This window comes from Croceibacterium selenioxidans (genome assembly GCF_018599195.1).
Lineage (GTDB): Bacteria > Pseudomonadota > Alphaproteobacteria > Sphingomonadales > Sphingomonadaceae > Croceibacterium_A > Croceibacterium_A selenioxidans.
This window is the reverse complement of the sequence record NZ_JAHFVK010000001.1, coordinates 783,102-895,188: the sequence shown is the minus strand read 5'-3', so window position 1 is coordinate 895,188 and position 112,087 is coordinate 783,102. Positions and strand designations below refer to the sequence as shown.

111 protein-coding genes, 1 tRNA gene and 1 pseudogene (2 of these 113 only partly in view) are annotated in these 112,087 nt (G+C 62.2%); 42 read left to right on the top strand and 71 right to left on the bottom strand.

Annotation, left to right across the window (positions count from 1 at the left end):
• Positions 1–80, top strand: partial view of an SDR family NAD(P)-dependent oxidoreductase gene (locus tag KK137_RS04415; RefSeq protein WP_214534823.1) — the 3' portion only. The gene continues 631 nt to the left of window position 1, outside the view; the window shows 80 of its 711 coding nt (coding positions 632–711); its start codon lies off the left edge, out of view; its stop codon occupies positions 78–80.
• Positions 81–138: 58 nt separating this feature from the next.
• On the opposite strand, the gene KK137_RS04410 is transcribed toward KK137_RS04415, so the two are convergent.
• From KK137_RS04410 to KK137_RS04380, 7 genes are all read right to left on the bottom strand, one after another.
• The gene (locus KK137_RS04410) at positions 139–1,257 is read right to left on the bottom strand and encodes a glycosyltransferase family 4 protein (RefSeq protein WP_214534815.1); all 1,119 of its coding nucleotides are present in this window, start codon (positions 1,255–1,257) and stop codon (positions 139–141) included.
• On the bottom strand, positions 1,254–2,426 hold the full coding sequence (locus tag KK137_RS04405) for a glycosyltransferase family 4 protein (RefSeq protein WP_214534813.1): 1,173 nt from the start codon (positions 2,424–2,426) through the stop codon (positions 1,254–1,256). The genes KK137_RS04410 and KK137_RS04405 overlap by 4 nt, the downstream gene beginning before the upstream one ends.
• Entirely contained in the window at positions 2,423–3,427 is a 1,005-nt protein-coding gene (locus KK137_RS04400) for a hypothetical protein (protein WP_214534810.1), read from the bottom strand. The genes KK137_RS04405 and KK137_RS04400 overlap by 4 nt, the downstream gene beginning before the upstream one ends.
• The gene (locus KK137_RS04395) at positions 3,424–4,500 is read right to left on the bottom strand and encodes a glycosyltransferase (protein ID WP_214534808.1); all 1,077 of its coding nucleotides are present in this window, start codon (positions 4,498–4,500) and stop codon (positions 3,424–3,426) included. The genes KK137_RS04400 and KK137_RS04395 overlap by 4 nt, the downstream gene beginning before the upstream one ends.
• A 1-nt stretch (position 4,501) precedes the next feature.
• Positions 4,502–5,536 (bottom strand): ATP-grasp domain-containing protein, encoded by a 1,035-nt coding sequence (locus tag KK137_RS04390; RefSeq protein ID WP_214534806.1) that lies wholly within the window; start codon positions 5,534–5,536, stop codon positions 4,502–4,504.
• Positions 5,537–5,698: 162 nt separating this feature from the next.
• Positions 5,699–6,991, bottom strand: coding sequence for an oligosaccharide flippase family protein (locus tag KK137_RS04385; protein ID WP_214534804.1), 1,293 nt, complete (start codon positions 6,989–6,991; stop codon positions 5,699–5,701).
• A gap of 120 nt (positions 6,992–7,111) precedes the next feature.
• A complete protein-coding gene (locus KK137_RS04380; RefSeq protein WP_250893578.1) occupies positions 7,112–8,158 on the bottom strand; it encodes an NAD-dependent epimerase/dehydratase family protein in 1,047 nt (348 codons plus the stop codon).
• Between the two features lie 702 nt (positions 8,159–8,860).
• On the opposite strand from KK137_RS04380, the gene KK137_RS04375 reads away from it, so the two are divergent.
• Positions 8,861–10,201 (top strand): sugar transferase, encoded by a 1,341-nt coding sequence (locus tag KK137_RS04375; RefSeq protein WP_214534801.1) that lies wholly within the window; start codon positions 8,861–8,863, stop codon positions 10,199–10,201.
• Between the two features lie 2 nt (positions 10,202–10,203).
• Here the strand turns inward: KK137_RS04375 and KK137_RS04370 are convergent, their stop codons facing one another.
• From KK137_RS04370 to KK137_RS04355, 4 genes are read right to left on the bottom strand one after another with little or no spacing between them, the layout of a single operon-like run.
• Entirely contained in the window at positions 10,204–10,623 is a 420-nt protein-coding gene (locus KK137_RS04370; protein WP_214534800.1) for a hypothetical protein, read from the bottom strand.
• A 19-nt stretch (positions 10,624–10,642) separates the two neighbouring features.
• Positions 10,643–11,905, bottom strand: a complete 1,263-nt coding sequence (locus KK137_RS04365) for a hypothetical protein (RefSeq protein WP_214534799.1) — start codon at positions 11,903–11,905, stop codon at positions 10,643–10,645.
• Entirely contained in the window at positions 11,905–14,106 is a 2,202-nt protein-coding gene (locus KK137_RS04360) for a GumC family protein (protein WP_214534798.1), read from the bottom strand. The genes KK137_RS04365 and KK137_RS04360 overlap by 1 nt, the downstream gene beginning before the upstream one ends.
• Before the next feature lie 18 nt (positions 14,107–14,124).
• Positions 14,125–14,916 carry a polysaccharide biosynthesis/export family protein gene (locus KK137_RS04355; protein WP_250893715.1) on the bottom strand — a complete coding sequence of 264 codons (792 nt, stop codon included), beginning with the start codon at positions 14,914–14,916 and terminating at the stop codon, positions 14,125–14,127.
• 129 nt (positions 14,917–15,045) lie between these two features.
• On the opposite strand from KK137_RS04355, the gene KK137_RS04350 reads away from it, so the two are divergent.
• On the top strand, positions 15,046–16,959 hold the full coding sequence (locus KK137_RS04350) for a hypothetical protein (protein ID WP_214534797.1): 1,914 nt from the start codon (positions 15,046–15,048) through the stop codon (positions 16,957–16,959).
• 131 nt (positions 16,960–17,090) lie between these two features.
• Here the strand turns inward: KK137_RS04350 and KK137_RS04345 are convergent, their stop codons facing one another.
• Both KK137_RS04345 and KK137_RS04340 read right to left on the bottom strand, forming a co-directional pair.
• On the bottom strand, positions 17,091–17,801 hold the full coding sequence (locus KK137_RS04345) for a class I SAM-dependent methyltransferase (RefSeq protein ID WP_214534796.1): 711 nt from the start codon (positions 17,799–17,801) through the stop codon (positions 17,091–17,093).
• Positions 17,802–18,190: 389 nt separating this feature from the next.
• Positions 18,191–18,688 (bottom strand): hypothetical protein, encoded by a 498-nt coding sequence (locus KK137_RS04340; RefSeq protein ID WP_214534795.1) that lies wholly within the window; start codon positions 18,686–18,688, stop codon positions 18,191–18,193.
• Positions 18,689–18,924: 236 nt separating this feature from the next.
• Here KK137_RS04340 and KK137_RS16550 point away from each other — a divergent pair, with 236 nt between their 5' ends.
• On the top strand, positions 18,925–20,130 hold the full coding sequence (locus KK137_RS16550; RefSeq protein ID WP_214534794.1) for an O-antigen ligase family protein: 1,206 nt from the start codon (positions 18,925–18,927) through the stop codon (positions 20,128–20,130).
• A 288-nt stretch (positions 20,131–20,418) separates the two neighbouring features.
• Complete coding sequence (locus tag KK137_RS04330) at positions 20,419–20,763, top strand: PilZ domain-containing protein (protein ID WP_214534793.1); 345 nt, start codon at positions 20,419–20,421, stop codon at positions 20,761–20,763.
• Positions 20,764–20,766: 3 nt separating this feature from the next.
• Here the strand turns inward: KK137_RS04330 and KK137_RS04325 are convergent, their stop codons facing one another.
• The 5 genes from KK137_RS04325 to KK137_RS04305 all read right to left on the bottom strand — a co-directional run bounded on the left by KK137_RS04325 (position 20,767) and on the right by KK137_RS04305 (position 26,777).
• Positions 20,767–22,002 carry an SAM-dependent methyltransferase gene (locus tag KK137_RS04325; RefSeq protein ID WP_214534792.1) on the bottom strand — a complete coding sequence of 412 codons (1,236 nt, stop codon included), beginning with the start codon at positions 22,000–22,002 and terminating at the stop codon, positions 20,767–20,769.
• A gap of 54 nt (positions 22,003–22,056) precedes the next feature.
• A complete protein-coding gene (locus KK137_RS04320; protein WP_214534791.1) occupies positions 22,057–23,040 on the bottom strand; it encodes a metal-dependent hydrolase in 984 nt (327 codons plus the stop codon).
• Between the two features lie 281 nt (positions 23,041–23,321).
• Positions 23,322–23,732 (bottom strand): GxxExxY protein, encoded by a 411-nt coding sequence (locus KK137_RS04315; RefSeq protein ID WP_338027970.1) that lies wholly within the window; start codon positions 23,730–23,732, stop codon positions 23,322–23,324.
• Between the two features lie 16 nt (positions 23,733–23,748).
• Positions 23,749–24,783 carry a 2-oxoacid:ferredoxin oxidoreductase subunit beta gene (locus KK137_RS04310; protein ID WP_214534790.1) on the bottom strand — a complete coding sequence of 345 codons (1,035 nt, stop codon included), beginning with the start codon at positions 24,781–24,783 and terminating at the stop codon, positions 23,749–23,751.
• Positions 24,783–26,777: a 2-oxoacid:acceptor oxidoreductase subunit alpha gene (locus tag KK137_RS04305; RefSeq protein WP_214534789.1), complete on the bottom strand. Its 1,995-nt coding sequence runs from the start codon at positions 26,775–26,777 to the stop codon at positions 24,783–24,785. The genes KK137_RS04310 and KK137_RS04305 overlap by 1 nt, the downstream gene beginning before the upstream one ends.
• Before the next feature lie 151 nt (positions 26,778–26,928).
• Here KK137_RS04305 and KK137_RS04300 point away from each other — a divergent pair, with 151 nt between their 5' ends.
• A complete protein-coding gene (locus KK137_RS04300; protein ID WP_214534788.1) occupies positions 26,929–27,411 on the top strand; it encodes an RNA pyrophosphohydrolase in 483 nt (160 codons plus the stop codon).
• Here the strand turns inward: KK137_RS04300 and KK137_RS04295 are convergent, their stop codons facing one another.
• The 4 genes from KK137_RS04295 to KK137_RS04280 form a co-directional block, all read right to left on the bottom strand.
• Positions 27,412–27,915, bottom strand: a complete 504-nt coding sequence (locus tag KK137_RS04295; protein ID WP_214534787.1) for a tetratricopeptide repeat protein — start codon at positions 27,913–27,915, stop codon at positions 27,412–27,414. It lies immediately after the preceding gene.
• Positions 27,916–27,974: 59 nt separating this feature from the next.
• Positions 27,975–29,156, bottom strand: a complete 1,182-nt coding sequence (locus tag KK137_RS04290) for an RsmB/NOP family class I SAM-dependent RNA methyltransferase (protein WP_214534786.1) — start codon at positions 29,154–29,156, stop codon at positions 27,975–27,977.
• Positions 29,157–29,260: 104 nt separating this feature from the next.
• Positions 29,261–30,712 carry an IMP dehydrogenase gene (gene guaB, locus KK137_RS04285; RefSeq protein ID WP_214534785.1) on the bottom strand — a complete coding sequence of 484 codons (1,452 nt, stop codon included), beginning with the start codon at positions 30,710–30,712 and terminating at the stop codon, positions 29,261–29,263.
• Positions 30,713–30,814: 102 nt separating this feature from the next.
• Complete coding sequence (locus tag KK137_RS04280) at positions 30,815–31,570, bottom strand: 3-hydroxybutyrate dehydrogenase (protein WP_214534784.1); 756 nt, start codon at positions 31,568–31,570, stop codon at positions 30,815–30,817.
• Between the two features lie 94 nt (positions 31,571–31,664).
• Here KK137_RS04280 and ypfJ point away from each other — a divergent pair, with 94 nt between their 5' ends.
• Positions 31,665–32,543 carry a KPN_02809 family neutral zinc metallopeptidase gene (gene ypfJ, locus KK137_RS04275; protein WP_214534783.1) on the top strand — a complete coding sequence of 293 codons (879 nt, stop codon included), beginning with the start codon at positions 31,665–31,667 and terminating at the stop codon, positions 32,541–32,543.
• Between the two features lie 69 nt (positions 32,544–32,612).
• Here ypfJ and KK137_RS04270 read toward each other — a convergent pair whose 3' ends face one another.
• Both KK137_RS04270 and KK137_RS04265 read right to left on the bottom strand, forming a co-directional pair.
• Entirely contained in the window at positions 32,613–34,232 is a 1,620-nt protein-coding gene (locus tag KK137_RS04270) for a M56 family metallopeptidase (RefSeq protein WP_214534782.1), read from the bottom strand.
• On the bottom strand, positions 34,229–34,618 hold the full coding sequence (locus tag KK137_RS04265) for a BlaI/MecI/CopY family transcriptional regulator (protein ID WP_214534781.1): 390 nt from the start codon (positions 34,616–34,618) through the stop codon (positions 34,229–34,231). The genes KK137_RS04270 and KK137_RS04265 overlap by 4 nt, the downstream gene beginning before the upstream one ends.
• A gap of 116 nt (positions 34,619–34,734) precedes the next feature.
• On the opposite strand from KK137_RS04265, the gene KK137_RS04260 reads away from it, so the two are divergent.
• On the top strand, positions 34,735–35,910 hold the full coding sequence (locus KK137_RS04260; protein ID WP_214534780.1) for an alpha-hydroxy acid oxidase: 1,176 nt from the start codon (positions 34,735–34,737) through the stop codon (positions 35,908–35,910).
• Position 35,911: 1 nt separating this feature from the next.
• Here the strand turns inward: KK137_RS04260 and KK137_RS04255 are convergent, their stop codons facing one another.
• A complete protein-coding gene (locus KK137_RS04255) occupies positions 35,912–36,601 on the bottom strand; it encodes a sterol desaturase family protein (protein WP_214534779.1) in 690 nt (229 codons plus the stop codon).
• Between the two features lie 179 nt (positions 36,602–36,780).
• On the opposite strand from KK137_RS04255, the gene KK137_RS04250 reads away from it, so the two are divergent.
• Positions 36,781–37,431 carry a TetR/AcrR family transcriptional regulator gene (locus KK137_RS04250; RefSeq protein WP_214534778.1) on the top strand — a complete coding sequence of 217 codons (651 nt, stop codon included), beginning with the start codon at positions 36,781–36,783 and terminating at the stop codon, positions 37,429–37,431.
• Between the two features lie 3 nt (positions 37,432–37,434).
• Here KK137_RS04250 and KK137_RS04245 read toward each other — a convergent pair whose 3' ends face one another.
• Positions 37,435–37,935: a group III truncated hemoglobin gene (locus KK137_RS04245; protein WP_250893577.1), complete on the bottom strand. Its 501-nt coding sequence runs from the start codon at positions 37,933–37,935 to the stop codon at positions 37,435–37,437.
• Positions 37,936–38,019: 84 nt separating this feature from the next.
• On the opposite strand from KK137_RS04245, the gene KK137_RS04240 reads away from it, so the two are divergent.
• Positions 38,020–38,631 carry a peptidylprolyl isomerase gene (locus tag KK137_RS04240; RefSeq protein WP_214534777.1) on the top strand — a complete coding sequence of 204 codons (612 nt, stop codon included), beginning with the start codon at positions 38,020–38,022 and terminating at the stop codon, positions 38,629–38,631.
• Positions 38,632–38,635: 4 nt separating this feature from the next.
• On the opposite strand, the gene KK137_RS04235 is transcribed toward KK137_RS04240, so the two are convergent.
• The 4 genes and pseudogenes from KK137_RS04235 to sdhC all read right to left on the bottom strand — a co-directional run bounded on the left by KK137_RS04235 (position 38,636) and on the right by sdhC (position 42,130).
• Positions 38,636–39,160 (bottom strand): YqhA family protein, encoded by a 525-nt coding sequence (locus KK137_RS04235; protein ID WP_250893576.1) that lies wholly within the window; start codon positions 39,158–39,160, stop codon positions 38,636–38,638.
• 308 nt (positions 39,161–39,468) lie between these two features.
• Positions 39,469–41,289: a succinate dehydrogenase flavoprotein subunit gene (gene sdhA, locus KK137_RS04230; protein WP_214534775.1), complete on the bottom strand. Its 1,821-nt coding sequence runs from the start codon at positions 41,287–41,289 to the stop codon at positions 39,469–39,471.
• A gap of 80 nt (positions 41,290–41,369) precedes the next feature.
• Positions 41,370–41,741: pseudogene (gene sdhD / locus KK137_RS04225) on the bottom strand (succinate dehydrogenase, hydrophobic membrane anchor protein); the annotation flags it as partial.
• Positions 41,742–41,749: 8 nt separating this feature from the next.
• A complete protein-coding gene (gene sdhC, locus KK137_RS04220; protein ID WP_214534773.1) occupies positions 41,750–42,130 on the bottom strand; it encodes a succinate dehydrogenase, cytochrome b556 subunit in 381 nt (126 codons plus the stop codon).
• Between the two features lie 120 nt (positions 42,131–42,250).
• Between sdhC and KK137_RS04215 the strand changes: the two genes are divergently transcribed.
• The 7 genes from KK137_RS04215 to KK137_RS04185 all read left to right on the top strand — a co-directional run bounded on the left by KK137_RS04215 (position 42,251) and on the right by KK137_RS04185 (position 48,627).
• Positions 42,251–42,961, top strand: coding sequence for an SDR family NAD(P)-dependent oxidoreductase (locus KK137_RS04215; RefSeq protein WP_214534772.1), 711 nt, complete (start codon positions 42,251–42,253; stop codon positions 42,959–42,961).
• Positions 42,951–43,844, top strand: coding sequence for a subclass B3 metallo-beta-lactamase (bla, locus tag KK137_RS04210; RefSeq protein WP_214534771.1), 894 nt, complete (start codon positions 42,951–42,953; stop codon positions 43,842–43,844). Before KK137_RS04215 ends, bla begins: the two co-directional genes overlap by 11 nt.
• Complete coding sequence (locus KK137_RS04205) at positions 43,841–44,743, top strand: 50S ribosomal protein L11 methyltransferase (RefSeq protein WP_214534770.1); 903 nt, start codon at positions 43,841–43,843, stop codon at positions 44,741–44,743. Before bla ends, KK137_RS04205 begins: the two co-directional genes overlap by 4 nt.
• Positions 44,740–45,414, top strand: a complete 675-nt coding sequence (locus tag KK137_RS04200) for a TIGR02117 family protein (protein WP_250893575.1) — start codon at positions 44,740–44,742, stop codon at positions 45,412–45,414. Before KK137_RS04205 ends, KK137_RS04200 begins: the two co-directional genes overlap by 4 nt.
• A 15-nt stretch (positions 45,415–45,429) precedes the next feature.
• Positions 45,430–46,647 (top strand): Gfo/Idh/MocA family protein, encoded by a 1,218-nt coding sequence (locus KK137_RS04195; RefSeq protein ID WP_214534769.1) that lies wholly within the window; start codon positions 45,430–45,432, stop codon positions 46,645–46,647.
• Between the two features lie 86 nt (positions 46,648–46,733).
• Positions 46,734–48,119: a glucuronyl esterase domain-containing protein gene (locus tag KK137_RS04190; RefSeq protein ID WP_214534768.1), complete on the top strand. Its 1,386-nt coding sequence runs from the start codon at positions 46,734–46,736 to the stop codon at positions 48,117–48,119.
• An 85-nt stretch (positions 48,120–48,204) separates the two neighbouring features.
• A complete protein-coding gene (locus KK137_RS04185; protein ID WP_214534767.1) occupies positions 48,205–48,627 on the top strand; it encodes a hypothetical protein in 423 nt (140 codons plus the stop codon).
• Here the strand turns inward: KK137_RS04185 and ligA are convergent.
• Genes ligA through recN form a run of 4 tightly spaced genes read right to left on the bottom strand, consistent with a single transcriptional unit; the run spans position 48,624 to position 53,511 of the window.
• On the bottom strand, positions 48,624–50,690 hold the full coding sequence (gene ligA / locus KK137_RS04180) for an NAD-dependent DNA ligase LigA (protein ID WP_250893712.1): 2,067 nt from the start codon (positions 50,688–50,690) through the stop codon (positions 48,624–48,626). The two genes, KK137_RS04185 and ligA, sit on opposite strands and share 4 nt — an antisense overlap.
• A gap of 41 nt (positions 50,691–50,731) precedes the next feature.
• On the bottom strand, positions 50,732–51,151 hold the full coding sequence (locus KK137_RS04175) for a hypothetical protein (RefSeq protein ID WP_214534765.1): 420 nt from the start codon (positions 51,149–51,151) through the stop codon (positions 50,732–50,734).
• Positions 51,152–51,172: 21 nt separating this feature from the next.
• On the bottom strand, positions 51,173–51,850 hold the full coding sequence (locus KK137_RS04170) for a GNAT family N-acetyltransferase (RefSeq protein ID WP_214534764.1): 678 nt from the start codon (positions 51,848–51,850) through the stop codon (positions 51,173–51,175).
• Positions 51,847–53,511, bottom strand: coding sequence for a DNA repair protein RecN (recN, locus tag KK137_RS04165; RefSeq protein ID WP_214534763.1), 1,665 nt, complete (start codon positions 53,509–53,511; stop codon positions 51,847–51,849). The genes KK137_RS04170 and recN overlap by 4 nt, the downstream gene beginning before the upstream one ends.
• 180 nt (positions 53,512–53,691) lie before the next feature.
• Between recN and KK137_RS04160 the strand changes: the two genes are divergently transcribed.
• Positions 53,692–54,030 (top strand): PilZ domain-containing protein, encoded by a 339-nt coding sequence (locus KK137_RS04160; RefSeq protein WP_214534762.1) that lies wholly within the window; start codon positions 53,692–53,694, stop codon positions 54,028–54,030.
• A 49-nt stretch (positions 54,031–54,079) separates the two neighbouring features.
• On the opposite strand, the gene KK137_RS04155 is transcribed toward KK137_RS04160, so the two are convergent.
• A complete protein-coding gene (locus KK137_RS04155; protein ID WP_214535956.1) occupies positions 54,080–54,883 on the bottom strand; it encodes an outer membrane protein assembly factor BamD in 804 nt (267 codons plus the stop codon).
• Positions 54,884–55,039: 156 nt separating this feature from the next.
• On the opposite strand from KK137_RS04155, the gene KK137_RS04150 reads away from it, so the two are divergent.
• From KK137_RS04150 to KK137_RS04140, 3 genes are all read left to right on the top strand, one after another.
• Positions 55,040–57,979 carry an EAL domain-containing protein gene (locus tag KK137_RS04150; protein WP_214534761.1) on the top strand — a complete coding sequence of 980 codons (2,940 nt, stop codon included), beginning with the start codon at positions 55,040–55,042 and terminating at the stop codon, positions 57,977–57,979.
• An 89-nt stretch (positions 57,980–58,068) separates the two neighbouring features.
• On the top strand, positions 58,069–58,539 hold the full coding sequence (locus tag KK137_RS04145; RefSeq protein ID WP_214534760.1) for an HAD family hydrolase: 471 nt from the start codon (positions 58,069–58,071) through the stop codon (positions 58,537–58,539).
• 65 nt (positions 58,540–58,604) lie between these two features.
• Entirely contained in the window at positions 58,605–58,841 is a 237-nt protein-coding gene (locus KK137_RS04140) for a twin-arginine translocase TatA/TatE family subunit (RefSeq protein WP_214534759.1), read from the top strand.
• Between the two features lie 6 nt (positions 58,842–58,847).
• Here KK137_RS04140 and KK137_RS04135 read toward each other — a convergent pair whose 3' ends face one another.
• Positions 58,848–60,368, bottom strand: a complete 1,521-nt coding sequence (locus KK137_RS04135; protein WP_214534758.1) for a PQQ-dependent sugar dehydrogenase — start codon at positions 60,366–60,368, stop codon at positions 58,848–58,850.
• 93 nt (positions 60,369–60,461) lie between these two features.
• Entirely contained in the window at positions 60,462–61,394 is a 933-nt protein-coding gene (locus tag KK137_RS04130; RefSeq protein WP_250893574.1) for a CmcJ/NvfI family oxidoreductase, read from the bottom strand.
• Positions 61,395–61,533: 139 nt separating this feature from the next.
• Here KK137_RS04130 and KK137_RS04125 point away from each other — a divergent pair, with 139 nt between their 5' ends.
• On the top strand, positions 61,534–62,046 hold the full coding sequence (locus KK137_RS04125; RefSeq protein ID WP_214534757.1) for a hypothetical protein: 513 nt from the start codon (positions 61,534–61,536) through the stop codon (positions 62,044–62,046).
• 4 nt (positions 62,047–62,050) lie between these two features.
• Here KK137_RS04125 and KK137_RS04120 read toward each other — a convergent pair whose 3' ends face one another.
• Positions 62,051–62,917: a bestrophin-like domain gene (locus KK137_RS04120; protein ID WP_214534756.1), complete on the bottom strand. Its 867-nt coding sequence runs from the start codon at positions 62,915–62,917 to the stop codon at positions 62,051–62,053.
• A gap of 190 nt (positions 62,918–63,107) precedes the next feature.
• Here KK137_RS04120 and KK137_RS16545 point away from each other — a divergent pair, with 190 nt between their 5' ends.
• Positions 63,108–64,133, top strand: coding sequence for a methyltransferase (locus KK137_RS16545; protein WP_214534755.1), 1,026 nt, complete (start codon positions 63,108–63,110; stop codon positions 64,131–64,133).
• 3 nt (positions 64,134–64,136) lie between these two features.
• Here the strand turns inward: KK137_RS16545 and KK137_RS04110 are convergent, their stop codons facing one another.
• Positions 64,137–65,093 (bottom strand): HWE histidine kinase domain-containing protein, encoded by a 957-nt coding sequence (locus KK137_RS04110; protein ID WP_214534754.1) that lies wholly within the window; start codon positions 65,091–65,093, stop codon positions 64,137–64,139.
• Between the two features lie 186 nt (positions 65,094–65,279).
• Between KK137_RS04110 and KK137_RS04105 the strand changes: the two genes are divergently transcribed.
• From KK137_RS04105 to KK137_RS04090, 4 genes are all read left to right on the top strand, one after another.
• A complete protein-coding gene (locus KK137_RS04105; RefSeq protein ID WP_214534753.1) occupies positions 65,280–66,068 on the top strand; it encodes a hypothetical protein in 789 nt (262 codons plus the stop codon).
• A 505-nt stretch (positions 66,069–66,573) separates the two neighbouring features.
• On the top strand, positions 66,574–67,452 hold the full coding sequence (locus KK137_RS04100; RefSeq protein ID WP_214534752.1) for a hypothetical protein: 879 nt from the start codon (positions 66,574–66,576) through the stop codon (positions 67,450–67,452).
• 205 nt (positions 67,453–67,657) lie between these two features.
• On the top strand, positions 67,658–67,912 hold the full coding sequence (locus KK137_RS04095; RefSeq protein WP_214534751.1) for a type II toxin-antitoxin system CcdA family antitoxin: 255 nt from the start codon (positions 67,658–67,660) through the stop codon (positions 67,910–67,912).
• 147 nt (positions 67,913–68,059) lie between these two features.
• Positions 68,060–68,359, top strand: a complete 300-nt coding sequence (locus KK137_RS04090; protein ID WP_214534750.1) for a CcdB family protein — start codon at positions 68,060–68,062, stop codon at positions 68,357–68,359.
• A 6-nt stretch (positions 68,360–68,365) separates the two neighbouring features.
• Here the strand turns inward: KK137_RS04090 and lepA are convergent, their stop codons facing one another.
• From lepA to KK137_RS04075, 3 genes are all read right to left on the bottom strand, one after another.
• The gene (lepA, locus tag KK137_RS04085) at positions 68,366–70,186 is read right to left on the bottom strand and encodes a translation elongation factor 4 (protein WP_214534749.1); all 1,821 of its coding nucleotides are present in this window, start codon (positions 70,184–70,186) and stop codon (positions 68,366–68,368) included.
• A 38-nt stretch (positions 70,187–70,224) separates the two neighbouring features.
• Entirely contained in the window at positions 70,225–72,426 is a 2,202-nt protein-coding gene (locus KK137_RS04080; RefSeq protein WP_250893572.1) for an EAL domain-containing protein, read from the bottom strand.
• A gap of 121 nt (positions 72,427–72,547) precedes the next feature.
• Entirely contained in the window at positions 72,548–75,229 is a 2,682-nt protein-coding gene (locus tag KK137_RS04075; protein WP_250893571.1) for an EAL domain-containing protein, read from the bottom strand.
• A 133-nt stretch (positions 75,230–75,362) separates the two neighbouring features.
• Between KK137_RS04075 and KK137_RS04070 the strand changes: the two genes are divergently transcribed.
• Entirely contained in the window at positions 75,363–76,679 is a 1,317-nt protein-coding gene (locus KK137_RS04070) for an FAD-dependent oxidoreductase (protein ID WP_214534748.1), read from the top strand.
• A gap of 16 nt (positions 76,680–76,695) precedes the next feature.
• On the opposite strand, the gene KK137_RS04065 is transcribed toward KK137_RS04070, so the two are convergent.
• The 5 genes from KK137_RS04065 to KK137_RS04045 all read right to left on the bottom strand — a co-directional run bounded on the left by KK137_RS04065 (position 76,696) and on the right by KK137_RS04045 (position 80,956).
• Positions 76,696–77,043, bottom strand: coding sequence for a hypothetical protein (locus tag KK137_RS04065; protein ID WP_214534747.1), 348 nt, complete (start codon positions 77,041–77,043; stop codon positions 76,696–76,698).
• Positions 77,044–77,066: 23 nt separating this feature from the next.
• On the bottom strand, positions 77,067–78,185 hold the full coding sequence (gene dnaN, locus KK137_RS04060) for a DNA polymerase III subunit beta (protein ID WP_214534746.1): 1,119 nt from the start codon (positions 78,183–78,185) through the stop codon (positions 77,067–77,069).
• Between the two features lie 192 nt (positions 78,186–78,377).
• Positions 78,378–79,130 carry a 3-oxoacyl-[acyl-carrier-protein] reductase gene (gene fabG, locus KK137_RS04055; protein WP_214534745.1) on the bottom strand — a complete coding sequence of 251 codons (753 nt, stop codon included), beginning with the start codon at positions 79,128–79,130 and terminating at the stop codon, positions 78,378–78,380.
• Between the two features lie 2 nt (positions 79,131–79,132).
• Entirely contained in the window at positions 79,133–80,068 is a 936-nt protein-coding gene (gene fabD, locus KK137_RS04050) for an ACP S-malonyltransferase (protein WP_214534744.1), read from the bottom strand.
• Between the two features lie 60 nt (positions 80,069–80,128).
• Complete coding sequence (locus tag KK137_RS04045) at positions 80,129–80,956, bottom strand: LD-carboxypeptidase (protein WP_214534743.1); 828 nt, start codon at positions 80,954–80,956, stop codon at positions 80,129–80,131.
• Positions 80,957–81,132: 176 nt separating this feature from the next.
• Here KK137_RS04045 and KK137_RS04040 point away from each other — a divergent pair, with 176 nt between their 5' ends.
• Positions 81,133–82,554: a glutamate ligase domain-containing protein gene (locus tag KK137_RS04040; RefSeq protein WP_214534742.1), complete on the top strand. Its 1,422-nt coding sequence runs from the start codon at positions 81,133–81,135 to the stop codon at positions 82,552–82,554.
• A gap of 138 nt (positions 82,555–82,692) precedes the next feature.
• On the opposite strand, the gene KK137_RS04035 is transcribed toward KK137_RS04040, so the two are convergent.
• From KK137_RS04035 to KK137_RS04020, 4 genes are all read right to left on the bottom strand, one after another.
• Positions 82,693–83,466, bottom strand: coding sequence for a hypothetical protein (locus KK137_RS04035; RefSeq protein ID WP_214534741.1), 774 nt, complete (start codon positions 83,464–83,466; stop codon positions 82,693–82,695).
• Between the two features lie 41 nt (positions 83,467–83,507).
• Positions 83,508–84,632: a BamA/TamA family outer membrane protein gene (locus KK137_RS04030; protein ID WP_214534740.1), complete on the bottom strand. Its 1,125-nt coding sequence runs from the start codon at positions 84,630–84,632 to the stop codon at positions 83,508–83,510.
• A 218-nt stretch (positions 84,633–84,850) separates the two neighbouring features.
• Positions 84,851–85,330: a TVP38/TMEM64 family protein gene (locus KK137_RS04025; RefSeq protein ID WP_214534739.1), complete on the bottom strand. Its 480-nt coding sequence runs from the start codon at positions 85,328–85,330 to the stop codon at positions 84,851–84,853.
• Between the two features lie 83 nt (positions 85,331–85,413).
• Positions 85,414–85,881 (bottom strand): hypothetical protein, encoded by a 468-nt coding sequence (locus KK137_RS04020; RefSeq protein WP_214534738.1) that lies wholly within the window; start codon positions 85,879–85,881, stop codon positions 85,414–85,416.
• 237 nt (positions 85,882–86,118) lie between these two features.
• Between KK137_RS04020 and rpsF the strand changes: the two genes are divergently transcribed.
• From rpsF to KK137_RS03995, 5 genes are all read left to right on the top strand, one after another.
• Positions 86,119–86,484, top strand: a complete 366-nt coding sequence (gene rpsF / locus KK137_RS04015; RefSeq protein WP_214534737.1) for a 30S ribosomal protein S6 — start codon at positions 86,119–86,121, stop codon at positions 86,482–86,484.
• Positions 86,484–86,708, top strand: coding sequence for a 30S ribosomal protein S18 (rpsR, locus tag KK137_RS04010; protein WP_055918484.1), 225 nt, complete (start codon positions 86,484–86,486; stop codon positions 86,706–86,708). The genes rpsF and rpsR overlap by 1 nt, the downstream gene beginning before the upstream one ends.
• Before the next feature lie 13 nt (positions 86,709–86,721).
• Positions 86,722–87,333, top strand: coding sequence for a 50S ribosomal protein L9 (gene rplI, locus KK137_RS04005; protein ID WP_214534736.1), 612 nt, complete (start codon positions 86,722–86,724; stop codon positions 87,331–87,333).
• 346 nt (positions 87,334–87,679) lie between these two features.
• Complete coding sequence (locus tag KK137_RS04000; protein ID WP_214534735.1) at positions 87,680–87,976, top strand: hypothetical protein; 297 nt, start codon at positions 87,680–87,682, stop codon at positions 87,974–87,976.
• Between the two features lie 85 nt (positions 87,977–88,061).
• The gene (locus tag KK137_RS03995; RefSeq protein WP_214534734.1) at positions 88,062–88,871 is read left to right on the top strand and encodes a hypothetical protein; all 810 of its coding nucleotides are present in this window, start codon (positions 88,062–88,064) and stop codon (positions 88,869–88,871) included.
• Here KK137_RS03995 and KK137_RS03990 read toward each other — a convergent pair.
• From KK137_RS03990 to KK137_RS03975, 4 genes are all read right to left on the bottom strand, one after another.
• A complete protein-coding gene (locus tag KK137_RS03990; protein ID WP_214534733.1) occupies positions 88,868–89,086 on the bottom strand; it encodes a DUF5818 domain-containing protein in 219 nt (72 codons plus the stop codon). The genes KK137_RS03995 and KK137_RS03990 overlap by 4 nt on opposite strands.
• Positions 89,087–89,863: 777 nt before the next feature.
• Positions 89,864–91,714, bottom strand: coding sequence for a M2 family metallopeptidase (locus KK137_RS03985; protein WP_214534732.1), 1,851 nt, complete (start codon positions 91,712–91,714; stop codon positions 89,864–89,866).
• Between the two features lie 67 nt (positions 91,715–91,781).
• Positions 91,782–92,537 (bottom strand): alpha/beta fold hydrolase, encoded by a 756-nt coding sequence (locus KK137_RS03980; RefSeq protein WP_338027968.1) that lies wholly within the window; start codon positions 92,535–92,537, stop codon positions 91,782–91,784.
• Positions 92,534–92,974, bottom strand: coding sequence for a GFA family protein (locus KK137_RS03975; RefSeq protein WP_214534731.1), 441 nt, complete (start codon positions 92,972–92,974; stop codon positions 92,534–92,536). The genes KK137_RS03980 and KK137_RS03975 overlap by 4 nt, the downstream gene beginning before the upstream one ends.
• Positions 92,975–93,076: 102 nt before the next feature.
• Between KK137_RS03975 and KK137_RS03970 the strand changes: the two genes are divergently transcribed.
• Entirely contained in the window at positions 93,077–94,135 is a 1,059-nt protein-coding gene (locus KK137_RS03970) for an HlyD family secretion protein (RefSeq protein WP_214534730.1), read from the top strand.
• 2 nt (positions 94,136–94,137) lie between these two features.
• Complete coding sequence (locus tag KK137_RS03965; RefSeq protein WP_214534729.1) at positions 94,138–95,727, top strand: MDR family MFS transporter; 1,590 nt, start codon at positions 94,138–94,140, stop codon at positions 95,725–95,727.
• A gap of 12 nt (positions 95,728–95,739) precedes the next feature.
• On the opposite strand, the gene KK137_RS03960 is transcribed toward KK137_RS03965, so the two are convergent.
• The 6 genes from KK137_RS03960 to KK137_RS03935 form a co-directional block, all read right to left on the bottom strand.
• Positions 95,740–96,324 (bottom strand): hypothetical protein, encoded by a 585-nt coding sequence (locus KK137_RS03960; RefSeq protein ID WP_214534728.1) that lies wholly within the window; start codon positions 96,322–96,324, stop codon positions 95,740–95,742.
• Positions 96,325–96,411: 87 nt separating this feature from the next.
• Positions 96,412–96,855 (bottom strand): GNAT family N-acetyltransferase, encoded by a 444-nt coding sequence (locus KK137_RS03955; protein WP_214534727.1) that lies wholly within the window; start codon positions 96,853–96,855, stop codon positions 96,412–96,414.
• Between the two features lie 2 nt (positions 96,856–96,857).
• Positions 96,858–97,883: an aspartate-semialdehyde dehydrogenase gene (locus KK137_RS03950; protein WP_214534726.1), complete on the bottom strand. Its 1,026-nt coding sequence runs from the start codon at positions 97,881–97,883 to the stop codon at positions 96,858–96,860.
• Between the two features lie 95 nt (positions 97,884–97,978).
• Positions 97,979–98,356 carry a 50S ribosomal protein L19 gene (gene rplS / locus KK137_RS03945; protein WP_214534725.1) on the bottom strand — a complete coding sequence of 126 codons (378 nt, stop codon included), beginning with the start codon at positions 98,354–98,356 and terminating at the stop codon, positions 97,979–97,981.
• A 10-nt stretch (positions 98,357–98,366) separates the two neighbouring features.
• Complete coding sequence (gene trmD / locus KK137_RS03940; RefSeq protein WP_214534724.1) at positions 98,367–99,098, bottom strand: tRNA (guanosine(37)-N1)-methyltransferase TrmD; 732 nt, start codon at positions 99,096–99,098, stop codon at positions 98,367–98,369.
• Positions 99,098–100,006, bottom strand: a complete 909-nt coding sequence (locus KK137_RS03935) for a LysR substrate-binding domain-containing protein (RefSeq protein ID WP_214534723.1) — start codon at positions 100,004–100,006, stop codon at positions 99,098–99,100. Before KK137_RS03935 ends, trmD begins: the two co-directional genes overlap by 1 nt.
• A 100-nt stretch (positions 100,007–100,106) precedes the next feature.
• Here KK137_RS03935 and KK137_RS03930 point away from each other — a divergent pair, with 100 nt between their 5' ends.
• Complete coding sequence (locus tag KK137_RS03930; protein WP_214534722.1) at positions 100,107–100,421, top strand: hypothetical protein; 315 nt, start codon at positions 100,107–100,109, stop codon at positions 100,419–100,421.
• A gap of 37 nt (positions 100,422–100,458) precedes the next feature.
• Positions 100,459–101,367, top strand: coding sequence for an NAD(P)/FAD-dependent oxidoreductase (locus tag KK137_RS03925; protein ID WP_214534721.1), 909 nt, complete (start codon positions 100,459–100,461; stop codon positions 101,365–101,367).
• Here the strand turns inward: KK137_RS03925 and rimM are convergent.
• From rimM to KK137_RS03900, 5 genes are all read right to left on the bottom strand, one after another.
• Positions 101,364–101,855 carry a ribosome maturation factor RimM gene (gene rimM / locus KK137_RS03920; protein WP_214534720.1) on the bottom strand — a complete coding sequence of 164 codons (492 nt, stop codon included), beginning with the start codon at positions 101,853–101,855 and terminating at the stop codon, positions 101,364–101,366. The two genes, KK137_RS03925 and rimM, sit on opposite strands and share 4 nt — an antisense overlap.
• A gap of 3 nt (positions 101,856–101,858) precedes the next feature.
• Positions 101,859–102,413 (bottom strand): 30S ribosomal protein S16, encoded by a 555-nt coding sequence (gene rpsP, locus KK137_RS03915; protein ID WP_214534719.1) that lies wholly within the window; start codon positions 102,411–102,413, stop codon positions 101,859–101,861.
• Positions 102,414–102,447: 34 nt separating this feature from the next.
• Positions 102,448–103,917: a signal recognition particle protein gene (gene ffh / locus KK137_RS03910; RefSeq protein ID WP_214534718.1), complete on the bottom strand. Its 1,470-nt coding sequence runs from the start codon at positions 103,915–103,917 to the stop codon at positions 102,448–102,450.
• Between the two features lie 128 nt (positions 103,918–104,045).
• Positions 104,046–104,121 (bottom strand) — tRNA-Ala (locus KK137_RS03905).
• A gap of 97 nt (positions 104,122–104,218) precedes the next feature.
• Positions 104,219–104,542, bottom strand: coding sequence for a TIGR02300 family protein (locus KK137_RS03900; RefSeq protein ID WP_214534717.1), 324 nt, complete (start codon positions 104,540–104,542; stop codon positions 104,219–104,221).
• 172 nt (positions 104,543–104,714) lie between these two features.
• Between KK137_RS03900 and aroA the strand changes: the two genes are divergently transcribed.
• Positions 104,715–106,052 carry a 3-phosphoshikimate 1-carboxyvinyltransferase gene (gene aroA / locus KK137_RS03895; RefSeq protein ID WP_214534716.1) on the top strand — a complete coding sequence of 446 codons (1,338 nt, stop codon included), beginning with the start codon at positions 104,715–104,717 and terminating at the stop codon, positions 106,050–106,052.
• On the opposite strand, the gene KK137_RS03890 is transcribed toward aroA, so the two are convergent.
• Entirely contained in the window at positions 106,049–106,369 is a 321-nt protein-coding gene (locus KK137_RS03890) for a DMT family transporter (protein WP_214534715.1), read from the bottom strand. The genes aroA and KK137_RS03890 overlap by 4 nt on opposite strands.
• Before the next feature lie 146 nt (positions 106,370–106,515).
• On the opposite strand from KK137_RS03890, the gene KK137_RS03885 reads away from it, so the two are divergent.
• Together KK137_RS03885 and cmk are read left to right on the top strand one after the other, a co-directional pair.
• The gene (locus KK137_RS03885; RefSeq protein ID WP_338027967.1) at positions 106,516–106,827 is read left to right on the top strand and encodes a CBU_0592 family membrane protein; all 312 of its coding nucleotides are present in this window, start codon (positions 106,516–106,518) and stop codon (positions 106,825–106,827) included.
• Positions 106,824–107,453, top strand: coding sequence for a (d)CMP kinase (gene cmk, locus KK137_RS03880; protein ID WP_214534714.1), 630 nt, complete (start codon positions 106,824–106,826; stop codon positions 107,451–107,453). The genes KK137_RS03885 and cmk overlap by 4 nt, the downstream gene beginning before the upstream one ends.
• Positions 107,454–107,456: 3 nt before the next feature.
• Here cmk and KK137_RS03875 read toward each other — a convergent pair whose 3' ends face one another.
• The 4 genes from KK137_RS03875 to KK137_RS16730 all read right to left on the bottom strand — a co-directional run bounded on the left by KK137_RS03875 (position 107,457) and on the right by KK137_RS16730 (position 110,580).
• Positions 107,457–108,779: an adenylate/guanylate cyclase domain-containing protein gene (locus tag KK137_RS03875; protein ID WP_214534713.1), complete on the bottom strand. Its 1,323-nt coding sequence runs from the start codon at positions 108,777–108,779 to the stop codon at positions 107,457–107,459.
• A gap of 130 nt (positions 108,780–108,909) precedes the next feature.
• The gene (locus tag KK137_RS03870; protein ID WP_214534712.1) at positions 108,910–109,467 is read right to left on the bottom strand and encodes an OsmC family protein; all 558 of its coding nucleotides are present in this window, start codon (positions 109,465–109,467) and stop codon (positions 108,910–108,912) included.
• 24 nt (positions 109,468–109,491) lie between these two features.
• On the bottom strand, positions 109,492–110,403 hold the full coding sequence (locus tag KK137_RS03865) for a diiron oxygenase (RefSeq protein WP_214534711.1): 912 nt from the start codon (positions 110,401–110,403) through the stop codon (positions 109,492–109,494).
• Positions 110,404–110,451: 48 nt separating this feature from the next.
• Positions 110,452–110,580, bottom strand: a complete 129-nt coding sequence (locus tag KK137_RS16730) for a hypothetical protein (RefSeq protein WP_275950675.1) — start codon at positions 110,578–110,580, stop codon at positions 110,452–110,454.
• 186 nt (positions 110,581–110,766) lie between these two features.
• Between KK137_RS16730 and KK137_RS03860 the strand changes: the two genes are divergently transcribed.
• On the top strand, positions 110,767–112,087 hold the 5' portion of the coding sequence (locus KK137_RS03860) for a bifunctional AfsR/SARP family transcriptional regulator/alpha/beta hydrolase (RefSeq protein WP_214534710.1). Its footprint extends 233 nt past the window's final position; only the first 1,321 of its 1,554 coding nucleotides appear in the window; the start codon lies at positions 110,767–110,769; its stop codon lies off the right edge, out of view.

The window sequence follows — 112,087 nt, the reverse complement described above, 5'->3', positions numbered from 1 at the left end:
AGGCCCCCGATGTGGTGGCGGAACGCATTGTCGAATTATTTGTGAATGACTTTGTCAATGCAAGTCGAATTCGGATTTAAGGGCAGGACGGTTCAATCATCATCGATGGTCAGCCGGACCGACGATTGACACGTAGGCTCAAATTAGTTCCATGAATGCCAACAGCCGTTTATTTAGCAGATGAACATTAAAACGCTCTTCTGCCATCCGTCGACTTTCCTCGCCCATTGCTTCGATCTCATCAGGATTTTCGACGAGACGCTGCATAGCGGCCGCCAACGATTTCGGATCGCGGACTGGAACCAAATAGCCGTTCACCCCATCGTCGACAGTTTCACGACAGCCCGGTCGGTCGGTCGTAATAACTGCGCGCCCCATAGCCATGGCCTCCTGGGTACTGCGGGGTAGACCCTCACGATATGAGGGGAGAACAAACACGTGAGCTTGAGCAAGCCAGGGCTTCATGCGTACGTGTCCCGGCCATTCAACAATGCCCGCCGCCACCCATTCCTCAACCTCAGCTTCGGTAAAGGAGGCTGGGTTATCATCAATGCTCCCCAATAAAAGAAATCGTGTTTCCAGGCCCATAGTCCGCAGAATGCGCGCCGCCTCGACGTAATCCCACACTCCTTTGTCACGCAACAAGCGAGCCGCGAGGAGGAAAGTAACTGGTCCCTTAGGCAATTCACATTGCGACCACTCCTCCAAGTCGACGCCGGAAGCCCCGGCGAGAGCAGTCTTCTCAGGGCGGATGATCCGGCGTGTAACGAATTCGTTGAGATCATCCGGATTCTGGAACATCAGCAAGTCAATCCGCTTGAACGCGAATCGCGCAAGTAATGTGATGATGATCTGTAGGAGCTTTCGCTTTCGCCTTCCCTCAGTTCCGTCGGTGAAGGTGAAACCGAGGCCCTCGATCAAACCGTAGCGGCACTTGATGCCAGCTAGCCAAGCAGCGATCGTACCGTAGATGACTGGTTTTATGAAATGTGCGCAGCAGATTTCCGGCTTATGCTGTCGCAGTAAGCGGCTCAGTTTCACCACTGAATAGAGTTCTCGCGCAAGCCCGATACCCGAACGTGCCATCGGAAAGTGCTGTGGCGAGGCACCTAGTTCCAGCATCTCCCGTCGCGTCGTCGCGTCATAATCAGGTGCGAAAGCAACAACTTCATGTCCCGCCTGAACCATCTCCCTCAGCAAATGTCCGCGAAAATTAAGCAAGGATTGCGCCCCGTTTGACAGGATGGCGATCTTCATACTGCGCCGACCTCCGCAGTGGAGGGAGATTTCGGCCTTGGCGTTTCGCATTCAAACCAGGTCCGACGATAACTATCGAGCATACGATCCAGCGAGAAGTTGGCCGCAATGTGTCGGCGAGCGGCTTGTTGGCGGGCGCGCCAGGCAGGAATGGAACCACATTCAGCGAGCATTTCGGCGATCCCCCGTGCAAGTGCCGCCGGATCGCCCGGTCGCACAATTCGACCAGTACCGCCCAATATCGTAGCCGCATCGCCAACATCGGTCGAGACACATGGAGTGCCGCACGCCATTGCCTCTGCCAGAACATTGGGAAAGCTCTCGCCCCTAGACGACATCACGTGAATATCTAACGCGTTCATAACTGCTGGGATGTCCCCGCGAGGACCTAGGAAACGGACCTGATCGGTCAAACCAAACCTGCTGACGTGTTCCATCAGTTCTGCGTTATCGGGCACCATGCCGTTCCCGATCAACAGGCAGATAGGCCGATGCCCCAAGTCGCGCAAAATGGCCAGTGCTTGAAACAGATTGGCGTGATCCTTTAGCGGATCGTGGCGGGCCACGAAGCCAATTAATCGTTCAGAAGAGGCGATATTCAACGCGGCTCGCAGAGCAACTCCGGCGTTTCGATCGGGTTTAAATGTAGAAAAATCATAGCCGTTAGGTATCACCAACATGCGATCAGGGTCATATCCTATTTTGGCGTGGACCCTGTAGGCCTGTTCTGCGCAGCATACGATCACGCGCGGAATCAATTTCGAAAGTCGCGCTGAAAAACGGGCAACGAAGATCGTTTGACGCGCGATTTCTCCCGAACCGAGACTGCTATGGTGAATACCCCAGGAGATGTTCCTTAGCCCGGCAAAACGGGCGATCAGTCCACCAAGCAAGTTGGCGTGATACATCCAGGTCTGCACGGCATCGGGTCGCACCCGCCGCATGGTGCGCCACATCGTTCGCATCCCGGTGAACGTTACGCGACCTGGCGGCATGCCTAGGCATGTTACGGGAATTTCGGCTTTGGCCAGCCAAGGGCCGTACTTGCCCATATCACCTAGTGAGATGACGTAGTGACGATTGTCTCGATCCTCAGTGCAGAGCCGATACAGCACGGCTTCTGCGCCACCGTCGCGCAAACCTGTAATGACGTGGAGAACGGACCTCATAAGATGCCCCACCCTAGAAGGGGCTCGCCAACGCGCGCAGCATATTGCGCTGCTGTAAGAACTGCGAAGGCCGCGAGAAAACAACGCTTCCGCCACCCCGGTAGAGCTAATCCGGCTTGGAAAACCAGAAAAAGGCCACTTTCAAAGATTCGACCCGCAACAGGCGTAAGGAAATAGATCGCCAGGTAAAATGCGAGGTTAGAAAAGGCAAACATATTATCTTTTAGAAAAGTTGATCCAGCTGACGCAAAAAGAACAAACATCGTCAGCCAGAAAAGAAAGCCCAATCCGCTAATCTCCAAATCAGCGTCGGCGTATAAGAGCGCTTGTCTTGCACCCAACCCACCTGAGACGACACCGATCAGGACCCCGATAGTAACAAAGCACATGATGAGAACCGCCGCGCGTAACCGAGGTTCAGATCGTAAAGTGTCGGATGCCCACACCGCGACGCCAATCACCAAGATAAAGAAAAAAGACGAATGAATGAAGCCGGACGCGAACATTAAACATATGCGCAACCACTTCGGTCCCGCAAAATATCCCAGTACAAATACGCCCAACGCTAAGCCCTGGCGCAAATGAATGATATGATTCTTCACAACCTGCGGCGAGATAAGAAACAACACCATCCAAATCGCATGGCCAGGATTCCGCTTCAGAAGTTGCCAGGAAATCACAAAGGCAGGCACAAAAATGAATACCCGCAGCACATTCTCAGGATAAATGTATTGAGATAATATTATATTTAATAAAAGCCACAATGGCTCGTTTGCCAGAAACGATATCAAGCCTATATTAGTATATCTAGCAAGAATAAGATCGCTATAATTCGCATATACGAAATAGTTATCCCTATCCGTAAAGGCATCCACTGGCAGATATGCTAAGGCGCCAGCGTAACACAGGGCAAAGACCAGGGGAAACGCACGCCGAATCCAATTCTTGGAAATCGGTACTTCGTTTGTTCGAGCTTTCGTGGCATTCAGGCTGGCAGTCATGTCAAAATTCGCTCAAAATCGGCCATAATCACGTCAGGATGAAACTTCCGCAACATTGAGGCAGGATCGGGCCAAGTGCGGCGGTCCAGCGCGTCGACCACAGCATCGGCCAGCGCATCGGCGTCACCCACCGGAACCAAGGTGCCCCATTTCCCGCCTTCGAGGATTTCGTCCGGGCCCGTAGGGCAATTCGTACTTACCACACGCACTCCGCAGGCCATGGCTTGGATCAGGCTGTTGGGAAACCCCTCATACACCGACGACAGGACATAAGCCTTCGAAGCCGCCATCCAGCCAAACGGATTTGGCTGAAACCCCGCAAGCATGACAGTGTCGCTCAGGCTTGCATCAGCAATGCGCCGTTCGAGTTCCGGCAGAAAAGCTCCCTCGCCCAGGATGACCAATCGTACATCCCGGCGCTTCCTAACTTTTTCAAAGGCCTCCAGCAACGTCGGATAGTCCTTCTGTGCCTCCAAGCGGCCAACGGCTACGACCACCGGCGGGCTATCCGGTGCCAGCCACGGATGCTCCGGCCGCTGGACCGCGAGGGCCGCTATGCCTTCGACATCCACCGGGTTGGGGATTGCCACTACTCGTTCAGGCGCCAATCCCAATTCTGAAATCAGTTCCTCGGCGATACCCCGCGACACCGCCACGATCGCATCGGCGCGGGGGTAGAGGCATCTCATCAGCCAAAGAATGAGCGAGCTCCCGCGCCCCGTCAGACTGGCAAGGCTGTTGCGCTCGCTAACCACCAGTCGCATCCGCACTCGAGCGAAAAGTCGAGCCACGATTGCAACAAAGTTTGCATGGAAGAGCGCTGACAACAACGCATCGGGCCGCTCACGCCGCATATAGCAGATAAGCGGCCAAACACTCGCAATCACCCTCCCGCGACCGAGATCGACCACGTTCACCCTATCAGACACTTCAGACAGATAGGGTCCTTCAGCCTTCACCAGGACCAGATCGACACGATGCCCACGACTAGCAAGTCCGTTGGCCACGCTGACCATGACACGCTCGGCACCGCCGCCCTGCAATGAGGGAACATAGATCGCAATATGGGACATCTTATCGAGGCAGGATGTTCTTCGCATTAAGCCGGGACACAACGTCTTCGATCATGAAATGCTCTGGACGCACCGCTCCGGGATGCCACGACAGGTCCGCCTTCCAGAACCCCGGACAGTCGACGTAGCCCGCAAGGGAAAAGGCATAACTGATTTCAATTATGCTCCACCGGCTTCCGTCCCGCACGAAATCAAAAGCGCAACATTGTGAGTCAATTTTCTCCGTTACGTCGAATGCAATTCGTAAGCATTCCTCAGGAATCTCGCCCTTGGCATGGAGAATGAGACCACTTCCCGAGGCGCGGAAATCACCATCACGGATCATCCGCTTTATCGCAATCGCCCGCTCTCCGATAACGATAACGCGAATATCGTGGTCATTTTCGGGCACAAAGTCCTGGAAATATACGTAATTGCGTTCAGCTTGTTGCTGTCGATGAATCTCATGGGGGACTATTACGCGAGCCAGACCTCGACCGATATTGGAAAAATTGTTCAGTCCGGGCTGCCTGCGGAAATGCCAGATCTTTTCGCGAAGCGCATGAAACCGAGAACTGCGCCAACCGCGACCGAACGATCGCCGCACGATGGCTTGCGCCGCGTCGAAATTCCGCACCAATCTCACGTTTTGGGAACCCGCGCCGCCCCGCAATTTCCAGACGAGTGGGAAGGCCGCTTGCTGCAGCCAACTTAGCGCCCGATCCCGATCATAGAATACATGACTCGGAACTGCGGGCGCACCAATGGAATCGAGCAGGTACTTTTGACCAACCTTGTCATCGTAATGCCAGCATGTTGCCGTACTAGGAAAAACCAGCACTCCCCTCGCCTCAACAGAGGCTATTAATTGACGCGCAAATAAATGAGCCAAGTAATCTATATGCGACCAATGCCAAAGCAGTGCGCTACAGCCGTCTAGATCATTCATTATATCACTAGAAAAACAGTCTACTTCTTTGAATGGGATCGAATTAATATTACAATATTCAACCCATCCCGCAGCAAAGGAAGCACCCTTGGTATGGATAGCTAACATATCTGCTCCATCTCAATGGTGAAACAGCGAAATCGCCCGTACCACCTCGAAAGTAGGCAATAACCTCGCCGCATTAAACTCGCTCTCCTAGTGTTGCTGACGACAATATCGTCGCCTCCGGACGATTGCTCATCGGCCAGCACCTTTGCACACAGACATTTACTACTTCACGCTTGCAGGCTTCAACCGTCCGGCGGCAGTATCGTGATGCTGAGCTACGATTATTATCGCCAGTATGAGTCCAGCGTTTGCAAAAAGACTGACCAGCGAAAACGCAGCTATAGCGGCCATTTCACCGCCACCTGACCAATAGGTCCCGACCATAGCCAGCACCCGTATCACCAAGATAGCGATGTTCATTATCAATAACAGATTCTGCGCCTTGATGACAGGAGCCAGCCTAATCGAAGGTATATTTGAAATAGAAAATCCAACCCAAAGCGACATCCACTGGGCATAATACCCAGCTTCGCGCCACTCCTCACCAAACATTAAGGCAAAAGCCGGAGGTGCAAACCAAGCTATTAACGCAATTATCGGAAAAACAATAAGCAAATGAGCTGTTGTTTTGAGCAATAGCGGAGTCAATGCTTTCCCATCTCTATCCAGTTCAGCAAAACGAGCATAAAGAACGTTGCCAGTCGACATGCCAATAAGATGCAGAGGTAAGCCCAGCACACTTCGGGTCAATGAGTACAATCCCGCCGCCACGGGTGAGAAAAGTGTCGTCAAAAGAATTACGGGTACCGATTGAGAAGCCGCGTTTAGGACGTCTGTGGGAACCCGATAAATCGGAAAATCTCGATGCTTACGCAGTAGCCCCCGCGCGCGATGCAATCCGAGAGGCGGTTTGGCGATCCTTCTGCTGCGAATACCGAACGACAGCAGCGCTACCTGCACCGACGGTGCGATCGAGGTAACCGCCACAAGGATACCCGCGACTGGAGCAGCGAGGCCACCTAGGACCCTGGCGAGGTTCGTCAAGCAAGCTTGAACCACCGTGACGACGCCGAATACCCGGAAGTTGTTCAATCTGGCGGTTCGATATTCGGATACGTCCTGGCAGGCCGTGAAGAACAGTGCCAGAGGGAGGAACCATATGAGCGATCCGAGCGCCTCCGCACCGAGCAAAGCCAAAATCGCTCCGCGGGCAATCCATAGGGCAAGCCCCACCAGGCAGGACAAGACAAAGGCAATCATCAATGAAAGCCGTCCCAGGTACTGGGCATCGGTCTCGTCATCGGCAACGATGATAGCCATAGGATACCGTAGCGAAATCGCCGGACCAAGAATGCTGATCAAGGACAGAAATACTGCCTGAAGACCAAACGCCTCTGGGCCGTAAATCCGCGTTATAAGTGGCGAAAAGGCGAAAGCCACTGCCTGCGCGGCGGCTGTTCCGCTCGCGACCGCAAAAACACTACGAAAGAGCGGGGAAGTCAGCAAACGACGCATGGACGCCGATCCGCAAACGACACTGCAATTCGCCGAGAAGACAAAGACGCCGGACCGATACGGCAAAAACAATTCACCGCCAGCGCAATTCTGAATTCAACAGTCATGAATAAATACACATCATTTTTCGTAATAGTCACGAAACCACGCGACGAACTTCGAAATGCCGTCACGGAAATCGGTCTGCGGATGGTATCCCGTCAAACGCTGAAGCAGTTCGGCGTTGGCCCACGTTGCAGGCACGTCACCCTTCTGCATCTCCATATAATTCCGGATCGCGCTCTTCCCAAGGCAGCGCTCGATCTCCTCGATAAAATCGAGCAGCCGGACTTTGTTGGAGTTACCGATGTTCACAATTCGGAATGGCGCAACCGGGGAAAGGCTGTCTCCCTGCAATATTTCTTCGGGATGGCTCGGTCGCATGGGAACGGCATCCATCAAGCCGCGAATTCCCCGGACAAGATCGTCGACGTAGGTGAAGTCGCGATACATCTCGCCTCGATTGTAGATGTCAATGGGACGGTCGGCGAGGATCGCATCGACGAACTTGTACAGGGCCATGTCGGGCCGTCCCCAAGGGCCGTAGACCGTGAAAAAGCGAAACATCGTGGTGGGTAGGCCCCACAGATGCGCATAGGCGTGCCCCATGCTTTCAGTCGCCTTCTTGGTCGCAGCATAGATCGTCAACTGCGTGTCGGCCTTCTCCAATTCGGTAAAGGGCATGTCATCGTTGGCCCCATATACAGAAGAAGTCGAAGCCATCAGGAGATGCCGCACATCCAGGCGCCGCGCCGCCTCCATCACATTGAACGAACCCACTACATTGGCGTCGATGTAGGCACGCGGGTTTTCGATGCTGTAGCGTACTCCAGCCTGCGCCGCGAGATGCACGATCACATCGGGAACGAATTCATCGACCATGCGATCGAATACCTCGCGATCTTCGAGCATTCCTTCGGTCATGGTAAACTTGGGATTTTGCAGCAGAATGGAATGACGACGGCGCTTTAGCGCGACGTCATAATAGTCTGTCATGCCATCAAACCCGTGAACGCGGAGACCTTCTGCCACGAGCAACTTCGCAAGATGGAACCCAATGAAGCCCGCGCTGCCCGTGACAAGGACCCGGCGCGGAAAGCTACCCTCCGACAAGGCTCGATCAGGCAAGTTCGCACGCTCCTGCGAAATCCGCGCTCAGATTCGAATCCACGTTGTCAGCGACGATCAGCATGCTTCGCATTTCCGTTCATTCATGGGGCCTTCCGACTTCCCGGGGGCGAGTGATGCCACCACGCATTATCCGGTAGGGCGTCAGATGCAACTGGCGACAGAGTCGTTCTCCGCTCTCTTCATTTGATAGAAGTCTGAGCGACGGCTCGTCGCTAGGTCAGAGCAATGAGCAGGCATTGATGTGCCCTTCACCGCCCATCGTCGCGATATGCCTCGCAATCAAGCACAGGATGAACCTCTTCCGCGAGATATCTGGCCCACTCTCGGTGGTAGAGACTGCAAACCTCACCTAGTCTTGATTTGCAAGGCAATGTTCCCTCAGCAACTCAAGCCATTGTCGCTGCGGGCGGCGAAAAGTTTGGACTGCCCAACTCCTCTCACGGCCAGCTTTCTGATTGAAATGCGCAGAAAGATGGTCCGCCAGATCTAGGCAAAGCGGTCCATGATCCCCATGCGCAACGTCAATCATTAGAATTTTTTTAACCTAGTTCAATTCAGGCAAGGCATGCGCGATGGCACCTTTTCAGGAGCCTGGCAGAGCGTGGAAATCCAGATCGCTATGTCGGCCGCTGGCAACCCGAAGCGAGAGTGATTGATTGATCCTTCCCTGCTTCTATAGAGGGACTCAAGGATAGCATAATGACGTATATTCCGACATCTAATGCCGACTTCCCAGCAAGAGGCGCCATTCCGCTTTCTCAGCATGCTGCGGAATCCACGCTCAGCGGGCACCATTGGCTACATCGTTTCCGCGTCCAGTTGCCCACCCTCGTTGTCGGTGTGCTTTTGCTGCAGTTCATGACGCTTTACGCTCGGATGGGAGCGTTCGACCTCATTGCGCCGGTCTGGGTGTCACTTCTCGCGACTCAGATCGCAAACGTAGCAGGCGCACTGTCCTTTCGCGCAGTTCAGCGGGTACCCGGAACGCGAAAGCTGGGATTTATCCTCCCGACAATCACGGCGAGTTACGGAGTATTGATATTCGCAGCCTTTGCGTTTCGAGTTCCCTACAGCGTTCTGATGATAGGCGTCGGCTATGCAGGCGCATTGGCTATCCTCTGGGCGTTCAACAGCTTGGCGCGTCCGGGCCCCAACGGCGGTCTTCATATCGTTTTGAACGATCAGACCCGCGAGTTAATGAATGATCTGCCGCAATTGCCTTTTCACATCATGGAAAGCCCACGAGTTCTGGCCGGGCTGACAACCGGCGCCGTCATAGTTGACCTCCGCGAAGACCTGGCTTCGGACTGGGAACGAGAAATCGCGCGAGCAGTGCTTCGAGGGCTGCCGGTCTACCACGTCAAGCAAGCCCATGAGTCCCTTACTGGCAAGGTGCGTTTCGATCATTTGTCGGAAAATCACTTCGGCAGCCTTGTCCCATCACTCGGATATCTTGCACTCAAGCGCGCAATCGACCTGATTGTGTCCACACTTGCGTTGGTTGCCTTATGCTTGCCGATGCTGGCGATTGCAGGGTTGATCCGCTTTACGTCGGCTGGCCCAGCGATCTTCAAGCATAGTCGTGTGGGATACCGGGGGGAGCCATTCATCGTATTCAAGTTCCGCACGATGAAGCAGAGCAAGTGCGACAACGACGATCGTGAAAGTCAGATTACGCTCGCGGCCGATCCGCGCATAACTGCTCTAGGGCGCTTCCTGCGGGAAACGAGGCTGGATGAACTGCCTCAGTTGATCAACGTGTTAAAAGGAGAGATGAGTCTCATTGGCCCTCGCCCCGAGGCCCAGGCATTATCGGAGTGGTACGGCGAGCGGCTGGATTTCTATGAGTATCGTCACGTTGTCAGACCAGGCATAACCGGATGGGCTCAAATCAATCAAGGACACGTGACAAGCATCGAAGACGTATTTCACAAAACTCAGTACGACTTCTACTATATAAAGAACCTGTCTCCCTCCATGGACTTTCTAATTGCATTGAAGACAATAGAGATAATGTTCTCGCGAAGAGGGTCCCGATAGATTCAGGGGGATACATCGTCTTCGTTGACCACCGCTGTGGCTTCGCTCGATAGCGGAGCATTACGAGATCGAGCCGTTGCTGCTTTGAACGATGAGGTCGTGTCAGCAACACTAAAGCCCTTGCTTTCCACCCTGGACTCCAGCCTATTTTCAACCCGATTCTGAATGCGATTCTCGATACGGGCCAAAGGTGCTGTATTCAGGGCCAGGTCCTCTCGTTTCAGGCGCTGCCCCACTTCTCCTGTCCCAGTCTCCGCAGTTCGCCCAATGTCCTGCAGCCCTTCGGTTTGGTTACCTGCCAGATCCGCGCCTGGAAGCACGCTCTGCGCCTCCTGAGCGAATGCAGGGGAAACGATGAGCAACAAGGAGCCTAAGCTGCTGATGCTTACATGAGCAGGCGCCACAACACGGAAAAATCCCATTATCGCCACCTCCTAGTCCTTATCCGCCGACTGGTACGATCTGCACGTTTTCCACCCGCCCCGTAACTCCCTCGATCTCGTCCGAAGCGCGAGCGACCAGCGACAGAGACTGAACCGCACAATCTGCCGGCACTGAAAACCGACCAGAAAACGTCGCACCAACTTGACTGGAACCTGGCAGATCTACCCGAACCAGTTCAGTACCGTCTAGGCAAGACAACACCCAATACGGCCGCGAACGCTCCGGTTGATCCACGCCTTCAATGCGACCCTCCAAACGATAGTCGCCTGGAGGTAACAGCTGAGTCTGTTTGACTACGGTCGCTCGCGTACTTGGCGGTAGGGCAAAGTCGAGAAAACCGTCGCTGCCTTGACGGAGGATCGCCGCAGATAGGCCCGGCATAGTTCCGATGTTCCAATCAAAGGGAGTCGGATTCTCGACACCGGAATTGAATTCCGGATCCCGCGAGTGATTGCGCGCAACAGCGGACCGGAACGTCTGATAATAATCCCAAGCTTCATCCATCAGGCCCCGGGTGACAAGGCGGGTCACCAGCCGGGCTTGATCCGCCATCTCAACTGGAAGCCCCTTGCCCTCACTCTCCCGGAATAGCTGAGCGACAGCAGTTGGATCAGAACCGCTGTTTGCCGAAAAGTGTATGAAAGCCTGATCCCAGGCCGGCTTTCTCTCCAGCATTCTGATGAGGCGTTCGCGAATCTCCGGCTCGACCGTAGATGAAGCCAATACTGGAAACAGCATTTGACGAGCCTTGTCCGAGGTACGTAACGCAAGATCGTAGTTACGGAGCGCACCATCGACGTCACCCAGTGACACATCCTTCTCGATCCGCCACATTTGCGGACCAAATTCTCGCCTCGACAAGGCAACTGAGTAGCTAAAAAGCCGATCGGTCAGCTTCTCGTCCGATCTCATTTGCGCCTGGAAGGCCAGCACGCTCAGAGCGTCGACTGCAGTCGGATCGCGAAGCAACGCCTTGCGTGCCAACTTTGCTTGCGCTGAAGTGGAGGACGAGTTGGGAGATGCCGCGAACTTCTGCGCCGCAGATGCCGCCATTATCCGTCCATCAACTATAGCAAGTGCATCAGCGGCGTTCGCGTCGACCTCCACAATTACATTTGCCAAGGTACCGGCAACACTGACGTACGCGATCGAGGCGACGCCAAGCGTCAACACACCGCGAACGATCCATTCGCTAGTGGATCGCTTGACGCGGCGGGATTCAGAACCGTGCCGGCCAATTTCGGCGCGGTCGCTTGGCATCAAGCTGCCTCCGCTTCCTTTTCTTCTCGCCCGTAAGCGTAACCATATTCGTAGCCGTAACCATAATAGGACTTTCGTGCTTCGAACTTGGTAAGAACGCAGCCGAACACGCGTACGTTCGCACTGGCAAGTCGGTTCAATGCTGTCTTGACTTGGCTGGAGCGAATGCCGTGCGACTCGACCGCGTAGATGGCGCCTTCAACACGGCTCGCAATGAGCGGTGCGTCGGCCAAGCCCATGACGGGCGGCGAGTCGATGATTACATGATCGTAAAGCTCACACAGTCGCTCAACCAAGACTGAAAGCCGGTTACCAGTCAGCAGCTCCGCGGCGTTGGGTGGAATCGGACCAGCGGACATAGCAGTTATGGCCAGATCGTTCATGACAAAGGTGAGATTGTCGATGTTGTCGTCACCGGCAAGGAAATTGCTCAAGCCGCGATCGTGGTCGACACCGCCAAGATGATGAACCGAAGGCGAGCGCATATCGCCATCGACCAAAATCACCTTTTTGCCCGCCCTAGCCAGCGTGGTGGCTAACGCCAGTGCTGTCGTCGATTTGCCTTCTGCGGGACGAGTGGATGTTACCGCAAATGAACGCGGAACGCCATGCTCGGTGGTGAAGCCAAGGCTGGTGTAGACGGCGAGATACGCATCAAACAGTTCAGACTTTCGATCGAGCAAGGCCTCCTTGGGGGTCTCATCCATCGTTCTAGGTACTGAGCCGAGCAACGGCAGTCCGAGCCTGCGCTCCACCTCGGTCGGATCTGCAATCGCCTCATCAAGTTGCTCTAGAGCAAAGGCCAAGGCAGCTCCGATCATGAGGCCAGCCAGAAGGGAGATCATTAGATTGATCAACAACCTCGGGCTAGACGGAACCTGCGGGGTCAGCGCAAAGTCCACCACTGAGACATTGTTAACACCGATGCCGCCAGCGACACCTATCTCCTTGAAGCGTTGAAGGAGACCATCATAGAGCGCCTGATTGGTATCGACTTCTTGCTCAAAAATATTGTATTGAATAGAACGCCGACGCAGATCGAGATAATCTTGCTTAAGCCCTTCCACTTTTGCTTGTAGCTCATTCCGTCGCTGAATAGCTTGACGATAGCTCGCATCAAGCACGTCGGTCACCCGCCGCTCCTCTCGTTCAATGGAACGATCAAGATCATCGATCTGCGATTGAATCGCTGCAGCTGCCGGATATCCCGGCTCGAACCTCACCATCATGCGCTGATATTCAGCCGCCATCTCGGCACGGCGCGCGCGAAGTTCATTAATGGCAGGGTTGGACAACGCCTCTGTTGTCGCGCCGCGCTTGGCGGCAAGTCGAAACCGAGCTTCTGCCTCGATCCGATCCGCTTCCGCCTCTGACAGCGCCGTATTGAACGCGGCCAAATTGTCGACGATTATCGCTCGTTCCGGCGCACCTTGAGTCTGACCGGGGAGATTTATGATTTCCTCGGTTGAAGCATATGTAACCAATTGGCGCTGAGATGCATCGAGTCTGTCCTTGTACTCTGCCAACTGGCGCTGAAGCTGCTCCCGTCCGTAAGCAGTACTTTGGACCTTTCGCTCGAGGTTTGTCTGGATAAAGTTCTCAGCCCAGGCGTTGGCAACACGCTTGGATAAGTCAGGGTTGGGGCTCGTAAACCTGATATCCACGAGACGAGACAGTCGAGTTTCGTCAATGCTCAGATTATCGAGCAAAGTCTCTCCGGCCACTCTTTGCCGCTTGGCACGCCCCGAAGCGGGGTAACGACCATTCTCGAGTTCGAATGCAGGGTCATCCGGAGCCCCGAACATCTCGAAAAACTCCTGGTCATCAACCAAATTCAACGCATTGGCGACGCGCTCAGCCAACGTTCGCGACGCCAAAAGCCCGTACTGCGTCTGATAAAACTCCTGATCCGCAGCCCCAACCTCACGTTCAACGCCTTCAAACTTCGTAACTTGCTCCGCCTCCCGCGCGATTTCAATCGTCGCAGCAGCAGTATACTTGGGCGTCATCAGCAGCGTTACAATCAGTCCCAGCATCAGACAGATTACAGTGGCGCCGATGATCACCCAACGCCAGCGAAGAGCAATCCTGAGATAAGTATGCAAGGCTGAAGGCGCATCCGCTTCGCCAGACTCAAGAACTCGAGGCTCCTGAACTTGGGGGATGTCTGCCGAATTCAATTTGGACGCAATCATGTTCATGGTGGTCAACCGACTAAATCACTGAATAAGCGCAACAAGGGGCGCAGCGAGGAGAGGGGCCAGCGACACAAAATCCCGGAACAACCGCCGCTGAGGAGAATCGCCAACCACGATCACATCGTTCGCGTAAATTTGAGGATCATCATATAGCCCACGCCTGATGGCAGCAATATTATAGAGCCCCGCCATCTTTCGACCCTCAACCGTACGCAAGATCACCACGTCTTGCTGATCCGCGAACTCCCCCAGCCCTTTGGCGGAAGCCACGGCCCGCAGCAACGTCATCTGGTTCGTAACGGGATATAAGCCCGGCTCCACAACGGCCCCGTCAATCGTGACCACTTGACTTACCGAACTGAGAATATTCACCGTTACGTTTGGATTGCGAACAAATCGGCCATCCAACGCCCGCTCTATGTCGTTCGCAAGTTCGCTTGCAGTTTTGCCGCCAGCATCGACGGTGCCGATCAGCGGCATAGCAATCCGGCCGCTGGCATCAACCTGCATTTGGCCACTGAGTTCCTCGACGCCAAAAACGGTTACCCCGAGTGTATCAAGCGGGCCAATTAGCGAAATTCGATCAGGCGCGGCAAGGTCTGCTCGAAATGGCGAGGGGAGAACCGTCGCCCCTTCAACCAAGGTCAACCGCGAACTCGGCTCCAACTCCAGCTTGGACACGCAGGCGGTGAGAAGCAAGGCAGGCAAGAGGGCGCATAAATGCTTGTGCATACTGAACAAAGGCGGCTCGCTTCCGAGAACAAGTGGGGGTCCATAGTTGGCATGCACGATCAGGTAAAGCCTTACAGCCATCAGTTCCACCGATTCGTGCCATGCCTCGGCCAGACGGAAGAAGACGGACGGGCACCTGCGAGAGGCTGGTTAGCGACCCGACCCAAATCTTTCCTTGCGCGAGCGCTTGGCCATGGCGAAACCACTGCCATGAAAAACGACCATGTATCGAGACGCACTGCCTTGAATGGAATGATGGGAGCTGCGGTTACCCCTTACCTTGCGAACGCGCAGACGTCTCGCGATGGAAACGTGGATGTCAAAGAGATCAAACGCATCTTTATCGATCTGGATCTCGCAGAAGCAGAGGCCTCGACCGTCAACGGTCAGCTCTTCCAGCTGGTGGACAGCGTTGCGGGTCGGGCAGTCGTCTATCGCCGTTCCGCTACCGGATCGGAGAAGCTCTATGAAGAGGTCACAGCTACGGCTCTCCGGCAGGCTGACGGTAGCTCCATCGTTGGATTTGAGAATGACACGGTAAGCACTCGCCTCAACATCCTCAGCGCCACGATGCGCCCGGCCATGCGGGGGATTTTTTCTAGCAGCTCCGACCAACGGCTCGCGTTGCTCGATTTCGTGGCCGAGGCAGCGCAAGGGGGCAAGGTTATCGAATGGGGACCTATAGACCTCACGTTTGACGTTGTGACGCCCGCCGGCGCCGTTCGCGGGCTAGGCGTACCTTCTGGTTCAAGGTGGGTCTTCCATCCCGAGGCGCGGCTCCGAGCGATCCCAAACAGCAGTGACAGATATTGCATTCTCAATGTTCTCGACACCACCGACATCCTGATTGAGGGTTGCGGCGCAAGGCTCATCGGAGATAGAAATGATCACACCGACACCGGCGGGCAGGTTGGCAATGGACTGGGTTGTGGCATCAGAGGTGGGGTCAATGTAGTCGTTCGCGACTTGATCGCGGAAGAATGCTGGGGCGATGGTTTCTATGTAGGGTCCTCGGCCAGTCGGTCCTATTCGCAGGATATAATGCTCGACAATGTCCGCGGACTAAATAACGCGCGGCAGGGCCTCTCCTTGATTTCGGCGCGGAACATGATCTGCCGGGAGAGTTCCTTCTCCGGCACGGGAGGGCTTCTCCCGCAGAGCGGTGTCGATATAGAACCGAACTACAACTATGAGTATCTTGAAGCCGTTCGCTTCCAGAATGTCCGCACCTCCGGAAATAGCGGTGCTGGCTTCTTGATTTTCCTCTCCGCGATGAACGGCACATCGCACCCCGTGGATATCACTGTCGAGGGGCTGAAGGACGATGGGTCCACAGTCGGCATCCAGCTAGGTTTCGCAGGAGCGGCGGGTATTCCCGGGCGTATCCGGTTTCTCAACCCAAGCGTTGCCAACAATGTGGCATCAGCCATCGCCGCTCCTAATTATCAGTCCACCGGTCCCAAAGTGGTTATTGATGACCCGCTGCTGATCGACTGGAACAGAACTAACGGAAACTCGAACAAGTATCACTCGGCCATCTCGATCTATGCCGAAGCCCGCAGTAGCGGCACAACCGGCCTTGGGAACATCGAGATCAACCGTCCGCGCTACGTGCTTAACAGTGGGACTACGCCGTATCTGTTAAATATAAGCGATGAACGCATGAACTCACCGGAGCCGGCTACTGCCATTCGACATATCGACCCCGTCGAGGCTCCCGCCGAAAAGGGGATTTTCCCGAATGCCGGCCTGACGCAATCCAGCATCGTGCAGCGTGACCAGTTCGGAACGGTTGCACACAAATTCTCGGATGCCAACGAGAGCGTCACCGGAATTGGTTACTTCTCGCGGTATTACATCCCGGCCGTCTCCGCGAACCGCACCTACATGGTTAATAACAACCAGCCGATCGGTTGGGAGTTCGAGTTCGTCGTTACCGGCGTAGGCGCGGGACAAGGACGAGTTACGTTTGGCCCCGGACCGGTGTTGGTGCCGTTCGATAGTACCGCCACCGGTTTCTATGTCTATTCCGTTACCGATGGCTCGCGGCTGCGTATCCGCAAAACTGCTCCAAATCGCTATGAAGTTATCGATCAGATCGGAACATGGTCGGTGGGATCGTAACAACGGCCGTCAATGTGCAGAACCACCCAGACCGTCTACCTGATAATCGACATATCCGCCTCACCAACCAATGCCGACATAAAGAACTTGTGATGGGAATTCGCACATCCGCGGGCGCGGAAAGCAACTTACTAGCTGCGCCCGTTCATTTCCGGCTTTTCCAACACGTAGATAAACGTCTCAGCAGCGTTGCCGCGACGAATACCATAGGAAACGCCTTGAGCTAGCCGCCAGATCAAGTAGGCGGGGACGAAAGCCATAAAATATGCGCTCATCCAAAAAAGTGCGCGATCCTTCACCACCAGCCCGTTGTCCTGAACCAAACGTTCAATGTCACGTGGCGTGCAATTGTCATAGTAAGCAGGAAAGCCATTGTGCCCGTCGTCGGTACTCGGGAAGAGGCTAAACAATAACTTTGTCTTCAAACCTTGTGGCAGCAACAGATTCAGACGCGCGAACAAGGCATTCCGTGACGGTGCAAATAGAAATGCTTTCCCGCCTGGCGCGAGGATCGAGGCGATCGCCCTTATCGCACCCGCAACATCAGGCACATGCTCAAGCGTAGCTTGGCAAATGACGATATCCGCGTCGCCTGCTCCAACAAATTTGCAAAGATCTGCCGTGATTGCGCGATCGTAAATCCCTTCTGGTGCCTTGGCCAACTCTTCGGAACTGACATCAAGACCAACGACTGTAAGGTTGAAGCGCTGCTTGGCCTCCAGAGAAACGAAAGGCTGTGACCCGCCACCTACGTCATATATCGTCGCACCGTGTTCAATTGCGGATGGCGCGTACTCGTCGAGAAAGGTCCGATTGCCGTCTCGACGAAGAGTCTCAGGCAACAGCGAGTCAATGGCTCGCGAAATTCTAACATTTGACCGCACAAACGTAGCTAGAAAAGTCAACGTGCCCCCCATTCGACAGCTTCCCGCTGGGCACTCTCGCGATCGGTCGACGCCGAAACGAGATTGCAAATCACACCACCCTCTCGCCCAACTCCCATAGCTTGTCGAGCTATGCTTGTGTCAGCAACGGATCTTTTCCCCGGCTCGAGCCCAGCCTGAACTGCACCATCTGAACCCGCTTCGTCGGAGATCCCGGCTATGCTGCAGGTCAGCATTCAAGCCCGCTTGACCTAAGCGGGTAGGCGACCAAGCGGTTCACCGCGACGATCGTCAAGTCGTCGTGGTTGCTCGAAGGGTGAGCCCGTCTAGCGTGGCCTAAAGCCATTTCAGCCTGCCTGCTGCAATCTTTGAAGGCATGCCATAGCAGTCCTCGCGTTTTCGGCGGCATCAACATTGGCTAGCGCCGTCTTTTCCAGATCACTCTTGATATCGCTTGCTGACTTGCCCTCGCCCGCGCCCGCTTCATTCAGTTCCTCACTGAAGTACGTTCGCGCCTGCTCGATTGCCAGTTGTTGTTGCTCGGCCAATCCCTGGAAGTCCTGAAGCCGCTCTGCGAGCGCATCCATGCCGTTCGCGCACAGCAGAGCCCGTGCATAGGGACTATCGGCTTCCGTGACCGCCTGCGCTTGACCTACCGATAGTGCCCTTGCCAATCTCTTGTCCTCTTCGCTGAATTCGCGCACCTTCCTTTCAGGAGCCGCGATTGAATTCTCAGCGGGGGAGCATGCCGCAAGCGTCGTCAGCGCTAACGCCACAGAGAATACGAATTTGAGATCTCTTTTCACCATGTTCCGCGCTTTAGAGCCATTGGTGGTTTCCTCCAAGTTCGGACTTGTCTAGACGATGAAGTGCAATGCCCAGACATCACCATTCGACACGACGAATTCGCCCAGATCTGCCGTTCATCTTGATGGTCACGTGGCTGGTTATCCTATGGATCAGCGGCGGGGCATCGCGAGCAGACGCCATCGGTCAGGTAATCACGAGGGGAGCAGCCTGGGCTATCTTGGTGTTTTTGGTACTTTGGGCTCGCCCACCACAGCTTCGTCCTGTCGCGCCAGTGGCATTCTTCGTGTTTGCCGCAGCCGCGCTCCCTCTCCTGCAATTGATACCGTTGCCCCCTCAGATCTGGACCGCCCTTCCGGGCCGCGACTTGTTGGAACAGGCAGCATTGGTTATCGGTCAGGAACAGCCCTGGCGACCTCTGTCAATGTCACCGGGCGCCACCGTCAATGCGCTATCGGCGATGGTTGTGCCGATTACTACACTATTACTAATGGCGCTTCTCAAGCCGGATGATCATTGGCGCGTCGTTTCCGTTCTGCTCGGCCTAGTTGTTGCCTCAACGTTTCTCGGCCTGCTGCAATTCTCAGGCGGGCATTTCAATCACCCCTTCGTCAACGATATTGCGGGCTCCGTCAGCGCGTCTTTTGCCAACCGCAATCACTTCGCTCTTTTTGCCGCGATCGGCTGCTTACTCGCACCCGTCTGGGGCTTTGGGGAAGGGAATCAAATTCGCTGGAAAGGGCCGGTGGCGATTGCCTTGTTGCTCCTGTTCGCGTTGATTATCCTGGCGACTGGTTCACGGACCGGCATGCTCGTTGGTGTTTTGGGCATCGGATTGGGATTGCTTAACGTCCGGCGCAAGGTGGTCTCGGAATTGCGCAAGCTGCGGAGGCCTTATGCAATCGCGCTAGTGGCTGTTGTGATTGCGCTTCTCGCCGCGACTGTCATTCTAAGCATTACGCTTGGCCGGGCAGCGTCGTTCAATCGCGTTGTCGCCCTTGATGTCAGCGACGATTTGCGCCGTCAGGCCCTCCCGACTGTTTGGGCAATGACACAGTATTATCTCCCATTCGGATCAGGTCTTGGCACGTTCGACCCGGTATTTCGGATAAATGAGCCCGATGAACTCCTGAACGTCGTCTATTTCAACCATGTTCACAATGACTGGATCGAAATCGTTCTCGACGCGGGACTGGCTGGGCTGGTTTTGTTGATCATCGCTATTGGGTGGTGGTTGTGGAAAGGCACGGGCGCTTGGCGTTTGGATAGTTCAAAGTGTCAATTACCACGTTTGGGATCCGCGGTGCTACTTCTCATCTTCATCGCCAGCGCTACGGACTATCCTGCGCGCACGCCAATGATCATGGCAGTGGTCGTGATCGCGGCGATTTGGCTAAATCGGTATCAGAGCCAAGGTGCGGCAGCCTACAACCGGCCACCCGAGAGCAGCGTCGCCGATGCCTCGCCGAAGGAAGGTTAGCTTCGGGAACGAGTAGTTTTCCGTTTGTGCGCTGCTATTCCCCCAAAACCCATCCTGTACGGGTGCGAAGATAGCGCCGGCCAAATGGGTAATCACGTAGTGGCTATGCGCTTGCGAAGGGATCGCGCCTGATATTCTGCAAGGGCCAGATCGTCACCGACGGATTCTAAGACATTCTCTCGCCCTGCTTAACCAAACCCTTAAATCGATTGCTAACCAGGCCGGCCCATGGTGCGCAAAGCATGTCCTCCGGTTGTGCCGGAATCGAGCAGCGAGGAATCAGCACCGATGAGCCTCCAAAACACACTCGGGCGCTATCACATTGCCGCCCAGGAAGATCGCTCGGCGGTTCGTACCAAGATCGCTATCCCTGCGCAGTTGCGCGCATCGGGAGCACGCGCCGTTCAGACGGTGGTCAACGACCTTTCACTGTCGGGCTTTTCCGCCACGGCAATCACCCGGATGCACCCAGGCTCGGTGTGCTGGCTGACGCTGCCGGGTCTGGAGTCCCTGCAAGCGGAAGTGGTTTGGTGGGAAAACAACCTGTGCGGTTGCGCCTTCACGAACCTCCTAAGCCCGATCGTGCACGACAACATCCTCACCCGTTATCGCGAGGGCAATCCCAGCGCCTGATCCTCAGGTTTTGACCAGGGTGACCTGGCTGACGGTGATCGCGCCGCTGCGGAACCCGCCCTCGCAGTACATCAAGTAGAAGCGCCAGAGGTCGCAAAACCGGCGGTCAAAGCCCGCGGGAAGATCGTCCTGCGCTTCGGCCGCGTCAAAGTTTGCGCGCCAGGCCTTGAGGGTCTCGGCATAGTCGAACCCGAAGTCTTCCTGATCTTCCCAGGCAAGCCCACGCTCTGCGGCCAGGCGGCGGAACTCGCTGGCCTTGATAAGTAGCCCGCCAGGGAAAATGTAGGCCTGGATGAAATCGGCGTTGCCGGCATAGGCTTCGAACAGTTCGTCGCGCATCGCGATGTACTGGATCGCCGCTCGCCCACCCGGCCTGAGATTGCGGGCGACGCAATCCATGAACGCGGGCCAATATTCCCGGCCTAGAGCCTCGACCATCTCGACGCTGACGATGCCGTCGAACTGACCGTTGGTGTCCCGATAATCCTGCTTCAGAAACGCCACATCCGGATAGCGGCCACGGGCCCAGGCCAGCTGCGCATCCGACAGGCTGATCGCCGTGACCTCGCTGCCGCGTTGTGCGAAGTGATTTGCCAGCGCGCCCCACCCGCATCCGATTTCAAGCAGAGTCCGCGGCTCCCCCAGGCGCTCGGCAAGCCTGTCCCACTTTCGCTTCTGGCTCGCTTCGAGCCCATCACGCTTGAAGCGATAGCCGCTCGAATAGCTCATGGTGGGATCGAGCCAGGCTTCGTAGAAGTCGTTGCCGAGGTCGTAGTGAGCGTGGATGTTCTTCTCGGCCTGCGCGCGAGTGTTGCGGTTGAGCCAATGGAGCGCCCTAACCCCTAGGCGCCACGGCCCCTTGGCACGGCCAATATCGCCGAGCCCATCGGAGTTGGACATGAACGCCGCGAATAGCGACACCGGATCGGGGCTAGACCACTCCCCCGTTTCCCAAGCCTGGTACCAACCCACCGACCCGCTGATCGCAAAGCGCAGCAGGGCACGCCAATCGCGGATGTGGACATCGCCCTCGAAGCCGGGATTGCGGCCCCCGAGAGTGCGTGTGTCACCATCAGGCAGGCGCGCACGAATGACACCATGCTCGATTCCCCGGTCGATGAGGTTGAGCAACTTGCCAAGGCCCGGAGCAAAAAGTCGCGCGAAAAAACCCGGCGAAAAGCCGAACCGCTGCCCCGCATCGAGCAGCAAGCTACCGCGCTGTGCGCTCTCCCCCTTCATGTCATGACTTTATGGAACGTTGGTCCTCACGGTTCAAGCGAGTTGCAATCCAAATCATGGGCCGGTCGCCCCGCAGCCCGGATCTTCCGTGGGAATGACCGCGGAAATCCAGAACCGATTGCGCGCCAGGCCATCGGAGAACCGTGCGTCGTTGTAGTCGACGCGGGCCTGGCAGCCCTCGATCTGAATCCGAGCCATCGGCAGGATCGACCAGCGCATAAAACGGATGACCTCGGGCGTCGCTGTAAGAGCCCGTCGCGCGAGAGGATGGTCCATTCCATCCTCAACCGACGCGGTGATACCCTGAAGCCGCGTGAGGGAGCGCGTCGGATCGTATGTCCCGCGCGAGATCTTGCCCGCTTCCCTCCAGACCAGGTCTCGCTGCCAGAAGAGCACAGGCGGCGGACTGGCGACGACCACGTCGGCCTGCGGGTAAGGGGGATTCGACGTCAGCGCTCGCTTGGCGGCCACGCTGATGCCGGCGTTTGCCAGGATGTACAGGGCCACAACGGAGAGGGCCACGATGGGAGGGCGGCGCCAGGTATCCCGCTCCCTGTTCTCGCGGTAGATCGACAGCGCGATCGCGCCGCCAAGCGTCAGCAAGATCCACAGGTCGATGATGAACAGTCCGTCGGTGTGGTACCATCGGTTGTTGAACGGCGAGAGCAACTGGATCGCATAAGCGTTCTGCCAGTCGAGCAGCGGGTGTGTCAGAGCGCCTAGATAGCTCAGGGCGAGCAGCCATCCGAAACGCATCTCCAGTCCGCTGATGAACGAGGTTCCGCGCCTCACCTGCCATCGATCGAGCAGCCATAGCAGGCCTGCCAGGATCGGAGGCATGAGCAGCACGCCGCCAACCAAACCATGAGTGAAGCCCCGGTGCGTGGCGAGCGGCGCCCACGGAACCCAACCGAAGAACACGTCGATGTCGGGCATGTTGGCGCCCAGGATCAGCGCCGCCAGGCCTTTGCGGGTCTTGTGCTTGAGCCCCGTCTGCCCAAGCGCCCAGCCGGCCAAGGTATGCGTCAGATTGTCCATCTGTGCCCCTTAGGGGTGACGCAATTCGGGGGTTTGAAAAAGTGTAACCTTGGGGATTTTTTCGCAGAAACCCGCGGGTTTGCGGCGCGCTCCAGCAGGCCCGTGTGTAACCTTCCGCTCACCGCGTTTTCTCTCCCCTCACACCGATGTGAACGGGCATCGGCGACGCCCTGCCCGAGTACAAGAGCAGGTCGGGGCGATGTAGGAAAGTGATTTAGAGTGAGGGACTTTCTAATGGCGGTGGCTCCGTGAATCTCACACGAAGACACGAAGATGTAGGGCTATCCGATCCGTCCATAGTAATCGTTGGCGATGCGGCGAAGGCCATCTTTGAAGGTGGCCTGACCGAAGTTGATCAGGAGGCCGAGCGGCAATCGCATCAATCGAAGGTAAGTCAAAATCTGCTTACCGTGAACTGGCGCTAGCCGCTCAATGGACTTGAGTTCAACGACCAGCGAGTTCTCGACCAGAAGATCAATCTTGAAAGCGTTGTCTACGACAACGCCCTTGTACGACATGGTCACGGGCACCTGCCGCGCGACATCTAGGCCGGACTGTCTAAGGCCTTCGGCCATCAGCGCTTCATAGGCGCTCTCCAACAGGCCCGGCCCAAGGTCACGATGAAGATGGTACCCGCAATCGACCACGGTCCGAGCTACACGCTCGAGATCGTCCGGGTGCAACATCTTCATGTCTTCATGTGATGTCCTAAACCGGATCTGCCGCCGACGGCGCCACCGTCCAGGTCTGGCCCTTGGCCAGGAGCTTGGCGAGGTTGGCCTCGCGGCCTTCGCTGGCCTTGGCGTTCTGTTCGATCACCGCGCTCTCGAAAGTCGGGCGCGGATCGTCGTAAAGGACGCCAAGCGCCATCGGGAATGGGCCGAACGGCAGTTCGACCAGCATGTGGGCGATGGCCCGGTTCTTCACGTTGTGCACGATCACGCCGGCGCTCTGCCAATCGCCATCGACCACGTCGACGACCTGCAGCGAAAGCGTATCGAGGTCGAGCTTGATACCCTTGGTGCCGCCGGCATAGAGCATCGGCTCGCCATCGGTCAGCCAGAGCTGGCGATCTTCCGCCCCCTTGGGAGCGGCGAAGTCGTTGAACACGTCCTTGTTGTAGACGATGCAGTTCTGGAAGATCTCGATGAACGCCGCACCCTGGTGGCGATGCGCGGCTATCAGCACGTCAGGCAGGTTCTTCGACACGTCGAAGCCGCGAGCCACGAAGCGCGCACCCGAACCCAGCGCAAAGGCGCAAGGATTGGCCGGACGATCGACCGAGCCCATCGGGGTCGAAGGCGTAGTCGTGCCGATGCGGCTGGTCGGCGAGTACTGACCCTTGGTGAGCCCGTAAATCTCGTTGTTGAACAGCATGACCTGCAGGTTCACGTTTCGCCGCAGCAGGTGCATCAGGTGGTTGCCGCCGATCGACAGGCCGTCGCCGTCACCCGTCACCATCCACACATCGAGGTCTGGGTTGGCGAGCTTGATACCCGTCGCGAACGCCGGTGCGCGGCCGTGGATCGTGTGGAAGCCGTAGGTTTCCATGTAGTACGGGAAGCGGCTTGAGCAGCCGATGCCGCTGACGAACACCGTGTTCTTCGGATCGGCGCCGATCTGCGGCAGCGTGCGCTGCACCGCCTTAAGGATCGCGTAGTCGCCGCAACCTGGGCACCAGCGAACTTCCTGGTCGCTTTCCCAGTCCTTGAGCGTGGTCTGGATGGGGGTCATGTCGTTCATCAGTTCACCCCCTTCGGGCGCTTGCGCGAGCCATCGTCATAGCCGGAGTCCGGCTCTGGAAGCTGACCGGCATTAGGCAGAACTTCGCCACCTTCATCATTCGGCGTGCCGTTGAAGAACTTGCCGATCGCCGCTTCGAGTTCGGCAATGGAGAAAGGCTGGCCGCTGGTCTTGGTCAGGCTCTTCGCATCGATGAACAGCTGATCGCGCAGCACGGTCTTGAACTGGCCGGTGTTCATTTCCGGCACCAGCACCTGGTCGAAACCGCTGAGCAGCTCGCCGAGGTTCTGCGGCAGCGGCCATACGTGGCGGACGTGAACGTGACTGACCGACAGGCCGTTTTTGCGCGCGCGGCGCACGGCCTGGTGGATCGGGCCGAACGTGCTGCCCCAGCCGACCACGGCGAGGCGGCCGGTCGTGTCACCCAGCGCCACGTCCTGATCAGGCACGACGATGTTGTCGATCTTGGCCTTGCGCGCATCGGTCATCGCCTGGTGGTTGGCCGGCGAATAGTCGATGTTGCCGGTATCGACGTGCTTTTCGATACCGCCGATACGGTGCATCAGGCCCGGCGTGCCCGGCTTGATCCAGGGACGCGCGCCCTTCTCGTCGCGCTTGTAAGGCAGCAGGCGCTCAGTCCCATCGGCGTCCTTGGCGTTCTTCTCTTCGAGGAACTTGGCCGGGAACGGCGTGTAGCTGGCCGGATCCGGCACCTTCCAGGGTTCGGCGGCATTGGCGATGTAGCCGTCGGTCAGCAGCATGACCGGGGTCATGTACTGCACCGCGATGCGGCAGGCTTCGATCGCAACCTCGAAGGCGTCAGCCGGACTGCGCGAGGCAATCACCGGCATCGGAGCGTCGCCATTACGCCCATAGACGGCCTGGTAAAGGTCGCTCTGTTCGGTCTTGGTCGGCAGGCCCGTCGAAGGGCCACCGCGTTGGCTGTTGACGATGACGAGCGGTAGCTCGGTCATGATCGCCAGGCCCATCGCCTCGCCCTTGAGCGCGATACCCGGGCCCGAGGAGCTGGTGACGCCAAGCTGGCCGGCATAGGACGCGCCGATCGCCGCGCAGACCGCGGCAATTTCGTCTTCAGCCTGGAAGGTGGTGACGCCAAATTCCTTCATCCGCGCCAGATAGTGCAGGATCGCCGACGCCGGGGTGATCGGATAGCCGCCGAAGAACATCGGAAGCTCGGCCAGCTGAGCGCCGGCAACGAGGCCCAGGCTCACAGCTTCCGCGCCGGTGATCGTGCGGTAAAGTCCAGGTTCGCTTTCAACCGGAGCGATGGTCAGCTTCTTGAGCGGCCCGGAAAGCTCCGCCGTCTCGCCATAGGCGTGACCGGCATTGAGCGCGGCAATGTTCGCGTCGGCGATCTCGGGCTTGCCCTTGAACTTGCCCTTGAGCCAATCGACGATGGGCTGGCGGTCGCGGTCGAACATCCACAGCGCCAGGCCGAGGGTCCACATGTTCTTGGACCGCAGCGCGTCCTTGTTGCCGAGACCGAAGGGCTTCACCGCCTCGATCGTCAGCGCGCTGATGTCGAAAGCCAGCAAGTCCCACTTCGCGAGGCTGCCGTCCTCGAGCGGGTTCGTCTCGTACTTCGCCTTTTCGAGGTTGCGCTTGTTGAATTCGCCCGTGTCGGCAATGATCAAACCGCCGGGCTTGAGGGCGGCGAGGTTCACCTTGAGCGCCGCCGGGTTCATTGCCACGAGCACATCGGGCGCGTCACCGGCGGTTTCGATCTGGGTCGAGCCGAAGTTGATCTGGAACGCGGAGACACCGAACAGCGTGCCCTGGGGCGCGCGGATTTCCGCCGGGAAATCCGGGAACGTGGCGAGGTCATTGCCTGCAAGCGCGGTGGACAGGGTGAACTGTCCTCCGGTCAGCTGCATGCCATCGCCGCTATCGCCCGCGAAACGGACGACGACTGCTTCGGGTGTCCCCGTCTCGAGCGGGGTTTGGGCCGGTCGTTCGGCCGCCTGGGTTGCCATGGTCAAATCCTGTTGTGCAGTCAGCGCTGCTATCCTGCCAATATGGGGCTGCGACCTAGGTTCCTGCCCGCATGCCCGCAATCAAGTTTTTCTGTCGCGCGATCAACGGCGCGGATGGAATTACCCACTGTCCTTCCCTATCCCCTGCAACATGAACGCAGCAGAACCCCAAAAGTACCGCCCCTGTGTGGGCGTTATGCTTGTTAACGCCGAAGGCCTGGCCTTCGTCGGCAAGCGCATCGACAACCGCGAAGGCGATTGGTGGCAAATGCCGCAAGGCGGCGTCGACGAGGGCGAGGACCTCGACGCTGCCATGCTGCGCGAGCTGGGCGAAGAGATCGGCGTCAAGAAGCGCCATGTCGAGATCGCCGGGCGCCTCCCCGAAGAACTGTTCTACGACCTGCCGGAAGAGCTGCAGGGCAAGCTTTGGGGAGGAAAGTACAAGGGTCAACGGCAGACCTGGTACTTGGTTCGCTTCACCGGCGCCGACAGCGACATCGACCTGAATGCCGACAAGCACCCCGAATTCTGCGAATGGAAATGGGTCGACCCCGAACTGCTTCCCGAGCTGATCGTGCCGTTCAAACGCGAGGTCTACGCCAAGATCGTCGCGGGCTTTCGGGAGAATATCTGACTAGTTCTTGGTGACCACGGTCTCGGGCGTCACCGCCTCAGCCGTGAGAACCTGCGGCTGCGGGCCACGCTGGATGGCGGCGGCGAGTTCGCGGGTTTCGTTGCAATCTCCCCCACACATCGATTCCAGTTGGGCGAGATTGCGGCGGGCCTTCTCGACAGCGCCCTTTTCCAGCAGCGCTTCGCCCTCGCCCGAGATCGCGGCGAGATTTTCCGGCTCACGCTTCAGCGCTTCGCGGTAGTAATGGATGGCCTTGCCTTGCAGTCCGTCCTTGCGGGCCGCTTCGGCGAGTTCGAGGTATATCGGCGTATAACCCGGGTCGACCGCGAGGGCGGCTTCGAAACTGTCGATCGCCGACTGCACCTGGCCCGATGCCAGTTCGCTGCGGCCTTCGGCAATCAGCGCGGCGGCACGAGGGTCCGCCTCTCGCCCGGCCCCGTAACTCACGCTGGCCGTAACCATGACCAGTAGAGAGAGGGCAGCAGCGACAGGGGTATAGCGCATCACAAACTCCTTGAGCGCAGGTCGGCGAGGAGAGGGTCCGTCAGCCATAAACGCAATAGCTAACACCTCTTTCCTAGACGTGCGATGAAAAATCCGTCCGTCCCGTCCTGGTGCGGCGTGAGCCGAGTTCCCGGCCCCCGCGATCTGCCCAGTGATAACGAGAGTGGATCGGCATTCCATTCTCCATGCGTGCCAAGGAATGTTTCCACCTGGCCCGCCCCTTCCTCGTCCAATAGCGAGCAGGTGACGTAAATCAGCCGTCCGCCGGGCCGCACAAGGCCGGCGGCAACCCCGAGAATCTGGCGCTGCAGCGTCACCAGACGAGCCAGTGAGCTTTCATCGAGCCGCCAGCGTGCTTCGGGATTTCGCCGCCACGTGCCGGTTCCAGAACAAGGCGCATCGATCAGGACCGCGTCTGCCTTGCCTTGCCAATCCGCCAGCATTTCCGCTTCGCGGCCCGGGTTGAGCAGGACCGTATGGCTGACCATGGCACTCGCCCGCTCTGCACGAGGTCCGAGCCGCGACAGGCGGCCTCGGTCGACGTCCGCCGCGATAAGGGCACCCTCGCCACGCATCGCCGCGGCCAGGGCCAGCGTCTTGCCACCGGCGCCGGCGCACAGGTCGATCACGGTCTCGCCCGGTCGGGCGGCGACAGCCTCGCACGCGAGCTGACTTCCGCAATCCTGCACTTCGATCAAGCCATCGCGATATTCCGGCCACTGTTCGACCTGGGTTCCGAACGGCAGCCGCAAGCCCTGCGAGGTCGGCAGATTTTCGCCTTGCTCGGGCAGCTCGAGCGAAGCCCGGTCGGCCTTGAGCGCATTGACCCGGATATCCAACGGCGCACGGCCAAGCAGGGCCTGTGCCTCAACGCCGGAAATGTCCGAGGCCTCCAGCCGCGCAGTGAGCCAGCCGGGCGCAATCCCGCGCTCGGCCACAAGCTCCCCCTCCTCTACAGGAGCTGGGCCATAGCCTGACCCATCAAATTGCAGCAGCAGCGCCGGGTCATCCTCGGCGAGGGTCAGCATCGCTGCCCGTCCGGATTGCGGTATCGGCCCGCAGGCACGGATCGCTCCATAGACCAGTTCACGGATGGCACGCCGGTCCTTGGAGCCGGCGAAGCGGCTGGAACGGAACCAATCCGCCAGGATGCGATCGGCGGGTGCGCCTTTGGCTCGCGCCGCGGCGATGATCTGGTCCAGCAGCCCGATCGCCGCCTGAACTCGTGCGGCGGGTGTCATACCTTCCCTCCCGCTTGCGGGAGGGGTCGGGGGTGGGCCTGTGTGATGAGCATGGTGAGCAAACCCTTGCCCACCCCTAGCCCCTCCCGCAAGCGGGCGAGGAACTAACGCGTGGGATAGTTCGGCGCCTCGCGCGTGATCGAAACGTCGTGGACATGGCTCTCGGAAAGACCCGCGTTGGTGATGCGGATAAACTTTCCGCGACTGCGCAAGTCGGCGATCGTTGCCGCGCCGGTATAGCCCATCGCGGCCTTGATGCCGCCGACCAGCTGGTGGATCACGTCCCTGGCCGGACCCTTGTAGGGCACCTGTCCCTCGATCCCTTCAGGCACCAGCTTCATCTGGTCCTTGATGTCCTGCTGGAAGTAACGGTCGGCCGAACCGCGCGCCATCGCGCCGACCGAGCCCATGCCGCGATAGGCCTTGTAGGCGCGACCCTGGTACAGGAACGTCTCACCCGGAGCTTCTTCGGTACCGGCGAGGAGCGAACCGATCATCACGGTCGAAGCTCCGGCAGCGAGCGCCTTGGCGGCGTCGCCCGACGTCCGCAGGCCGCCATCGGCGATGATCGGCACGTCACCCGCGGCGCTCACAGCTTCCATGATCGCGGTCAGCTGCGGCACGCCAACGCCCGCGACGATGCGCGTGGTGCAGATCGAGCCCGGCCCGATCCCGACCTTTACTGCGTCCGCACCGGCATCGACCAGCGCCTTGGTCGCCTCTGCCGTCGCGACGTTGCCGGCAACGACCTGGACCGCGTTCGAAAGGCGCTTCACCCTCTCGACCGCGCGCGAGACTTCCTTGTTGTGGCCGTGCGCTGTGTCGATGATGATCACGTCGCATCCAGCATCGACCAGCGCCTCGGTCCGTTCGAAGCCCTTGTCGCCCACCGTGGTCGCGGCCGCGACGCGGAGCCTGCCGCCTTCGTCCTTGGTGGCGTCGGGGTTGAGAACCGCCTTTTCCATGTCCTTCACGGTGATCAGGCCAATGCAGCGGTAGGCGTCGTCCACCACCAGCAGCTTTTCGATCCGGCGGTGATGGAGCAACTTGCGCGCTTCGTCCTGGCTCACACCCTCGCTCACGGTGGCGAGGTTCTCGTGCGTCATCAGTTCGCGCACCGGCTGGTTCGGGTTGTCGGCGAAACGCACGTCACGGTTGGTCAGGATGCCGCAGAGCTTGCCGCTGGCGTCGGTTACCGGAATGCCGCTGATGCGGTTCTTGAGCATGAGCGCCTGCGCCTCGCCCAGAGTGGCCTCGGGCGAAATAGTAATCGGATTGATCACCATGCCGCTTTCGAAGCGCTTGACGGTGCGGACTGCGTCGCACTGCTCTTCGATCGTCAGGTTGCGATGAAGCACGCCGATGCCGCCCAGTTGCGCCAGGACGATCGCCATCTGCGCTTCGGTCACGGTGTCCATGGCAGAGGAGATGATCGGAATGTTCAGCCCGATTTCGCGCGTAAGGCGCGTTTTCGTGCTCGTCTGCGAAGGCAGAATATCGCTTTCAGCCGGCCTCAGGAGGACGTCGTCGAATGTGAGGCCGGTTTGAATTTCCATGAGTGCCACTTTTACCTTGCGCGGAGCGATTCGTGGCGGCCCATGTAAACGCGGTTTGCGACAATCGCTAGGGGGCGTTCAAACGGAACGGCCTCGCACCCTCTATTCCGCCGTCCACCCGCCATCGATCGAGTAGTTCGCGCCGTTGATGTTCTGCGCCTCATGGCGGCACAGGAATACCGCAAGCGCGGCCACTTCCTCCGGCTGGACGAACTTCCGGGTCGGCTGCTTGGCCAGGAGAACGTCGTTCAAGACCTGCTCGCGCGTCATGCCACGTGCGGCCATGGTATCCGGGATCTGATTTTCGACCAGCGGTGTCCAGACATAGCCGGGACTGATGCAGTTCGCGGTAACGCCATGCTCGGCGAGCTCGAGGGCGAGCACTTTGGTAAGTCCCGCGATCCCGTGCTTGGCCGCGACGTACGCGCTCTTGAACGGGCTTGCTTTGAGCGAGTGGGCGCTGGCGGTGCTGATGATCCGGCCCCAGCCCTGCGCCTTCATGTGCGGCACGGCAAGGCGCGAGGTGTGGAACGCGGCAGAGAGGTTGAGAGCGATGATCGCGTCCCACTTTTCGGGCGGAAAATCCTCAACCGGCGCGACGTGCTGCATGCCGGCGTTGTTGACGAGGATGTCGACCGGCCCGGCGCCTTCCATCAGTTCCGCCACCCCTGCCGTCGTCGTCAGGTCCGCAGGGACGTGGCGTGCGCCCAACTCGCCACAGAGCCGATCGATTTCCTCGGCCGCGCCGAATCCGTTGAGCACGACCTTCGCACCCACTTCGGACAAGGATCGAGCGATCGCCAGGCCAATGCCCGAGGTCGATCCGGTAACGAGTGCGCGCTTGCCCTGCAGGAACATATGGGCTTCCCTGTGATTGCCAGTTGAAAGACAGTCAAAGCGCGATCCGCAAGGCAGGTCCAGCCTTATTTCGCACATGCAGCAGGGAGGCCGGATGAGGCTCAATCCATTCAATCCTGATAGCATCAGTGTTCGCCGGGCCGGTGGCGGCGGAGGCTTTCCCGGTGGAGGCGGAGGGCGCCTCGGTTGCGGAGCCGTCGTCATAGCGCTGATCGCGGCCTTGGTGTTCGGAATCGATCCCGGCCAGATGCTCGGCTCCATGGACGATCTCCAACAGAACCAGTTACCGACCGAGCAACAACAGCAGCAGGGCGGCGAAACCGCAACCGAGATTTGCGACGACAGTCCTTACGCCACCGAAGCCTGCAACGCCCTTGCCTCGCTCAACCAGACATGGGAGCCGGCATTCCAGCAGGCCGGCATCGAGTTCCGGCAGCCGACCCTGGCGTTCCTAAGCGGCCAACCGATCAGAACCGATTGCGGTCCGGCGACCAGTGCGATGGGGCCGTTCTATTGCCCCGCCGATCAGACGATCTACATCGATCCCAGCTTCTACGACCAACTCGACCGCCAGTTAGGCGCCGCGGGGGATTTTGCCCGCTATTATGTGATTGCCCACGAATATGGGCATCATATCCAGGCGCTGACCGGGATTGCGAACCAGGTTCGCAGCGCTCAGCAGCAGAACCCCCGTGCGGCGAACCAGCTTCAGGTGCTGATGGAACTGCAGGCCGATTGCTACGCTGGTGCCTGGGCGGGCAAGAACCGCAACGCGATCGATCCAGGCGACTTCGAGGAAGGGATGACGGCGGCGAGCGCGATCGGTGACGACGCCCTGATGCGCGGTGCCGGTCAGAGTGTGAACCCTGAGAACTTCACGCACGGCAGCAGTTCGCAACGCATGCAAGCCTTGCGGCTCGGACTTGAATCCGGGGACGACGCTCAGTGCGACCGGATCATGCAACAAGCCTGAGACGGGAACGCTTGAGCCGGGATCGAGCAGGGAGCAGCCCGACGATCCCGGCTCAAGCCGAGAGCGGAACTATTCCCGCTCGTTTTCGATGCGGCGGATCTCGTCGTCGAGGTCGTCCAGCACTTCGCGCCGAACCTCTTCGCTGATCTGCGGATTCCGGGCGATCGAAGCCCGCGCCTGGCGCAGACCTGACGCGGCGGCCATCTGATAGTCGCGCTCGCAGATCACGATGCGCTGCCGACCATCCGAAGTCCGGTTACGGCGGCGCTCGCTGGGGTTGCAGCTCTGGACGACTTCTGGTTCGGCGCGGCGGCCCGCTTCAGCCCATTGCTCCGCCTGCTTCTCCATGAGCTCGGCGTACTTCTCGCCCCATTCCTCGCCCCATTTTTCCATCTCCTTGCCCCAGGCCTCCATCTTCTGGCCGAAGTCGGGATCGGAGGGAGTTCCCAAAGCTTGGACTTCCATCCGCGGCATTTGCGGCATGTCGGGTAGCGTGCCGTGCGCACCTGGCTCGCGGCGGAGGGTGAACTGGCGGACCTCCGGAGCGCGCCCCGCCCCTTCATGGCGCAGCTCGAAGTGCTGGACCGGCGCCTGACCCGCTTGCGGGGCCTCGGGCGGAAGTGGCGCTTCTGGCGCTAGCGGCGCTTCTGGCGGAATAGGTGGTTCGACGGCCGCGGGCGCCTCGGGCGGCAGAGGCGCCTCCGGTTCCTGCGCGCCAGCGGCGTAGCTGATCGAGGCGGTGAGCGGCAGCGCGAGCGCGCCGGTCGCGATCAGCCCTCGCCCCAGCCAACGGCGGCGCTCGCTGATATCGCCCATCGAAAGACTTCGGAGGCGGTGAACGATCGAGCGTTCGCCGAGCACCGGGCAGGCCATCGGCGCGGCCAGGGCCAGCCTCGGTCCGGCGGCGATGTCGGCGATGAGCGCGGCGTAAATCGCCCGCTCTTCGCGGCCACGGCCGTTAAGAACCCGGGCGTCGCAAGCGGCTTCCTGGTCGCGCCGCATCGCCCGCCAACCGAGCCAGGCGAGCGGGTTGAACCAGTGCACCGCCAGCAGCGCTTGGGCGGCAAAATTGGCCAGCAGGTCATTGGCCCGGTGGTGCGAAAGTTCATGCTCGATCGCAAGGTCGCGGGCGGGCAAATCCGGCTGGGCCATGAACAGCGGAGGCAGCGCGATCACCTTGTCGAGCACGCCGAACGCGACGGGAGCCGTGATCATCGGCGTTTCGATGAGCCGAATGTTGCCGATCTCGCCCACAGGCCGCGCATCGGCCAGAACCTCGCGCCGCATCTTGCGATACATCACGATCCGCCAGGCAAGGAAGGCGAGCGCTCCGCCGAACCAAACCGCAAGGGCGGCTTCGCCAAGGGTCGGCCATTCCCAGACCACCGCAGCCGGTACGGAAGGCGCAACAGAGGTGACTGGGGCTGGCAGCGCCACGACGTCGACCGGCGGCGCGTAATCGATCCATTGGACGTCGATGGCCATGGCGGTGACGGGCACGGGTTCGACCTCGGGCCGGAAGCTGGCGGGCAGCACGATTGGCGGCAGCAGCAGCCGCAGGAACGGCAACGCCCACAAGCCATAGGCGAGCTGCGGGCCAAACGTCCGCCCCACTGGACGCCGCAGCACGAGCACCAGGGCGATGAGGAGCCCCGTGTAGATGAGGGTGTCGATCAGCCAGCCGCTCATTTCCGCATCTCCTTCAGGAGTCGCTCGATCTCGGTGATGTCGTCGTCGGAAAGCGCTTCGGCTTCAGCCAACTGCGCGAACAGAGGCGCGGCGCGGCCGCCGAACAGTCGATCCACCAGGCGGCGCGATTCACCGCCGACATATTCGGCGCGCTCAATAAGCGGGGTGTAGAGGAACCGGCGCCCTTCGGGCTCGGTAGAAACCGCGCCCTTGGCGACCAGGCGGGATAGCAGCGTCTTGACCGTCGGCATCGTCCAACCGCGCTGCTCACAGACGGAGTCGCAGACTTCGACTGCGGTCTGCGGGCTCTTCTCCCACAGGGCTTCCATCACCGCGTGTTCGGCGTCGCTGATCCGTTCGGCAATCGGTTCGCTGGCTTCGGTCACATCGCTCTCCCTGTTGAACGATCACCTTAGGTTATAGGCCCGTCGACTACGTCTGTAAACATGAAGCGTAGATGAACAACTTGAAAGGTAAGCGACGAACGCTAGGGTCGCGGCCCATGAGTGATTTACGCTACGGGGTCCGCAGGTTGTCGGATTGCCACAAGATCGACGATTTCCGCGCCCTGGCTCAGCGCAGGCTGCCCTTCCCGGTATTTCACTATATCGATGGCGCCGCCGATGACGAACGAACCAAGGACCGCAACACCACTGCGTTCGAAGACGTGGACCTGGTGCCCAACGTCCTCGCGGGGGTCGAACATATCGATCCCTCGGTAACCGTGCTTGGCAAGACATCGCGTCTGCCACTGATGCTCTCGCCCACCGCGCTCCAGCGGTTGTTCCACTGGCAGGGCGAGCGAGCCGTCGCAGCGGCGGCCGAGAAGTTCGGGTTGTGGTTCGGCATCTCGAGCCTGGCCAGCGTCGGGATCGGGGAGATCGGGGCCAACTACACCGGGCCCAAGATGCTCCAGTACTACTACCACAAGGACAAGGGGTTGAACGCCGCGCTGCTGGAGAAAGCGCGCGCAGCCAAGTTCGACGCGATCACCCTCACGGTCGATACGATCGTCGGGGGCAATCGCGAGCGATGCCTGCGCACCGGCTTCACCAGCCCGCCCCGTATCACCGCCGCGAGCGCGCTGTCCTACGCCGCCAAGCCGCGTTGGACTTTCGACTACCTGTTTCGCGAGAAGTTCGAACTCTCGAATCTCAAGGACCATGTGAAGGAAGGCAGCAATTTCGCCCTGTCGGTGGCGGAGTATTTCAACTCCATGCTCGACCAGTCGATGGACTGGGCGGCGGCCGAGAAGCTGCGTGACGACTGGGGTGGGAAGTTCTGCCTCAAAGGCGTGATGTCAGTCGCGGACGCCCGCCGCGCGGCCGATATGGGTGTAGACGCGATCATGATCTCGAACCACGGCGGCCGCCAGCTTGACGGCAGTCGCGCTCCGTTCGACCAGCTCGCGGAGATCGTCGATGCGGTCGGGGACAGGATGGAAGTCATCCTCGACGGGGGAGTCCGGCGCGGGAGCCACGTACTCAAGGCGCTCAGCCTGGGCGCGACGGCGGTATCCGGGGGCCGCCTCTACCTCTACGCCCTGGCGGCGGCGGGCCAGGCGGGCGTCGAACGCGCGCTCGGTCTTCTTGAAGCCGAGATCGTGCGGGACATGAAGCTGATGGGCGTGACCCGGATCGACCAGCTCAACCGTGAGAACCTGCGCCCGCGCCGCTAGCTCAGGCAATCTCCTTCCCGACCAGCATCGCGCCCATCTTGCGCGAGGAGCCGTCGAAGAAACCCGCCTCCTCCTGCCATTCGCGCGGGTTGCGGAAGGTGCCGAAGAGGATGTCGAAGATCGGGATATCGCCGTAATTGTACGCATGCACCCCGCGCTGATGGTGGACCGAATGGCTCTCCGGCCGGGTGACGAAATAGCCGATCCAGCGCGGCGTGCGGACATTGGTGTGCTGGAACATGGTGCAGAAGGTCGCTGCAACCACGACGACCAGCGTGGCTTCGGGGCTCAATCCGATACCTAGGACGAGCGCGAAGCTGCCAAGCAGGGCCCAGCCGATCATGTCGAACGGATGGAAGAAGAACGCGCCCCAGATGTCCACGCGCTCGGCACTGTGGTGCATCTGGTGGAACCACCGCCAGATCGGCTGATAGGTGTGCATCGTGCGATGCCAGGCGTAGATCAGGAACTCGTAGAACAGGAATCCAACCGCCACTTGCACCGCAAAGGGCCAGGCCGATCCGTTCAGCAGCTGGTACTGCCCAAGGAAGGTGTCCCACAGCAAAGGTGAATAGGTCGCCACAGCAAAATAGGCGAGGGTGAAGAAGATGCCCTTGGCCCGCCAGTAAGGCACATCCGGGAAGCTGCGTGCCCGTCCGATCATGTCGAGCGCGATAAAGACTGCGAACATGGCCGCTGCAATCAAGTGATAGGTGCCGAGCATCTTGCAATTCCCCCAATGGAATTGGAGTACAATCTACTCCCCTGTTCCCCGTCCGAATAGAAGCAACGCGGTCGGTTTTCATTTTCGCCCCGGCGGTATAGGATTTCCGCGGGTTGGCGCGACCTGGTGGGTTGCAGGGGTTGGCGATGAATCTCGAAACCGTACCACAAGTACAGTCATCGGCGTCCAGCAAGGGAGAGCGCACGAAGGCGCGCATCCTGGACGCTGCGTACGACTCGATCATCCAGAAGGGCTTTGCCGGAACCTCGATCGACGAGCTGGTCGAAGCGACCGGCATCACCAAGAGCGGGTTCTTCTATCACTTCCGCGACAAGAGCGACCTCGCCCGCCAGCTGCTCGTACGATTCCTGGCGGAGGATGACGCGGTCATCGACAGCCTCAAGGCGCGTGCCGAACAACTTGTCGACGATCCGCTCCAGCAGTTCCTCCTGTTCCTCAACCTCTATGCCGAACTGGTGGACGAGATGGACGCGCTCCATCCGGGATGCCTGGTGGCGGCGGTTGTCTATCAGGAGCAAGTGTTCGACGCGGAGGTCCGTCGGCTGAACAGCGAGGCTGTCATGCGCTGGCGCGAGCGCTTTCTGGCCTGGCTCGAAGCGATCGACCGCAAGCACCAGCCGGTCACGCCATTGCACCGCCTGGCCCTGGCCGATGCCCTCAGCGCGATTGTCGAAGGAGCTATCGTGCTCGCCAAGGCGCTCGACGATCGCGCGCTGATGGGGCGGCAGCTTCGGCTATTCCGCGACATGGTCAAGACGACCTACGGCGTCGCCTGAAGTCTAGAGTCGCGGCAATTTCTCGCCAGCCCGCGCACCGGCGAGGCCACGGCGTTGCGTGGCGATCCCGGTGAGCAAGCTATCGGCGATCATCCGCGCCCGGTTCGCCACTTCCTGCATCGCTTCGCCATGTGGCTCCTTCTCGCGCAAGGTCGCGTAGAACAACTGCAGCCAGTGGGCGAAATGGCGCTCTTCCAATCCGGGTATGGCGATGTGCTTGACCATGGGATTGCCGGCAAACTCACCGCTCGCGTGAAGCACGGAGCGCCAGAAGCCCTTCATCCGATCCAGGTGCGTCGGCCAGTCGCCTATGCGCTCGGCAAAGATCGGCCCGAGCAGGTCGTCGTCGCGTATCTTGCCGTAGAACCGCTCGACGAAGCTTGAGATATAGTCCGCATCGACGCCGATCGCTTCGGCCTCAGCCCGCTTGCGCTCGCGCAGGGCCTCGATGTGGGCGCGCCGTTCGGCCGCGCTCGGGATCTGCCGTTCATTGCTCTGCGTCATGTTCGCCAAATAGGTATTCTCGGCGGGAAAGCCACGCCATTTTCGGGCCTGGCAAGTGCATACGCTTGTGGCGATAGTCCGCCTATGACCTATCGATTCGTCTTGGCCGCAGCCTTGGCCCTCAGCCCGGTATCCGCTTTTGCGCAGGCCACCACCGACATCATCCTGACAACCGAAAAGGGCGACATCGTCATTGCGCTGGAGACGGAACGCGCCCCGATTACCGCCGCAAACTTCCTCCGCTACGTGGACGAAAAGCGACTCGACGGCACGGTATTTTACCGCTCGATGCAGCTTAGCAAGGACAAGCCCGACGGCCTTATCCAGGGCGGCACACAGTTCGATCCGGAACGCATCCTGCCGCCGATCGCCCACGAACGCACGAGCGCCACCGGTGTGAAGCACACGGCCGGCGCGATCTCCATGGCTCGCTACGAGCCCGGCACGGCGACCGGGGACTTCTCGATCATGGTCACCCCGCAACACGGCCTCGACGCCAATCCCGCAAGCGAGGACGAGACCTTTCGCGAGGGCTACGCCGCCTTCGGTCACGTCGTTCAAGGAATGGATGTCGTGCTGGCCATCTACAACGCCCCGCTAGACCCTGACAAAGGCGAAGGCTGGATGAAGGGTCAGATGATCGCCGAGCCGGTGAAGATCATCTCGGCTCGCCGCGTGGAAGCGGCCACCCAATAAGGAGCTAGTGCGATCCGCGCTCGGCTTTCTCCGACAGGAGCTGGCTCAGGGCGGATGCTACCGTGGTCACCAGGAATACGGCGTGAATCGTGACGAGCCAGCGGAGCGCGGCCTCATTGACGTGGCCGCTTTCGCGCAAATCCATGAAGGCCTTGAGCAACTCGATCCCGGTGATGGCGACGATCGAGGCGAAGAGCTTGATCTTGAGCCCATTGAAATCGACCTTGCCGAGCCACGCCGGCCGATCCGTATGTTCCTCGATATTGATGCGGGAAACGAAGCTGACATAGCCGGTGTACAGCACGATGAGGATCAAGTTCGCGATTAGCGCCAGGTCGATGAAGGACAGTGTCGCGACCACGGCATCGTGGACGTTGATTGTCAGCAACCTTGTCGAAATCAGCCAAAGGTATTTGACCAGGATCACCAGCAGCATCAACAGGCAGAAAATCAGCCCGACGTAGATCGGCGCCGCCAGCCAGCGGGCCATGAACAGGGCTTTTTCGAACGTGTCTTCGAACTTTTCCATCACGCGCCGTCCCCCGGGTGTTTCCCGAGGTGGGCTATCAGCCTCGATCTGAGGCGGACATCGGGATTTCCCCTCCTTCCAGCGGGAGACAAGCGACTAGCGCAGCTTGCTCAAACCAGCCGGCCGCGTTGTTCTGGGGGTGAGCAAGGCACAGGCTTCGACCAGACCGAACCAGCGGTATCTGTTGCTAGGCGGCTGCGCACTGGACACCACCTGGTCTTCTATCTGGTCGGGGACCATGCGGTCGAAGTCGCCCGTGTATTGCACGAACGCATGGATCCCGACGCACCTTTCGGTGGGAGTCAGCCTTAGTAGACTCGCTTCTTCGGCTTGATGTACTCAACGTCGTCGGTGAGCGTGTATTCATGGACTGGGCGGTAATCGATCTTGACCGCGCCGCCCTTGCCACCCCAGCCTTCGAACCAGGTCGCAGTGTGCTTCATCCAGTTCTTGTCGTCGCGTTCCGGGAAATCCTCGTGTGCGTGGGCACCGCGGCTTTCCTTGCGGTTGTGCGCGCCGTGGAGCGTCACAGTGGCCTGTGAGATCAGGTTGTCGAGCTCGAGCGTCTCTACGAGGTCCGAGTTCCAGATCAACGAACGGTCGGTGACCGACACGTCCTGCATCCGCTGGTAGATCTCACCGAGCTTGGCCTTGCCTTCGGCCATAAGTTCGTCGGTGCGGAACACCGCCGCGTGCTGGCTCATGCAGCGCTGCATGTCGGTCCGGATCGCTGCCGTCGGCGTGCTGCCCTTGGCGTTGCGGAAGTGATCGAGGCGGGTCAGAGCGAGGTCCGCACTATCCTTTGGAAGTTCCTCCTGGGCCGCGTTCGGCTTGAGCAGTTCTTTCAAGCGATGCCCGGTCGCTCGGCCAAAGACCACGAGATCGATCAGCGAGTTCGAACCGAGACGGTTCGCGCCGTGGACCGAAACACACGCCGCCTCACCAACCGCGAACAAGCCCGGCACGACCGATTCCGGATTGCCGGCCGCGTCGATGGTCATGACCTCGCCGTGGTAGTTCGTCGGAATGCCGCCCATGTTGTAATGCACCGTCGGGACGACGGGCAGCGGCTGGCGAGTCAGGTCCACGCCGGCGAAGATCTTGCCGCTTTCGGTGATCCCCGGCAGTCGCTCGGCCAGCACCTTGGGGTCGATGTGGTCGAGGTGGAGGAAGATGTGGTCCTTGTTCGGGCCCACGCCGCGGCCTTCGCGGATCTCCAGCGCCATTGAGCGCGACACGACGTCGCGGCTGGCGAGATCCTTTGCGCTCGGGGCGTAACGCTCCATGAAGCGCTCGCCTTCGGAGTTGGTCAGGTACCCGCCCTCGCCCCGCGCGCCTTCGGTGATGAGCACACCAGCGCCATAGATGCCGGTCGGGTGGAACTGCACGAATTCCATGTCCTGCAAGGGCAGGCCCGCGCGCAGGACCATGCCGCCACCGTCGCCGGTGCAGGTATGGGCACTCGTCGCGGTGAAATAGCAGCGGCCGTAGCCGCCCGTGGCCAGAACCACGGCCTGGGCGCGGAAACGGTGAATTGAGCCGTCATCCAGACACAGCGCGACCACGCCGACGCATTTGCCGCCGCTCATGATCAGGTCGATGGCGAAGTATTCGATGAAGAAGTCCGCGTCGTACTTCAGGCTCTGCTGGTAAAGCGCATGGAGCATGGCGTGGCCGGTGCGGTCGGCCGCCGCGGCGGTGCGCTGTACGGGCGGGCCTTCGCCCATGTTTTGCATGTGTCCGCCGAAGGGCCGCTGGTAGATCGTGCCATTGGCATTGCGGCTGAAGGGCACGCCGGCGTGCTCCAGTTCGTAGACCGCGTTCGGCGCTTCGCGCACCATGTACTCGATGGCGTCCTGGTCGCCCAGCCAGTCCGACCCCTTGACGGTGTCGTACATGTGCCAGGTCCAATGGTCGGGCGAGTTGTTGCCGAGGCTGGCCGCGATGCCGCCTTGCGCGGCCACGGTGTGGCTGCGCGTTGGGAACACCTTTGTAATGCACGCAGTCTTGAGGCCCGCCTCGGCGCTTCCCATCGTGGCGCGGAGGCCCGAGCCGCCGGCTCCGACCACGATGACGTCATAGGTGTGGTCGACGATCTTATAGGCGGGTTGCGTTGCAGCGTCGCTCACATCCCGCCTCCCTGAGATGCTGCGGAGGCAGCGGCCGCGGCCGCCATGGCCGACTGGAGGGCGGCTTCGGTCTCAATGTTCATGACGATCCGTGCTAGGCAGAACAACCCGAACGCGGCACCCGAGAAGGCCGCGAGGTTCAAGGTGAGAAGCGCCCCAAAGCGGGCACCCCGGTGGTGGACGTAGTCTTCGACAAGCACCTGCAAGCCCAGCCGGGCATGCCAGAACACGCTGACGATCAGCAGCGCGATCATCACCGGTGGCACCAGGCCCGCCATCCATTCGCGCACGGTCGCGTAGGACATGTCCGGTAACAGCAGAATCGAGAATACCAGATAACCGACGACGATCAGGTTGCCCGCCGCGGTGTAGCGCTGCTGCAACCAATGCTCGGCGCCGTGGTGCGCCGAGCCAAGGCCCCGCACGCGTCCGATGGGAGTTCCGTTGCCCATGTCAGATCCTATCGCAGCACGATCACGGCCCAGAAGGCCGCGGTAAGGACAAATCCGCTGACGGTGGTGAGCACCGACCAGCGATTGTTGGAATCGACCGCGTACCCGGCGCCGATATCCATCACGAAGTGGCGGATGCCCGAAGCGAAGTGGTTGAAGAACGACCAGCTGATGCCGACGAGCACGATATAGCCGACCCATGAGTTCGCAAGGTTGGCAAAAAAGGCATAAGCCTCCGGCCCGCTCGCCAGCGCCGCCAGCCACCAGAGCAAGATCGGAAGGCCGACCAGGGCCATCGCGTCGCCAGTGGCGCGGTGCAGGATGGAGACCAGCATGGCAGGCCCCCATTTCCAGATCGACAGGTGCGGAGAAAGCGGGCGTTGGGCCATGGCAAATCCGGTAATCGTGAGTGTGGGCCTCCCTTAGCGGATGCGGCACGTGAGGCAAGTCGGGTGCCGCGCACTTCCCCTGTGCTTTCCCATTCCGCCTGTGGCGGCTAGGGATTCTCCATGCCCACGATCCTCGTCACCGGCTCGAGCCGCGGAATCGGCCAGTCCATCTGCCAAGCGCTCCAGGCGCGCGGCGTCCGCGTGATAAAGCAGGCGACCACAGCGCGCGATGCCGATACGATCGCGGCCGACTTCGCCGATCCGCCGGCACCGCAGATGGTGTGGCAAGGAGCGCTCGATCGCGCCGATGGCCAGATCGACGGCCTAATCAACAACGCGGGCATATTCATTGCGAATTCAATCGATTCGTCCGACATCGCCTGGCTTGATGCCTGGGAGGACACAATGAGGGTCAACCTCACCGCAGCAGCGCAGTTGAGCCGGTTCGCGGTAAGGCACTGGCTCGAAGGCGAGCGCGCCGGCCGGCTCGTTCACATCGCCAGCCGGGCCGCGCATCGCGGGGATTCGCCGGCACACTGGCACTACGCCGCCTCGAAAGGCGGCATGCTGGCAATGCACAAGACCATCGCCCGTGCCTACGCCAGCCAGGGAATCCTGAGCTTTGCCATTGCCCCCGGGTTCACCGACACTGCGATGGCGGACGACTATCTCTCCAGCCGGGGCGGGCCGGGCCTGCTGGCCGACATTCCGCTCGGCCGCGTGGCCGAGCCCGACGAAATCGCCCGCATCGCCGTGTTCTGCGCACTCGATGCCCCACCAAGCATGACCGGCGCGGTAATTGACGCCAATGGAGCGAGTTATGTCCGTTAGATTCCTCGCCATCGCGGCGCTTCTTGCAGCATCGTGCACACCGGCCGCTGCCGACACTCCCCTGCCGGAGGGTGTTACGGCCGAGCAGTTCCTGGCCCAGTGCCAGGATAAGGACGGCTGGAGCGATCCGGCCCCACCGATCCGGTTGTTCGGGAACGTCTATGACGTCGGGACCTGTGGGATCGTCTCACTGCTGGTCGTCGGAAACGCCGGTCACGTCCTGCTCGACGGGGCGACCAGCGAGGCCGCGCCCTTGATCGCCGCAAACATTCAGCGGCTTGGCTTCAAGCTTGGCGACGTGAAGTGGATCGTGACCAGTCACGAGCACTTCGACCATGTCGGCGGCGTGTCCGAGCTCCAACGCCTCACCGGGGCAAAACTGGCAGCTCGCGCCGAACAACGCCACGCGTTGGAGACGGGCGTGGTCGATCAGGCCGATCCGCAGGCAGGGATGCATGATCCCTTCGCCAAAGTCCGAGTCGACAAGATCATGACCGACGGCGAAACGCTGTCCCTGGGCGACCTCTCCCTGACCTTGCACGCGACACCGGGCCATGCCCCGGGATCCACGACCTGGTCCTGGCGCTCGTGCGAAGCCGCGAACTGCCACTCGGTGGTTTTTGCCGACAGCATCAGCGCGGTCTCGTCCGACAGCTATCGCTTCTCCGACCACCCGGATTATGTCGCCGCGTTTCGCGCGTCGCTCGACAAGATCGCGGCGCTCGATTGCGATATCCTGATCACCCCTCATCCCGCCGCCAGCACGCTTTACGAGAGGCTTGCGGGCGATGCCCCGCTGGTGCTCCCGGGCGCCTGCAGCAACTATGCCGACTTCGGACGTGAACGTATCGAAGCCCGCCTCCAATCAGAGCAAAACCGATGAGCTGGAAGTTAGTCGCCTTCGCCCCGAAGCCTATAATTCAGGCGGCGCTCGCAACGCATGAGGCGATTGACGAGTGGGATCCCGAAGTGATCATCACCGGCAGCGAGATAACCGACGAGCGGCCCAACGACTGGGTGCTAGAGGCCTATTTCCAGCACAAGCCTGGCAAGGCCGACACGGTGCTGGTCGCCAGCCTATTCACCGACGGCGCCCCCAAGCTCGCGGCCGAAAAACTGCCCGATACCGATTGGGTCACCGAGACCCAGAAGCAGGTCGAGCCCATCCGCGCCGGCCGGTTCTATGTCCATACTCCCGATCACGAACCGGACTGGTCCGAGGATGTGATCGACTTCTCCATTCCAGCCGCGCAGGCTTTCGGCACCGGGCAACACGCCACCACCGCCGGATGCCTGGAGATGCTCGACACGATGAAGCAGCGCGGTGTCGTGGTGCGCAATCTGGCCGACATCGGAACCGGCACGGGCCTGCTGGCTTTTGCCGGCCTGACTCTTTGGCCCGGCGCAAAGGCCATCGCCAGTGACGTCGACCCGATCTGTGAACCAGTGGTGGTCGAGAACGCCCTGCTGAACTCCATACCGCTCGGTACGGCGCCCGGCAGCCTGGCCATGGTTGTTGCGGAAGGCATGGACGACGCGCTGCTGGCAGGCCGCGCGCCTTACGACCTCATCATCGCCAACATTCTCGCCGGCCCGCTGATCGAGCTGGCGGGCGACTTCGCCGACGCTGTGGCGCCGCGCGGAAGCATCCTGCTGGCAGGTTTGCTGGAGACACAGGAGCCGGCGGTCCGGGCCGCCTATCGCACTGCCGGGTTCCGACTGGCCGCGCGCCTGGTCAATGGCGAGTGGTCTGTCTTGTGGCTGCGACGGCGATCCATTTGACCCGACGCTTGGGCCGCGCGCTCGTCGCGCTGCTTCTCGGTGCCATTCTGGCCATCTTGCTCTTTGCCCTCGCCGGTTGGATCGGCTCGTCGATCCCGCGCAATTCGGGCTGGGTCGAACCGGACCACGGCGTCGAGATCATGATCGAGACCAATGGCGTCCATACTGCGCTCATCCTGCCACTCGTGACGCCCGAGAAGGACTGGCGAACCGAATTCCCCGCAAGCGATGTCCCGCTTTCAGGCGAGCCCTACACCCACATTTCGATCAGTTGGGGCGAGCGCGAGGTGTTCCTCAACACGCCGACCTGGTGGGACCTATCGCCGGCTACGGTCCTGCGCATCATTGGCGTGGGCGGCGAGGGAATGCTGCATGTGGCGCATTACGTTCGACCAGCGCCTTCCGATTATGCCCGACCCTTGACGATCAGCCGTGAGGAGTATCGTCGTCTGGTCGCGGCCATCGAACAGTCGTTGCCCCGGGGCGAGAAAGTTCGTCACGGCGGCTATGGCTCTCAGGACGTTTTCTACGACGCTCCCGGTGAATACACGGCGTCGAATACCTGCAACCAGTGGACCAGCGACATGCTCGCCAAGGCCGGCGTGCGCACTGGTTGGTGGACGCCGTTCGCTGGCGGAGTGACGAAATGGGTGCCCGAAGCCAAGACGTGACATAGGTCCAATTTCATGCATGGTAGCGCTACCGACAAAGAGCGGGTGGGAGAGAGCGTCGTGAGCCATTCCGAGAACCAGACCGAATTCGACCGTCGCAAGCTTCTGGTCGCCGCCGGACTTGCCCCGCTCGCCTTCAGCGCGGGCCGGGTCTTCGCGCAGGAATCGCGTGGCCAGCCGCTTCCGCAAGGGGCAATCCTGCCGGAGCCGCCGGGCAATCAGATGCGCTGGGCCATCGTCGGCCTGGGCAGCTTCGCGATCGGCCAGGTCATCCCCGGCTTCGGTGATGCCCAACGTTCGCGCATGACGGCGTTCGTCTCAGGTAATCCGGACAAGGCGCGGGACCTTGGGGCCCGGTTCGGAGTCTCTGACCTCTACGGGTACGACAACTTCGACGACATCGCGCGGAATGACGAAATCGACTGCGTCTATATCGTCCTGCCCGTGGGGCTCCACGCAGAGTACACGATCCGCGCTCTCAAGGCGGGCAAACATGTGCTGTGCGAGAAACCGATGGCGTCGACGTCAGCCGAATGCGAGGCGATGGTGGCGGCCGCCCAGGCCAACGACCGGCAGCTGGGTGTCGCTTACCGGGTCCATTTCGAGCCGACCAATCTTGAGGCCGAGCGTCGCATCAAGGCAGGGGAAATCGGGACCATCCGGCACGTCCAGTGCGATCATGGCTTCAACGCCAACCCGCAATTCCCGCCGCACAAGTGGCGGCTGGAGAAGAAGCTCGCGGGGGGCGGGTCGATGTTCGACATCGGCATCTACGGCCTGAACACCTCGCTGATGATGACTGACGGGGATGCGCCGGTGGAAGTCTCCGCGGTCTACTCCTATCCTCGCGACGACACTCGCTTCGCCGAAGTCGAAGGCGGGATCGACTGGCGCCTGCGCCTTGCCAGCGGGATCAGCGTGCAGGGGTCGAGTTCGTACTGTTACACCCCCTACATTTCACGGCAACGCTACTTCGGCTCGCAAGCCTCGATCGAAATGCAGCCTGCGACGACCTATGACGACAACAATCTCATCCTCGACGGCAACGCCCGAATCGAAGTTGGCGCCGGAAATCCGCTCGGGCAATTTGCCGCGCAGATCGACGGCTTCTCCGACGCCGCACGCGCCAATACGCCGCATCGAACTACCGGCGAGATGGGTCTGCGGGACTTGCGCTTGATCGAGGCCATGTACCGCAGCGCGGATGCCGGGGGTGCCGTGGTAAAGCTCTAGGGTGGACGAAAAGCCCCAAGGCAGGCTTGAACTCCGCACAAGAATCCTGCGGGATCAGGATCGGATTCGGGATTTGGGGTAATTTCATGGTTCGATGGCTCGCCGCCGCAGCAGCCGTGTTGGCATTTGCTGCAGGCACTTTGGCATCAGCTCAGACGGCCGAGGATGTCCACGCCGCCGAGCGAGCGCGCTTCAGCTTTGGCGAATTGCGCCACGGCGCCAGTGGAACTCCGACCGACGCCAATGCGGCCAACTCCGACGAAGCCAAAGTCGGGCCATTCACGCTTCCTCCGCTCTTCGCGGGTTCGACGCCCCCGACGCAGGAACAATGGAATCAGCGGCGAGCTGAGCTCGCCCGGCTGGTCGAGGACAACTGGGTCGGGCGAATTCCCGAGGTCGTGGCACAATTCAAAGTGGTCTGGCGCAAGGAGCCCGTCGAAGCCCGGCGCGGCGCCAAGACCGAGCAATGGATTGGCCAGGTCATCGCGCCGGATGGGCGAATGGGGCCTACGATCGACGCTATTCTCACCTTCCCAGTGAAAGCCGCGAATGCCCCAGCGCTGATCGACTACACCTATATCTGGCCAGGCGGACGCACCCCGAATTTCGGCCGCCCTCCGCCGCCCGACGGCGTGGCGATGGCCTTGGCGCGTGGCTTCACTCATGTCGCCTACCGGCCGCAATTGCTCCAAGCGGACAATGCCGGACAGATGCAGCAAGGGGTCATCGGTCTGGCTCGCTGGCCACGTGAGAAGACCGACTGGGGCGCCTTGCGCGCCTGGGCCTGGGGAGCGAGCCAGTTGCGCGAGGAAATGGCGCGCGACCCGCGGATCAACGCAAGTCGAATTTCGCTCCAGGGTCACTCACGCTTCGGCAAGGGTGTGCTCGTCGCCGCCGCGTTCGATCATGCCTTTGCCGACGCCAACGTCTCCAGCTCGGGAGCGGGCGGAGCCAAGCTGATGCGGCGCGACTTCGGCGAGCGCTGGGAGAACATGGCGAGCTCCGGCGCGTTCCACTGGTTCACGCCCAACATCATGGACTATGCCCGAGGGGATCGGACGACCGCTGACCTTCCCGTCGATGCGCACACCCTGATCGCGCTGCGTGCCCCGCGCCCGCTGTTCATCACCAGCGGCGTGGCGGCTAAGGGCGATGCATGGGTGGACCCGACGGGTATGTGGCAGGCGGAGCGGGCCGCCCAACCCGCGTGGCTCCTGTTCGGCTCCACCGTGCCGACCAGCGCAATGCCCAAGGCGGGATCTGACGAGGACGCCCTTTACACGCTCGGCTGGTACCAGCACACCGAGGGGCACATCCCCTGGCCCGGCTATGAAGAATTCTTTGAGCACGAAGCGCGCTTCGCGGGTTCGCAGACAAGCCTGCTCCAGCTCGAGGAAGCCGGGAAGCGCCTGCAAGCACGCCAAAGCAGGACCCAGGCCGATCCGGTCACCGCAGAACCTGCACGCCTTTGACATTCCAGCTACACACGGCGTCGGCCCGCCGCAGAGCTTGAGCGGTATGCTTGCCGCCGTTTCGGCGAAACCATAATCTGGTCGGATGTCACTCGGAACAGCGCGCGTTGCAGGAGCGCTCTGGCGTTTCCTCCTGGCCCTCGCGACGGGCGTCGCTTGCGGGGCGTTGCTGGCAGCCACCTACGTCTACAGCGCGTTCGGTGGACCGTTGGTGTTCGGTGGCCTGCTGGTGGTCACGATCTTCTATGGAGCCGCCATCGCCGCCATTTGCATCCCGATCTGGTTGATCTTTCGTAGGCTCGAGTGCGACGGCGCCCTCGCCGCCGCGGCGCTGGGTTTCCTCGCGACCGCCATGTTCCTGCTGCTGACCAATCCGACCGCCGACGAGGTACGGGCGCACCTCATGACCTATACTGTGCTGCCCTATGCCGTGTGCGGGGCTGTCGGGGCCGTCACAACATGGTGGGTGGGCCGGAAGCTGATCGACGATTACGCCAGGCCGGACTAGCCCGCCGCCTTGACGATCTCTGCCCAGGCCGCTTCATCGATGACTTCGATCCCGAGTTCAGCGGCCTTCTTGAGCTTGCTCCCCGCACCGGGTCCAGCCACGACGAGGTCGGTCTTCGGACTGACTGATCCTGCGGCTTTGGCTCCGAGCCGCTCGGCCTGGGCCTTGGCTTCGTCCCGGCTCATCGTCTCGAGCTTTCCGGTGAACACCACGGTCTTGCCAGAGACGGCACTGGCCGTCGTTTCCACCTCGTAGCGAGGGACGTCGAGTTCGGCGAGAAGGTCGTCCCAGACAGTCCGGTTGTGTTCTTCGTGAAAGAAATCGCCCAGCGCTTCGACCACGACCGGGCCAACACCGTCGATGGCGGTCAGTTCGCCCGCGGCCTCGGCATCGCCGGAGTGAGCGCGTTCCGCCGTGTCGCGCAGCGCAGGCAGGGTATGGAAATGCTTCAGCAAGTCGCGCGCGGTCACCGCCCCCACATGTCGAATGCCAAGGCCGAATAGCAATCGAGCCGCATCCGGGCTGCGTTTGGCCTCGATCGAAGCCAACAGGTTATCCACCGACTTGTCCTGCCATCCCTCGCGCCCGATCAAGTCGTTGCGGTGGCGATGGAGCCGGAAGATATCCGCCGGTCCGCGGGTGAGCCAGCCGAGTTCCATGAACTCCGCGATCGACTTTTCCCCGAGGCCCTCAATGTCTAGCGCGGCCCGACTGGCGAAGTGACGCAAGCGTTCGAATTGCTGTGCGCGGCAGACCAGCCCGCCGGTGCAGCGAACGTCGACCTCGCCTTCCTCCGCCACGGCTTCGCTATGACAGACCGGGCAATGATCGGGAAAGACGAATGCCTCTCGCGCTTCCTCGCGGGTGAGGTTTTCGACAACCTGCGGGATCACGTCGCCGGCGCGCTGGAGGACGACGTGATCGCCGACCCTCAGACCCAACCGCGCGATCTCGTCGCGGTTGTGCAGCGTCACATTGGTTACCGTCACACCACCGACCAGGACGGGCTTGAGCCGCCCAACCGGCGTCAGCTTGCCCGTGCGCCCCACCTGTATGTCGATCGCCTCCAGCACCGTCTCTGCCCGTTCCGCCGGAAACTTGTGCGCAAGGCCCCAGCGAGGTGCCTTGGCGACGAAGCCGAGCCGCTGCTGCCAGTCGAGCCGGTCCACCTTGTAGACCACTCCGTCGATTTCGTAGGGCAATGCCGCCCGCCCGGCCGCGATCGCGCGATAGGCTGCGAGCATCTCATCAACCGAGCGGCACAGCTTGAGTTCTGGTGAAATCGGCAAGCCCCAGTCGGCGATACGCTGCATGACCTGGTGCTGCGTCGCTCCCGGAATATCGCTGGCCGCTCCCCAGCCGTGCGCCCAGAAACGCAATGGGCGCGAGGCGGTGACCGCCGGATCCTTCTGCCTGAGCGACCCCGCCGCCGCATTGCGCGGGTTGGCGAATTGGCGAGCTGCCGACGGATCGAACACCTCTCCTTTCGCCTCGGCCCGCTCCTTGGCTTCTTCCATCAGACGTGAATTGAGCGCGGTAAAAGCCTGCTTTTCCATGTAGACTTCACCACGGACTTCGAAGACCGCAGGCGCCTCGCCCCGGAGAATTTGCGGTATGTCCGCGATATGCGCAACGTTGGCAGTCACGTCCTCCCCGACCTGCCCGTCCCCGCGCGTGGCGGCGCGAACCAGAACGCCATCCTCGTATCGCAGCGAGCATGAAAGGCCGTCGATCTTATCCTCAGCGGTGATCTCCACCGGCTCGTTTTCGGGCAAGTTGAGATAACGCCGAACCCGGGCAACGAAGTCGGCCACCTCCTCGTCTGTGAAGGCGTTGTCGAGACTCATCATTCGAACTTCGTGCGCGACTTTGGAAAGCGGGGAGGCGGAAACCTCGTGCCCGACTTTCTGCGACGGACTGTCAGGACGGATCAGATGAGGGAAAGCCGCCTCGAGCTCGGCATTGCGCCGTACCATGGCATCGTACTCGGCGTCGGAGATTTCCGGCGAATCTTCAGCGTGATAGAGCCGGTTGTGATGCGCGATTGCCTTCGCCAGCCGCATCAGTTCGTTGGCAGCTTCAGCCTCGGAAATGGCACCAGTGTTCACTTGGCAATCACCCGCAAATCCCCATCGAAACGCCAACTACCGCCCTCGAACTGCATCGTATAGCGCACAGCAGGTACCCCTGGGCGCGTCACCCAACCGCTGCAAGCGCCCGCGTCAGCGCAGGCGAAATCGTAGACCTGTACGACGGCATCACCCGGACCGCACTGAGCGGCGGGCGCCAACCGCACGAACCGTTCGACCAGAGCTTTCTCCTGTTTTGCCGTCAACGGCTTGGGCAGCAGAGCGGCGCAAGTTCGGGACCCCCCTGCTGACCCGGCAAAATGACCTGTCAGGACATGCTCCAACAGCGCCAGCTCTGGCTGTCCGCGATCGCCGGACAGCTTCGGCAACGGACCGGTTGCCGAAACGCAGGCAGCAAGCGGTGCGACCGCGAACAGGAAAACCCAGCGAAACATCGGCCTATTCCTAGCGTCCCGTCAGGCGAGCGCCAGTATGGTGAATGTCAGTTGCGCGCGGGTCCGGAACCCGAGAGTTTCGTAAAGTCGTATCGCCCCCGCGTTGGCAGCGTAACAATGAAGAAAAGGCGTGTCGCCGCGATCGAGGAAGCCGCGCACCACGCCCCGCACGAGGGCCCCGGCCAGGCCCTGCCCCCTGAACTCGGGCCAGGTCGAAACGGCGCTAAGCTCCGCCATACCCGGCAACAACAACCTTTCACCCGCCATCGCGGCGATGCGACCGCCGAGGCGAATGCCGAAGAAGTCGCCATAGCGATGAGTTCCCGAGGCCCAGGGTCCGGGCTCGGTCGCGAAAGCGAGTTCGGCCATCTGCGGTGCGTCCGCTTCGGTGAGGAGTTCGATACGCGGATCGATTTCGGGAGCGGGCCCCTCGAAGACCATCTGCACCAGATCGCCGCCGCCGAGCACTTGCGTGCCTTGCGGTGGGGGCCAGGCTTCGCGCTCGACCACCCCGATCCGATCATCCGGTCCGCGCAAGGTGGCCACCAACGCCGCTTGCGCGTCTTCGCTTTTGTCGCGCGCGGCGGCGAAGGGGCCGTAAGCTGGGTCGATCCGTACGGCCGCGCCGCTCACGAGCGCCAGATGCGCCTGCCGCGTGGTCAGGGCATTCCAGATCGGGCGGTCGAGCGGATGGCTCATACGCCTTCCAGCAGGCGATCCGCTTGCGCTCTCGCCTCGTTGGTTATCTCGGCCCCCGAAAGCATCCGGGCAATCTCCTCCTGCCGTCCGGCCTGGTCGAGCAGCGAAACCGAGGTGCGCGTGACCGTGCCCTCGCTCGACTTGGCGATGAGGTAGTGCATGCCGCCTCTCGCCGCGACCTGCGGAGAGTGCGTCACCGCCAACAACTGTCCACCCTCCGCCAAACGGGCGAGACGTTCACCGATCGCACTGGCCACCGCGCCGCCGACGCCGCGGTCGATCTCGTCGAAGATCACTGTCGCCGCCCCGCCCTGTTCTGCCAAGGCGACCTTCAGCGCCAGGATGAAGCGGGAGAGTTCGCCGCCGCTGGCGATCTTGTTGAGCGGCGCGAAGGGCGCACCGGGGTTCGTGGCGATGAGGAACTCGACTGCATCAAGACCTTGCGGCCCCCAGCGGTCCTCCGGCAGTTCGCTCACAGAGGTCTTGAAGCGGGCGGCATCAAGCTTGAGCGGCGCCAGTTCGCTCGCCACAGCGGCATCGAGCCGATCCGCCGCCGTTACGCGAGCGGCGTGCAGGATGTCCGCCCGGGCGCGATAGACCTGGCCGGCCTCCTGCGCCGCGCGCTCCAACACACCGATTTCGGCATCCCCCGCTTCGATCGCGTCCAGTTTCGCACGTAACTCTCGCATGGTCGCGGGAAGCTCATCGGGCTGGCAATTGTGTTTGCGGGCCAGCGCGCGAAGTTCGAACAGGCGGGTCTCTATCCGGTCAAGTTCGGCGGGATCAAAGGTCAGGGCGTCGGCGGCGGCTTCGAGTTTCGCCTCGGCCTCCCCCGCTTCGATTACCGCGCGATCGAGAGCCGCAAGCGCTTCGGCAAGGAGCGGATGTTCGCTACCGATCCGGTCGAGCCGCCGCGCCGCTCCGCGCAACTGGGCCAAGGCGGAATCGGAACCATCCCACACCAGCCGCAGAGCCTCGAGATCGCCAGAGAGCTTCTCCCCCTTCTGCATGTCCGCCCGAGACAGCGCCAGACGCTCTTCCTCACCTTCTTCCGGGGCGATTTTGTCCAATTCGGCGAGATGGGCGAGCAGCAGGTCCTGGTCCGCGCTGGCCTGGGCGATCGCCGCCCGCGCGGCATCGAGCCGCGCATCAGCCGCGCGCCACTTCGCCCAGGCGTCCTCTACACTCGCGACGTCACCGCCCGCATAGCGATCGAGCAAGGCGCGATGCCCGCGGGGATTGACCAGTCCTCGGTCGTCGTGCTGGCCGTGAAGTTCGACCAGCGCGGGCGCCAGGTCGCGCAACAGGGCAGCCCCGACCGGCTGGTCGTTAATCCAGGCCTTGGACGCACCGTCAGTCTTCACCCGGCGCCTGAGGATCAGGGGTTCTCCCGGCTCCAGTTCCACTTCGGCCTCCGCCAGCGCCAGGCGGATTGTGTCGGGAAGTTCGGCGAATTCAAAAGTCGCGGTGACGCTCGCCTGATCCTCACTGTTCCGCACCAGCCCAGTCTCGGCGCGATTGCCCAGGACCAGGCCTAGCGCGTCGAGCAGGATCGACTTGCCCGCCCCGGTTTCGCCCGTCAGCACGCCGAGGCCCGGCCCAAAGGCGAGATCCAGCGCCTCGATCAGGACGATATTTCGGATCGCGAGCGAGGTCAGCATGGCGCGTTCAGGTCTTAAGGTAGCCCATACCGCCGCGCAACGGCGCGCCTGAGCCTGCCCACGGAATCTACCCCGAAAACACGGTCAAAACAGCCACGCAAAAATACCTGTGGAAGAATTTGTTAATAAAGATATTGTTTACTTCGAATTGACCGAGTTTTGAGATGGGGGGTTAGTTCGATGACTGTGCTGGCGATCCGCTCATACAAGCGTCACGCTGTCCGGCAAATCATGCAACTCGCGAAGGCGGGCCATAAGCCGGTGGACGGGCTCATGATTGAGTTGTCCTCCGAAGGTTGCCGCATCAGCAGCCTTGGCCGCGCAGCCTTTGTCGTCGGTGAAGCCGTTTCCCTCGAAGTCAACGACCAGCGCCTCAAGGGCCACATTCGTTGGTTTCACAACGGAATTGCAGGTGTGCGATTCGACCAGGCTTTGTTCAATGGCGAACTCAGTGGCCTGATTGCCTGCTGCCGCGGAGAAGGCCCGGTCGAAGCGCGCCGCTACGGCACTTCAGGCTAACGGCGGGCCGGTTCAAACCGCTAGAAGTCATTTGAGAGCGCCCTGAGGCTCAGGCGCCGACTTGCGTCGGTGCTTCCTTCTGCATCAGCGCGAAAGCCTTTTCGTACCACTCGCTGCCGGGGTAGTTCGCCCCCAGCACCGCGGCGTACTTCTTCGCTTCGTCAGGCAGGCCGAGCGCGAGGCTCGTTTCTGTCAGGCGATAGAGGGCTTCCGCCGCGTGACTGGTGGTCTGATAGGTCTCGACCACATTCTGGAACCGCATCTGCGCTGCGAGCCATTGACCGGTCTTCTCGTAGAAGCGGCCGATCTGCATCTCCTTGCCCGCAAGGTGATCGTACACGAGGTCGACCTTAAGCCGCGCATCGGCGGCATATTCGCTGTTGGGATAGCGCCGCTGAATATCGGTCAGCGCAGTAAGTGCCTGCTGCGTGATCGACTGGTCACGGTCCACATCGCTGATCTGCTCGTAATAGCTGAGAGCGATCAGGTAGTAGGCGTAGGGAGCATCCTTGTTGCCTGGATGGATCGACAGGAACCGCTGCGCCGAGTCGATCGCCTTGGTGTAATCCTGCATCAGGTAATAGGAGAACGCGCTCATCAACTGAGCGCGACGGGCCCAGGGCGAGTAAGGGTGCTGCCGTTCGACTTCATCGAACAGAGCGGCCGCTACCCTGATATCGCCACGGTCGAGCCGGTCCTTCGCCGCAGCGTAAAGAGATTCCACGTCTCGCGCGACATAGGCCGTATCCCGATCTCCGCCCTTTCCACTGAACATGGAGCAACCCGCCGTCAGCGGGACCATCGCGCAGACAGCGGCAATGAGAGCGATTTTGTGCGGTGAGCGAGCAGTCATGCGCAGCCTATAGCCAGCGGGTTCGTGAACGCCAAGTGAAGTCGCCATGGTTGCTCCCAGGCATGTGCTTGCTACGCGCAACTCCTTAGTCGCGCCTTTGTTTGCGTTATCAACTCTCTGGCAAACCACATCTTTCGAGGGTGGGAATCAGTCGATATGTCAGAGCAGGCCGTCCGCCTGTCCGAGCTAGAAGAACGTAATGCTTGGCTCGAGGAGCAGTTGGCGCTGCACCGCGATGCCCTGGAGCATATGCATCAGGGCCTTTGCATGTTCGATGCAGAGGGTCGGATCACGCTTCTCAACCGGCGTTACTCCGAAATTCTGCAGGTTCCCGCCGGCTCGCTTCGCCCTGGAATGACAAGCACCGACTTGATCGAACTCGGGATCGAGGCAGGCCACTACCCGGCCGGGAAGACTGTCGAAGAAATTCGGACCGACATTCGCAAGCAGCTTCGGTCGAGCAACTATCCGTTCGGCACGATGAGTCGCGGCGACAAGACCTACGCGATCAAGATCCGCGACACTGACCAAGGCCTGTCAGTGACCACCTGCGAAGACATCACGGCCCTGGTCGAGGTGCAGAGTGCGCTTCGTGACAGCGAGGCGAGGTTGAAGGCCATCTTCGACGCGATGCCGGACTGCGTGAAGATATTCGACGAATCAGCTCGGCTGATCCACATCAATCCCAGAGGGCTGGAGCTGCTCCAGGCGCCCGATCTCCCCAGCCTTTCGACGCCCGGCTACATACCGGTTCCTCCGGAGTATCTGGACTCCTGCCTCGATGTGCACAGACGCGTCATGGCTGGCGAATCCGTCGTCTGGACCTACGAAGTGATCGGGCTTCTGGGACGGCGACGGCATGTCGAGGCGCACGCTGTGCCGTTCCGGATGCCCGACGGTTCCCGGGTTCACATGTGCATCTCGCGAGACGTCAACGAGCGACAGCAGACCCTGGACGCGCTCGTCCACAGCGAAGAGCGGCTGCGTCTGGTGCAGGAAGCCACTGGCCTCGCCGACTTCGAGACCAAGCCCGGCATGATCTCGCGAATGTCCGAGTATTTCGTGAAACAGGCTGGCCTGCCCGCGGGCACGAAGTCGCTCAGCGCGGCGGAGTGGATGGAGATCGTCCACCCGGCCGACCGCGAGCTGTTCGGCCAGATGATCAAGGAAACCGTCTATCGCGTCGACACCGTGCAATGCGAATATCGCATCGTGCGGCCTGACAATGGGGAGGTTCGCTGGATCTACAGCCGCACCAAGCGGCACCGCGATACGTCGGGGAAGACCGTCTCCAGCATCGGCGCGCATCTCGACATCACCGAGCGCAAGCTGGCGGAAGAGGCGTTGCGAGAAAGCGAAGAGCGCTTCCGCCTCGCAGCGGAGGCCGCCGGCCTCGGGGTGTGGGACTACGACGCCTCGCTTCACAAGCGGGAATGGTCCGAGCGTCTGCGCGAAATCTTCGGTCTTGGAGAAGGCGTCCAGCCCGGGTTTGCCGCCGCGGAGAAATGCGTCCATCCCGGCGACCAGGCGAAGTTCCGCGAACAGGTCGAAGCCCTTCGCAGCGGTCAGGCAAGCCGGTTCGAGGAGTCGTTCCGCATCCGCCGTGCCTCCGACCGCGCCGAACGCTGGATCACCATCAACGGATGGCGCACGAGCAAGGCGGACCAGGGTCTGCGCCGGATCATCATGACTGTGCGCGACGTCACCGAAGAAAAGACTGCCGAGGAACGGGTACGCTGGAGCGCCAGTCACGACGCGCTCACCCGCCTCGCCAACCGCAGCCTGTTCCAGGAAAAGCTCGACACTGCCATCCAGCGCGCTGCCGTCAGCGGCCGCGCGGTCGGCCTGCTGCTGCTCGACATGGATCACTTCAAGCAAATCAACGACTCGCTTGGGCATGACGTGGGTGACATGCTCCTCAAGATGTTCGCCAAGCGCCTGCGCGGCGTGGTCCGTCATTGCGACACCGTGGCCCGCTTCGGCGGCGACGAGTTCGCCGTGGTCATGCCCGAACTGGACGGCGAGCACGCGTTGTTGCACATCGCCCGAGCGATCCAGCAGCGGTTGCGTGAGCCTTTCATCCACACTGGACGCATCATCGATTGCCGGGTCAGCATCGGAGCGAGCTTTTTCCCGGAACACGGCGCTACGCCGGATGCCTTGCTCAAAAATGCGGACCTTGCGCTCTACGCAGCCAAAGCCGCGGGACGCGGTATCGTGAAGGTCTTCGAGCCGCAGATGGGCGAGGACGTCAAACGCCGCAACTCGATGGTCGACCTGGCTCGCAACGCGCTCAGTTCGGACCGAGTGATTCCCTATTACCAGCCCAAGCTGGACCTCGCCACCGGCGCCCTGGTGGGATTCGAGGCCTTGCTGCGCTGGCGCATGCCGAATGGAAGGATCGGCCATCCTGCCGCTCTGGAGGCGGCGTTCGAAGATGCAGAAGTCGCGGCGCAGATTAGCGATCGGATGATCGACCGGGTGATCAAGGACATCCGCTCCTGGCTCGACCGAGGGGTCGATTTCCGCCACGTCGCCGTCAACGCCTCGGCCGCCGAATTCCGGCGCGACAATTTTGCCGAACGTCTGCTCGAGCAACTTCAGCGGGCCGACATTCCGACGCGTTGCTTCCAGCTCGAGGTGACCGAGACGGTGTTCCTCGGTCGAGGCGCGGAGTACGTGCACCGCGCACTCGCCCTCCTCAGCCTGCGCGGCATCAAGATCGCTCTCGACGATTTCGGCACCGGTTATGCCTCGCTGCGTCACCTGAAGCAGTTCCCGGTCGACACGATCAAGATCGACCAGAGCTTCGTGCGCGACATGATGGAAGACCCCGGTGACGAGGCGATTATCCGCGCGGTGATCAACCTTGGCCGCAGCCTCGGCATCAAGGTCGTGGCCGAAGGCATCGAAAGCCAGGGCCAGGCTCGCCGTCTGATTGAACTCGCCTGTGACTTCGGTCAGGGATTTCTGTTCAGCCGAGCGGTCCCGGCAGGCCGGGTTCCCACTATGGTATCAGGGTGCTTCCTGCGGCCGGCCGTGCCCGCTGCCCCCGTTCGGGGACGGGACTTGCGACTCGTCGCGAACCGGGATTGAACCAGCCGGAACACCGAGCTTGTTGACCCAGCGCTCGAACGTGCGCCAACTCCGCGCGGTATGACGCACGGCACGAGGCTCCCGACGCCATGAGACAGCTCTATCTCGACTGCGACGGAGTGCTCGCCGACTTCGACAAGGGCGCCACCGCGATCCTTGGACTGCCCCCGAAGGAATTCGTAGAGCGCCATGGGCTTGGCCGGTTCTGGCAGACTTTGGCCAGGGCGCCCGACTTCTATTTTGGGCTGCCCTTGATGGGCGACGCGATGGAACTGTTCGACACCGTCCGCCACTTGCACCCGATCATCCTCACCGGCCTGCCGCTCGGCAACTGGGCCGCCGAGCAAAAGGTGCGCTGGGCGGCCAAGTATTTCCCTGGGACGCGCATCATCACCACCTTGGCCCGGGACAAGCGCGACCACGCGCGGGAAGGCGATGTCCTCGTCGACGACCAGGACCGACACCAGCATTTGTGGGTGGAAGCCGGAGGCGTGTTCATCCTGCACAGGAGCGCCCGGGAGAGCATCGCGGCGCTGCAAACCTACTTTGGACCGCTTTAAGGTCTGAGCAGCGCTTTTATCTGTCATCTCCGGCTGCTATCTGAGGGGCGACAAGGAGAATTACGATGGGTTCTTTTACCATCACGCACTGGATTGTGGTCGCACTCGTGGTTCTGGTGCTGTTCGGGCGTGGCAAGATTTCTGAAACGATGGGTGACTTCGGCAAGGGCATCAAGAGCTTCCGCAAGGGAATGGCGGAAGAAGATCGTCCCACGCCTCCCCCCGCACCGCCCTCGCAGATCGCCCCTCCGGCAGCGACCCAGGAATCGGCCGCCAAGGCCCCGGAATCGCGCGAAGTCTGATCCGCTTCAGATCGACGGCAGGATCGCGAAGACCGATCCATTGATGCTGACGAGATAGAGGTTGCCAACCTGGTCCTCGCCAAAACCGACAATGCCCGCCAGGTCTCCTGCGTCGGGCGTGAAGGCGGCGTTGCGATTGGTAAAGGCACTGCTGGACGTCGTGGTGCCGGGCATTAAGCCCGCGACGGGTACGGTCCAGACGTTGTCGCTGACGAAGTCGGCAAACACGTAGAGGCCCTGCAGCGGTTCGATTGGCCCACGATAGACAAAGCCACCAATGATGGAATTGCCCTGCAGCGAGCCGCTGCCGTGGCCATATTCTGTCACCGGCATGGTGAGGCCCGACGGATTGGAGCCCAACAGGGGCTGGCTGCCCTCGTAGAGTGGCCAGCCCATGTTGAGGCCCGATTGACTGGTCCGGACGCGGTCCACCTCTTCGATCGCACCCTGGCCGACATCGGCGATCCACAACTCACCTGTCGCGCGGTCGAAGCTGTTCCGGAAGGGATTGCGCAGCCCGTAAAGCCAGACCTCTCCCGCCCCACCACCCGAGGCAAAGGGATTGGCGGCCGGAATGCCGTAATCGCGCGCGGGATCGTTCGGAAAATCGTCCCGCGAAACGTCGATACGCAGCATCTTGCCGAGCAGGGCCGCGCGATTTTGACCGTTGCCGTCAGGATCGTTGCCTCCCCCGCCATCGCCGGTTGCTACATAGAGCAGCCCGTCGGAGCCAAAGCCGAGCCAGCCGCCGTTGTGGTTGTTCCTCGGGTGGGGAATGGAAAGGAGCACGTCCCCGCTGGCGCTGTCGAGGACATCGCGATGGCTGGCGGACGAGGTGTAACGGCGCACCTGAATCGAGCCATCCGGTGCGGTGAGGTAGGCATAAGCCCGCCCGCTTGTGGCATAATCGGGCGCCAGCGCCACGGCCAGCAGGCCCCGCTCGCCGTCAGTCGAAACTTGTCCGGTTATGTCCAGCATCGGCGTTGCGGCGATCGCCCCGCTCGCCGGGTCGAGGATCAGGATTCGCCCGGCCCGCTCGACGACAAGCATCCGCCCGCTGTTGTCGGGCATGGCCGTGACAAAAATCGGCGCGCTGAAGCCGGTGCCGACACGTCGGACTACGAAGCTGCCGGTGGTGGCGTCGGTTACCGTGATCCTCAGCGCCAGAGTCGAACTCGCCATTCCGTCGCTGGCCGCAAGAGCGACTTCGTAGACGTTGTCGCGATTGGCGTCCGCGGGATCCTCGAAGTCCGGCGGGGCCAGAAACGACAGCGCTCCTACTCCGGTCATCTGGAACAGGGCCGCGTCCGCTCCGCCTGAAATTGAGAAGGTAACAGCGTCGCCGTCAGGGTCGCTGGCATTGGCGGTGTAGATCGTGCCGGCCCTGTTCTCCACAACCAAAGCCGTCGCCGCGGAGGTGAACATCGGTGCCGAGTTGGCGGAACCACCACCACCGCCTCCGCCGCCGCAAGCCGCCAAGAGCACGGCTAGCGACAACGGAATCACACGCAGTGCTGCCTGTCCCATAGGCACTGCCGGCGGCCTCCTCTTGTATGAGGTCTGGCCACCGTACCGTGCGAGCGAAGGCAATAGAACCGACGGCGCTTACCGCCGGGTGAGTTATTCCCAGAAAGCGACCGAACGCACCTCGATACTCTCGCGAATATTCGCATCGGGGAAGCTGGGATCGTGAAACGCGGTGTGCGGGCAGCGCCAGGTGTGCGAATGATCGCTGTCGTGGAACTTGAACAGCAGCGCGTCGTCGCGCGTCATATTCGAAAAGTACCACCAGCGCATCGCGGGCGAATGGCTGAAGATCGAAGCGGCCATCATGGCACCCTCCCCTTCGACCGGCGCCGTCAGGGCGTCGCCCACGGGGAACTCATCGACTACGAACAGGGTGTTGGATTTCTCTTCGCCCGCGAAGCTGGACCGGCCGTCACACAGGGCCAGCGGCACGTCCTGCGGGGGTGGGGAAAACGTGCGCCAGTAGCTGGTGATGAGGAAGCGCTTGTAGCCCGGCCCATCGGGGAAGTTCTTCTTGTAGGTGAACTCGGCCATGCGCTGCGCCGTGGCGGTGTTGAGATCGACGTGAGCCTCGCCCGCCGGGGGCTGGATGCCGCCGCTGTGCTGGTAGTTCTCGGTCTTCTCCTGGGCCCGGTTGGTCAGGTCCGCGCTCGTGCGCACCATCCACCCGCGAGCAACCACCTTGTCCGCCCCGGTTAGCTGGCGAATGTGCTCTTCGACTTCGCGTTCGTAGACGCGATCGACCTCGTCCTTGTCATGAAAGTCCTTCACGGCGGTCGGCTGGGTCGCAATGCGGAACCCGTGGACGTCGAGCTCGAAATGGTCGCGGATGGGCATGGCGTCGCGCACGGTCACCCGGTGGTCCGAGTAAGTCCCGGTGTTGATCTCCGCCCCTGCGCGGACATAGCGCCGGGTCACGAAATCACCCGGGTCGACGAAACGGATCGAGGTTTCGACCTGTCGAGCGCTTTCCTCCATCCGATCAAATTCCGCCGAAGCGCCCAGGTTGCGTGCGGCTGTCGCCATCGTTGCCTCTCCAGTAATTCTATCGTCCGTTACAATGCCCATCTTGCTACGCGGGTGCAAGCTGGTGGCCAATGCGGGACTGGGACATGGTTCGGTTTTGCGATAAGCTGCCTTGGAGGAATTGGGGGAGATGTTGGCAATGAGGACGGTTTTAGCGCTCGGGGCGTTACTGACTTGCACAAGCGCAGCTTACGCTCAGACGGGTCCCTGGCCCCTACATGCCGACAACGGAGCGTGCAGCATCCGGCAGACGTTTTCTCATCCCGAGTTCGGATCGACGACACTGGAAGTGAGCTATGATGCCGCGCATCAGCTTGTCACTCTCGCTACGACGAACTCGGTCGCCACAGCTCTACCGGGAACGGGTTCTGTCGCGTGGTCGATCGTGTTTCTCGACAACGGCGGAGAGAAGTATGACGACGCCTGGGGTTCTCGCCAACTCAGCTACAAGCGTGACGGTGAGGCCTATCGTTTCACCACGGGTTTCAGCGGTGAGCGGAATGTGCGGCAGATCCTGGCTGACCTTTCGGCCAGCCGAAGCCTGGGGTTCATGGACAAGGACAAGCTTGTGGTTGGCTACGACCTCAACGGCGTGCGGAGCGCTGTGGCTCGCCTGAGCTCCTGCGCGCAGAAGGCCGTTGTCTCGAACTAGCGGTTTACAACCCGCCTGGGGCTTCCGGGGCCGATGTCTGATTGTTCGGCAGGAATTCCGACGGCGGAGTATCGCGGAGGCGATGCTTCACGTCTTCCAGGGCCCACTGCGACTCCCGGATGATCCCCGAGGTGGGCCGATCGAGGTCCAGTATCAGCGCCAGGGCGAGCGTCTGCAGGAAAATGATCACACAAAGGCCCAGCCACCTCGCCCGCCCGTAATAGCTGAAGCCGAACGCCGTCACGGTAATCGCGGAGAAGACCCACAGCACGACGTGAATGAACGGGGGAATTCGCGCCAGGCGGATCGCCTCTCGCGTGGCTCCGACCTCGAGAGTCTGAGCAGCGGTCTGAAGATAGGTCGAGGCCACGTCGTCACGAAGGTTGCGGGTAGCTTCCAGCGATTCTCGCCAGAGCTGTGCTTTCAGATGTCGATCAAGCTGCAAGGCTCCGGGCTTTTGATCGATCGGGGATTTGCGCGAAACCGCAAGCCGATGATCGAGATAGGCGAGAAGCGTCGAGCTGATGCGACCACTGTCGGGCTGGGGAAAGGTCTGGGCCAGGAGGTATGTCGAATAGATGCCGTTCGCTTCGTCGATGACCAGCATGCGGCGCTCGTCGAAGCGGTCGACTGCCATTGCAAAGGTGAAACCCAACAGCAGCGCGAGCAGGCCCGAGGCGGCCGTGACGACATAGCCTTCGCCCTCGAAGCCCGTGCCGCCCGTCCCGTCTTTCCCGGAGAACCGCCGCCGGAGCCAGATTCCGCCGATGGCCGAAAGGATCAAGAGCACGAAAACGCCAAGGACCACGCGGTAGATCGGTATCATCAGGAACAGCCGCTCGGCTGCGTTGAGGCCCACCAATTCCTCCATGCCTGTGACCTCCCGCGAGAGTGGCGATATCAGCCGCGCTTCGCCAATCACGCCATCCGGGGGAACCCCGGGTCTGCCACGGGAAACATCGGGAGGTCCGTGCCTTTGGCGCAGAACTCGGCGTCGACATCCGCCCGCAGCTGGCTATGTTCCTTGCTCGAAAACGACAAACGGGCTGGGAGGGCGAAGCGTGACGGGTCAATTGCCGCCGACTAACGACGATCGCGTGATTTGGGACATGTGGGAATCCCAGTTCCGGCTCCCCGCGGCCACCGTGGCCGACGAGACCGGCGTGTTCCGGGAGCTCGGCAACGAACCTCTAACAACCGACGAGCTTGCCACGCGTCTCGACCTGGCGCCCCACGCGCTAGGCATTCTGCTGGGAGCGCTGGCCTCTTCTGGCTTGCTCGAGAAGCGCCAAGGCAAATGGCGCGCCCTGCCCCCTGCGCGGACGTGGCTGCACCCGGACGCGGAAGGGTATTGGGGCGGTTTCCTCTACCGTTTCCGCGAGAGCAACCCGCTCCACGCCCAGCTTCTCGAAGCGATGAAGACAGGCAAGCGGCCCGAGGGCTTCAACTCGGGCGCTCCGGAGTGGGAGCGCGGCGAAATGAGCGCCGAGGCCGCGCAGCGCATCGCCGCTTTCATGCACGCCCACTCCATGGCCCCGGCTCGAGGCGCGGCGGCGCAGGCGGTGTTCAACGAGGTCGAGCAGCTGATGGACGTCGGCTGCGGCTCGGGCGTCTACGGGATCGAGATCGCCAAGGCCCACCCTCGGCTGGAGGTCGTGCTGCTGGACCTGGCCGCGATGGCCGAGGAGGCAGAGCATTATGTCGAGCGTGAGGGCGTGACCGGCCGGGTCTCGACCGCTTCGGTCAATATGTTCACCGAGGAGTGGCCGGTTGGGCCCGATGCGCACTTCTTCTCCAATGTGTTTCATGACTGGTCGGTCGAGACCAACAAGCTTCTCGCCCGGAAGAGCTTTGCCGCGCTGCCCAGCGGGGGGCGGATCTTTCTCAACGAGATCCTGATGGACGACGACGGCGCCGGCCCCTGGCACGCCGCGTCATTCAGCTTGCTGATGCTGGTCGGCACGCTCGGCAAGCAGTACTCGCTCGCCGAGTTCCGCGACATTCTCGAGAGTGCCGGGTTCACTGACGTGCAGGCCGTCCGCACCGGCGGCGGCTATTACTCGCTGGTCAGCGCCACCAAGCCCTAGGTCCTAAAGCTCGACCCCCTCGATCGCTATCCGGCATTTCACGCCTTCGGGCGCGAACTCGAGGTCGCACTCGTCGATCCCAGCCTGGACGCGGAGGAGCTGCGTGCCCATGCCCGTGCGCCGCTCGCCAGCCACTGGCGGTCCGTCCTGCTCGCGCCAATAGAGCGTCAGCACCCCTTCGCCTTCGACCTCGCGCAAGGTCCACAGCAGTTCCACCTTCCCCCCGGGGGCCGACAGCGCCCCATGCCGCGCGGCATTGGTGCACAGCTCGTGCAATGCCAGCGACAGCGGCACGCACGACTGGCGGGGCAAGCGGCACGGCGGGCCTGAGGCCACGAAGTTGCCCTCCCCCTTGAACGGCTCGATCGCGCCTTCGACCAGCTTGCCCAGATCGCACTGCCGGTCCGCATCGACGCCGAGCATCCCCGTCGCCCGGTCGAGCGCCCGCATCCGCCCCGCGAGCGCCGCGGTAAAGTTCTCCGGGTCGCTATGCCGCGAGGTCAGCATCACAAGCGCGTTGACCGTCGCCATCATGTTCTTGACCCGGTGCATCAGCTCCTGGTTCAAATGCCGCTCGCGCGCTTCGGCTTCTTCCTGCTCGCGCACCAGACGCCGCGCCGCGTCGCCCAGCCAAACCAGCGCCGCGCACGAGAGCGCGAACATCACTCCGAGTACCCAGTTGCTCGCATCCAGCGAATCCAGCAGCGGCTCGACCCGGAACACCCGGTTGGCGATCACCGTCGAGACCAGCGCCACCAGAGCCCCCCAACGCCACCCGAGCAGGAGCGCTGTCGCCACCACGAACGGATAATAGGTGACGAAGGGAATCCCCGCCTCGCCCTGGTCGATCACCCAGCGCAAGCCCGTAGGCGCGGCCACCGCGACCGCGCTCCCCAGCAGCGCCTTCCAAAACGGATTGTCCGCCAGGATGGCCCGCCTGATGGCAGGAATTCGTTCCACCACGTCCCCTGTTACGACCGCGCTGCAGCATACTCCCATCCGCTGTCATCGTCGCGGTAAAACTGCGTGAAGGTTAAGGATTTGAGCCAAGCCGTTGAGAAACAACTTTCCTACAGGTCTCCTTTTGTTCCAGGGTCACGCGACTCGCCCCCCAGACGCAAACAAAGCCGCAGAGGACGCCGACTCATGCAGGACAAGCCCAAGACCACCCTCCCCACCTTCACCCCGGTTCCGCGCCTGAAAACGCGCCACAATGGCTGGAGCCCCGAAGTCCAGCGTGCCTTCGTCGAGGCCTTGGCCGAGACCGGCAGCGTCACGTCCGCCGCCCGCCGCGTCAATCGCGCGCCGGAGGGGGCCTACCTCCTCCGCCGCCACCCCGAGGCGGAGGAGTTCCGCCAGGCCTGGCAGGCCGCGCTCGATATCGGCATGCAGAAGATCGAGGACGTCGCCATGGACCGCGCGATCAACGGGACGGAGGAGCCGGTCTATTCCTACGGCAAGCTCGTCGGCACCCGCACCAAGTACAACGACGGCCTGCTGATGTTCATGCTCCGCAACCGCGCCCCGGCCCGCTTCACCGGCGGCCGCGCCCGCGCCCTCAACGCCGCCGACAAGACCACGCTCAATCGCCTGAAGAAGGAATGGCGCGCGGAATGGGAGCACGAACGCTTCCTGCTCGACCAGGAGGAAGAGCAGGAGACCCTCAAGAGCATCGACCGCTTCATCGACACCATGCGCCAGAACCGCCGAGCCAACATGAGCCCCCGCGCCCGCGCCGCCTACGACGAAGCCGCGCGGATCGAGAAGGAAGACGGCATCAACTGGATGGCGGAGGATGAGGATTGGGATGAGGATGAGGGGGTGATTGGCGGTGGCGCGGTGGCGCTGCTGCCGGCGGCGTCGGGGGATGAGAGTGCGGTGGAAGAGCCTGAGGTGGGGCCGAGGGTGCGGTCGTTGAAGGATGAGGGGTGGTGAGGGGCGCAGGCCGAAAGGGCGCACGGAATAGGAAGTCGCGGCATTCTCTGTCCTCACGCCCCCGCCAGCATCAAGCGCAAGGTCAAGGCGATCAAGGCCCAAGTCCTCGCGCGTCGCACCCCAGCCGCCTTCGAGCATGAACTAGCCGCCAGCGCCCAGGTCCGCGCCGACCGGGCCGCTGGCTGGCGCCCTGAGGATTGGTATAGTGTTCCTGGAACTCATTGAAAGATCAAGATTCGCGAAGACTTGGACATAGTGAAGAGATAGCCCGCTCGCATCGAACCTAGGATACGATTAAGGATTTTTCATTCGAGTCAGGCTGGACGGATTGGGAGTTCCAATGACCGCATGCTTCGGCCACACCACCTGATTTTTTGGACAATCTCGATGTTCGCGTGACTATACATAAATGTGTTTACACCGCTTATTGATTGTCGCGTTTATACAAGGCAAAACTGCGCGACTATATTAAAATACCGCTCCAGCATTTCGCAGTGGGCGGGGCATGCGCAACGCGAAAGTAACTCACAGGGTCTTGGCACTCGTTGTAAGCGCCTCAATGCTTGCAACACTCCCTGCGGCCGCACGGGCCAAAGGCGAAACGAGGGCTAACTGGCTACATGACGTTAAGCCTGACGAATTCAACAACGATGCTTTGAAGACCCTTCGGGCGAAGGCAGTCGCGCAAGGATGTGAGTCCGGCGACAACGCTCAAAGCAATATTCCAGAATTTCTCCCGGCAGCCATCGCCCCAATTATATTGTTCGCTTTCAATCTGCTTACTCGCTCGATCGAGACTGAATTGTCGCGGCGTGAGGAGCGGGAATTGGCCACGATGTCCAACACCTGGTCTGGCGTTATAACGAAAGAGACCTTTTCGGGACCGACTAGCTCAAGGATGACATGCATTCTAATCCGGCGAAGTGGTGAGGAACCCAGCGATGGTTCTGCGTATGTCGTCGCGCTTAGGTTAATCGGTACTACAGCATTTACGATTGAACCGGTCACCGGTTGGCTTGGCTCCAGCAGCGTTCTGACCAAAGACGGCGACAAACTTAACGCTACAGTGTCGATAACCATCCAGTATGTTGCGACGCAAGACGGCTCGAATGAGCTGGTGACGCTGCCAGCCTACGCGATGGATTTCGAAGGACTTGCTCCGGGGAAGGATTTCCCGGTATCCGGCTCCGCACGAGCGTCACCTGTGTTGCCGCTTCCTTCAGGCCCCGGTACCGTAACATTGCCCACCTCAGTGGTGCTTTCCGTGACGGAAGCCAACACTCGATTGGAAAGCCGCAGGCAGCAGATCGCCCTGGCTCAAGCGAACCGCGCCGCGTTGATGGAAGCGTTGGGAACGGTGCTTGAAGGAGCGCTCTCCAACTAGTTGGCGAGGCTCCCGAATCCGCCGGGTATCGCAGCGAGATGTCGAGGCGCTTTGACCTGCGATAAGCGGCGCCTCTAGCCCCTGCCTTGCCCCCCATCCGCAGCGCGGCGGTAAGTGCCGCCTGCGAATTTTCGGAGCAAGGCATAACATCAATTGCTCCATCTCGGGGATTGCATGCACTAACATTTGCGCATGTCTTATGCACATGCCTCAAGCGGCGCTTGCCAAAACCACCCCGTCCAGCCGACGCCCAACCAATGTCTCGCTCGGCCGCGAGCATTTGGAAGCTGCCCGCGAACTGGGAATCAATATCTCGCAAGCGTGCGAACGCGGCTTGGTGGAAACCATCGCCGAAGTGCGGGCATCGCAGTGGACCGAGGCTAATCGCGAGGCGCTGGATTCCTATAACGCCTACGTCGAAGCGCACGGCTTGCCGCTCGAAAAACAGCGGCTGTTCTGACCTCGCTTAGGCCTCTCCAGCACGACCATATCCCCCTCCCGCCTGCGGGAGGGGCCGGGGGTGGGTCAGACACGTCAAGCGGAGCGTTGCAACTCACGCGCCCACCCCTAGCCCCTCCCGCAGGCGGGAGGGGGATGGATACTGACCATGGCCCAATTCCAGGTGCACCGGCTGACCGCGGGAAAGACGCTTGTGCTCGATTGTCAGTCGGACCTGCTGGACCCCATCGATAGCCGCTTCGTCGTCCCCTTGATCCCGCTCAAGGACGCGCCCCAGCCCGCTCGGAAGCTCAATCCGGTGTTTTCAATCGGGGGCGAAGACTACGTCATGCTGACACAGGCCGCCTCCGCCGTTCATCGGCGTGAACTCGGGGAAACGGTCGGATCGCTGGCCGAGCATCACATCGAGATCGTCGGCGCACTCAACGTGCTGATCAGCGGGGTCTGAGGGGCCCTACCCCTCATCCCCCATCCGCAGCGCAGCAATAAACGCCTCCTGCGGAATGCTCACGTTGCCGTACTCGCGCATCCGGGCCTTGCCCTTCTTCTGCTTGTCGAGCAGCTTCTTCTTGCGGCTGATGTCGCCGCCGTAGCACTTGGCGGTGACGTCCTTGCGCAGGGCGGCGATGGTCTCGCGAGCGATGACCTTGCCGCCGATCGCGGCCTGGATCGGGATCTTGAACAAGTGACGCGGGATCAGGTCCTTGAGGCGCTCGCACATGTGCCGGCCGCGGGCCTCGGCTACGCCGCGGTGGACGATCATGCTCAGGGCGTCGACCGGCTCGTTGTTGACGAGGATGTTCATCTTCACGAGATCGCCTTCGCGCAGGCCGATCTGCTCGTAGTCGAAGCTGGCGTAGCCGCGGGTGATCGACTTGAGGCGGTCGTAGAAGTCGAACACCACTTCGTTGAGCGGCAGTTCGTACTGCACCTGGGCGCGGCCGCCGACATACGTGAGGTCGGTCTGGATGCCGCGGCGGTCCTGGCACAGCTTGAGGATCGAGCCGAGGTACTCGTCGGGGGTATAGATCGTCGCCTTGATCCACGGCTCCTCGATGGTCTCGATCCGGCTCGGGTCCGGGTAGTCGGCCGGGTTGTGCAGCAGGATCTCGCCCGCAGGGTCAGTGCGGCTGGCGCGCAGCTTGATGCGGTAGACCACGCTCGGCGCGGTGGTGATGAGGTCGAGGTCGTATTCGCGGCTGAGGCGTTCCTGGATGATCTCCAGGTGCAGGAGGCCGAGGAACCCGCAACGGAAGCCGAAGCCGAGCGCGGCGCTGCTCTCCATCTCGAAGCTGAAGCTGGCGTCGTTGAGGCGCAGCTTGGCAATGGATTCGCGCAGCTTCTCGAAGTCGGCGGCGTCGACCGGGAACATGCCGCAGAACACCACCGGCTGCACTTCCTTGTACCCGGGGAGCGCCTGGGTGGCGCCGTTCTTGACCGTGGTGATCGTGTCGCCGACGCGGGCCTGTTCGACCTCCTTGATCTGCGCGGTGATGAAGCCGATCTCGCCCGGGCCGAGCTCGGGCAGCTCGATGCGCTTGGGGGTGAAGCAGCCGACGCGGTCGATCAGGTGCTCGGTGCCGCCCTGCATGAACTTGACGTTGAGGCCCTTCTTGATGACCCCGTCGAGCACCCGGACGAGGATGACCACGCCGAGGTAGGGATCGTACCAGCTATCGACCAGCATGGCCTTGAGCGGCGCGGTGCGGTCGCCCTTGGGCGGCGGGATCTTGGCGACCACGGCTTCGAGCACGTCCTGGATGCCGATGCCGGACTTGGCGCTGGTCAGCACTGCCTCGCTGGCGTCGAGGCCGATGATGTCCTCGATCTCGTGGCGGACCTTTTCCGGCTCGGCGGCGGGGAGGTCGATCTTGTTGATGACGGGGACGATCTCGTGGTCGTGCTCGATCGACTGGTAGACGTTGGCGAGCGTCTGCGCCTCCACCCCCTGCGCGGCGTCGACGACGAGGAGCGCACCCTCGCAGGCAGCCAGGCTGCGCGAGACTTCGTAGGCGAAGTCGACGTGGCCGGGGGTGTCCATCAGGTTGAGCTCGTAGAGCAGCCCGTCGTTGGCTGTATAGTTCAGGCGCACCGTCTGCGCCTTGATGGTGATCCCGCGCTCGCGCTCGATGTCCATGTTATCAAGGACTTGCTCGCTCATCTCGCGGTCGGTGAGGCCGCCGGTGGCCTGGATCAGCCGGTCGGCAAGCGTGCTCTTCCCGTGGTCGATATGGGCGATGATGGAAAAATTGCGGATACGCGCGAGATCAGTCATCCCGCGCCCTTAGAGCCTGTCCTGTTGGGATGGAAGGGCTAGGCCGCGCGCGAGGATAGCGCCGACAGGTCGACCTGCATGAACCGCGGCCGGCTTCCTTCGGCCAGGGACATGCCGGGCATCCCGTAACTGCCCGGAGGCAGCGCGCGCAGCGGCATGCCCGCGGCCGCGAGCGCATAAGGCGAGACGCGATGGCGGGTACACAGGCCATCGGCCCCATCGCTGATCAGCGGCGTCTCGAACTCGAGCCCCTGCGTCGCATCCTGAGATCGCCTGACCGTCGCCACCACCAGCTGCCCTTCGCCCAGGTCGAGGACGAGGTCGGTCCCCACCGGAACGTCGAGCAAGCCCTCGATCATCGCACCGGTGCGGGAGATATTGCGCAGCATGGCGTCGTAGCGGTGATCCTCGTGGATGATGCCGACCATGCGGAACAGCGTGCGGCGATCGGCCCGGTGCTTGGCTGGCCCCATCGGCTTGTAGGTCAGATCCCCGGTTGCGAGCTTTTCGACGACCTGGGCCTGCGGCACCGCGCGAGAGTAGATGAAGCCTTGCACGTTGGTGGCCGAGAGAGTGCGGATCAAGCCGAGCTCGTCCATCGCCTCGACGCCTTCGGCCGTGGTCTCCATCTTGAGCGCCGTCGCCAGGCTGACGATGGCGGTGATGATGGCGAAGTTGGTGTTGTCCTTCTCGGTGCACCCGCGCACGAAGCTCTGGTCGATCTTGATCTTGTCGAAGGGCGCCTTGCGCAGATAGCCGAGCGAGGAATAGCCCGTCCCAAAGTCGTCGAGCGATAGCTTCACGCCGATCTTTTTGAGCCGCTTGAACATCTGCTCGACTGCCTCGACGTCCCCCATAAAGACGGTCTCGGTGATCTCCAGCTCGAGCTGTTCGGGTTTGAGGCCGCTCGATGCCAGGGCGCTGGTGATCGTGGTCGGCAGGCTTTCGGTCGTGAACTGATGCGCCGAGACATTGACCGCGACGCGCAAGTCCCCCGGCCACTGCGCCGCGTCGGCGCAGGCCTGGCGGATCGCCCATTCTCCCAGAACGACGATCAGGTTGGATTCCTCGGCGATCGGAATGAATTCGCCCGGGCTGATCGCCCCTCGCTCCGGATGGTTCCAGCGCATCAGCGCCTCGAAGCCCGTGACGATATTGTCCGAAGTGCGTACGACCGGCTGGTAGTGCAGCTCCAGCTCACCGCGTGCGAGAGCATCGCGCAGGTCTTCCTCGGTCTCGCGCCGCTGATGAGCGGAGTCCTTGAGGTCGTTCGAGTAAAAGCGGTACTGCCCCCGCCCGCCCCCTTTCGCGGCGTAGAGAGCAAGGTCGGCGCTCTTGATCAACTCTTCGGGCTCGATGCCGTCATAAGGCGCGATTGCGATGCCGAGCGACGTGCCGATAATCGCCCGCCGCCCTTCCAGCGAATAGGGCTGTGAGACCATCTGGATGATCCGCTGCGCCATGTCGCCAAGCTGGCCGCGGTCGTCTATGTCCGGGATGATTACCTGGAACTCGTCGCCACCCAGACGCCCGATTTCCGCCGGCGCCCCAACGATGCGCTGCAGGCGCTGGGCGACCTGCTTCAACAGCTCGTCGCCCGCCGGATGACCCAGCGTGTCGTTCACTTGCTTGAACCGGTCGAGGTCCATCATGAGCAAGGCGCAGCTTCGTTTCGCGGCCTTGAAGGCCGTCAGCATCGTCGCCAGCCGAGTGATCATGCGGTGACGATTGGCGAGCCCAGTAAGGGAATCAAACTGCGCCAGTCGCGAGGCGTCGCGTTGCTGTTCGCGCAAGCTGGAGACGTCGCGAGCGCTGCCGCGATAGCCCAGGAAACGGCCGGCTTCGTCGAATTGGGCCTTTCCGCTAAGCGACCAGAATAGCGGTCCCTCCGGCACCTCGATCTTGACGGTGACGGCGTTGATAGTGCTCCTGGCGCCCAGCAGGTACGACAGCGGCCGCTCCGATCGTTCCTCCCCGTCGGCCGTGACGGCTTCCGCCAGCGAAGCCAGCGGCTTTCCGATGATCTGCCCCTGGTCGCCGAACTTGCGCAGGGCCGAAGCCGACAAGTAGATCAGGCGATTGTCGCTGTCGGTGGCCCAGAACCATCCGATCTCGGCCTCTTCGAAGGCGTCGAGCATCGCCAGGCGTTGGCTGGCATCGAGGGTCCGCACCGCGCCATTACCGGACACAGGGTTCCCCCCGGCTCCCTTGCCGCCGAGACCCCGAAGCATGTTGCGCATGACCACCTTACGACAACCTCAAAAACCAGAGACCGCGCGCCCGTTATTTCGTTATGCATTATTGATAGCGGAGCAGGCTTACCGAACCGCTAAGACAGCCCGATCAAACTTAAGCGTCTTTTCAGAATGATCCTGCGGCCGAGCGGGCGTGACGGACCTTTTTGGCGCCTTTCGCACGAGCGGAATCGGTCGCGAGAGATTCCACGAATTCGACCCCCATCCGGTCCTCTGCGGACCATTTCGCGATGGCCCTCACCGTTTGCGTATCCGACATCTCGATCGTGAATGTTGTCCCGGGCGGAACGTGCCACAAGCCTTCGATCAACGCCCCGGTATCCGAGACGTTGCGGACCCTGCCCTGGTAGATCTGCCCGTCGTGATCGAGCACGACCTTGCGCAACATGGTCTGGCGCGGCGCCCGCGATGCACGTGGGCCTTTCGCTTCTACCGTTAGCCCATCCTTGACCCGCTCGCTGGCGTCGGAGGCGCACAAGGGCCTGCCGTAGATGAAGCCCTGCACATGGCTGCACCCGTGCAGGCGCACGAGTTCCAGCTCGTCGAGCGTCTCGACCCCTTCGGCGGTGGTATCCATGCCCAGCGCATGCGCGAGACTCGTGACCGACGCGATGATTGCGCCGTTGCGGCTGCCCGGAAGGGTAGCCCCGCGCACGAAGCTCTGGTCGATCTTGATCTTGTCGAACGGCGCCTTCTTCAAATAGCCGAGCGAAGAGTAACCTGTCCCGAAGTCGTCTAGCGCCAGGCGCACTCCCAGGCCCTTGAGCGCCGCGAACATGGTATCCGTGCAGGTGTCATCGTTCAGGAACACGCTCTCGGTGATTTCCAGTTCCAGGCGCGATGGATGAATCCCGGCCTGCGCGATAGCGTTGGCGACAAGCGCGGGCAGTTGCGGATTGGCGAACTGGAGCGGCGAGATATTCACCGCGACGCGGACCTCTTCCGGCCAACCGGCCAGCTCGTGACAGGCTGTGCGTAAGGCCCACTCGCCGATCTGCGCGATCAGGCCGGTGTCCTCGGCAATCTTGACGAACTTGTCGGTCGGTACCCACCCGCGCTGCGGATGCTCCCAGCGCAAAAGCGCTTCGAACCCCGTCAGCTTCTCGGTCGCCGACGACACGACCGGTTGATAGTAAAGCTGCAATTGGCCTTCCGCTATGGCGTCGCGCAGATCTTGTTCCAGTTGAGAGCGCGCTTCGGCTTCCGCATGCAAGTCGTTCGAATAGAAGTGGAACCGGCCGCGCCCGAGGTCCTTGGCCGCATAGAGCGCGAGGTCGGCGTTGCGGATCACCTCGTCATTGGTCACCCCGTCCTCGGGCGACACCGCGATCCCGATCGAGGCGCCGATGACCACGCGCTGGCCCTCCAGCGAATAGGGCTGCGACAGGGAGTGAATGATGCGCGAAGCAAGCTCGCCGACGTCGTTGCGCGAAATGCGGCCCGGCACGACGACCTGGAACTCGTCGCCGCCGAGTCTGCCCACCTGTCCCATCTTGTCGACCGCCGCTTCAAGCCGACGAGCGACTTGCTTGAGCAAGGCATCGCCGACGGGGTGGCCCATGGTGTCGTTGACCTGCTTGAACCGGTCGAGGTCGATGAGCATCACAGAACACGCGCGGTTGGCCCTCTGCCGCGAGGTCAGCGTCTTTTCGAGCGCCTGCGACATCTGGAACCGGTTCGCGAGGCCGGTGAGGGAATCGTAGTGCGCCAGGCGCGAGGCGTGATCTTCGCTGAGTTTCTTCGCCGTCAGATCGACGCCCGAGCCTCGGAAGCCGACGAAGTTGCCATATTCGTTATGGATCGGCCGGCCACTGACAGACCACCACCGCTCCTCCCCCCAGATCGCCGCTCGGACGGTCAGCTCCTGGAAAGCCGAACGGGCGTTGAGATGGAACAATAGCGTGCGTTCGCTTTCCTGGCTGGTGTCACCAAGGTCGAACAGTGAGACCAGCGGTTGGCCTACCAGTTCTTCGGCGGTCCGCCCGACAGCTTCGGCCACCGGCGCGGACACATACGTCAGCAGGCTGCGGCGGTCGGTCTCCCAGAACCAACCTTGGCGGGTTTGCTCGTAATCAGCGAGGATATCGCCGGCCCGGGTCTGCACCCTCTCGCGCGCCCTTGCCCGTTCGTCCTCAGCCTTTTGCTCGCGCATTTGCTCACGGCTGACGAGGATCGCTCCGATTAGGGCCACCAGCACGGTCAAGGCGCCAGCCAGTGAAGCGTTGGCGACGACGGCCGCCGCCCAGATCGAGAGCTTGGCCGAAAAGAACACGACCGGCTGCCGGCGGAGATAGGCGGAAGCCGCTCCCGCGACGCACAGCAACGAGGCTATCGCAAAGTCCCACGGTAGCTCGCCCGAGACGCTCCAGCGTGTGACGGAAAGGCCGAAGAGGAACATCGGCACCACCACCACGGCGAACAAGCCTGTCACTCTTACGTAGAGTTGACGGCCCCCCACCCAGCTATGAGCCAGGCCCACGCAAGCTACGCCGGCAACCGACAGGAGCAACATGATCGCTTCGGCAAGGTTCGGCACGCTGCCGACCCAGAAGCAACAGGCGCCGACGGTGACGATCATCGACAAGATCAGATAGGGCCAGCGCTGCGGAAGCCAGTTCCGGGATGAAGCCGTCGCGGCGGCCTGCACTGCCTGCGCCCGGTCGGACTGCGGCTTGCGCCGGGAACCGCGCCGTTGCTCTCTGGGCTCGTTGGCCTCTCCAAGGACCATGGACGCAGGCTTGGCGGCGCGCGCGGAAGTGATCGAACTTGCACGGCGGGCCTGCGACATGAAGTGCCCATGCACCTTGCGAATTTGAGAAACCGTTAAGTTACCCGCAGTTTTTGCAGCTGTAGGATTGCGGTTCAGCGCCCTAGCGCGGCTAAGGTTGCTTCGGAGAGTTAGTGGCTAAGGGCGCAGATTCATGCGGCATGTCGCGATCATCGGCTCAGGACCGGCTGGATACTACACCGCCGAAGCAGCGCAAAAGGCGCTCGGCGAAGACGTCCGCATCGATATTTTCGATACGCTACCCGTCCCATACGGCCTGATCCGAAGTGGCGTCGCGCCTGACCACCAGTCGATCAAGGGCGTTTCCCGCCGGTATGAGAAAGTTGCCCTGTCGGACAATGTCCGCTTCGTCGGCAACGTCATGATCGGCCGGGACGTTTCGATCGCCGAGCTTCAGGACCTCTACGATGCCGTGGTGCTCGCGACCGGGGCTCCGAAGGATCGCGAGCTCGGAATTCCGGGAGAGGATCTCGGCAATGTCTTTGGCAGTGCGGCTTTCGTCGGTTGGTACAACGGCCACCCGCAATTCGCCGACCTCGACCCAGACCTCTCTGGCAAGACGGCCGTGGTCATCGGCATGGGGAACGTCGCGCTCGACGTCGCGCGCATCCTCTCCAAGACCCGCGCCGAATTCGCAGGGAGCGACATTGTCGCCCATGCTCTGCATGCTCTCGAGGCTTCGACAATCGAACGCATCGTGATCCTCGGCCGTCGCGGTCCGCATCAGATCATGATGACGCCCAAGGAACTCGGCGAGCTGGGCGACCTCGAACGAGCCTCACCTCACGTCGCCAACGCGGACCTGCCGGAACCCGGAGACGATGCCATCCTCGAGCCGGGCCTGCGCAAGTCCGTGAGCCATCTGCGCGCCTTTGCCGCCACGCCCGAGCACATAAGGGCCGAAAAGCCCAAGGCGATAGAGTTCGTCTTCATGTCATCGCCCAAGGCCGTGATAGGAAACGAGAAGGTTGAGGCGATCGAAGTCGAGAAGACGAGACTCGATCACGGCCGCGCGGTCGGAACCGGAGAGGTTGAGCGGATCCCCGCGGATCTCGTCGTCGCCTGCATCGGCTATCGAACCTCGCCCATTCCCGGAGTCCCCTTCGACGAACGCCTGGGTCGCTTCGCCAACGACGAGGGGCGGATCTTGCCCGGCCTCTATTGCGTAGGCTGGGCCCGGCGCGGCCCGACAGGCACGATCGGCACCAACCGGCCCGACGGTTACGCTGTGGTCGAGTTGATCGGCGCCGATATCGCCGAGGGCGCATTGGGCGCTGCCCGCAAGCCAGGGCGGGCCGGCTTTGACGCGCTGGCAGCCGAGCGGGGCCTGGACGTGGTGACGTTTCGAGACTGGAAGCGGATCGAGGAGGCCGAGGAAAAGGCCGCCCGCGAAGGCGCCCCGCGCGAGAAGTTCGTCGACGTCGAAGCGATGATTAAAGCCAAGGGCTAGGCGCCAGGGCGGTCCCTTACTGCGGTGCGGGTGCGTCCTGCATACGCTGGCCCCAGTCCTGCATACGCTTGCCCATCGACTCCATTTCCGGGACGCAACGCTCCCTCAGGTCCTCGGCCTTGGGTTCAAGGCTGGTGACGAACTCTCCCGTCGCGAACTCATCGAAATTGCGTCCGGTCCTGCCTTCGAAGCGGCCAACCCAATAGGTCATGGCGAACCCAAACGCCGTCTTGATCTCGGGGTCCTCTACCGACCCGCTGACGAGTGCGGCCCACATCGCGCATTCCAGGTCTCGCTCCGCCTCGGGCGACATCGGCGCGGGGCCCTGCGCGGCCAACGGCGAAGCAATAACCAGCGCGGCCATCGCGAGAAGGTGGCGCACGCGGGCTAGACCCGCATCGGCATGAGCACGTAGAGCGCCGGGCTCTTCTCGTCCTGCCGGATCAAGGTCGGAGCGCCCGGATCTGCGAGGTGCAGCTCGACAGTATCACCGTCGATCTGGCCCAGGATGTCCTTGAGGTAGTTGGCGTTGAAGCCGATCTCGAAAGCGTCGGAGGAATAGTCCGCCGGCACTTCTTCAGCCGCAGTGCCATTGTCCGGGCTGGTCACCGAAAGCGTGACCTTGTCGGTCTCCAGCCCCATCTTGACCGCACGGGTCTTCTCCGTCGCGATCGTCGCGACACGGTCCACGCCTTCGTAGAAGGACTTGGGATCGAGTCTAAGCAACTTGTCATTACCCGTTGGAATGACGCGTGAATAATCGGGGAACGTGCCGTCAATCAGCTTGCTGGTCAGCACCACCCCGCCCTCACCGCCGAGGGTGAAGCGAATCTTGCTCGCCGAAAGGTCGATCTCGACATTCCCGTCGAGCGCTTCTTCGAGCAGCTTGCGCAACTCGCCCACGGCCTTACGCGGCACGATCACATCCGGCATGCCTTCGGCCCCTTCCGGCTTCGCCAAGGTGAAGCGAGCCAGTCGGTGCCCGTCGGTCGCCGCTGCCTTCAGGTCGCCATCGGTAACGTGAAGGAAGATGCCGTTGAGATAGTAGCGGGTTTCCTCCGTCGAGATCGCAAAACGGGTGCGGTCGACCATTTCGGCCAAAACCCGCGCCGGCAGCTCGAAGCTGGTCGGCAGGTCGCCTTCAACGATGACCGGGAAATCGTCCCGCGGCAAAGTCGGCAGCTGGAAGCGGCTGCGCCCGGCCTTGACCGTCATGCGGTTGTCGGCAGTCTCCAGGCTGACCTGGCTTCCGTCGGGCAGCTTGCGCGCGATGTCGAACAGCAGGTGGGCCGAGACCGTGATCGCACCGGCAGCTTCGACCGAGACGGTCTCCAGGTTTTCGACCACCTGGAGATCCAGGTCTGTCGCCATGATCCGCACGCGCCCATCGGCCGAAGCCTCGATCAAGACGTTCGATAGAATCGGGATCGTATTGCGGCGTTCAACCACCGACTGGACGTGTGACAGGCAACGCAGCAATTTTGCGCGTTCGATGGTGGCCTTCATCGCTACTCAAACCCCCTAACGCGCCGCCCCGCTTCACGGGATGGGGCCGGAATCGCCCATAAGCGCCGGAATATGTCCCAATACCCTTAGCGGGGCAGCGGTATGCGGCAAGAAAGAATGCGGGCCGGGACTGATTGGCTTGGGGAAAACTCGGTTCCTGCGCCTGCGCAAGGCCCCGAGTTCCGCACTTTCCTAGGCAAACATGGCCATGCCGCCGTTCACGTGCAACGTCTGCCCGGTGACGTAGCCGGCTTCCTTCGACGCCAGATAGGCGACCGCCGCGCCAATATCCTCGCCCTCGCCCATGCGTCCCATCGGAATGCGCTGGTTGAGCGCTTCCTTTTGCGCATCGGGCAGCACGTCCGTCATCGCCGTGCGGATAAACCCCGGGGCGACGCAATTGGCGGTGATCCCGCGGCTCGCCACTTCCTGCGCATAGCTCTTGGTCATGCCCACGAGCCCAGCCTTGGCGGCGGCGTAGTTCACCTGCCCCGGGTTGCCGGTCGCGCCGACGACGCTGGTGACGGTGATGATGCGCCCGAAACGCGCCTTCATCATCGGCTTGGCCGCCGCGCGCATCAGGCGGAAGGTCGATTCGAGGTTGATGCGGATCACCTGCTCCCACTCCTCGTCCTTCATGCGCATGGCGAGGTTGTCGCGAGTGATGCCGGCGTTGTTCACCAGGATGTCGATCCGGCCGAGCGTGTCGAGCGTCGCCGGGATCAGTTCCTCGACTTGAGTCGTGTCGGACAGGTCGCAGGTGATCTCAACATGATCATGACCAAACTCGGCGTTGAGCTCCTCGCGGAAGGAGCGCAACTTGGAGCTGTTCGAACCCGACAGCGCCAGCCTCGCCCCCTGCCGCGCGAGGCAGCGCGCGATGGACGACCCGATCCCGCCGCTGGCGCCGGTTACGAGGGCGGTCATTCCGGTAAGGTCGAACATTCTCAAAGCTCCTTCACCAAGGCTTCGATGTCGGCCATCGTCACCACGCTTGTCACGGTCACATCCTGCACGGTCCGCCCGATCATCGGGCCGAGCACCTTGCCGCCCAGTTCGACATACCGTTCGATACCCGCATCCTTCATCGCGATCACGCTTTCGCGCCAGCGGACGCGGCCGGTCACCTGCTGGACGAGCAGGTCCTGCTCCGTCGCCGCATCCGCAACGAGAGCGGCAGTGACGTTAGCGTAAATCGGTAGCCGCAGCGCGCCCGGGGGCGTCTTGCCGAGTGCCTCGGCCATGGCATCGGCCGCAGGTTGCATGAGCGAGCAGTGGAACGGAGCCGAGACGGGCAGGATCACGCCGCGCTTGATGCCGTGGTCCTTTGCCAGCGCCACCGCCCGCTCGATCGCGCCGCGGTGTCCGGAGAGGACCACCTGACCGGGGTCGTTGTCGTTGGCGACCTGGCACACTTCGCCCTCGGCTGCCGCATCCGCAAGCGCCTGGGCCTTTTCGAGATCGGCGCCGAGCAGAGCACACATCGCACCAACGCCGACAGGAACCGCCGCCTGCATCGCCTGCCCGCGCAGCTTCAACAGCCGCGCCGTATCGGCCAGCGAGAAAGCTCCGGCCGCACACAGCGCGGTGTATTCGCCGAGGGAGTGGCCCGCGACGCATTCGCCCTTCGCGGCGATCGACAGGCCCGCTTCTTTTTCGAGGACGCGCAACACCGCGATGGCATGGGCCATGATCGCCGGCTGGGCATTCTCGGTCAGGGTCAGCTCGTTCTCCGGCCCTTCGCGCATGATGCGCGACAGGTTCTGGCCGAGGGCTTCGTCCACTTCCTCGAACACCTCGCGCGCGGCGAGACTGGCTTCGGCGAGCTCTGCGCCCATGCCTACTTTCTGGCTTCCCTGGCCGGGAAATACGAATGCGGTCACGTCAAATCTCCGATCGTACCGAGCAGCCGCAGGGCGGCGTGTCGAAGTATCGCGCGCCGGTTATGAGCGCGCGGGCGTCCGGGCAAGCCCGAAGGGCACGATCCTGTTGGCAGCGTCGTGCCCGATGTCTGCCGAGCCGAGGAACGGAATGCCCGATCGGGCACACCAATCGCGAGCGATTTCCTCTGCCCCGGTGCCGAACGGCCGGTCGTTTTCCGGCACTGCGCTGATCCGCCCCAGCCGCAGCCCGGCGATGCCGCGCAAATGCTGCGTCACATGGAAGAACAGGCGGTCGACGGCGTACAGGTGTTCGGCCACTTCCTCTACCATGACTACGTGGCCGGAAAGATCGGGCATCAAGTCGGTACCGCACAGCATGGCCAGCGTCATCAGGTTGAACGCCACCGAAGGCTCCCCGACAAGCGACGGCTCAAGCCCCCTGGTATCGTGCGCGAGCCAGGCGAGCGCCCGTTCCACGGCGTCCTCTCCGCCTTCACGCCGGATATCGACCGGCATCGGCGCATGCACGGGTTGCCCTATGCCTTCCCGATAAAGGCCCGCCAGCAGATACCCCGTATCGGAATAGCCGAGGTACGCCTTGTCGCGCGCGGCACCATTCATGGCCGACAGAGCCTGCACGGCGATCCGATTGGCGCCGTATCCGCCCTTAGCAAACCACACCACGTCCACCTGCGGATCGTTGGCGCAATCGAGCAAGGCTGCCAGCCGGACCGCGTCAGGCCCCGCGAAATGCCCTTCCTCGACGAAACATTGTTCGTGGAACTGCAGCTTGAGCCCCGGGAACTCGGTGGCGGCCAGCGCAGAGACGCGCTCGGCCACGTCGCGTGTGATGGGCGTAGAGGGCGCACAGATGGCGATGCGGGTCATGCGCTGCGCAACTCGTCCTTCGACAAGCTCAGGACGAACGGAGAGATTGGAAGCCACTCATCTCGACGATGCGTGGACCAGCGCTACCCCTCCCCCGTTCGTCCTGAGCTTGTCGAAGGACGGACGGGCGCGCCACGGTTGCCAAGGCGCGAGCAACGCAATAGCCACTCATGCCAATGACCTCCAGTCCCACCAATCTCACCGCCCATCCCTGGTTCTTTTGCGGCATCGGCGGCTCGGGAATGCTCCCACTCGCCACGATCCTGCGCGGACACGGCGCGCAGGTCGCGGGATCGGACCGAAGCTTCGACCAGGGGCGCACACCCGAGAAGCGCGCCTGGCTGCAAGAGCAGGGCTTCGAGCTGTTCCCGCAGGACGGCAGCGGAGTGACCAGCGCGGAGCAGATCCTGGTCGCTTCCGCGGCTATCGAGGACACGGTGCCCGAAGTGGTCCGCGCCACAGAACTCGGCTGCCCGCGTATGACCAGGGCGCAACTCCTGGCGACCCTGTTCAACGCCGCGCCCCAAGGCATCGCGATCGGGGGCACCAGCGGCAAGTCGACCGTGACCGGGATGCTCGGCTGGATCATGGCCGAAGCCGGACGCGACCCGACCATCATGAACGGCGCGGTGATGAAGAACTTCGTCTCCAAAGCCGTCCCTTTCGCAAGCGCGCGCGTCGGTTCGGGTCCGGCCTTCGTCTCCGAAGTCGATGAAAGCGATGGCTCGATTGCGCTTTACCGGCCCCAAGTCGCGGTGCTGCTCAACGTCAGCCTCGATCATAAGAGCCTCGAGGAACTTCGTACCCTGTTCGGCGACTTCCTTGCCGTCGCTCCGCGCGCAGCGGTCAACGTCGACAACGAGGAAGCGCGGCTTTTGACCGACCGGGCGCAAACCCTGACCTCGTTCGGCATCGACAATGAGGAGGCCGATCTTGGCATTGAGCCCGGCTCGATCGAGGAAACTCCGACCAGCATCGCCGCGCTCGTGGTCGACCGCCGGAGCGACGAGGCGCACCAGCTCGGCCTGGCCATGCCTGGCCGCCATAATCTCGCCAACGCGCTGGCCGCGATCGCCGGAGCTGCGGCATCGGGCGTACCGGTGATGGACGCCGTGGGCGCGCTGGCGGGCTTCAAGGGCCTAGCGCGCCGGTTCGACATAATCGGCACCAGCCCTTCAGGGATCACCGTCATCGACGACTTCGGCCACAACCCCGAGAAGTGCCGCGCGACCCTGCGGACCTTGAAGGCGCACCCAGGGCGGGTGATCGCGTTCTTCCAGCCGCACGGCTACGGTCCGCTGCGCCAGATGGGCCATGAACTGGCCGAGACTTTTGCCGAGGAGCTTGGTCCACAGGATGTGACCATCCTGTGCGACCCGGTCTATTTCGGCGGCACGGTCGATCGGTCGGAAGGCAGCGAGCGGATTGTGCGACTGATCGAGCAGGCCGGCGGCCGGGCGGAGTATATTCCCTCGCGAGAAGACTGCGGGGCACGGATCGTCGAGATCGCACAGCCGGGGGATCGCATCGTTGTGATGGGTGCGCGCGATGACACGCTCACCGTGTTCGCGAAAGACGTGTTGGCGAAGCTGGCTTAGCCCAAGTCCTCCCAGAGCTTGCTCGGGGAGGTGGCGCGCTCCGAAGGAGCGTGACGGAGGGGCAAGCAGCCAAACGCATCCCCTCCACCACCGACTTCGTCGGCGCCCCCCTCCCCGAGCGAGCCCGAGGAGGATTTATCAGTCTTCCAACCCTTCGAACGGATCGCCCAGGTCCATGACCGGCCGCCCTTCGGCATCGGCGCCGTCGCGGTTGTTTTCCTGGCAGACGTACTCGCGCATCTCCCAGTTTGGCTCGAGCTTGTAGTTCTGCACCATCACGTAGGGCTCGGCAAAGATCGCGGGGTCGGTGATGGTGATCTCGTCCACCAGGTGATCCGGCGCGGTGCGCGTGATGCGTTCGACGAAGCGAGTGTTCTCGGTGGCATGGATGCCGGGCACCACGCTGACCGCCGGATTCACACCGATCGTCTCCACCACCAGCGTGTCGCCCTCCCAATGACCGACAGAGTGACCATTGAAGGCCGGGTCGGGATCTTCCGGCAGGGGGCGGCCGTCGACGTACACGCGGCGAACCTGGCTATAGGTCTCGATCAAAATGTTCACCCGACCTGGCGAGTAGGTGAACTCGATCGGATAGGGCAGTCGCATGATCCCAGGCATGCCGTTGGGCACGCAATTCGCCGCCTGGGTCTGCAGGTTCTCGCCACGCTCCTTGCCCGCGTTGAAGGCGTCGACCATCTTCTGGCCTTCGGGCGTGAGCTTGGGCGGCGTAGCGGTGGTGCGCGATGCCGCCGAGACGCCGGGGGACCAGATGCCGCTCCAGTCGGGCCAGGACGTCACACCTTCATAGTTCGCCGCTCTGCCCACTGCTTCCTGGGCCAGGGCCGGAGTTGCTGCCACGCCGGACAAGGCCGCGGCTAGCCAGAACCACTTCAACGATTTCGAACGCATACCTACTCCCGGGAATCTCTCTCCCGGCCAGTTAGGCCAAACTAGAACGCCTCGCCAATCCCCAGGTATACGCCATGATCGTTCTTGCCGACCGCGACGTCCAGGCGGAGGTGAACGTCGTTGTTTTTGAACGGGAGGTAGCGGACGCCGAGGCCGCTGGCGGGCAGCATGTTGCTTTCGCTGAACAGATCGCCGACCGAGGTGGATATCCCGCCGATCCCCATGAACGCTACCGCGCCCCAGCGCGTCGTGAACTGGTGCCGCACTTCCCCCTGGACCGACCACGCCGCGCGGTCACGATAGCGGCCTGTCACATAACCTCGCAGATCGGCCCCGGCGCCGAACAGGCAAAGATTGTAGTACGACACATCGCCACTCGCCGAGCAGACCATCGCGCTGGCCGCGACGACCGTGCTATCGTCAGTGCGCAGGTAGGTGCTCCCTTCGACAGTCAGCTTGTCATGCTTGAAGGTCGAGCCGAGCCAGTCAAAGCCGAACACCCAGATGGCCAGGGCCTGCACGCCCTTGGTCGGTTGGGTGTGGCTGTCGGTGGTGTCGTATTGAAACACCGGTCCGACGACAGAGAGGGTACTGTTCATCTGATCGATCGGCGGGGGCGGGGTCAGCGATGGCGGCTGATCCTCGTCCTCGTGCGGCTCCGCGCTGTGGGTACCGAGCTGGTACCGAACCCCGAGATAGCCGTGCGGAAACATGCGCCGCGTGGCGGTTGCCTTGATGTTGAATTGCTGGTCGCGCAGCATCAGGTCATCCCCGCGGTCGCCGTCGTCGGCGCCGATGCCGTAGAACTTGTTGAACTGGTCGAAATAGGAAGCGCTCGCGGTGAGACGGAAGCCATCGTCGGCTGACGACATCTTGTGAAACACCCCCAGCCCCTTGCTCCCTCGCGTAGTCCACACGATCCCGCCGCCGGTCATCCATTGATTGGGTGAGCCATTGGGATTGTAGAAGGCCACCACCCCGCCGGCGATGCCCGCTCCGGTAGTCGGAGTGGAGAACGGAACCGGCGCGTACAGCAGGTCGACGTCCTTCTCCTTCTTCCCTTCGGGTTGCTCTGGACTGGCCGCTTCGGGCGCGGGATCCTCGGCTCCCGTCTCCACCTGCGCGATGGCCGGATGGGCGCAAAGCCAGGAGGCCGCGAAAGTCACCGCAAGGATTCTGGTATGCCGGCTTGATCGGGGCATGGCTCACCTTGGCCGGTTTTTGCCCGACCACGCTAATCCTGCCAGTGCAGGCCGCCATAGGGTGTTACCCGAGTTTTGGGCCGGTAAGGCCCGCTGTGTCGCGAGCCCCGTGCAAGCGTTCCAGACCGCGGGTGCAGCCGAAGGGCATGGGTACTCTTACCAGGACGCAACCGGTATTGAGGTCAGACGGCCGATCCCGCCATCGCCGCGATAGTCACCGCCGGCAGGAACCCCAGCAAGGTCGCCAGCGCGAAACTCCGTGCCCGCAACGGGGAAAGCGCACAGGCGGCTGTCACCAGCATGTGCGGCGCTCCCAGGAGTCTGAGGCCCAGAAGGTAGACGAAGCCTCGCTGGGTTATGTCGCGATCGAACCGCTCGAGCCTTGGACCCCAGCGCTTTCGGATGCGCTCGGACAACGAGCGGCGCGCAAGGAGGAACAGACCGTGACTTCCGAGCACGGCGCCTAGCACGACGACGAGAATGGCAAGCCATCCGCCCAGCAATGCGCCCGACGAGAACGAGATGGGCATCAGGACACCAGGCACTCCAGAGCCCACTAGGGTCGCGGTTAGCACCAGGAAAGCCAGACCCAACAGCAGTTCGCTCTGCAGGAGCGGGCCGAGCACGCCAAGTTGCCCGAAGATCGGTGAAATTAAGTCCACGAACCTCTGGACGAGGTAGGGCTCGATTGGTTCCGCAGGATGCGGCAGGGCGTTGCGGGGATGCGAAACAGCGCGGCTCTGGGCTAGGCGACGGCCACGAGAACCGGTTTGGCCTCCTGCGAGAAGGGGCATTTCGACGGCTGGCTCTCTTCAGAGTCCGGCGTGCCGAACTGGTCGGCAAAGGTCTCCGCCATGGCCCGGCGAACGGCAAAGGCCGCCCAGCAGATTGCGCCCGGCAATCCATGAGGAACCGCTGCGCTGGTCAGGGGCTGGCCCGCTTCAGGCGCATGGCGCAGGATTCCGAGCAGCGCCCGCTCGTCGCGCGAGAGCGAAGGACTGCAGCAGCATTCGGGCTCAAGTGCTCGCTCAAGCTGCGCTTCGACCATGTCGAACAGGCTGGCGCAGGCTACCGACAGTTCGGGGGCCGTCTCGAACAGGCTGACGGCGGACTGCATGTGTGGCAAGGGATGGTCTCCCCTGGCCCTCGAGGCCGCCCACAGGCGGAACTGGCGGACGAAAATCATCGGGCCGATCGCTAGGGCTTGGGACACGTCAGGCTCCTTCCAAATGCATGCTATTGCGAACCATTCGCATCTGTAAAGAGCCAATCGACGACACGAGCGAATTTCCAGAAGGATACCGCCACAGCCTTGCATTCCCCCCGTAAAGCTGTATGTGCCCGCCTTCCTCGGCGGTCCTGACTGCCAGGAAACCCCAAGAAAGCCGGAGGGGCCCCGCCATTCGGGCGGACAAGCCAGCGATCGGCAGAATGTGAAAGGAACGCGAACATGCCGCTGTACGAGCATGTATTTCTCGCGCGCCAGGACTTGAGCCAGGCTCAGGTTGACGCGCTCGCCGCCGGCATCACGGAAATCGTGGAACAGGGCGGCGGCAAGGTCTCCAAGACCGAAACCTGGGGCCTCAAGAGCCTCGCTTACAAGATCGACCGCAACCGCAAGGCGCACTTCGTCCTGCTCAACATCGAGTGCCCCGGCCCCGTCGTGGCCGAACTCGAGCGGCAGAACCGCATCAACGAAGACGTGATCCGCTGGCTCACGATCGCCGTCGACAAGCACGAAGAAGGTCCGTCCGCGCAGATGCGCAAGAACGAGCGCGACCGTAAGCGCCGCGAACGTGAAGGGGAGCGCATCTAATGGCCCGTCCGTTTTTCCGCCGCCGCAAGTCTTGCCCGTTCTCGGTCAAGGATGCTCCGGTCATCGACTTCAAGGACACGCGTCTGCTGCAGGGCTTCATGTCCGAACGTGGCAAGATCGTCCCGAGCCGCATCACCGCCGTTTCCGGCAAGAAGCAGCGTGAGCTGGCCCGTGCGATCAAGCGCGCGCGTCACCTCGGCCTGCTGCCCTACATCGTGAAGTAAGGAGGGCGGACCGATGCAAATCATCCTGCTCGAACGTATCGAGAAGCTGGGCACGATCGGCGACGTCGTAACCGTCAAGGACGGCTACGCCCGCAACTTCCTGCTGCCGAACAAGAAAGCGCTCCGCGCCAATGAATCGAACCGCAAGGTCTTCGAAGCCAACCGCGAGCGTCTCGAAACCGAGAACGCGCAGCGTCGCGACGAAGCTGCCCAGGCGGGTGCGAACGTCGACGGCACCGAATTCGTGCTGATCCGCGCGTCGTCGAACTCCGGCCAGCTCTACGGTTCGGTCAACGTGCGTGACGTCGCCGACGCCCTCAAGGCGCTTGGTCACAACGTCAACAAGTCGCAGATCATCCTCGAGCGCCCGATCAAGACGATCGGCCTGTTCGATGTCCGTGTCGCCATGCATCCGGAAGTCCACGTCACCGTGAAGGCCAATGTGGCCCGCTCGGACGACGAGGCCGAGTTGCAGCGCCAGGGCGTCGACGTGATCGGTCAGATCGCCGAGGAAGACCGCTCCGAGACCGAAGGCTTCACGGAAGCCCTCGATCCGAACCTCGAACCGGGTGAACTTCCCCCGGCCGAAGACGCGGAAGCCGGCGACGAAGCTGCCGAAGGCTGACCAACTTCAATTGAAGAAAAAATGCGAGGGCGCGGTTCGAAAGGACCGCGCCCTTCGACTTTCCGGCGATTAGTTGGGGACGGTTCAAGGGTTTTTCTGGAGCTGAAATGCTTCAACGAGATGAATTTCGCCGCGCAATTGCCCCGTTTTGCCGTGATTTGCTCGATTAGTCCCTTAATATGAACGAGCCACAGAAATTCCCGGCGAAACTTCGGGTTTCCCCCTATTCCCTAGAATTGTGAACGAGCGAATGTGCAAGTCGCGCCACCGCCGTGAGCTGAAACGGGGAACCGATAAGCTCTTCCGGAGTCGTGATAGGTGAAAGCTCCAGCAGGGGAATAGTTAAATGACTAACCTGAAGGGTAAACTAGCCACCGCCGCCCTAATTGTTGTGTCCGCATCAGGTGTGGGCGGTTGCGCCACCACGGAATATGTGGACCAACAGATCGCGACGGTGAACCAACGTGTCGACGGAGTGGAGTCGAGACTGGTTCAAACCGAAAATACGGCCAACACTGCGCTATCCCAGGCGCAGGCAGCCAACACCGCTGCGCAGAACGCAAATCGGCGTCTCGACGCGGTTGAGCAGCGTCTGAATGCGCCGCCTCCGCCTCCGCCGCCGGCAAGAGCTCCGCGGAACTGATACTTGTTCAGCGGCAGTTTATGCCTAAATTCTAAGTTTATGGACCCGGCCGGGTAACCGGTCGGGTCTCTTTACTGACTGTCCGATGCGCAAATTTTCTCGATTGATCCTCCCTGTCCTCGTGGCGGGAAGCCTCGCGCTTCCCCCAGCGATCCTTGCGCAGCCGCGCGGTCCCGAACGGGCAACCTCTCGCCCACAGCAACCGTCGGCCACGGCCAAGCCGGATGCGACTGCCGTCGGCCGCAGCGCGACAACGTCCAGGTCCCGCACGCCCGTGCCCGGAAGCAATCAGGCCGCGACGCCTCCTTTGGCGATTTTCGCGCCGACGGAAACCTCGGCCGCAACCACTCGGGTTTCGCGCTGGGTCATCGACACCAACGACAACGGCTCGCTCCCCTTCATCATTATCGACAAGAAGGCCGCAACGGTGTTCGTCTACGATGCCAAGGGCAAGCCGATCGGGGAGACCCCGGCGCTGTTGGGGATCACGGACGGTGACGATTCGACACCCGGCGTCGGCAGCAAGACCCTGGCCGAACTCGGCCCTGCAGAGAAGACCACGCCAGCCGGCCGCTTCGTCGCCCGCATCGGTCCTGCCAGTACCGGTCAGAAAGTGCTGTGGGTCGATTACGACACCTCGGTGGCGTTGCACGCGGTAGTGACGGGCAACAAAAAGGAACGGCGACTGGAGAGGCTGCTCTCGCCCACGACCAGCGACAACCGGATCACTTACGGCTGCATCAACGTCCCGGCTCACTTCTACGCTCAGAGTGTGCAGCCGATCTTCGAGAAGACCGGTGGCATCGTCTATGTCCTGCCGGACAAGAAGGCGCTCGAGACCGTCTTCCCTTCGTTGCGCGGCTCGCGCATCGCGATGCAGCGGGTGAGCTTCTAGCGCCTAGGTTCGTCTGATGACCTGATATGGTGCACGTCGATCAGGTCGAAACCTGAGCGGTATCCCTCCACGGTGACGCGCCTGCCAAGGTACCTCTTGCGGCGCCACAGGGTCAGATAGAGCTGCCAGACACCTCCGCCGTCCATGGCCAGCGAATAGCCCCATCGGCCGGGCTGCAAGATTCCCGTCTCGACATGCCAGTCGCCCATCGCCATCTGGCTGTCCCTCCCGAAAGTCGATGGCGGTGCGCCCCCGCTTCGACTTCACACCATGATCCCTGGTGATCGGGGAGTTAGTAAACCGAACGTAGCCGGCCCCTACGACCTTTAGGCTGGAGAGCCCTGGACATACGTCGCAGGCTCCCCGACCATAAGAGTCAAGGATGTGGGGACTGCATCGTGCAATCCAACCGCTACGTTACGGGGTTACTACGCCCCAGAGCCGTGCGTGGCGGCTCCATTGGCGCTTATGGGGTGAAGCCTTACCGCGGGCAACGGAATTTGGACTGTCCCTCGGCGCGTGCCGCCTGCGGCGCTGCTACCCTGCCCTATATCCTTCCAGAGACGCCTATTTTCGAGAATGCCGATGGGGGAAATTCCAAGCAAACAACGCTCTAGAACCGAACCGCAGCATTCTCCCTGTGCGACACCAGTCGCGCATGGGCGGTGCCGGCCCGACAGGCTGGTGGGAGATCATGTAGAAAGGAGAACATATTTAAGTAACCCACGCTGGGCGCATCATTGGCATACGTCTGCTGATGTGCGCGTTCAACACGTTCGTTTTAGAGATTGTAGAATTGGCGCGTCACAAGTGACGAAGGGGAAGTCCGGGTAGCCGCGCGGGCCCCAAATGATTTGAGCCCCCAACCGTAGCCGCGGCTGGGGGCCCCTATCTTCGGAAGACAGATTGAAGTTTCCGAACCTTTGCTGCCGCAGGATATAGCCCCTGCTATCGCTTAATATTCAATGCCTTGTTGAACCTCGTGGCAACTCCTACCAGCCCGCAGCCTTGCCCTTGTTCTGCTGGTCGAGCCACGCCTTGAGCGGGGCGAAGTACTCGGCCATGGCCTTGCCGCTCATTTCGCGAGTGCCGGTGAAAGCCTCGAGAGCGTCGGGCCAGGGTTTGCTCGCGCCCATTTCCAGCATGGCGTTGAGCTTCGCACCCACGTCCTTGTTCCCGTAGAAGCTGCAGCGATGCAGCGGGCCCTTCCACCCGGCCTGGTCGCAGGCGGCCTTGTAGAATTGGAACTGCAGTACCCGCGCGAGGAAGTAGCGCATGTACGGGGTGTTGCCGGGCACGTGGTACTTGGCGCCCGGATCGAACGCGTTCGCGGGCCGCTCGACCGGCGGGGTGATGCCCTGGTACTCGCGCTTCAGGTCGACCCAGGCCTTGTTGTAGTCTGCAGGCTGGATCGAGCCGTCGAACACGCCCCAGCGCCACTTGTCCACCAGCAGCCCGAACGGCAGGAACGCCACCTTGTCGAGCGCCTCGCGCAGCAACAGGCCGATGTCCTTGTCCGCGCTCGGCACGTCCGCCCTGTCGAGCAAGCCGATCTGCACCAGATATTCAGGCGTGATCGAGAGCGCCACCATGTCCCCGATCGCTTCATGGAAGCCATCGTTGGCACCATTGAGGTGCAGGTAGCTCTGCTGGTTATACGCGCGCTGGTAATAGTTATGGCCCAGTTCGTGATGGATGACCTTGAAGTCGTCGCCATTGCGCTTGATGCACATCTTGATGCGGACATCGTCCTTATTGTCGATGTTCCAGGCGCTGGCGTGGCACTGCACCTCGCGGTCAGCTGGCTTCACGAACAGCGAGCGTTCCCAGAAGGTCTCCGGCAGCGCGGCGAAACCGAGCGAGGAAAAGAAGTTCTCGCCCGCCTTGACCATATCGAGCTCGTTCATGCCCTTGGCTTCGATGAGCTGGGTCAGGTCATAACCGAGGTCCCCGGCTCCCTGAGGAGCGACCAGCGGATAGATATTGCCCCACTCCTGAGCCCACATGTTGCCGAGCAAGTCGGCGCGGATCGGGCCCTTGGCCGGCTGTACCGCCTCGCCGTATTTCTCGTTCAGCTTGGTGCGGACGTAAGTGTGCAAGGCCAGGTACAGCGGCTTGAGGTCGTCCCACACCTTGTCGGTCAGCGCCGCGAACTCATCAGGCGGCATGTCGTAATTGGAGCGCCACATCGCGCCGGTGTCTGCAAAGCCCAGTTCTTTCGCGCCCTCGTTGGCGATGGCCACCATGCGCGCGTAGTCGTCGCGCATTGGCGCGCCGACGTTGTCGTGCCAGCTAGTCCACATTTCGGCGAATTCGGCGGGCGTTCGCTCCATGTTGCCCATCTCGGCCTCGATGTCCGAACCGGAGATAGGCTTGCCGTTGAGAGTGCCCTTGCCCTTGGCATACTGCGAGGAAAGGTCGGTGGCGATTTCGTTGAGTTCGGTGGCCGCGCCCGGGCGAGTGGGCGCTGGCAGCACGATGCCCGTGCGCAAGATGGTTAGCTTGCGCTCGACCACAGGGTCGAGCCCCGGCACCTGGGCAAACTGGGCCGCTTCCAGCGCATAGCGCACCGACTTCTCCGTCCCGACCGCGTTGATCGCCGCGGTCAGCGTATCGGTGTCGAAATTCACGAACGTGGCGTTGACCCAGTTCATCCGCCCAGCGTCGACCGAGTAGTCGAACAGGTCTGCCTCCACCGCCTTGAGGAAATCCGCCGCGCCTTGCGGAGTCTTCGGAAAGGCCGCGACGGCCTGGCCCGCTGACGCTTCCTGCGCCACAGCGGGGACGGCCAGACCGGCGGCGAGCGCCAGCGCGGCAGCGGATGCGAGAACCCTGAACTTCATTCGGACCAACCTCATTCCCTGAAAGCAGTTTCAACGGGAACCGGTCTGGACTGGCTATGCGGCCAAATCAACCCGCCAGATAGGCGGCAATCGCCACGCCCAGGTCAGGCTCGGTCACCGAACCCATGTGCGTCCCGGGAATTTCCTCGAACCGGCCGTTCGGAAGGACCCTTGCCAGGTCCTGCGGAGAGCCGTTGTCGCGGTCCTTGTCCCCGCACAGGACCAGGGTCGGCATGGTGATCGCCGCGAGATCTTCTTGGCTCGTATCGTCGACGGACTCGAGCAGCAGCCGGGCGGCCACGCGATCGATCTTCATCGTCTTCATGAACTGCACCGCCATGTAGGCCGGATCGCCCTGCTTGACCTCCGCAAACCGGTCGATAGCGTCGATGAAGAAGGCCGCGCGCCCCTCCCATCCGGCGAGGCCTTCTAGCCCCATGCCTGCGAGCACCAACTTGCGCGGCGCCAGGCCCGAGACCACCGCCCGCGCCGCGGTCCGCGCGCCGAGCGAGAAGCCGACGAGGTCAAAATCCCCGAGGCCAACGGCGTCGACCACGGCCCTCACATCACGCACCAGCACGTCGCACGGATAGGACGCCGGATCGTGCGGTGCGGCGCTTTGGCCGTGGGCGCGCAAGTCCGGCATGATCGCCTCGAACCCGGCGTCCTGGAGGCGAGCGGCATGTCCGAAGCGGATCCAGTTCATCTGCGCGCTGGAGAACAGGCCGTGCAGCATGAGAACCGGCCTACCCTGCCCTAGTCGGTGAACCGCCAGTGCGGCGCCATCGAAGCTCTCGACGACGTCGGTTCGGACCTCAGTCACTCCGGAACTTCCAGTCCGGCGTCGGTCCACCGCTTTACCGCGGGAGCGTACTCGGTGACTTTCATGCTTGGCAGATGGCTGGTGTCTTCCCAAGCGGCATGCTTGCTTTCGGCGCCGAAGTTGCTGACCGGGTAGAAAGGAGAAGGATCGTCAAACGAGCCAACCGTCAGATCCATGTTTTCGCTTTCGTTGTAGGCAAATCCCAATGGTGTGCCGCATTCCCGGCAAAACGGACGCCGCGCCAGCGGAGACGACACATACCAGTCCGGTTCGTGCTCCCACTCGATGTTGGCTTGGACCACGTTCTTGAACGCAATCGATACGCCTCCGGTCGCGCGTTGGCACATCCGGCAGTGGCAAAGATAGGCCTCGTCACTGTCGATCCTGACGGCGAAACGCACTCTTCCACACTGGCAACCGCCTGTCTGTTCACGCATTTTGACGTCCTTTGCCAATAATTTGCCTGTCTGTCAGTTGTTAGGCCGATCCTGTTAGCCTATCTGACCGTTTCGAACGATCTCACGTGAGTTGAAAACCCGATGGCGGAAGCAGATCCGCAATTGCTAGAGAACAACGTCGTCGAAAGCGCCAAGCCGCCCCGGCGATGGGGCAAGCTTGCCCTGATGATTGCCTTTCCACTGGCTTTCCTGATCGGTGGCTTCATCTATTGGCAGGGCCTGCAGGGCAAGGTCACGACAGACAACGCCTATCTGAAGCAGGACATGGTCGGGGTCAGCGCCGAAATCGTCGGCAAGATCGTCGAAGTGGCGGTCAAGGAAGGGCAGGAAGTCAAGGCGGGCGATCTGCTGTTCCGCATCGATCCGGAGCCCTATCGCCTGCAGATGGCCGAAGCGGAAGCCTCGATCGCGACGGCCCAGGCCAACGTGACGGCGCTCTCCAATGCCAGTGAGTTCTCCGGCGCCGACATTGCCGCCGCGCGAGAGAATATCGCGTTTGCCCAGGCCACGCTCAATCGCCAGGAAGCCCTGTGGCAACGCGGCTTCACCACCAAGGCCGATTACGAGGCGGCGCAACACGCCGTCGCCCAGGCTCGTGAGCAACTGCGGCTGGCCGAAGCTAACCAGCGCGAAGCTCGGGCCAAGCTGGCTCAAGGTGCGGCGGTTCCGGGGCAGAACCCACAAATTGCCGCGGCCGAGGCCCGGCGGGCCGAGTCAGAGCTCGCCTTGCGCCGGACCGAAATCCGCGCGCCGATTGCCGGCCGTGTCGCCCAGGCCGACCGGCTGCAGATCGGCCAGCAGGCGGTAACCAGCCTGCCGATGCTCACGATCGTTGCCGACACCAGCTCCTACGTAGAGGCGAACTTCAAGGAGACCGACCTCGACCAGATGCAGGTCGGTCAGGCCGCCGATGTCCGTTTCGATGCTTATCCCGATCTCGTCCTGCGCGGCCACGTCGCCTCGATCGGCGCGGGCACGGGTTCGGAGTTCTCGGTCCTTCCGGCGCAGAACGCCACCGGCAACTGGGTCAAGGTGACGCAACGTGTCCCGGTGCGAATCAGGCTCGATGAGAAGAGTGCCCGCCCCCTGATTGCCGGTCTCTCAGCCGAAGTGACGGTCCACACCGGCCGTAATCCCTGACGATGGCCACCAAGGCCGCTCGCGCCCCTTCCGCTGGCCCAAGCGCCGCCTCCGGCCAGATAGAGGACGTCGCGCACCTACCGGTCGAGAACCAGTTCCTGCTGGTCATCGGCATCATGACGGCCTCGCTCATCCAGGTGCTCGACACGACGATCGCCAACGTCGCGATCCCGCACATGCAATCCTCGCTCGGCGCGACGCCGGACACGGTCAGCTGGGTGCTGACGAGCTATATCATCGCCTCGGCCGTCGCCATGCCGATTACAGGCTGGCTGGCGGATCGCATTGGCTCGCGCCGGCTATTCATCTGGTCGGTCGCGGGCTTCGTGGTCGCCTCGATGCTGTGCGGCATGGCCCAGAATCTCGAGGAAATGGTCATCTTCCGCGCGCTGCAAGGCGTCGCGGGTGCCTTTATCGCGCCGCTCAGCCAGAGCTCGCTGCTCGACACGACCAAGCCCAGCCGTCAGTCGCAGATCATCGCCCTGTGGGGCATGGGGGTCATGATCGGCCCGATCCTCGGCCCGGTCCTTGGCGGATGGATCACGGAAAACTGGAGTTGGCGCTGGGTCTTCTACGTCAACGTGCCGGTTGGCGCGCTGTGCCTCGTGATCCTCCTCGCACAATTGCCCTCGCGCGAGGTGATTAAGCGGCGCTTCGACTTGTTCGGCTTTGCGATGATCGCGTTGACCTTGAGCTCGCTCCAGCTCCTGCTCGACCGCGGAGCCCAGCTCGACTGGTTCTCCTCGCTCGAAAGCTGGCTCTACCTGTTCCTGATCCTGTCCTGCACATGGATCGCGGTGATCCACTTCGCCACGGCCGAGCAACCGTTGTTCGACCGCCAGCTGTTTGCGAACGTCAACTTCGTCGTCGCCCTGATCTTCATGGTGGTCATCGGCGCAGTCATGTTCGCCACGATGGCGCTGATTCCGCCCATGTTGCAGGGCCTGTTCGGCTATGACGTGGTAGATACAGGCATGGTGCTGATGCCCCGTGGCGTTGGCGTGCTGATCTCGATGCAGCTGTCCGGCCTGCTCATGCGCAAGGGCGTCGACGCGCGCTGGATGGTCTCGATCGGCTTTCTGATCGGCGCTTGGTCGCTTTACCAAATGGCCGGTTGGTCGCTTGGGGTCGACCGCTATCATATCGTCCTCTCGGGCCTGATCCAGGGCCTTGGCATCGGTCTGGTGTTCATTCCTTTGCAGGCCACCGCTTTCGCCACGCTGTCGCCCCGCCTGCGCACCGACGGATCGAGCCTGCTCAACCTGACCCGTTCGGTCGGTTCCTCGATCGGCATTTCGGTCATGATCACCCTGTTGACGCGCAACACGCAGACCAGCCACAGCGATCTGGCAGCGCACGTCACCCCTGCGGTTACCGGAATGGTCGACCTCACGTCGCTGGAGCGCTTCAATCAGTATGGCGAGGCGGCGCTCGGCATCCTAGATGCCGAAGTCACCCGCCAGGCGGCCATGATTGCCTATGTCGACGACTATTGGCTGATGATGTGGCTGAGCCTCGCCTCGGTGCCTCTTGTGCTGCTGATGCGGCGCAGCACTGGTCCCGCCGCGCCGCCCGAGCCACCGTCACATTGAGGACCAACCGGTCTAGGCGATCTTCCAGTACGCGCGCACGATCCAGCTAATCATGTAGACTAGGTAGACGGTAGCAAACGCCAGATGAAAGCGTCGGTTCGCGGTGACCATGGCCGCGACGCACATGACGATCATCACGCCTACCTGGACTTTGTATTCCAGCCCCAGCGCCTCGAGATACCGTCCGCCCTTTACCAGCGTATCGATGAAATCGGCCACCAACGTGACGGCGAAGAGACCGAAGAACCATCGCCTTCGGGAGATGAAGTAGTCCTCGAAGCCGGAGTACTCCTTCATGTCCTCGGGGAAGAGCACGCAGGCGAGCAGGAAGTACAGGAACGCGTACATCAGCACGAAGGCGAACAGCGCGAAGTTCCACTCGAGCCGGATCAGGGCGAATTCCCACCACCAGAAATGCATGATGGTGACGATCAGGATCGCCACCCAGAGCAGGTGGGTTGGATAGACCTTCAGGCGGTCGGGATGTTCGATCAGTCGGGAAATGCCCGTGAGCAGGCGCGTCAGCCCTAGGCCCAGGACCAGGCTGATCAGAACGCGGATATGAAGATAGAATTCCGTATGAACTTCACCGGGCATCGCGCAATCCCCTGGTTCTCGGGAATAGTGCGGCAATCGGGTGGCGGCGGTCAATGGACCTCACTGCCGGGCACCAGTCGATCCAGGTCAGGCCTCGGCGACGCAGAGGCTCCATCGCCAGACCGTTCCCGCATCGGGATCATGAGCTTCGCCGTCACGGACGAAACCGTTCTTTTCGAGCACCCGAGTTGAGGCGTTGGGTTCGGACAGGGTGTGGGCGATGATCCTGGCAACACCCCCCCGCCGCGCCGTGGCGACCAGGAAACCGGTCAGAGCCGTGGCATGGCCCCGCCCCTGATGGTCGGTGAACGTGAGGTAGCCTATTTCGACGGTGCCATCTTCGGTTGGCGGCCCGGTGAACCCGCCCATGGTCACCGGGATCCCGTCGAGCCAACCGATCCAGCTGCACCAGGGCGGCAGCTGTTCCTTGGCGGCCTCTTTGGCGAGTTCCTTGGCGAAGTCTCCGGTCTGCTCCGGGTCGAACAGGACCGGATCCGGTTCGAGCGGAGCAAAACGGAGACCAGCGGCCAAGGTCAGCCCTTCTTCAGGTGACGCCGGCCGAGCAGCTCGGCGATCTGCACGGCGTTGAGCGCAGCGCCCTTGCGAAGGTTGTCGGAGACGCACCAGATCGTCAGGCCGTTCTCGACCGTCGGATCCTCGCGCACGCGGCTGACGTAAGTCGCGCCGTCGCCCGCGCATTCGATCGGGGTGACGTATCCGCCGTCCTCACGCTTGTCGACGAGCATGACGCCCGGCGCCTCGCGCAGGATGTCCATCGCCTGTTCGGCCGAAATCTCGTTCTCGAACTCGATGTTGATCGCTTCCGAATGGCCGACGAACACCGGCACCCGCACGCAAGTGGCGTTCACCTTGATCTTGGGATCGAGGATCTTCTTGGTCTCGACCACCATCTTCCACTCTTCCTTGGTGGAACCATCGTCGAGGAACACGTCGATGTGCGGGATCACGTTGAAGGCGATCTGTTTGGTGAACTTGTTCACGGACACCTGGTCACCGACGAAGATCGCGCGGCTCTGCTCGAACAGCTCGTCCATGCCTGCCTTACCGGCGCCGGATACCGACTGGTAGGTGCTGACGACCACGCGCTTGATCGTCGCCGCGTCGTGCAGCGGCTTCAAGGCCACGACCATCTGTGCGGTCGAGCAGTTGGGGTTCGCGATGATGTTGCGCTTCTTGTACTCGTCGATCGCGTCAGGGTTCACCTCGGGCACGATCAGCGGAATGTCGGGGTCCATGCGGTAGAGCGAGGAGTTGTCGATCACGACGCAGCCCGCGGCTGCCGCCTTGGGAGCATATTCCTTGGCCGGACCCGAGCCCGCCGCGAACAGGGCGATGTCCCAGCCGGCCCAGTCGAAATGCTCGATGTTCTGGCACTTCACCATCTTGCCGGTGTCGCCGATCTCGACTTCGAGACCCTGCGAACGCGAACTGGCGACCGCCGCCACCTCGTCCATCGGAAACTCACGTTCGGCGAGGATCGCGAGCATCTCGCGCCCGACATTCCCCGTCGCACCAACTACCGCTACCCGATAACCCATCTGACTCACCCTCGATAAAATCGCTCAAGAAAAAGGCGCCCTGGCTGTTGAGCCAGGGCGCCTTCGTGAAACTTGTTTGTTTCGGCGGTAGGGCCTCAGCCCTCCTGGCTCACGGTCTGCTTGCGCTCCGCAATACGAGCCCGTTTGCCGGTCCGGCCGCGCAGGTAGTACAGCTTCGCACGACGCACGACACCGCGACGCACCACTTCGATGCTGTCGATGTTCGGCGAGTACAGCGGGAAGACGCGTTCTACGCCCTCGCCGAAGCTCATCTTGCGGACGGTGAAATTGCTGTTGATGCCGCGGTTCGAACGGGCGATGCACACGCCTTCGTAGTTTTGAACGCGGGTACGCTCGCCTTCAACGACGCGCACGCCAACGCGCAGCGTATCGCCCGGGCGGAATTCGGGGATGGTCTTCCCCTCGGTGAGTGCTCCGATGGCCTCGGCCTCGAGCTCTTGAATCAGACCCATCTTGGGTTCCTCAATCATCGCGCCGCGCGCCAGAGGCAGATCGGTCCCGAGCACCACCGTGGCGCTCCCAAAGGTCCGGCCTGCGTGACCGTGTGTCAGATTCGCTCATGGCTTTACGCCATGCGGCGATCTTCGCATGATCCCCCGATCGCAGCACTTCAGGGATCGTGCGCCCTTCCCATTCGACAGGTCGGGTATACTGCGGATATTCGAGCAGTCCTTCTTCGAAGGATTCCTCGGCTCCGCTTGAAGGCGCGCCCATTACGCCGGGAAGCAGGCGAATGCAAGCGTCGAGAATGGCCAAAGCGGCGGGCTCTCCGCCTGACAGGACGATGTCGGCAAGACTGACCTCCTCGACATCCCGGCCCTTGAAAATCCGCTCGTCGAAACCTTCGAACCGGCCACACAGGATCGTCGCTCCCGGCCCCGCTGCCAGTTCGCGGATCCTCTCCTGAGTGATCGGCTTACCGCGGGGGGTCATGGCCAGAACGGGGCACCGCGGTTGAAGCAATCGCCCATGATCGATGGCGGCTGCCAGTACGTCCGCCTTGAGCACCATCCCCGCCCCACCTCCGGCGGGCGTATCGTCCACCGTGCGGTGCTTGTCGGCGGCGAAGTCGCGGATCTGCACCGTCTCCAGAGACCAAGCTCCTTCCGAGAGCGCGCGGCCCGCCAGGGATACGCCCAGCGGCCCGGGAAACATCTCCGGGTAGAGCGTCAGGATCGTCGCAGCGAAGGTCATTAAAGCGGTTTCCAAATTTCCGGCAGTGTGCCGCGGTCGGCCGCGAGTTCCTCTTGGAGCCACTCGCGAAACCGCTCGATCTTGCGCACTCCCACGCGGTTGGCGGGGTGTACCAGCCAGTGTGAAGAGCCGGACAGGTAAATAATGTCGAAGGGCTGCACCAGCCGCCCGCTGTCGAGATCGGCCTTCCAGAACATCGGCGTCATCATCGAGATGCCCGAACCGCCGAGCATGGCGGTGGCTTCCTGAAGCTGACTGTCGAGCACGATGCCTTGCTTGGGTTCTGGCGCCCCGATGCCGGCTTTGGCGAACCATCCCGCCCAAAGCGAATCATTGGGAGCGAAGCGCTCCACATGAAGCAGGTCTTCCGGCTTGGTGATGTTGTTTTCCCGGAGGAAAGCCGGCGTGCAGATCGGCGTGAAATGCATGCGTACCAGGAAATCGCTGCGCAAACCTTCCCACGGGCCGCGCCCACCCCGAATGGCCGCATCGACCCCGCCTCGGGCCAGATCGACGACCTCATTCGACAGCGAGATGCGCACCGCCAGGTCAGGGTAGCGTACCTGGAACCGTCCGATCCGCGAGCTGAGCCAGGTCCCGCCGAACGACACGGCCGTATTGATTTCAAGGACGTCCTCGTCCTCCGCTCGCATGGCGGCGAAGGCATCGATCATGTTGGCAAAACTGGACGAAACGGCCGGCAAGAGCCGCTTCCCAGTATCCGTCAGCCTCACCCTACCCTTTTCGCGCACGAAGAGCTGCCGCCCGATCCAGTCTTCGAGGTGCCGGATCTGATAGCTGATCGCGGCCTGCGTCATGCCCAGCTCCTCCCCGGCGCGAGAGAAGTTCTCGTGCCGACCCGCCGCCTCGAAAGCGCGGATGGCCGGCAGGGAGGGAAGCCTGTCCATGCCCACGTCTATAAGCCACGCTTATGGCTCTGCCCAACCCTTTTGTTAGAATTGGCGGCTCCAAGGGTGCATCTAACCGAGCAGTCGAAGGGGAAACGAAATGCAAGACGAAGTTTACATGCGCCAGTGGAACGACCACCACACGGCCCTATCGCAAGGTGTCGACCGATTGATCGCCCGCATCCGCGAGCGCTTTGGCCGGCGCCCGACCACAATAGACACCGCTTATGCAAAACGCGCCCGCCTGCGGCCGGACCATCAGGCCTCCCCGGCAACGCACGCTCTGCTGAGCGGATTGGCGGCCGCGGTCATCACGGCGGTGATCTTCACCGGCGGCGTGGCGACTGTGATCGCACCTCAACCGGTCTTCGCAGGTCCGGTTTATACCGAAGTGTCCGCTCCCGAACTCGCATGAGCGGAACCATTCGCTGCCCGCCCGGGTTGCAGCGCCGATGGAAGATTGCATCATCGTCGGCGCTGGCCCGGCCGGTCTCACAGCAGCGATTTATCTCGCGCGGTTTCATCTCTCGATCCGGCTGTTCGATTGCGGCTCGAGCCGGGCGGCGCTGATCCCCTGCACGCACAATCACGCCGGGTTTCCCGAGGGCATCTCGGGCCTGGAACTACTTCGGCGCATGGCGGAGCAGGCGGAACTGTATGGCGCCGAACGTGAGTTAGCCCGCGTGACCAGGATTTCGCCGGAAGACCAAGGCTTCACCGTGAGCGTCGAGGGACGAGACTTCCCCGCGCGAACTGTCCTCGTCGCGACGGGAGTGGTCAACAATCGCCCCTCGGGAATGGAGGAGGTGCTTCACGCCCAGGCTCTTGCCAACGGACTGCTGCGCTACTGCCCGATCTGCGATGGTTACGAGGTCACCGACAAACGCGTGGCTGTCATCGGTACCGGAAGCCATGGCACGGCCGAAGCGCTGTTCCTGCGCGGCTATACGCGGGACGTGACGCTGGTTTCGCCTGAGGCGGAGCACGATCTGGACCCCGAATGTGCCGCTCAACTCGATCAGGCCGGCGTCACCCGATTGAAGGGTCCTTGCGGCGACTACGCGATCGAGGGCGACCTGCTGGCGTTCGACACCGCCCACGGGCGAATGCGGTTCGATAGCGTCTACCCCGCACTGGGCTCAAGGGTCCGGTCGGACCTTGCTGCCCAGGCCGGGGCGCAGGTCAGCAAGGAAGGCTGCCTGGTGGTCGATGCGCATCAGCGCACAAACGTTCCGGGGCTGTTCGCGGCGGGAGATGTGGTCAAAGGCCTCGACCAGATAAGCCACGCCATGGGCGAAGGCGGCGTCGCGGCGACGGCGATCAGGAACTACCTGGGCGAACTGAAACCGCTCAGGCGTTAGCCCTCTGCGAAGGCCGCCGATACGACAAGTCGCTCGTCATTCCACTCCGGCACCGCCTCAGTGTGCATCGGCACCATGAAGCGCTTGCCATCGGGGCGTTCGATCTCGAGCACATCGCTCGCGCCATAGTTCTCGACCGCGATCACCGAACCTAGTGGCTCGCCGGTTTCGGTCACGGCCGCAAGGCCGAGCAGATCGGCGTGATAATATTCGCCCTCACCCAATGCCGGGAGCGCCGAACGCGGAACGGCCAGCGCCGTGCCGCGCAGTTTTTCAGCGGCTGTGCGATCGGGCACTTCGGCAAAGCGAGCAATGGCGCCGCCCTTGCCGTCGTCGCGCAACTTCTTGAGCGTCAGCGCGCCATCATTGAATTGGCGATGGGTGGAGAGTGCCTCCAGCCCTTCGCCAAACAATTTGAGGCGGACTTCGCCCGTCACGCCGTGCGCACCGGTGATGGCGGCGAGCGTGACGGGTTTGTCTTCGGCCAAGGATCAGCCCTCGGCCTTTTCCTCGCCGGCTTCTTCAGCAGCCGGAGCTTCTTCCGCAGTCGCTTCTTCAGCGGCCGGAGCTTCCTCGGCAGCGGCTTCTTCGGCCGGAGCTTCTGCGACCACTTCCTCAGCCGGGGCTTCAGCAGCCACTTCCTCGGTCACTTCCTCAGCGGCCGGAGCCTTGGCTTCTTCCTCGGCGGCCTTGGCGGCTTCCTCGGCGGCAGCAGCCTTGGCAGCGCGCTCTTCAACGCGTTCCTTGGCCTTTTCGCCCGGCTCGGCCTTCTTCGGGTTGTTGCGAGCGGCACGCTCCTTGATGCCGGCGGCATCGAGGAAACGGGCAACGCGGTCGGTCGCCTGGGCGCCGACGCCGAGCCAGTAGCGGGCGCGGTCTTCATTCAGGTTGACGCGGTTGGCGTCGTCCTTGGCGAGCAGCGGGTTGTAGGTGCCGATCTGCTCCAGGTACTTGCCGTCACGCGGGCTGCGCGTGTCGGCGACGACGATACGATAGTACGGGCGACGCTTGTTACCGCCGCGCGAGAGCCTGAGTGCAATTGCCATGGGTACTTACCTTTCCGATTCAAACTATTGAATTTCAATTCTTCTTGAGCAGGTCCTGCAGATTGGAGGGCAGTTGCCCCGCCCCTCCGCCAAGGCCGGGAAGCCCGCCGCCGGGGCCGCCCAGAGCAGCCGCTCCGGCACCGCCGGGACCACCCATCCCGCCGCCGCCACCGAACAGAGCGCCGAGGCCCTTGAGCCCGCCCATCTTCTTGATCTGCTTCATCGCGCGGCCCATTTCCTGGTGCATCTTGAGCAGCTTGTTCACGTCCTGAACTTCCATCCCCGCGCCGGCCGCGACGCGCTTCTTGCGCTTGGCATTCATGAGTTCGGGCCGCTGGCGCTCCTTGGGCGTCATGGAGCCGATGATCGCGTCCATGTGGATCAGCACCTTGTCGTCCATGCCGCTGGCAGCCATCGCCTGCTTGGCCTTCTTCATGCCCGGCATCATGCCCGCGAGCATGCCGAGACCGCCCATCTGCTGCATCTGCCGCAGCTGGGTCCGCAGGTCGTTCATGTCGAACTGGCCCTTGAGCATCCGCTCGGCGAGCTTGTCGGCATCTTCCTTCTCGATGACCTGAGCGGCCTTCTCGACGATCGAGACGATGTCGCCCATGCCGAGAATGCGCCCGGCCACACGGCCCGGGTGGAACGGTTCGATCGCGTCGAGCTTCTCGCCCGTACCGGCGAACTTGATCGGCTTGCCCGTGACCGCGCGCATCGACAGCGCCGCGCCGCCGCGGGCATCGCCGTCCATGCGGGTGAGAATCACGCCGGTCAGCGGCACTTCGTCGGAGAAGCTCTGGGCCACATTGACCGCGTCCTGGCCGGTCAGCGAATCGACCACGAGGAGAACTTCGGTCGGCGTCGCGACGGCGGCGACGGCCTTCATCTCCGCCATCAGCGCTTCGTCGACGTGGAGTCGGCCGGCAGTATCGAGCAGCAACACGTCGATCGCCTGCAGCTTCGCCGATTCGAGCGCGCGGCGAGCGATGTCGACCGGCTGCTGGCCGGAGATGATCGGCAGCGTCAGCACATCGACCTGGTCGCCGAGCACCTTGAGCTGCTCCTGCGCGGCCGGGCGGTTGACGTCGAGCGACGCCATCAGCGCCTTCTTGCCGTGCTTTTCCTTGAGCAGCTTGGCGAGCTTGGCCGTGGTGGTGGTCTTACCTGAGCCCTGAAGACCGACCATCATGATCACGACGGGCGGCTTGGCTTCGAGCGTGAGCGGCGATGATTCCTCGCCGCCCAGCATAGCGACCAGTTCGTCGTTGACGATCTTGACCACCTGCTGGCCCGGCGTAACCGAGCGCAGCACCTGATGGCCGATGGCCTTTTCCGTCACCGCATCGATGAACTTGCGCGCCACCGGCAGAGCGACATCGGCTTCGAGCAGCGCGATGCGGACCTCGCGCATCGCTTCACGGACATCGGCCTCGTTCAGCGCGCCGCGACCGCGCAGGCGATCGAAGACCCCGGTCAGGCGATCTGACAGTGTGTCGAACATGCCTCGCGTCACTCCAAACTGGCCCGAAAGCCAAAAACGCCGGCGGACGAAACCTCGTCAGCCAGCGTGCAGATCAGGTACTGGAACCATGCAACGGGCATGGCCTATTTCAATACTTTAGCGACGAATGGTGGAGCCTAGCGGGATCGAACCGCTGACCTCTACAATGCCATTGTAGCGCTCTCCCAGCTGAGCTAAGGCCCCGTGCCATTTCGTCTCGGCGCATCCTGGGTGGTGCGCCATCCCTTGCGGGAGGAGGGCCCTTTATGAGCGACTCCTCCGCTTCGCAAGCCCCAATTTATCAGTTTTCGTCGTCTTCGCCATCACCAGCGCCGGGAACGCCGAGATCGTCGTCTCCGCCAAGGTCGACATCGTTGTCCGGCGAATCCTCGCCTTCGTCGATATCTTCCAGATCGTCGTCAGCGAGATCGGCGTCGGCGTCCTCGACCTTCTCGACCTTCTGGACTTCCTCGAACGGAATCGGCTGCTTCGACTTGAGCACCGGCTCCGGATACCACTGGTTGCCGCATTCGATGCAGACGACCGGTTCGTCCTTCTGGAGATCGTAGAAGCGCTCACCGCACTTGGGGCAGCTACGCTTGGCGCCCCACTCTGGCTTGACCATGAATGTGTCCTTAGTCTGCCCGCTGCCGTAGCGGGCCTGAATTACTGTGACTTGATGGTAGCGGCCCCGAGCATAATCAAGAGGCTGAATCAAGAGTGCGGGCGCCTTGCCACAGCCCCCCAGCGCTGTCAAAAGCCCGCGCGTTCCAACTGCCCTTATCCGAGATAGCCTCTTGTCCGTCAGCCCTGACACTGCCCCCCGCCCTCGCCGCTTCGTTTCCGCGGGGCCTCTGACCGGCAGTATCCGCGTGCCCGGCGACAAGTCGATCAGCCACCGTTCGCTGATGTTCGGCGCGCTGGCTGTGGGCGAGACGCGAGTCACCGGCCTGCTCGAGGGCGAAGATGTCATGGCGACTGCCGCCGCCCTGCGGGCGATGGGCGCGACGATCGTGCGCGAGGGCGAAGGCACCTGGTCGATCCACGGCGTCGGAGTCGGCGGATTGCTGCAGCCGGAAAGCGCGCTCGACATGGGCAACTCCGGTACTTCGACGCGCCTGCTGATGGGCCTTGTCGCCAGTCATCCGATCGTCGCCACCTTCACGGGCGACGCGAGCTTGTCCAAGCGCCCGATGGGCCGCGTGATCGAGCCGCTCTCCCAGATGGGCGCGGACTTCACCGCCAGTCCCGGCGGCACTCTGCCGTTGATGGAGCGCGGACTGAGCCCGGCAGTGCCGATCAGCTACCGCCTCCCGGTCGCGAGCGCGCAGGTCAAGAGCGCGGTGCTGCTCGCCGCGCTCAACACGGCCGGGATCACCAGCGTGATCGAGCCGGTGCCCACGCGCGACCATACCGAGCGCATGCTCCAGGGCTTCGGCGCCGAGTTGTGGGTCGAGGAAGAGGGCGGCCACCGGGTGATTCGCTTGCGGGGCGAGGCCGAGTTGCGGCCGCAGACGATCGAGGTGCCGGGTGACCCGTCATCCGCCGCGTTCTTCGCGGTGGCGGCACTGGTCGTGCCGGGGAGCGACCTCGTGATCGAGAATGTCGGCCTCAACCCGACGCGTGCCGGCCTATTCGAAGTGCTGCGCCAGATGGGCGGCTCGATCGAGGAACTCGACCGGCGCCTCGTCGGGGGCGAGCCCGTCGCGGATCTGCGCGTGCGCCATTCGGTGCTCAACGGCATCGAAGTCGACCCGGCCCTGGCGCCTAGCATGATCGACGAATTTCCCGTCCTCTTCGTCGCCGCCTCGCTGGCGCAGGGGCGTACGGTGACCAGCGGGCTCGACGAACTGAGGGTCAAGGAAAGCGACCGCCTCGCCGTCATGGCCGAAGCTTTGCGCCTCGCCGGCGCGCGGATCGAGGAACGCGAGGATGGGCTCGTGATCGAGGGTACCGGCGGCGAACCGCTGTCCGGCGGCGGCCCGATCGCCACGCACCTCGACCACCGCATCGCGATGTCGATGGCGGTTGCCGGTCACGCCAGCCGCGATGGCGTCGAAGTCGACGATACCCGGCCGATCGCGACCAGCTTTCCGGTCTTCGAAGCCCTGCTCGACGGCGCGAGCGCGGCTTAACCCGGGCTCGACACCTTCATTAGCACGAGGCCCGACACGATTAGCGCGGCAGCGAATATTCGCATCGCGCTGACCGTTTCCCCGAGCACGACGATACCGACCACGAACGCGCCCACCGCGCCGATTCCGGTCCACACGGTATAGGCGGTCCCGAGCGGAAGCGACTTCATCGCCACCGCCAGCAAGCCGAAGCTGAGAAACATCGCGCCGAGCGTCACGGCAGACGGGCCAAGCTTCGAGAAGCCGTCCGACAGCTTCATGGAATAGGCCCACACGACTTCGAGAATACCGGCAACGAACAGAACGACCCACGCCACAGCAGCCTCCACTAAAGGGTTAGCTGCCGGGCCGTCCCGGTCTTGAACGTTCGCTTGGAACACGAAGGACGTGGCCTTCGCGGGGGCGAGATAGGGGCTTCGTTTGCGGTTCTCAAGCCCGGGTTTGCCGACTAGGGACTAACGCCGTGATCGACTCTTTCACCGCCGACGTCATCGGCCTAATCGGCAGCGCGCTGTTCATCGGCGCCTTTGCCTACGCCAACCTGACCAAGACGCTGAACAAGGCGGCGTTCAATCTGGCGAACCTGATCGGATCGATTCTGCTGCTCATATCGCTGTCGGTGAACTTCAACCTCGCCGCGTTCGTGCTAGAGACCGCGTGGGGGGCGATCGCAGCGGCGGGTCTGGTCATGGCGCTCCGCGCTCGCAAGTCCGCTTCCCCGTCTTCGACAAGCCCAACCCCCGCGCCCCGCGCCAGCGGGAGAGGAGACCAGTGATCATCGCCGTCGACGGCCCGACCGCATCGGGCAAGGGCACCATCGCCAAGGCCCTCGCCAAGCACTACCGCCTCCCTCACCTCGATACCGGCCTGCTCTATCGCGCGGTCGGACGACAGGTGTTTCTCGACGGCGGCGATCCGGACAACGCCGGCGATGCCCTGACCGCTTGCACCTTTCCGGACGGACTGCTGCTCGATCCCGAACTGCGCACCGAAGACACCGGCGGTCTCGCAAGCCGCGTCTCGGTCCATCGTTCGGTGCGCGAGGCGCTGTTCGAACGGCAGCGCAGCTTCGCACTGCAGCCGGGCGGCGCGGTGCTCGATGGGCGCGACGTAGGCACGGTCATCGCACCCGAAGCGCAGGTGAAGCTTTTCGTGGTCGCCAGTGTCGAAGCGCGGGCACTGCGCCGATGGAAGGAAATGCAGGAGCGCGGGAACGGCCGGACCCTGGCGGAGATCGAAAACGACCTGCGGCTCCGTGACGAGCGCGATCTCAACCGGGCCGAAGCCCCACTGCGCGCCGCGGACGATGCGGTCATGCTGGATACTTCGGAATTGAACCGCGACGAAGCGATAGCCGCGGCCATCGACCTGGTTGAGCGGAAATTGGCCCTTCAGCGCTGAGGCTCAGGCGGCAACGGGCTCCACAGCCGCGCCAGCCTCACCGGGTCCGATGCTGGCGTGGTAGACCGTCAGGTCGCCTACTCCCTTCAGCGTCATCGTCTCGGGCGTGCCGAAATCGTCGCGTGACCGGGCCCGCAGCCAGGTGCTTTCCGAAATCGCGATCCCGTTGAAAGGCGCAGCCCCTTGCAGCCGCGCGGCGATGTTCACGGTGTCCCCCCAATAGTCGTAAGCCATGCGCGTGGCGCCGATCACGCCGCCGACGACCGGTCCGCTATGGATACCCACCCGCAAGCCTACGGTATCGACCCCGGCCACCTGGCGTAGTTCCTCGACGCAGCCGATCACGGCGCGGGCGAAGGCGATCGCCGAATCCGCGCTGTTCGCGCACTCGATGTTGCCGCCGGCGATGGCCAGGTAGGAATCGCCCACGGTCTTGACCTTCTCGATGTGGTGAACGGCGGCCAAGTTATCCGCCTGGTTGAAGAAGCTGTTGAGCAGCTCGACCAGGTGGCCTGGCGAAATGCGCCGCGCCAACATCGAGAAGCCGACCATGTCGATGAAGATCACGCTAGCGTCGGAATAGGAGTCAGCCACCACTCGCCCGTCACGGATGCGCTGCACGGCTGCCGGGGGCAACATGTTGTGCACCAGCTCCTCGTTCTTGCGCCGCTCGGTGTCGAGACCGTCAGCGAGGATGAAGGCGGAGCGGCTCGTGCGTCCGACGGCGAGGCAGATTGCGAACATCACCGCAGAACCGCCGAAATAGCTGAGCGCGGCCAGGGCGAAGGCGGGTTGGTTTAGATCGTTGAACGCGGAGCCAAGCCAACCCAGGGTGTCGGCCGCCAGCCAGAGCACGAACAACCGCGGCCGACCCGCCAGCGTGACCGCCGCGAAGGCCGCGAGCACCAGACGGTTGATGACCGCCACGACATGCAGCCCGGCGTCCGCGACAGCGAGGTATTCGAACAGCACGAAGTTGGCCCGGCTCACCAGCAGCGAAAGCAGGAGCAACGCGATGAAATCGATGATCGGGTGTCGGACGTAGGCGTCCCAGAAGGTGACGCAAATATAACCCCCGGCCACCGCCAAGCTCGCGCCGAGATAGATCGCCAGCTGTGCGTTTTGCGCCTGCGATACGAGATTGGGATTGGCGATGAGATAGGCGAGCGCCAAGACCATGAAGATGACGCAGTAGAGCCGCACGAACGGCATCCTGAGCGCCCGCGCCGTGGCGCTGTAGCGTTCTTCGGTCTCATTGTCGGCGAACCGGCTGAATACGCCTGGCTGCTGCACACCCCACCCCATCCTGGAAACCCAGGCCCGCATCCTGTCTACCCTCGTGAAAACCCCTGTGTCGAGGCCCTGCACTCGCTTACTCACGGGTACAAGCAGTATCGGAGCGAGGCATCCGTCCCGGCAGGCGCGGAATGTGGGGATTGCCGGGACGGATGGGGAATCAGGCCAGGCGCCCGTTCATTTCGATCGCCCGGTTGATGTTGTAGAAGTTGGGCGAGGTGGCCATCACCGCTTGGTGAATCTCCTCGTACTGCTCACGAGTGCCGTCGCCCTCGAGCGTGACTATGTAGTCGAGCTTGCGGTACCCGTTGGGCACGCTCGCATCGAGGCCGAGGAATCCTCGCAGGTCGAGCTCACCGGCCATCTCGATGCGGCAGGTCGTTAGCGTGATTCCGCGCACCGCGGCCTGGGCAACGTAGCCCACGGTCATGCAGGCGTTGATCGCGCTCATCAGCAGTTCCTGCGGATTGGGAGCGCTGTCGGTGCCGAGCAGTTCGTAGGGCTCGTCGGCGACGATCTTGTGACGCCGGGCGATGCGTTCGCCACCCATGGTGACGCTGTCTATCGTCGTCTCCGAGCGGGTTTGCCCGGTCCATTCGGTGCGGACGCGGAAGGCGACCACGCCATTGGCCGGATCCTGCTTGATCGCCTCGGCGGCTTCGGTGAGCGCGTCGAGATCGATGCCGTTGACGGCGTTCTTCTGGGCAACATCGAGCATTTCAAATCTCCTTTGTCGTGGGGGTCAGCAAAAGGCCGGCGCGACTTCGGCGATGCGGTCGCGCGCGGCGGGGGACATCGCGGCCAGCGTGGCCACGAACTTCGGGTGGGTCATGCCGGAACCGAGGTAGGTCCAGCGCAGCGCCTGGTGCTGTTGAGCGAGCAGTGCGGCGCGCTCGTCAGCGCCCAGCGTGCGGCCCACCGCCTTCTCGAAAGCGTCGAGATTGAGGCCGGCCTGCGTCTTCAGTCCGCCGTCGAGGAACATCCCGATCTCGAGATACTCGTCGAGAGCGCTCTGAATCGACGCCTCGTCGCGGTTCTCGGCCAGCGCCTCGACCATGAGCGTGTCGAGCTTTGCGTGGTGCGCCTCTTCCATCCAGTGGTGCTTGAGCAGGCTCTTGAACAGCGGATCGAGACCGCTGTCGTCACGGACGCTGTCGACGTAATGACGCTGCGTCATCCATTCGATCTGCAGGATGACCAGCGCCACCGCGAGCGGATCATGGCGCAGGACTTCGGCCCCGATTGCCTCGGGTGGTCCGATCACCGCGCACGCGCTGCCGAAATCGCGCACGAAGCAGGCGTGGAAGCGCTTGAACAAGTCGATGTGCTTGGCTTCCTCGCCCGCGAAGTTGAGCAGCGCTCGCACCCGGGCATCGTCGCCGTTCAGCTGCGGCCGGGCGTGGTCGAGGACGAACGGCAGGATGAACTCTTCGACCAGACCGAAAATCACGAGATATTCGTGGCCGCGGATCTGATTGAGGACGCGCCGCTCGGCTTCCGACAGTTCCTCAGGGACGTCGGTTCGGGCCAGATTTTCGGGCATGAAAGGACGCGAGAAATCGAGCGCCGCCCCTTCGGGCAGGATATCCTCGATTTGCCACGCCGCCCGCGCGGAGGCAGACAGTACGCTAGCGAAATTGAAGTCGTGATACATGTCGAATTCCTTGAAGGTACTGGTTGGGGCGGTACCTGGGCGGGAGTGTCAGGCCACTCCCCCGCCCTGCATCGCAAACATGAACAGCCCGAGGCCGAGCCAGAGCCCGCTGCAGGCGAACGCCGCGGCAAGACCGGCAAAAGCTGACTGGGGCCGCGAGGGGCTCGTCGTCTTCATCGTCTCTTCCTCAATTGCGCGTCGCGTCGTGCGGCGCTGGGTGCCCAATGGAGCCACAGCGTGAGAGAGAGCGTGGGAACGAGCGTGGAATTTGACGCTGCGTAGCGCAGCCCTTAGTTTCCACGGCGGGTCGCTTCTCCAAAGGAGGCGGGGCTGATCAATCTTTCGCTCATCGGCGAGATCGCCGTGCGCCGTGACGCGCAAGAGGTCGCCCTTCCGGCGTCGGCGAAAACGCGCGCGCTGCTCGCCTATCTGGCGGTGACCGGCAGGGAGCATCGCCGCGATGCGCTCTGTTCGCTATTCTGGAATGTGCCTGACGATCCCAAGGGGGCCTTGCGCTGGAGTCTCAGCAAATTGCGCCAGGCCGTGGATGAACCCGATGCGCCCCACCTTCTCGCCGACCGGGAAACCGTCCGACTTGAGATGACCGGATCGCACTGCGACTTCGCCCGTATCGAAGAAGCGGCGGCGAGCGACGACATCGGCACGCTCGAAACCGCCGCCCGAATTCGTGGCGAGTTCGCGCCGGGTCTCCACTTGCGAGGCTGCGAGGAATTCGAATCCTGGCTTCTGGCTACTCGAGAGGATGTGCGCCAGCGCCAGTTGCGTGTGTGGCGCAAGCTGATCGGCTTGTTGGCAGACGAGCCGGAGCGGGCGCTGCCTTTTGCCCGCAGTGTCGTCGAGGCGGACCCACTTGGCGAGGACGGGTGGGTTACACTGGTCGCGCTGCTCGCTGATGCCGGGCGAAGTGACGAGGCGGAGGCGCAGCGCGGCGTTGCGGTCCGCACGCTCGAGGCAGCCGGGATCGAGGCGGAGGCGGCACTCACCCGGCCGGTCAGATCGGCAGCCACGGCCGCCCCTCGTCCCGTCGCGCGTGAAAACGGCAAACCCGTCATCCGCCAACGCGTCGAGTTCTGTACGGCGCGCGACGGCACCGGCCTGGCCTATAGCTGCGTGGGCAATGGGCCGCCGCTGGTCAAGACCGCCAACTGGCTCAACCATCTCGAGTTCGAATGGGAGAGCCCGATCTGGAGCCACTGGATCGAAGCACTTTCGCGCGATCACAAGCTCGTTCGCTACGACGAGCGCGGCAACGGCCTGTCCGACTGGAAAGTGGCGGACCTGTCGTTCGAAGCCTTCGTACAGGATCTAGAGACAGTGGTCGACGCGGCCGGTGTCGAGCAGTTCGACCTCCTGGGCATCTCGCAAGGGTGCGCCGTCTCGATTGCCTACGCGGTGCGCCACCCGGAGCGGGTACGCTCGATGATCCTCTATGGGGGCTACTCGCAAGGCTGGAAGTCCCGCAACGATCCGGAAGAACTGGCCCGTCGCGAGGCGATGGTGACCTTGACCGGCGTCGGCTGGGGCCAGGGGAACCCGGCCTTTCGCCAGATGTTCACGACGCTCTACTTTCCCGAAGCGACCGACGAGCAGGCCCAGTGGTTCAACGAGCTGCAACGCATCTCCGCCTCGCCGGAGGGGGCCCAGCGGTTGCAGCGCGCGCTCG

What these genes read in the sequence shown, in the direction of transcription:
- KK137_RS04410 (WP_214534815.1), bottom strand. Translation starts at nt 1,257, where the DNA reads ATGAAGATCGCCATCCTGTCAAACGGGGCGCAATCCTTGCTTAATTTT.
- KK137_RS04405 (WP_214534813.1), bottom strand. Translation starts at nt 2,426, where the DNA reads ATGAGGTCCGTTCTCCACGTCATTACAGGTTTGCGCGACGGTGGCGCA.
- KK137_RS04400 (WP_214534810.1), bottom strand. Translation starts at nt 3,427, where the DNA reads ATGACTGCCAGCCTGAATGCCACGAAAGCTCGAACAAACGAAGTACCG.
- KK137_RS04395 (WP_214534808.1), bottom strand. Translation starts at nt 4,500, where the DNA reads ATGTCCCATATTGCGATCTATGTTCCCTCATTGCAGGGCGGCGGTGCC.
- KK137_RS04390 (WP_214534806.1), bottom strand. Translation starts at nt 5,536, where the DNA reads ATGTTAGCTATCCATACCAAGGGTGCTTCCTTTGCTGCGGGATGGGTT.
- KK137_RS04385 (WP_214534804.1), bottom strand. Translation starts at nt 6,991, where the DNA reads ATGCGTCGTTTGCTGACTTCCCCGCTCTTTCGTAGTGTTTTTGCGGTC.
- KK137_RS04375 (WP_214534801.1), top strand. Translation starts at nt 8,861, where the DNA reads ATGACGTATATTCCGACATCTAATGCCGACTTCCCAGCAAGAGGCGCC.
- KK137_RS04370 (WP_214534800.1), bottom strand. Translation starts at nt 10,623, where the DNA reads ATGGGATTTTTCCGTGTTGTGGCGCCTGCTCATGTAAGCATCAGCAGC.
- KK137_RS04365 (WP_214534799.1), bottom strand. Translation starts at nt 11,905, where the DNA reads ATGCCAAGCGACCGCGCCGAAATTGGCCGGCACGGTTCTGAATCCCGC.
- KK137_RS04360 (WP_214534798.1), bottom strand. Translation starts at nt 14,106, where the DNA reads ATGAACATGATTGCGTCCAAATTGAATTCGGCAGACATCCCCCAAGTT.
- KK137_RS04355 (WP_250893715.1), bottom strand. Translation starts at nt 14,916, where the DNA reads ATGGCTGTAAGGCTTTACCTGATCGTGCATGCCAACTATGGACCCCCA.
- KK137_RS04350 (WP_214534797.1), top strand. Translation starts at nt 15,046, where the DNA reads ATGAAAAACGACCATGTATCGAGACGCACTGCCTTGAATGGAATGATG.
- KK137_RS04330 (WP_214534793.1), top strand. Translation starts at nt 20,419, where the DNA reads ATGAGCCTCCAAAACACACTCGGGCGCTATCACATTGCCGCCCAGGAA.
- KK137_RS04325 (WP_214534792.1), bottom strand. Translation starts at nt 22,002, where the DNA reads ATGAAGGGGGAGAGCGCACAGCGCGGTAGCTTGCTGCTCGATGCGGGG.
- KK137_RS04320 (WP_214534791.1), bottom strand. Translation starts at nt 23,040, where the DNA reads ATGGACAATCTGACGCATACCTTGGCCGGCTGGGCGCTTGGGCAGACG.
- KK137_RS04315 (WP_338027970.1), bottom strand. Translation starts at nt 23,732, where the DNA reads ATGAAGATGTTGCACCCGGACGATCTCGAGCGTGTAGCTCGGACCGTG.
- KK137_RS04310 (WP_214534790.1), bottom strand. Translation starts at nt 24,783, where the DNA reads ATGAACGACATGACCCCCATCCAGACCACGCTCAAGGACTGGGAAAGC.
- KK137_RS04305 (WP_214534789.1), bottom strand. Translation starts at nt 26,777, where the DNA reads ATGGCAACCCAGGCGGCCGAACGACCGGCCCAAACCCCGCTCGAGACG.
- KK137_RS04300 (WP_214534788.1), top strand. Translation starts at nt 26,929, where the DNA reads ATGAACGCAGCAGAACCCCAAAAGTACCGCCCCTGTGTGGGCGTTATG.
- KK137_RS04295 (WP_214534787.1), bottom strand. Translation starts at nt 27,915, where the DNA reads ATGCGCTATACCCCTGTCGCTGCTGCCCTCTCTCTACTGGTCATGGTT.
- KK137_RS04290 (WP_214534786.1), bottom strand. Translation starts at nt 29,156, where the DNA reads ATGACACCCGCCGCACGAGTTCAGGCGGCGATCGGGCTGCTGGACCAG.
- guaB (WP_214534785.1), bottom strand. Translation starts at nt 30,712, where the DNA reads ATGGAAATTCAAACCGGCCTCACATTCGACGACGTCCTCCTGAGGCCG.
- KK137_RS04280 (WP_214534784.1), bottom strand. Translation starts at nt 31,570, where the DNA reads ATGTTCCTGCAGGGCAAGCGCGCACTCGTTACCGGATCGACCTCGGGC.
- ypfJ (WP_214534783.1), top strand. Translation starts at nt 31,665, where the DNA reads ATGAGGCTCAATCCATTCAATCCTGATAGCATCAGTGTTCGCCGGGCC.
- KK137_RS04270 (WP_214534782.1), bottom strand. Translation starts at nt 34,232, where the DNA reads ATGAGCGGCTGGCTGATCGACACCCTCATCTACACGGGGCTCCTCATC.
- KK137_RS04260 (WP_214534780.1), top strand. Translation starts at nt 34,735, where the DNA reads ATGAGTGATTTACGCTACGGGGTCCGCAGGTTGTCGGATTGCCACAAG.
- KK137_RS04255 (WP_214534779.1), bottom strand. Translation starts at nt 36,601, where the DNA reads ATGTTCGCAGTCTTTATCGCGCTCGACATGATCGGACGGGCACGCAGC.
- KK137_RS04250 (WP_214534778.1), top strand. Translation starts at nt 36,781, where the DNA reads ATGAATCTCGAAACCGTACCACAAGTACAGTCATCGGCGTCCAGCAAG.
- KK137_RS04245 (WP_250893577.1), bottom strand. Translation starts at nt 37,935, where the DNA reads ATGACGCAGAGCAATGAACGGCAGATCCCGAGCGCGGCCGAACGGCGC.
- KK137_RS04240 (WP_214534777.1), top strand. Translation starts at nt 38,020, where the DNA reads ATGACCTATCGATTCGTCTTGGCCGCAGCCTTGGCCCTCAGCCCGGTA.
- KK137_RS04235 (WP_250893576.1), bottom strand. Translation starts at nt 39,160, where the DNA reads ATGGAAAAGTTCGAAGACACGTTCGAAAAAGCCCTGTTCATGGCCCGC.
- sdhC (WP_214534773.1), bottom strand. Translation starts at nt 42,130, where the DNA reads ATGGCCCAACGCCCGCTTTCTCCGCACCTGTCGATCTGGAAATGGGGG.
- KK137_RS04215 (WP_214534772.1), top strand. Translation starts at nt 42,251, where the DNA reads ATGCCCACGATCCTCGTCACCGGCTCGAGCCGCGGAATCGGCCAGTCC.
- bla (WP_214534771.1), top strand. Translation starts at nt 42,951, where the DNA reads ATGTCCGTTAGATTCCTCGCCATCGCGGCGCTTCTTGCAGCATCGTGC.
- KK137_RS04205 (WP_214534770.1), top strand. Translation starts at nt 43,841, where the DNA reads ATGAGCTGGAAGTTAGTCGCCTTCGCCCCGAAGCCTATAATTCAGGCG.
- KK137_RS04195 (WP_214534769.1), top strand. Translation starts at nt 45,430, where the DNA reads ATGCATGGTAGCGCTACCGACAAAGAGCGGGTGGGAGAGAGCGTCGTG.
- KK137_RS04190 (WP_214534768.1), top strand. Translation starts at nt 46,734, where the DNA reads ATGGTTCGATGGCTCGCCGCCGCAGCAGCCGTGTTGGCATTTGCTGCA.
- KK137_RS04185 (WP_214534767.1), top strand. Translation starts at nt 48,205, where the DNA reads ATGTCACTCGGAACAGCGCGCGTTGCAGGAGCGCTCTGGCGTTTCCTC.
- ligA (WP_250893712.1), bottom strand. Translation starts at nt 50,690, where the DNA reads ATGCGGCTGGCGAAGGCAATCGCGCATCACAACCGGCTCTATCACGCT.
- KK137_RS04175 (WP_214534765.1), bottom strand. Translation starts at nt 51,151, where the DNA reads ATGTTTCGCTGGGTTTTCCTGTTCGCGGTCGCACCGCTTGCTGCCTGC.
- KK137_RS04170 (WP_214534764.1), bottom strand. Translation starts at nt 51,850, where the DNA reads ATGAGCCATCCGCTCGACCGCCCGATCTGGAATGCCCTGACCACGCGG.
- recN (WP_214534763.1), bottom strand. Translation starts at nt 53,511, where the DNA reads ATGCTGACCTCGCTCGCGATCCGAAATATCGTCCTGATCGAGGCGCTG.
- KK137_RS04160 (WP_214534762.1), top strand. Translation starts at nt 53,692, where the DNA reads ATGACTGTGCTGGCGATCCGCTCATACAAGCGTCACGCTGTCCGGCAA.
- KK137_RS04155 (WP_214535956.1), bottom strand. Translation starts at nt 54,883, where the DNA reads ATGACTGCTCGCTCACCGCACAAAATCGCTCTCATTGCCGCTGTCTGC.
- KK137_RS04150 (WP_214534761.1), top strand. Translation starts at nt 55,040, where the DNA reads ATGTCAGAGCAGGCCGTCCGCCTGTCCGAGCTAGAAGAACGTAATGCT.
- KK137_RS04145 (WP_214534760.1), top strand. Translation starts at nt 58,069, where the DNA reads ATGAGACAGCTCTATCTCGACTGCGACGGAGTGCTCGCCGACTTCGAC.
- KK137_RS04140 (WP_214534759.1), top strand. Translation starts at nt 58,605, where the DNA reads ATGGGTTCTTTTACCATCACGCACTGGATTGTGGTCGCACTCGTGGTT.
- KK137_RS04135 (WP_214534758.1), bottom strand. Translation starts at nt 60,368, where the DNA reads ATGGGACAGGCAGCACTGCGTGTGATTCCGTTGTCGCTAGCCGTGCTC.
- KK137_RS04130 (WP_250893574.1), bottom strand. Translation starts at nt 61,394, where the DNA reads ATGGCGACAGCCGCACGCAACCTGGGCGCTTCGGCGGAATTTGATCGG.
- KK137_RS04125 (WP_214534757.1), top strand. Translation starts at nt 61,534, where the DNA reads ATGAGGACGGTTTTAGCGCTCGGGGCGTTACTGACTTGCACAAGCGCA.
- KK137_RS04120 (WP_214534756.1), bottom strand. Translation starts at nt 62,917, where the DNA reads ATGGAGGAATTGGTGGGCCTCAACGCAGCCGAGCGGCTGTTCCTGATG.
- KK137_RS04105 (WP_214534753.1), top strand. Translation starts at nt 65,280, where the DNA reads ATGCAGGACAAGCCCAAGACCACCCTCCCCACCTTCACCCCGGTTCCG.
- KK137_RS04100 (WP_214534752.1), top strand. Translation starts at nt 66,574, where the DNA reads ATGCGCAACGCGAAAGTAACTCACAGGGTCTTGGCACTCGTTGTAAGC.
- KK137_RS04095 (WP_214534751.1), top strand. Translation starts at nt 67,658, where the DNA reads ATGCCTCAAGCGGCGCTTGCCAAAACCACCCCGTCCAGCCGACGCCCA.
- KK137_RS04090 (WP_214534750.1), top strand. Translation starts at nt 68,060, where the DNA reads ATGGCCCAATTCCAGGTGCACCGGCTGACCGCGGGAAAGACGCTTGTG.
- lepA (WP_214534749.1), bottom strand. Translation starts at nt 70,186, where the DNA reads ATGACTGATCTCGCGCGTATCCGCAATTTTTCCATCATCGCCCATATC.
- KK137_RS04080 (WP_250893572.1), bottom strand. Translation starts at nt 72,426, where the DNA reads ATGCGCAACATGCTTCGGGGTCTCGGCGGCAAGGGAGCCGGGGGGAAC.
- KK137_RS04075 (WP_250893571.1), bottom strand. Translation starts at nt 75,229, where the DNA reads ATGTCGCAGGCCCGCCGTGCAAGTTCGATCACTTCCGCGCGCGCCGCC.
- KK137_RS04070 (WP_214534748.1), top strand. Translation starts at nt 75,363, where the DNA reads ATGCGGCATGTCGCGATCATCGGCTCAGGACCGGCTGGATACTACACC.
- KK137_RS04065 (WP_214534747.1), bottom strand. Translation starts at nt 77,043, where the DNA reads ATGGCCGCGCTGGTTATTGCTTCGCCGTTGGCCGCGCAGGGCCCCGCG.
- dnaN (WP_214534746.1), bottom strand. Translation starts at nt 78,185, where the DNA reads ATGAAGGCCACCATCGAACGCGCAAAATTGCTGCGTTGCCTGTCACAC.
- fabG (WP_214534745.1), bottom strand. Translation starts at nt 79,130, where the DNA reads ATGTTCGACCTTACCGGAATGACCGCCCTCGTAACCGGCGCCAGCGGC.
- KK137_RS04045 (WP_214534743.1), bottom strand. Translation starts at nt 80,956, where the DNA reads ATGACCCGCATCGCCATCTGTGCGCCCTCTACGCCCATCACACGCGAC.
- KK137_RS04040 (WP_214534742.1), top strand. Translation starts at nt 81,133, where the DNA reads ATGACCTCCAGTCCCACCAATCTCACCGCCCATCCCTGGTTCTTTTGC.
- KK137_RS04035 (WP_214534741.1), bottom strand. Translation starts at nt 83,466, where the DNA reads ATGCGTTCGAAATCGTTGAAGTGGTTCTGGCTAGCCGCGGCCTTGTCC.
- rpsF (WP_214534737.1), top strand. Translation starts at nt 86,119, where the DNA reads ATGCCGCTGTACGAGCATGTATTTCTCGCGCGCCAGGACTTGAGCCAG.
- rpsR (WP_055918484.1), top strand. Translation starts at nt 86,484, where the DNA reads ATGGCCCGTCCGTTTTTCCGCCGCCGCAAGTCTTGCCCGTTCTCGGTC.
- rplI (WP_214534736.1), top strand. Translation starts at nt 86,722, where the DNA reads ATGCAAATCATCCTGCTCGAACGTATCGAGAAGCTGGGCACGATCGGC.
- KK137_RS04000 (WP_214534735.1), top strand. Translation starts at nt 87,680, where the DNA reads ATGACTAACCTGAAGGGTAAACTAGCCACCGCCGCCCTAATTGTTGTG.
- KK137_RS03995 (WP_214534734.1), top strand. Translation starts at nt 88,062, where the DNA reads ATGCGCAAATTTTCTCGATTGATCCTCCCTGTCCTCGTGGCGGGAAGC.
- KK137_RS03990 (WP_214534733.1), bottom strand. Translation starts at nt 89,086, where the DNA reads ATGGCGATGGGCGACTGGCATGTCGAGACGGGAATCTTGCAGCCCGGC.
- KK137_RS03985 (WP_214534732.1), bottom strand. Translation starts at nt 91,714, where the DNA reads ATGAAGTTCAGGGTTCTCGCATCCGCTGCCGCGCTGGCGCTCGCCGCC.
- KK137_RS03975 (WP_214534731.1), bottom strand. Translation starts at nt 92,974, where the DNA reads ATGCGTGAACAGACAGGCGGTTGCCAGTGTGGAAGAGTGCGTTTCGCC.
- KK137_RS03970 (WP_214534730.1), top strand. Translation starts at nt 93,077, where the DNA reads ATGGCGGAAGCAGATCCGCAATTGCTAGAGAACAACGTCGTCGAAAGC.
- KK137_RS03965 (WP_214534729.1), top strand. Translation starts at nt 94,138, where the DNA reads ATGGCCACCAAGGCCGCTCGCGCCCCTTCCGCTGGCCCAAGCGCCGCC.
- KK137_RS03960 (WP_214534728.1), bottom strand. Translation starts at nt 96,324, where the DNA reads ATGCCCGGTGAAGTTCATACGGAATTCTATCTTCATATCCGCGTTCTG.
- KK137_RS03950 (WP_214534726.1), bottom strand. Translation starts at nt 97,883, where the DNA reads ATGGGTTATCGGGTAGCGGTAGTTGGTGCGACGGGGAATGTCGGGCGC.
- rplS (WP_214534725.1), bottom strand. Translation starts at nt 98,356, where the DNA reads ATGGGTCTGATTCAAGAGCTCGAGGCCGAGGCCATCGGAGCACTCACC.
- trmD (WP_214534724.1), bottom strand. Translation starts at nt 99,098, where the DNA reads ATGACCTTCGCTGCGACGATCCTGACGCTCTACCCGGAGATGTTTCCC.
- KK137_RS03935 (WP_214534723.1), bottom strand. Translation starts at nt 100,006, where the DNA reads ATGGACAGGCTTCCCTCCCTGCCGGCCATCCGCGCTTTCGAGGCGGCG.
- KK137_RS03930 (WP_214534722.1), top strand. Translation starts at nt 100,107, where the DNA reads ATGCAAGACGAAGTTTACATGCGCCAGTGGAACGACCACCACACGGCC.
- KK137_RS03925 (WP_214534721.1), top strand. Translation starts at nt 100,459, where the DNA reads ATGGAAGATTGCATCATCGTCGGCGCTGGCCCGGCCGGTCTCACAGCA.
- rpsP (WP_214534719.1), bottom strand. Translation starts at nt 102,413, where the DNA reads ATGGCAATTGCACTCAGGCTCTCGCGCGGCGGTAACAAGCGTCGCCCG.
- ffh (WP_214534718.1), bottom strand. Translation starts at nt 103,917, where the DNA reads ATGTTCGACACACTGTCAGATCGCCTGACCGGGGTCTTCGATCGCCTG.
- KK137_RS03900 (WP_214534717.1), bottom strand. Translation starts at nt 104,542, where the DNA reads ATGGTCAAGCCAGAGTGGGGCGCCAAGCGTAGCTGCCCCAAGTGCGGT.
- KK137_RS03875 (WP_214534713.1), bottom strand. Translation starts at nt 108,779, where the DNA reads ATGCGGGCCTGGGTTTCCAGGATGGGGTGGGGTGTGCAGCAGCCAGGC.
- KK137_RS03870 (WP_214534712.1), bottom strand. Translation starts at nt 109,467, where the DNA reads ATGCTCGATGTTGCCCAGAAGAACGCCGTCAACGGCATCGATCTCGAC.
- KK137_RS03865 (WP_214534711.1), bottom strand. Translation starts at nt 110,403, where the DNA reads ATGTATCACGACTTCAATTTCGCTAGCGTACTGTCTGCCTCCGCGCGG.
- KK137_RS16730 (WP_275950675.1), bottom strand. Translation starts at nt 110,580, where the DNA reads ATGAAGACGACGAGCCCCTCGCGGCCCCAGTCAGCTTTTGCCGGTCTT.